Origin of the sequence: Candidatus Pelagibacter sp., assembly GCF_052049575.1 — a bacterium.
Taxonomy (GTDB): Bacteria; Pseudomonadota; Alphaproteobacteria; order Pelagibacterales; family Pelagibacteraceae; genus Pelagibacter.
The window spans coordinates 169,445-284,787 of record NZ_JBNGZQ010000002.1; the positions used below are offsets into that span (position 1 = coordinate 169,445).

At 28.2% G+C, this 115,343-nt stretch carries 117 protein-coding genes and 7 tRNA genes (2 of these 124 running past the window's edge); 30 read left to right on the forward strand and 94 right to left on the reverse strand.

Annotation, left to right across the window (positions count from 1 at the left end; genetic code table 11):
- Positions 1–490: the 3' portion of a site-specific integrase gene (locus ACTT9C_RS04440; protein ID WP_440923302.1), read on the forward strand. It extends 464 nt beyond the left edge of the window; the window shows 490 of its 954 coding nt (coding positions 465–954); the start codon falls outside the window, past its left edge; its stop codon occupies positions 488–490.
- Position 491: 1 nt separating this feature from the next.
- Here the strand turns inward: ACTT9C_RS04440 and ACTT9C_RS04445 are convergent, their stop codons facing one another.
- From ACTT9C_RS04445 to ACTT9C_RS04485, 9 genes are all read right to left on the reverse strand, one after another.
- Positions 492–1,496, reverse strand: coding sequence for a glycosyltransferase (locus ACTT9C_RS04445; protein WP_440923303.1), 1,005 nt, complete (start codon positions 1,494–1,496; stop codon positions 492–494).
- Between the two features lie 6 nt (positions 1,497–1,502).
- Positions 1,503–2,342, reverse strand: a complete 840-nt coding sequence (locus ACTT9C_RS04450; RefSeq protein WP_440923304.1) for a glycosyltransferase family 2 protein — start codon at positions 2,340–2,342, stop codon at positions 1,503–1,505.
- Positions 2,342–4,465, reverse strand: a complete 2,124-nt coding sequence (locus ACTT9C_RS04455; protein ID WP_440923305.1) for a glycosyltransferase — start codon at positions 4,463–4,465, stop codon at positions 2,342–2,344. Before ACTT9C_RS04455 ends, ACTT9C_RS04450 begins: the two co-directional genes overlap by 1 nt.
- Complete coding sequence (locus ACTT9C_RS04460) at positions 4,416–4,685, reverse strand: GIY-YIG nuclease family protein (RefSeq protein ID WP_440923306.1); 270 nt, start codon at positions 4,683–4,685, stop codon at positions 4,416–4,418. Before ACTT9C_RS04460 ends, ACTT9C_RS04455 begins: the two co-directional genes overlap by 50 nt.
- A 24-nt stretch (positions 4,686–4,709) precedes the next feature.
- A tRNA-Glu gene (locus ACTT9C_RS04465) sits at positions 4,710–4,784 on the reverse strand.
- A gap of 35 nt (positions 4,785–4,819) precedes the next feature.
- Positions 4,820–5,770, reverse strand: a complete 951-nt coding sequence (glpX, locus tag ACTT9C_RS04470; protein ID WP_440923307.1) for a class II fructose-bisphosphatase — start codon at positions 5,768–5,770, stop codon at positions 4,820–4,822.
- A complete protein-coding gene (locus ACTT9C_RS04475; protein ID WP_440923308.1) occupies positions 5,770–6,768 on the reverse strand; it encodes a putative transporter in 999 nt (332 codons plus the stop codon). Before ACTT9C_RS04475 ends, glpX begins: the two co-directional genes overlap by 1 nt.
- Positions 6,769–6,771: 3 nt before the next feature.
- A complete protein-coding gene (locus ACTT9C_RS04480) occupies positions 6,772–7,053 on the reverse strand; it encodes an ETC complex I subunit (protein WP_440923309.1) in 282 nt (93 codons plus the stop codon).
- 5 nt (positions 7,054–7,058) lie between these two features.
- Positions 7,059–7,135 (reverse strand) — tRNA-Pro (locus ACTT9C_RS04485).
- Positions 7,136–7,228: 93 nt separating this feature from the next.
- Between ACTT9C_RS04485 and ACTT9C_RS04490 the strand changes: the two genes are divergently transcribed.
- Genes ACTT9C_RS04490 through ACTT9C_RS04500 form a run of 3 tightly spaced genes read left to right on the forward strand, consistent with a single transcriptional unit; the run spans position 7,229 to position 9,403 of the window.
- Positions 7,229–7,675, forward strand: a complete 447-nt coding sequence (locus ACTT9C_RS04490; RefSeq protein WP_440923310.1) for a zinc-ribbon domain-containing protein — start codon at positions 7,229–7,231, stop codon at positions 7,673–7,675.
- On the forward strand, positions 7,676–8,848 hold the full coding sequence (nhaA, locus tag ACTT9C_RS04495; protein WP_440923311.1) for a Na+/H+ antiporter NhaA: 1,173 nt from the start codon (positions 7,676–7,678) through the stop codon (positions 8,846–8,848).
- 9 nt (positions 8,849–8,857) lie between these two features.
- Positions 8,858–9,403, forward strand: a complete 546-nt coding sequence (locus ACTT9C_RS04500) for a glutathione peroxidase (RefSeq protein ID WP_440923312.1) — start codon at positions 8,858–8,860, stop codon at positions 9,401–9,403.
- Here the strand turns inward: ACTT9C_RS04500 and ACTT9C_RS04505 are convergent.
- Genes ACTT9C_RS04505 through rarD form a run of 9 tightly spaced genes read right to left on the reverse strand, consistent with a single transcriptional unit; the run spans position 9,398 to position 17,748 of the window.
- Entirely contained in the window at positions 9,398–10,168 is a 771-nt protein-coding gene (locus ACTT9C_RS04505) for an MBL fold metallo-hydrolase (RefSeq protein ID WP_440923313.1), read from the reverse strand. The genes ACTT9C_RS04500 and ACTT9C_RS04505 overlap by 6 nt on opposite strands.
- A gap of 6 nt (positions 10,169–10,174) precedes the next feature.
- Positions 10,175–10,936 (reverse strand): TatD family hydrolase, encoded by a 762-nt coding sequence (locus ACTT9C_RS04510; RefSeq protein WP_440923314.1) that lies wholly within the window; start codon positions 10,934–10,936, stop codon positions 10,175–10,177.
- A complete protein-coding gene (metG, locus tag ACTT9C_RS04515) occupies positions 10,929–12,470 on the reverse strand; it encodes a methionine--tRNA ligase (protein ID WP_440923315.1) in 1,542 nt (513 codons plus the stop codon). Before metG ends, ACTT9C_RS04510 begins: the two co-directional genes overlap by 8 nt.
- Entirely contained in the window at positions 12,463–13,392 is a 930-nt protein-coding gene (locus ACTT9C_RS04520) for an AAA family ATPase (RefSeq protein WP_440923316.1), read from the reverse strand. Before ACTT9C_RS04520 ends, metG begins: the two co-directional genes overlap by 8 nt.
- Positions 13,389–14,003, reverse strand: coding sequence for a dTMP kinase (tmk, locus tag ACTT9C_RS04525; RefSeq protein ID WP_440923317.1), 615 nt, complete (start codon positions 14,001–14,003; stop codon positions 13,389–13,391). The genes ACTT9C_RS04520 and tmk overlap by 4 nt, the downstream gene beginning before the upstream one ends.
- Entirely contained in the window at positions 13,996–15,147 is a 1,152-nt protein-coding gene (locus ACTT9C_RS04530; RefSeq protein ID WP_440923318.1) for a D-alanyl-D-alanine carboxypeptidase family protein, read from the reverse strand. The genes tmk and ACTT9C_RS04530 overlap by 8 nt, the downstream gene beginning before the upstream one ends.
- Complete coding sequence (locus ACTT9C_RS04535; RefSeq protein WP_440923319.1) at positions 15,140–15,892, reverse strand: SPOR domain-containing protein; 753 nt, start codon at positions 15,890–15,892, stop codon at positions 15,140–15,142. Before ACTT9C_RS04535 ends, ACTT9C_RS04530 begins: the two co-directional genes overlap by 8 nt.
- Positions 15,882–16,883 (reverse strand): lytic murein transglycosylase, encoded by a 1,002-nt coding sequence (locus ACTT9C_RS04540; protein ID WP_440923320.1) that lies wholly within the window; start codon positions 16,881–16,883, stop codon positions 15,882–15,884. The genes ACTT9C_RS04535 and ACTT9C_RS04540 overlap by 11 nt, the downstream gene beginning before the upstream one ends.
- Positions 16,870–17,748: an EamA family transporter RarD gene (gene rarD / locus ACTT9C_RS04545; RefSeq protein WP_440923321.1), complete on the reverse strand. Its 879-nt coding sequence runs from the start codon at positions 17,746–17,748 to the stop codon at positions 16,870–16,872. The genes ACTT9C_RS04540 and rarD overlap by 14 nt, the downstream gene beginning before the upstream one ends.
- Positions 17,749–17,830: 82 nt before the next feature.
- On the opposite strand from rarD, the gene ACTT9C_RS04550 reads away from it, so the two are divergent.
- A tRNA-Ser gene (locus ACTT9C_RS04550) sits at positions 17,831–17,920 on the forward strand.
- Between the two features lie 9 nt (positions 17,921–17,929).
- Here the strand turns inward: ACTT9C_RS04550 and ACTT9C_RS04555 are convergent.
- Positions 17,930–18,187 (reverse strand): succinate dehydrogenase assembly factor 2, encoded by a 258-nt coding sequence (locus ACTT9C_RS04555; protein ID WP_440923322.1) that lies wholly within the window; start codon positions 18,185–18,187, stop codon positions 17,930–17,932.
- Between the two features lie 22 nt (positions 18,188–18,209).
- On the opposite strand from ACTT9C_RS04555, the gene recG reads away from it, so the two are divergent.
- Complete coding sequence (gene recG, locus ACTT9C_RS04560) at positions 18,210–20,261, forward strand: ATP-dependent DNA helicase RecG (protein WP_440923669.1); 2,052 nt, start codon at positions 18,210–18,212, stop codon at positions 20,259–20,261.
- On the opposite strand, the gene ACTT9C_RS04565 is transcribed toward recG, so the two are convergent.
- Positions 20,258–20,878 (reverse strand): DUF502 domain-containing protein, encoded by a 621-nt coding sequence (locus tag ACTT9C_RS04565; RefSeq protein ID WP_440923323.1) that lies wholly within the window; start codon positions 20,876–20,878, stop codon positions 20,258–20,260. The two genes, recG and ACTT9C_RS04565, sit on opposite strands and share 4 nt — an antisense overlap.
- A 106-nt stretch (positions 20,879–20,984) precedes the next feature.
- Here ACTT9C_RS04565 and ACTT9C_RS04570 point away from each other — a divergent pair, with 106 nt between their 5' ends.
- Positions 20,985–21,806: a M48 family metallopeptidase gene (locus ACTT9C_RS04570; protein WP_440923324.1), complete on the forward strand. Its 822-nt coding sequence runs from the start codon at positions 20,985–20,987 to the stop codon at positions 21,804–21,806.
- Between the two features lie 3 nt (positions 21,807–21,809).
- Here ACTT9C_RS04570 and ACTT9C_RS04575 read toward each other — a convergent pair.
- From ACTT9C_RS04575 to ssb, 6 genes are all read right to left on the reverse strand, one after another.
- A tRNA-Lys gene (locus tag ACTT9C_RS04575) sits at positions 21,810–21,885 on the reverse strand.
- A gap of 79 nt (positions 21,886–21,964) precedes the next feature.
- The gene (gene tgt, locus ACTT9C_RS04580; protein WP_440923325.1) at positions 21,965–23,071 is read right to left on the reverse strand and encodes a tRNA guanosine(34) transglycosylase Tgt; all 1,107 of its coding nucleotides are present in this window, start codon (positions 23,069–23,071) and stop codon (positions 21,965–21,967) included.
- Between the two features lie 14 nt (positions 23,072–23,085).
- Positions 23,086–23,646 carry a peptidylprolyl isomerase gene (locus ACTT9C_RS04585; RefSeq protein WP_440923326.1) on the reverse strand — a complete coding sequence of 187 codons (561 nt, stop codon included), beginning with the start codon at positions 23,644–23,646 and terminating at the stop codon, positions 23,086–23,088.
- On the reverse strand, positions 23,639–24,133 hold the full coding sequence (coaD, locus tag ACTT9C_RS04590; protein ID WP_440923327.1) for a pantetheine-phosphate adenylyltransferase: 495 nt from the start codon (positions 24,131–24,133) through the stop codon (positions 23,639–23,641). Before coaD ends, ACTT9C_RS04585 begins: the two co-directional genes overlap by 8 nt.
- Complete coding sequence (gene gyrA, locus ACTT9C_RS04595) at positions 24,133–26,712, reverse strand: DNA gyrase subunit A (RefSeq protein WP_440923328.1); 2,580 nt, start codon at positions 26,710–26,712, stop codon at positions 24,133–24,135. Before gyrA ends, coaD begins: the two co-directional genes overlap by 1 nt.
- Positions 26,713–26,717: 5 nt before the next feature.
- Positions 26,718–27,173, reverse strand: a complete 456-nt coding sequence (gene ssb, locus ACTT9C_RS04600) for a single-stranded DNA-binding protein (RefSeq protein ID WP_440923329.1) — start codon at positions 27,171–27,173, stop codon at positions 26,718–26,720.
- 90 nt (positions 27,174–27,263) lie between these two features.
- Here ssb and uvrA point away from each other — a divergent pair, with 90 nt between their 5' ends.
- Both uvrA and ACTT9C_RS04610 read left to right on the forward strand, forming a co-directional pair.
- Positions 27,264–30,119 carry an excinuclease ABC subunit UvrA gene (gene uvrA, locus ACTT9C_RS04605; protein ID WP_440923330.1) on the forward strand — a complete coding sequence of 952 codons (2,856 nt, stop codon included), beginning with the start codon at positions 27,264–27,266 and terminating at the stop codon, positions 30,117–30,119.
- Positions 30,120–30,163: 44 nt separating this feature from the next.
- Positions 30,164–30,766, forward strand: coding sequence for a urate hydroxylase PuuD (locus ACTT9C_RS04610; RefSeq protein WP_440923331.1), 603 nt, complete (start codon positions 30,164–30,166; stop codon positions 30,764–30,766).
- Here ACTT9C_RS04610 and secF read toward each other — a convergent pair.
- Genes secF through ACTT9C_RS04675 form a run of 13 tightly spaced genes read right to left on the reverse strand, consistent with a single transcriptional unit; the run spans position 30,763 to position 41,546 of the window.
- Positions 30,763–31,647, reverse strand: coding sequence for a protein translocase subunit SecF (gene secF / locus ACTT9C_RS04615; protein WP_440923332.1), 885 nt, complete (start codon positions 31,645–31,647; stop codon positions 30,763–30,765). The genes ACTT9C_RS04610 and secF overlap by 4 nt on opposite strands.
- Positions 31,648–33,201, reverse strand: a complete 1,554-nt coding sequence (secD, locus tag ACTT9C_RS04620) for a protein translocase subunit SecD (protein ID WP_440923333.1) — start codon at positions 33,199–33,201, stop codon at positions 31,648–31,650.
- A gap of 16 nt (positions 33,202–33,217) precedes the next feature.
- Entirely contained in the window at positions 33,218–33,505 is a 288-nt protein-coding gene (yajC, locus tag ACTT9C_RS04625) for a preprotein translocase subunit YajC (protein WP_440923334.1), read from the reverse strand.
- Positions 33,506–33,559: 54 nt separating this feature from the next.
- Positions 33,560–34,819 carry a serine--tRNA ligase gene (gene serS, locus ACTT9C_RS04630; protein WP_440923335.1) on the reverse strand — a complete coding sequence of 420 codons (1,260 nt, stop codon included), beginning with the start codon at positions 34,817–34,819 and terminating at the stop codon, positions 33,560–33,562.
- The gene (gene tatC / locus ACTT9C_RS04635) at positions 34,812–35,582 is read right to left on the reverse strand and encodes a twin-arginine translocase subunit TatC (protein WP_440923336.1); all 771 of its coding nucleotides are present in this window, start codon (positions 35,580–35,582) and stop codon (positions 34,812–34,814) included. Before tatC ends, serS begins: the two co-directional genes overlap by 8 nt.
- Positions 35,569–35,784, reverse strand: a complete 216-nt coding sequence (tatB, locus tag ACTT9C_RS04640) for a Sec-independent protein translocase protein TatB (RefSeq protein ID WP_440923337.1) — start codon at positions 35,782–35,784, stop codon at positions 35,569–35,571. Before tatB ends, tatC begins: the two co-directional genes overlap by 14 nt.
- A gap of 5 nt (positions 35,785–35,789) precedes the next feature.
- A complete protein-coding gene (gene tatA, locus ACTT9C_RS04645; protein ID WP_085147837.1) occupies positions 35,790–35,990 on the reverse strand; it encodes a twin-arginine translocase TatA/TatE family subunit in 201 nt (66 codons plus the stop codon).
- A 55-nt stretch (positions 35,991–36,045) separates the two neighbouring features.
- On the reverse strand, positions 36,046–36,753 hold the full coding sequence (scpB, locus tag ACTT9C_RS04650) for an SMC-Scp complex subunit ScpB (protein WP_440923338.1): 708 nt from the start codon (positions 36,751–36,753) through the stop codon (positions 36,046–36,048).
- The gene (locus ACTT9C_RS04655) at positions 36,753–37,490 is read right to left on the reverse strand and encodes a segregation and condensation protein A (RefSeq protein ID WP_440923339.1); all 738 of its coding nucleotides are present in this window, start codon (positions 37,488–37,490) and stop codon (positions 36,753–36,755) included. Before ACTT9C_RS04655 ends, scpB begins: the two co-directional genes overlap by 1 nt.
- Positions 37,491–37,499: 9 nt before the next feature.
- A complete protein-coding gene (locus tag ACTT9C_RS04660) occupies positions 37,500–38,447 on the reverse strand; it encodes a glycoside hydrolase family 3 N-terminal domain-containing protein (protein ID WP_440923340.1) in 948 nt (315 codons plus the stop codon).
- Positions 38,447–38,701: a hypothetical protein gene (locus tag ACTT9C_RS04665; RefSeq protein ID WP_440923341.1), complete on the reverse strand. Its 255-nt coding sequence runs from the start codon at positions 38,699–38,701 to the stop codon at positions 38,447–38,449. The genes ACTT9C_RS04660 and ACTT9C_RS04665 overlap by 1 nt, the downstream gene beginning before the upstream one ends.
- Positions 38,701–40,431: an arginine--tRNA ligase gene (gene argS / locus ACTT9C_RS04670; RefSeq protein WP_440923342.1), complete on the reverse strand. Its 1,731-nt coding sequence runs from the start codon at positions 40,429–40,431 to the stop codon at positions 38,701–38,703. Before argS ends, ACTT9C_RS04665 begins: the two co-directional genes overlap by 1 nt.
- Complete coding sequence (locus ACTT9C_RS04675; RefSeq protein ID WP_440923343.1) at positions 40,428–41,546, reverse strand: deoxyguanosinetriphosphate triphosphohydrolase; 1,119 nt, start codon at positions 41,544–41,546, stop codon at positions 40,428–40,430. The genes argS and ACTT9C_RS04675 overlap by 4 nt, the downstream gene beginning before the upstream one ends.
- Before the next feature lie 50 nt (positions 41,547–41,596).
- Between ACTT9C_RS04675 and ACTT9C_RS04680 the strand changes: the two genes are divergently transcribed.
- Positions 41,597–41,914: a HesB/IscA family protein gene (locus ACTT9C_RS04680; protein ID WP_085147820.1), complete on the forward strand. Its 318-nt coding sequence runs from the start codon at positions 41,597–41,599 to the stop codon at positions 41,912–41,914.
- A complete protein-coding gene (gene xth, locus ACTT9C_RS04685; protein ID WP_440923344.1) occupies positions 41,914–42,690 on the forward strand; it encodes an exodeoxyribonuclease III in 777 nt (258 codons plus the stop codon). The genes ACTT9C_RS04680 and xth overlap by 1 nt, the downstream gene beginning before the upstream one ends.
- On the opposite strand, the gene ACTT9C_RS04690 is transcribed toward xth, so the two are convergent.
- Together ACTT9C_RS04690 and ACTT9C_RS04695 are read right to left on the reverse strand one after the other, a co-directional pair.
- Positions 42,682–43,680 (reverse strand): Ldh family oxidoreductase, encoded by a 999-nt coding sequence (locus ACTT9C_RS04690; protein ID WP_440923345.1) that lies wholly within the window; start codon positions 43,678–43,680, stop codon positions 42,682–42,684. The two genes, xth and ACTT9C_RS04690, sit on opposite strands and share 9 nt — an antisense overlap.
- 42 nt (positions 43,681–43,722) lie before the next feature.
- Positions 43,723–44,787, reverse strand: a complete 1,065-nt coding sequence (locus ACTT9C_RS04695) for a zinc ABC transporter substrate-binding protein (RefSeq protein WP_440923346.1) — start codon at positions 44,785–44,787, stop codon at positions 43,723–43,725.
- Positions 44,788–44,857: 70 nt separating this feature from the next.
- On the opposite strand from ACTT9C_RS04695, the gene ACTT9C_RS04700 reads away from it, so the two are divergent.
- The 7 genes from ACTT9C_RS04700 (at position 44,858) to ACTT9C_RS04730 (ending at position 49,302) form a co-directional block, all read left to right on the forward strand.
- On the forward strand, positions 44,858–45,604 hold the full coding sequence (locus ACTT9C_RS04700; RefSeq protein ID WP_440923347.1) for an ATP-binding cassette domain-containing protein: 747 nt from the start codon (positions 44,858–44,860) through the stop codon (positions 45,602–45,604).
- A complete protein-coding gene (locus ACTT9C_RS04705; RefSeq protein ID WP_440923348.1) occupies positions 45,605–46,408 on the forward strand; it encodes a metal ABC transporter permease in 804 nt (267 codons plus the stop codon).
- 15 nt (positions 46,409–46,423) lie between these two features.
- A complete protein-coding gene (locus ACTT9C_RS04710) occupies positions 46,424–46,831 on the forward strand; it encodes a Fur family transcriptional regulator (RefSeq protein WP_440923349.1) in 408 nt (135 codons plus the stop codon).
- A gap of 44 nt (positions 46,832–46,875) precedes the next feature.
- The gene (locus ACTT9C_RS04715) at positions 46,876–47,214 is read left to right on the forward strand and encodes a hypothetical protein (protein ID WP_440923350.1); all 339 of its coding nucleotides are present in this window, start codon (positions 46,876–46,878) and stop codon (positions 47,212–47,214) included.
- A gap of 60 nt (positions 47,215–47,274) precedes the next feature.
- Positions 47,275–47,496 (forward strand): DUF6552 family protein, encoded by a 222-nt coding sequence (locus ACTT9C_RS04720; RefSeq protein ID WP_440923351.1) that lies wholly within the window; start codon positions 47,275–47,277, stop codon positions 47,494–47,496.
- Positions 47,496–48,146, forward strand: coding sequence for an aquaporin (locus ACTT9C_RS04725; RefSeq protein ID WP_440923352.1), 651 nt, complete (start codon positions 47,496–47,498; stop codon positions 48,144–48,146). The genes ACTT9C_RS04720 and ACTT9C_RS04725 overlap by 1 nt, the downstream gene beginning before the upstream one ends.
- Before the next feature lie 190 nt (positions 48,147–48,336).
- Positions 48,337–49,302 (forward strand): hypothetical protein, encoded by a 966-nt coding sequence (locus ACTT9C_RS04730; RefSeq protein WP_440923353.1) that lies wholly within the window; start codon positions 48,337–48,339, stop codon positions 49,300–49,302.
- A gap of 23 nt (positions 49,303–49,325) precedes the next feature.
- On the opposite strand, the gene ACTT9C_RS04735 is transcribed toward ACTT9C_RS04730, so the two are convergent.
- Genes ACTT9C_RS04735 through ACTT9C_RS04745 form a run of 3 tightly spaced genes read right to left on the reverse strand, consistent with a single transcriptional unit; the run spans position 49,326 to position 54,858 of the window.
- Entirely contained in the window at positions 49,326–50,516 is a 1,191-nt protein-coding gene (locus ACTT9C_RS04735) for a sugar phosphate nucleotidyltransferase (RefSeq protein WP_440923354.1), read from the reverse strand.
- Positions 50,516–52,234: a dihydroxy-acid dehydratase gene (ilvD, locus tag ACTT9C_RS04740; protein WP_085147784.1), complete on the reverse strand. Its 1,719-nt coding sequence runs from the start codon at positions 52,232–52,234 to the stop codon at positions 50,516–50,518. Before ilvD ends, ACTT9C_RS04735 begins: the two co-directional genes overlap by 1 nt.
- Positions 52,234–54,858, reverse strand: a complete 2,625-nt coding sequence (locus tag ACTT9C_RS04745) for a valine--tRNA ligase (protein WP_440923355.1) — start codon at positions 54,856–54,858, stop codon at positions 52,234–52,236. The genes ilvD and ACTT9C_RS04745 overlap by 1 nt, the downstream gene beginning before the upstream one ends.
- 123 nt (positions 54,859–54,981) lie before the next feature.
- Between ACTT9C_RS04745 and ACTT9C_RS04750 the strand changes: the two genes are divergently transcribed.
- A tRNA-Cys gene (locus ACTT9C_RS04750) sits at positions 54,982–55,055 on the forward strand.
- Between the two features lie 49 nt (positions 55,056–55,104).
- Positions 55,105–55,180, forward strand: a tRNA-Asn gene (locus tag ACTT9C_RS04755).
- Positions 55,181–55,184: 4 nt separating this feature from the next.
- Here ACTT9C_RS04755 and ACTT9C_RS04760 read toward each other — a convergent pair.
- From ACTT9C_RS04760 to ACTT9C_RS04805, 10 genes are all read right to left on the reverse strand, one after another.
- On the reverse strand, positions 55,185–55,553 hold the full coding sequence (locus ACTT9C_RS04760) for a helix-turn-helix domain-containing protein (protein ID WP_085147780.1): 369 nt from the start codon (positions 55,551–55,553) through the stop codon (positions 55,185–55,187).
- A 163-nt stretch (positions 55,554–55,716) separates the two neighbouring features.
- Entirely contained in the window at positions 55,717–56,451 is a 735-nt protein-coding gene (locus tag ACTT9C_RS04765; RefSeq protein ID WP_085147776.1) for an amino acid ABC transporter ATP-binding protein, read from the reverse strand.
- A 5-nt stretch (positions 56,452–56,456) separates the two neighbouring features.
- Positions 56,457–57,899: an amino acid ABC transporter permease gene (locus ACTT9C_RS04770; RefSeq protein ID WP_440923356.1), complete on the reverse strand. Its 1,443-nt coding sequence runs from the start codon at positions 57,897–57,899 to the stop codon at positions 56,457–56,459.
- Positions 57,899–59,050, reverse strand: a complete 1,152-nt coding sequence (locus ACTT9C_RS04775) for an amino acid ABC transporter permease (protein ID WP_440923357.1) — start codon at positions 59,048–59,050, stop codon at positions 57,899–57,901. The genes ACTT9C_RS04770 and ACTT9C_RS04775 overlap by 1 nt, the downstream gene beginning before the upstream one ends.
- A 75-nt stretch (positions 59,051–59,125) precedes the next feature.
- Positions 59,126–60,166, reverse strand: a complete 1,041-nt coding sequence (locus tag ACTT9C_RS04780; protein ID WP_440923358.1) for an amino acid ABC transporter substrate-binding protein — start codon at positions 60,164–60,166, stop codon at positions 59,126–59,128.
- Between the two features lie 175 nt (positions 60,167–60,341).
- Positions 60,342–60,418, reverse strand: a tRNA-Arg gene (locus ACTT9C_RS04785).
- A gap of 32 nt (positions 60,419–60,450) precedes the next feature.
- Positions 60,451–61,857: a TrkH family potassium uptake protein gene (locus ACTT9C_RS04790; protein WP_440923359.1), complete on the reverse strand. Its 1,407-nt coding sequence runs from the start codon at positions 61,855–61,857 to the stop codon at positions 60,451–60,453.
- Positions 61,858–61,861: 4 nt separating this feature from the next.
- Complete coding sequence (trkA, locus tag ACTT9C_RS04795) at positions 61,862–63,253, reverse strand: Trk system potassium transporter TrkA (protein WP_440923360.1); 1,392 nt, start codon at positions 63,251–63,253, stop codon at positions 61,862–61,864.
- A gap of 1 nt (position 63,254) precedes the next feature.
- The gene (locus tag ACTT9C_RS04800) at positions 63,255–64,610 is read right to left on the reverse strand and encodes a sigma-54-dependent transcriptional regulator (protein WP_440923361.1); all 1,356 of its coding nucleotides are present in this window, start codon (positions 64,608–64,610) and stop codon (positions 63,255–63,257) included.
- On the reverse strand, positions 64,610–66,388 hold the full coding sequence (locus ACTT9C_RS04805) for an ATP-binding protein (RefSeq protein ID WP_440923362.1): 1,779 nt from the start codon (positions 66,386–66,388) through the stop codon (positions 64,610–64,612). Before ACTT9C_RS04805 ends, ACTT9C_RS04800 begins: the two co-directional genes overlap by 1 nt.
- A 26-nt stretch (positions 66,389–66,414) precedes the next feature.
- On the opposite strand from ACTT9C_RS04805, the gene ispF reads away from it, so the two are divergent.
- From ispF to ACTT9C_RS04820, 3 genes are read left to right on the forward strand one after another with little or no spacing between them, the layout of a single operon-like run.
- On the forward strand, positions 66,415–67,521 hold the full coding sequence (gene ispF, locus ACTT9C_RS04810) for a 2-C-methyl-D-erythritol 2,4-cyclodiphosphate synthase (protein ID WP_440923363.1): 1,107 nt from the start codon (positions 66,415–66,417) through the stop codon (positions 67,519–67,521).
- The gene (locus tag ACTT9C_RS04815; protein ID WP_440923364.1) at positions 67,514–68,032 is read left to right on the forward strand and encodes a phosphatidylglycerophosphatase A family protein; all 519 of its coding nucleotides are present in this window, start codon (positions 67,514–67,516) and stop codon (positions 68,030–68,032) included. The genes ispF and ACTT9C_RS04815 overlap by 8 nt, the downstream gene beginning before the upstream one ends.
- Positions 68,016–68,477, forward strand: coding sequence for a CinA family protein (locus tag ACTT9C_RS04820; protein WP_440923365.1), 462 nt, complete (start codon positions 68,016–68,018; stop codon positions 68,475–68,477). The genes ACTT9C_RS04815 and ACTT9C_RS04820 overlap by 17 nt, the downstream gene beginning before the upstream one ends.
- On the opposite strand, the gene ACTT9C_RS04825 is transcribed toward ACTT9C_RS04820, so the two are convergent.
- The 8 genes from ACTT9C_RS04825 to ACTT9C_RS04860 are packed head-to-tail and all read right to left on the reverse strand — an operon-like array spanning position 68,454 to position 74,905.
- Positions 68,454–68,912, reverse strand: a complete 459-nt coding sequence (locus ACTT9C_RS04825; protein WP_440923366.1) for a type II toxin-antitoxin system RatA family toxin — start codon at positions 68,910–68,912, stop codon at positions 68,454–68,456. The two genes, ACTT9C_RS04820 and ACTT9C_RS04825, sit on opposite strands and share 24 nt — an antisense overlap.
- Complete coding sequence (gene lipA, locus ACTT9C_RS04830) at positions 68,912–69,844, reverse strand: lipoyl synthase (RefSeq protein WP_440923367.1); 933 nt, start codon at positions 69,842–69,844, stop codon at positions 68,912–68,914. Before lipA ends, ACTT9C_RS04825 begins: the two co-directional genes overlap by 1 nt.
- On the reverse strand, positions 69,828–70,133 hold the full coding sequence (locus tag ACTT9C_RS04835; RefSeq protein ID WP_440923368.1) for an FtsB family cell division protein: 306 nt from the start codon (positions 70,131–70,133) through the stop codon (positions 69,828–69,830). The genes lipA and ACTT9C_RS04835 overlap by 17 nt, the downstream gene beginning before the upstream one ends.
- A complete protein-coding gene (eno, locus tag ACTT9C_RS04840; protein WP_440923369.1) occupies positions 70,133–71,389 on the reverse strand; it encodes a phosphopyruvate hydratase in 1,257 nt (418 codons plus the stop codon). Before eno ends, ACTT9C_RS04835 begins: the two co-directional genes overlap by 1 nt.
- Positions 71,390–72,214, reverse strand: a complete 825-nt coding sequence (kdsA, locus tag ACTT9C_RS04845; RefSeq protein ID WP_440923370.1) for a 3-deoxy-8-phosphooctulonate synthase — start codon at positions 72,212–72,214, stop codon at positions 71,390–71,392.
- The gene (locus ACTT9C_RS04850; protein WP_440923371.1) at positions 72,211–73,827 is read right to left on the reverse strand and encodes a CTP synthase; all 1,617 of its coding nucleotides are present in this window, start codon (positions 73,825–73,827) and stop codon (positions 72,211–72,213) included. The genes kdsA and ACTT9C_RS04850 overlap by 4 nt, the downstream gene beginning before the upstream one ends.
- Positions 73,828–73,867: 40 nt before the next feature.
- Positions 73,868–74,161, reverse strand: coding sequence for a preprotein translocase subunit SecG (gene secG, locus ACTT9C_RS04855; RefSeq protein WP_440923372.1), 294 nt, complete (start codon positions 74,159–74,161; stop codon positions 73,868–73,870).
- A gap of 6 nt (positions 74,162–74,167) precedes the next feature.
- Complete coding sequence (locus tag ACTT9C_RS04860; protein WP_440923373.1) at positions 74,168–74,905, reverse strand: triose-phosphate isomerase; 738 nt, start codon at positions 74,903–74,905, stop codon at positions 74,168–74,170.
- Between the two features lie 56 nt (positions 74,906–74,961).
- On the opposite strand from ACTT9C_RS04860, the gene ACTT9C_RS04865 reads away from it, so the two are divergent.
- The 7 genes from ACTT9C_RS04865 to gltX all read left to right on the forward strand — a co-directional run bounded on the left by ACTT9C_RS04865 (position 74,962) and on the right by gltX (position 82,368).
- Positions 74,962–76,377, forward strand: coding sequence for a SurA N-terminal domain-containing protein (locus tag ACTT9C_RS04865; RefSeq protein ID WP_440923374.1), 1,416 nt, complete (start codon positions 74,962–74,964; stop codon positions 76,375–76,377).
- Positions 76,374–77,834 carry an anthranilate synthase component I gene (gene trpE / locus ACTT9C_RS04870; RefSeq protein WP_440923375.1) on the forward strand — a complete coding sequence of 487 codons (1,461 nt, stop codon included), beginning with the start codon at positions 76,374–76,376 and terminating at the stop codon, positions 77,832–77,834. The genes ACTT9C_RS04865 and trpE overlap by 4 nt, the downstream gene beginning before the upstream one ends.
- Entirely contained in the window at positions 77,831–78,400 is a 570-nt protein-coding gene (locus tag ACTT9C_RS04875) for an anthranilate synthase component II (protein WP_440923376.1), read from the forward strand. The genes trpE and ACTT9C_RS04875 overlap by 4 nt, the downstream gene beginning before the upstream one ends.
- A 5-nt stretch (positions 78,401–78,405) precedes the next feature.
- Positions 78,406–79,398: an anthranilate phosphoribosyltransferase gene (trpD, locus tag ACTT9C_RS04880; protein WP_440923377.1), complete on the forward strand. Its 993-nt coding sequence runs from the start codon at positions 78,406–78,408 to the stop codon at positions 79,396–79,398.
- Positions 79,391–80,182, forward strand: a complete 792-nt coding sequence (locus ACTT9C_RS04885; protein ID WP_440923378.1) for an indole-3-glycerol phosphate synthase TrpC — start codon at positions 79,391–79,393, stop codon at positions 80,180–80,182. Before trpD ends, ACTT9C_RS04885 begins: the two co-directional genes overlap by 8 nt.
- An 88-nt stretch (positions 80,183–80,270) precedes the next feature.
- Positions 80,271–80,948, forward strand: a complete 678-nt coding sequence (lexA, locus tag ACTT9C_RS04890; RefSeq protein ID WP_440923379.1) for a transcriptional repressor LexA — start codon at positions 80,271–80,273, stop codon at positions 80,946–80,948.
- A gap of 22 nt (positions 80,949–80,970) precedes the next feature.
- Positions 80,971–82,368: a glutamate--tRNA ligase gene (gene gltX, locus ACTT9C_RS04895; RefSeq protein ID WP_440923380.1), complete on the forward strand. Its 1,398-nt coding sequence runs from the start codon at positions 80,971–80,973 to the stop codon at positions 82,366–82,368.
- Here gltX and lpxB read toward each other — a convergent pair.
- The 32 genes from lpxB to ACTT9C_RS05055 form a co-directional block, all read right to left on the reverse strand.
- Positions 82,348–83,484 (reverse strand): lipid-A-disaccharide synthase, encoded by a 1,137-nt coding sequence (gene lpxB, locus ACTT9C_RS04900; RefSeq protein WP_440923381.1) that lies wholly within the window; start codon positions 83,482–83,484, stop codon positions 82,348–82,350. The genes gltX and lpxB overlap by 21 nt on opposite strands.
- Entirely contained in the window at positions 83,481–84,275 is a 795-nt protein-coding gene (locus ACTT9C_RS04905; RefSeq protein ID WP_440923382.1) for an LpxI family protein, read from the reverse strand. Before ACTT9C_RS04905 ends, lpxB begins: the two co-directional genes overlap by 4 nt.
- 1 nt (position 84,276) lies before the next feature.
- A complete protein-coding gene (gene lpxA, locus ACTT9C_RS04910; protein ID WP_440923383.1) occupies positions 84,277–85,053 on the reverse strand; it encodes an acyl-ACP--UDP-N-acetylglucosamine O-acyltransferase in 777 nt (258 codons plus the stop codon).
- Positions 85,050–86,027, reverse strand: a complete 978-nt coding sequence (gene lpxD, locus ACTT9C_RS04915) for a UDP-3-O-(3-hydroxymyristoyl)glucosamine N-acyltransferase (RefSeq protein WP_440923384.1) — start codon at positions 86,025–86,027, stop codon at positions 85,050–85,052. The genes lpxA and lpxD overlap by 4 nt, the downstream gene beginning before the upstream one ends.
- A gap of 54 nt (positions 86,028–86,081) precedes the next feature.
- Positions 86,082–86,534, reverse strand: coding sequence for a 3-hydroxyacyl-ACP dehydratase FabZ (gene fabZ / locus ACTT9C_RS04920; RefSeq protein ID WP_440923385.1), 453 nt, complete (start codon positions 86,532–86,534; stop codon positions 86,082–86,084).
- A gap of 11 nt (positions 86,535–86,545) precedes the next feature.
- A complete protein-coding gene (locus ACTT9C_RS04925) occupies positions 86,546–87,064 on the reverse strand; it encodes an OmpH family outer membrane protein (protein ID WP_440923386.1) in 519 nt (172 codons plus the stop codon).
- Entirely contained in the window at positions 87,064–89,307 is a 2,244-nt protein-coding gene (gene bamA / locus ACTT9C_RS04930) for an outer membrane protein assembly factor BamA (RefSeq protein WP_440923387.1), read from the reverse strand. The genes ACTT9C_RS04925 and bamA overlap by 1 nt, the downstream gene beginning before the upstream one ends.
- A gap of 11 nt (positions 89,308–89,318) precedes the next feature.
- A complete protein-coding gene (gene dxr, locus ACTT9C_RS04935) occupies positions 89,319–90,482 on the reverse strand; it encodes a 1-deoxy-D-xylulose-5-phosphate reductoisomerase (protein ID WP_440923388.1) in 1,164 nt (387 codons plus the stop codon).
- On the reverse strand, positions 90,482–91,153 hold the full coding sequence (locus ACTT9C_RS04940) for a phosphatidate cytidylyltransferase (protein ID WP_440923389.1): 672 nt from the start codon (positions 91,151–91,153) through the stop codon (positions 90,482–90,484). The genes dxr and ACTT9C_RS04940 overlap by 1 nt, the downstream gene beginning before the upstream one ends.
- Positions 91,153–91,827: a polyprenyl diphosphate synthase gene (gene uppS / locus ACTT9C_RS04945; RefSeq protein WP_440923390.1), complete on the reverse strand. Its 675-nt coding sequence runs from the start codon at positions 91,825–91,827 to the stop codon at positions 91,153–91,155. Before uppS ends, ACTT9C_RS04940 begins: the two co-directional genes overlap by 1 nt.
- The gene (frr, locus tag ACTT9C_RS04950) at positions 91,824–92,375 is read right to left on the reverse strand and encodes a ribosome recycling factor (RefSeq protein ID WP_440923391.1); all 552 of its coding nucleotides are present in this window, start codon (positions 92,373–92,375) and stop codon (positions 91,824–91,826) included. Before frr ends, uppS begins: the two co-directional genes overlap by 4 nt.
- Positions 92,375–93,226 carry a translation elongation factor Ts gene (gene tsf, locus ACTT9C_RS04955; RefSeq protein WP_440923392.1) on the reverse strand — a complete coding sequence of 284 codons (852 nt, stop codon included), beginning with the start codon at positions 93,224–93,226 and terminating at the stop codon, positions 92,375–92,377. The genes frr and tsf overlap by 1 nt, the downstream gene beginning before the upstream one ends.
- Before the next feature lie 16 nt (positions 93,227–93,242).
- Positions 93,243–94,037 carry a 30S ribosomal protein S2 gene (gene rpsB, locus ACTT9C_RS04960; RefSeq protein WP_440923393.1) on the reverse strand — a complete coding sequence of 265 codons (795 nt, stop codon included), beginning with the start codon at positions 94,035–94,037 and terminating at the stop codon, positions 93,243–93,245.
- A gap of 129 nt (positions 94,038–94,166) precedes the next feature.
- Positions 94,167–97,583, reverse strand: a complete 3,417-nt coding sequence (gene dnaE, locus ACTT9C_RS04965) for a DNA polymerase III subunit alpha (RefSeq protein WP_440923394.1) — start codon at positions 97,581–97,583, stop codon at positions 94,167–94,169.
- Positions 97,570–98,253 carry an ABC transporter ATP-binding protein gene (locus tag ACTT9C_RS04970; RefSeq protein WP_440923395.1) on the reverse strand — a complete coding sequence of 228 codons (684 nt, stop codon included), beginning with the start codon at positions 98,251–98,253 and terminating at the stop codon, positions 97,570–97,572. The genes dnaE and ACTT9C_RS04970 overlap by 14 nt, the downstream gene beginning before the upstream one ends.
- A complete protein-coding gene (locus ACTT9C_RS04975; RefSeq protein WP_440923396.1) occupies positions 98,246–99,439 on the reverse strand; it encodes an FtsX-like permease family protein in 1,194 nt (397 codons plus the stop codon). The genes ACTT9C_RS04970 and ACTT9C_RS04975 overlap by 8 nt, the downstream gene beginning before the upstream one ends.
- 35 nt (positions 99,440–99,474) lie before the next feature.
- Positions 99,475–100,809: a proline--tRNA ligase gene (proS, locus tag ACTT9C_RS04980; protein ID WP_440923397.1), complete on the reverse strand. Its 1,335-nt coding sequence runs from the start codon at positions 100,807–100,809 to the stop codon at positions 99,475–99,477.
- 1 nt (position 100,810) lies between these two features.
- On the reverse strand, positions 100,811–101,056 hold the full coding sequence (locus tag ACTT9C_RS04985) for a DUF1467 family protein (protein ID WP_440923398.1): 246 nt from the start codon (positions 101,054–101,056) through the stop codon (positions 100,811–100,813).
- Positions 101,056–102,714, reverse strand: a complete 1,659-nt coding sequence (locus tag ACTT9C_RS04990; RefSeq protein ID WP_440923399.1) for a ribonuclease J — start codon at positions 102,712–102,714, stop codon at positions 101,056–101,058. The genes ACTT9C_RS04985 and ACTT9C_RS04990 overlap by 1 nt, the downstream gene beginning before the upstream one ends.
- Positions 102,711–103,460 (reverse strand): type III pantothenate kinase, encoded by a 750-nt coding sequence (locus tag ACTT9C_RS04995; protein WP_440923400.1) that lies wholly within the window; start codon positions 103,458–103,460, stop codon positions 102,711–102,713. The genes ACTT9C_RS04990 and ACTT9C_RS04995 overlap by 4 nt, the downstream gene beginning before the upstream one ends.
- 8 nt (positions 103,461–103,468) lie before the next feature.
- Complete coding sequence (locus tag ACTT9C_RS05000; RefSeq protein ID WP_440923401.1) at positions 103,469–104,008, reverse strand: biotin--[acetyl-CoA-carboxylase] ligase; 540 nt, start codon at positions 104,006–104,008, stop codon at positions 103,469–103,471.
- Entirely contained in the window at positions 104,008–105,426 is a 1,419-nt protein-coding gene (gene nuoN, locus ACTT9C_RS05005) for an NADH-quinone oxidoreductase subunit NuoN (protein WP_440923402.1), read from the reverse strand. Before nuoN ends, ACTT9C_RS05000 begins: the two co-directional genes overlap by 1 nt.
- Positions 105,423–106,907 (reverse strand): NADH-quinone oxidoreductase subunit M, encoded by a 1,485-nt coding sequence (locus ACTT9C_RS05010; RefSeq protein ID WP_440923403.1) that lies wholly within the window; start codon positions 106,905–106,907, stop codon positions 105,423–105,425. Before ACTT9C_RS05010 ends, nuoN begins: the two co-directional genes overlap by 4 nt.
- On the reverse strand, positions 106,907–108,820 hold the full coding sequence (gene nuoL / locus ACTT9C_RS05015; protein WP_440923404.1) for an NADH-quinone oxidoreductase subunit L: 1,914 nt from the start codon (positions 108,818–108,820) through the stop codon (positions 106,907–106,909). Before nuoL ends, ACTT9C_RS05010 begins: the two co-directional genes overlap by 1 nt.
- A 1-nt stretch (position 108,821) precedes the next feature.
- Entirely contained in the window at positions 108,822–109,133 is a 312-nt protein-coding gene (nuoK, locus tag ACTT9C_RS05020; RefSeq protein ID WP_440923405.1) for an NADH-quinone oxidoreductase subunit NuoK, read from the reverse strand.
- Entirely contained in the window at positions 109,126–109,761 is a 636-nt protein-coding gene (locus ACTT9C_RS05025) for an NADH-quinone oxidoreductase subunit J (protein WP_440923406.1), read from the reverse strand. Before ACTT9C_RS05025 ends, nuoK begins: the two co-directional genes overlap by 8 nt.
- 4 nt (positions 109,762–109,765) lie before the next feature.
- Entirely contained in the window at positions 109,766–110,251 is a 486-nt protein-coding gene (nuoI, locus tag ACTT9C_RS05030) for an NADH-quinone oxidoreductase subunit NuoI (RefSeq protein WP_440923407.1), read from the reverse strand.
- Positions 110,252–111,250: an NADH-quinone oxidoreductase subunit NuoH gene (gene nuoH, locus ACTT9C_RS05035; RefSeq protein ID WP_440923408.1), complete on the reverse strand. Its 999-nt coding sequence runs from the start codon at positions 111,248–111,250 to the stop codon at positions 110,252–110,254.
- Positions 111,251–111,253: 3 nt separating this feature from the next.
- Positions 111,254–113,287 (reverse strand): NADH-quinone oxidoreductase subunit NuoG, encoded by a 2,034-nt coding sequence (gene nuoG, locus ACTT9C_RS05040; protein WP_440923409.1) that lies wholly within the window; start codon positions 113,285–113,287, stop codon positions 111,254–111,256.
- Positions 113,280–114,608 carry an NADH-quinone oxidoreductase subunit NuoF gene (nuoF, locus tag ACTT9C_RS05045; RefSeq protein WP_440923410.1) on the reverse strand — a complete coding sequence of 443 codons (1,329 nt, stop codon included), beginning with the start codon at positions 114,606–114,608 and terminating at the stop codon, positions 113,280–113,282. The genes nuoG and nuoF overlap by 8 nt, the downstream gene beginning before the upstream one ends.
- Entirely contained in the window at positions 114,601–115,209 is a 609-nt protein-coding gene (nuoE, locus tag ACTT9C_RS05050) for an NADH-quinone oxidoreductase subunit NuoE (protein ID WP_440923411.1), read from the reverse strand. Before nuoE ends, nuoF begins: the two co-directional genes overlap by 8 nt.
- On the reverse strand, positions 115,206–115,343 hold the 3' portion of the coding sequence (locus ACTT9C_RS05055; RefSeq protein ID WP_440923412.1) for an NADH-quinone oxidoreductase subunit D. It continues 1,038 nt past the right edge of the window; only the last 138 of its 1,176 coding nucleotides appear in the window; its start codon lies beyond the right edge, outside the window — the gene reads right to left on this strand; the stop codon is at positions 115,206–115,208. Before ACTT9C_RS05055 ends, nuoE begins: the two co-directional genes overlap by 4 nt.

Consider the following 115,343-nt stretch of genomic DNA (forward strand, 5'->3'; position numbering starts at 1 on the left):
ATTTAGACGAACTGAGCTAATTTCAATTGATCATGAAGATTTGGAATTTGTGCCTGAAGGGCTTAAAATTACTATTAAAAAATCAAAAACAGATCAATTTGGTGAAGGAATGGTTAAAGGACTACCCTACTTCACTAATGAAACTTATTGCCCAATTATCAATCTTAAAAAATGGTTAGAAATTTCTAAAATTAAATCTGGACCAATTTTTAGAAGATTTTCTAAAGGATCAACATTGACTGACAAAAGATTAACTGATCAATCAGTAGTATTATTAATGAAAGAATATCTAAATTTAGCAGGAATAGAAAATAAAAATTTTGCAGGTCATAGTTTAAGATCTGGTTTTGCAACTGTCGCTGCAGAGTCTGGTGCTGATGAACGTAGTATTATGGCTATGACCGGTCACAAAACAACACAGATGGTAAGAAGATATATAAGAGAAGCAAATATTTTTAAAAATAATGCTCTAAACAAGATTAAAATTTAAATTAAGAGTTAAAAACACTTTTCCATAAAGGGATTATTTTTTGAATTTGGTATCTTTTAGAAAAACTATAACAATAATCAATGTAATGTTTCCTTTGAAATTTATTCATATCTAAAATTTCAAAAATTTTTTTATCTAATTCTTCAAAATTATTAATCTTAAAAGAATTTCTATTATCAATTAATTCATTTACTGCTGTTAAACCAAAGGTAATAAGAGGTAAACCACATGAAAAGGCTTCTATGGCATTTATACAAAATGTCTCATCGTAGCCTAAACAAATCATACCCATTGAAACACTATAATATCTTTTTAGTTTATTTTTTGAAACTCTTCCTTTTAAAAAAATATTATGATTCAATAAAATTTTAGTTTCTCTCTTGTTAAAAGAATTTTTATCTATACCAAAAATAAAAAGTTTTATATTAGGGTTAATTCTATAAACTTTTTTAATCCATATATTAATGGTTTCTTTCAATCCTTTTTTTCTCTGAACAGACCAAATAAAATAGGGTTTTCTATTGATAAGTGGTTTAGTTTTAGAAAAAATAGGATCTAAAAAATTTGGAATTACAATTTTTTTTTTAAAATTATAAATATTAGTGGTTTTTTTTGAAAGATAATCACTTACAAAAATAGCTGAGACTTTATTAGTAATAATTGGAAAAAATTTTTTTTTTCTTAATGCTTTTTCTATGGGAAGTTTATTGTGCAACCATAAAAAATTTTGGGAATTTTTAAAATGATTAAATATAGTTGGATCATTTGAACTAATTATATTCTTAAATTCAAAACGTGACTTATTTTTTAATAGAAAATCAACAGGAAGATTTACCAAATTTTTTCTTTTAATTATTTTTTTACAATAAGTAGCTAAGAAAATTTTATAATTAGATTTAGATAGAAATTTAGAAAGTTCTACATTTAAACTTTCTATACCACCTAGAGATTTTAGTTTTGATGATTTAATATTAAAATTAAATGGACAATAAAATAATATATTCATTAAATTTCAATAAGAAAAACCTTTTTTAATTTTACAAATCATTAAACCGATAAAATAACTTAGAGGCTTTTTGGGATTTTTTAACGGACCATCATATTTACAACCTGTTTTTAAATAATATTTAAAGAAAAATTTAGGTGTTATACCCCATTTTTTTAAAAATGTTTTTGTTCCATTGTTCTTTATTATGTTCTTTTTTTTTCTCATTGATATAGATCCAAAATGATAAACTTTAAAATCGTTTAGACCTTTAAATATTCTTACACCACAATTCCATAGCTTCATATTTAAGTCGGAGTCAGACCCATCACCTGGATCAAATTCTACACTAAAACCCTTTACTAAATTCCAAACATCCTTATTTATTAAATGTGGTGCCCAATGAGATCCTTGATGATCAGTGATATTAATTTTTTGATAATTGTCTAAAAGATATTGTTCATTAAAATCCTTATGATCATTACCAGCATCAAGAGTCAAATCTGCACCTTTTCTTTGTATCATTGTTCCAGATAAATAAAAAAATTTTGTATCTAATAATTCAATTTCTTTTTTTAGAATTGAGTCCCATGAAGGTAAAAAATACATGTCATCATGTGTGTAAAGAATATACTGAGTAGTTGCTAATTTTGCAGCTTTATTAACAGCACTACATAATCCAATATTTGTTTCAGAATAAGTATATTTAATTTTTTTTTGTTTTAAAAATTCAATCGTATTATCTAAATTTTCATTAACATGTATTATAATTTCGTGATCAAAAGTTGAATTTTTCTCAATACTTGAGATTAATATCTTTAAATAATCTAGATTATTTAAAGTTGGAACAATAATTGAAAACTTCATTAAAATAATTTTGAATTGGTGCCTAAGGATTTATCTACTATATATTTTGTAATTTTTAATTCATTAAATAATTTGAAATATTTTTTCTTACCGTTTCTGGCAATTTTAATTCTTATCTTCGAATTATTCTTATAAAATTTAATTTTTTCTGAAAGATCATTAATATTATCATAAAGAATTATTTCATTATTATTAAAGAAGTCTCCAAGTTGGGTTTTTTTATCAATAAATGTTAAAAGCCCATTTCCAATTAAAGATGCTATCCGATTGCTTGAGTAATATTTTGTTGGTAGTCCTCTACTGAGATTTAAGCCCATTTTTGAATTAACAAGCGCCTGGTAAAAATTATTACCCCAAATTGGTTCTTTATTTTTAAAACCGTAGAAATCACAATTAATATCTTTTAATTTTTCAGTTAATTTATTTAAAAAAATTATTCTATTATCTATTTTGTCGGTTTTTAGAGACGCTCTATTTACACCATGACTCATCGCGTAAAATAAGTCCATCGAGGGATTTAAACTAAATACATCAAAGCACTCAATATTCTTATCGACTGGTATAAAGAAGAAACTAACATTTTTAATCTTAAATTTTTGTTTTTTTAAAATTTCTGGATCAGTTGTAATAAAATTATGGTCTACTAAATCGCTATAAAGTGAAATATTTTTGAGATTTTTTTTTGAATAACTTAATGAAGGCATTATAGGATCTTCATTCCATTGTGAAATTACTAAATTTTTATTCTGTTCTCTAATAGTTCTTATTGAATTTGGTTCTATATTTTTAGTGTGGCCAAATAAGAATAAATCAGGATTATAATTTTTAAAAGTTTCAATTAAATAATCCTGAAATTTTTGATTTGAATTAATCGTAAGAAATCTATTTTGACGAATAAAATCTCTATCACTTATCTCCAGGACATCATGGCCATTTCTAATTAAACCGTTTGTAAATTTTTTACCTATAGAAATATTGTAGAGCCTATGATTAAGTTTTTGTCCAGTATTATATAAATTGATAATTCTTAGTTTCTTTTTTATAAAATTAAGATTGAAGTTGTGGATTAGTTTAGATCTAATTTCGTCAATAATTTTAGCATTCGATTTGATTGTATGTTTTACATTTTTAAAACCATTAAATTGTAAATTCTTTCTAAATCTTGAATTAGTAATAAGTTTTTTTATTGATTTATATAAAGTTTCAGAATCTAAATTTTTAAGTACTAAAGAATAATCAGTTGTCTCAGGCAGTCCACCTCTATTTGAAATAATTGTAGCGCATGCTCTAGAAGAGGACTCTAAAGCAGTTCTACCAAAAGGCTCTTCCCATCTTGATGGTACCACAGCAATCTCTGATTTATCTAAAAATTTTAAAACATTTCTATGTTCTAAAAATCCGAGTTCATTATGTCTTGGATGATTTATATATGGTCTATCTCTATCTTCATCACCAATAGAGTAAGCTTTCCAATTCTTATATTCATCAAGTATTTTAATAATGGCTTCTTTATAGATGTCATAACCTTTTGATTTATTTAACTTGCCAACAAAAATAATATTTTTGTTTTTTTTATAAATTTTTTTACTCTTATGAATGCTGGGATAGACAACTTCAGTTTTATCTATTAATTTTTTGTCTAAATCATTAAAAAATCTTTTTTGTGTCCATTGACTAACAAAAATAATTTTGTCAGCAATATTAAGTAAATTCAAACGCTCAGAGGAGGTTTTAGACCCCTTCATACTTAATGGGTCATTGTGAAAATAAAGAATAAATTTTGTTTTTATTTCTTTTTTAAGAATATTTAAAATTTGTGGTCTATTATGAATTTCTATAATTTCAAAATTATCATTCTTAATTTTTTTAATAAAATTTTGACAATATTCTCTTGTTGTACTTACAAATTTTGATTTTTTAAATTGTATTGGAACATTAATGTAATTTTTTGTGAGATAATCTTTACCTTGTGTATTTCCGAATATAAAATTATCTTTATTATATTTTGAGTATTTGTAAAAATCACAAACCCATATAGCTGCTGCTTGTGCGCTTGAGTAAGTGTAATTTTCTTTATAGGGTAATATTGTTGCTATTTTTATCTTTTGATTTAATGAATTCATTAAGTAGTTTTAATCTCTCTTTTTTGTCTTTTTTAAGACTATATTCATAAGATAAAGCCTCATTTTTATTTATAAATCTTTTCTTATAAATAACTATCCACTTATAACCTTTTGTTGATTTTGCACCCTTATTTGAGTTATGCTTTTTTAATCTTTCAGCTATATTATTGGTAAAACCTACATATGTTTTTGTGGTTTTCCTATCTATGTTTTTTAACATATAAACAAAATAGGTCATAATTAATGGCGGTCCCTAGGGGAATCGAACCCCTCTTTCGAGGATGAAAACCACGTGTCCTAACCGATAGACGAAGGGACCAAATCTGGCTCTTTTATTGTAAAAAATAAAAATTATCAAGTTTTTATAGTGTCTTCTCTTACAACAATTTTACACATATTAGAGCCTTTGTGTGTAACCAAAGTTTCTGTAATATACTTGTTATCTTTAAATTTTATACCTTTTACTAATTCTCCACTAGTAATGCCTGTAGCACAAAATATTGAGTCACCTTTTACAATTTCTTTTAAGTCATATTTTTTTTCTAAATCAACTATACCCATTTTTTTGGCTCTAGAGATATCTTTATCGTTTTCAAATATAAATCTTCCTTGAAATTTACATTTGTATGCATCAATAGCTGATGCTGCCAAAACGCCTTCGGGACCTCCTCCTATACCAAGAAAAATATCAGTATTAAATTTTTTTTCTGTAACCATTAAAGCACCTAATACATCACCATCAGTAATTAGCCTCATTTTTACTCTCATTTCTTTGAGTTTATCAATTATCTTTTTGTGTCTAGGTCGGTCTAATAAACATGCTGTAACATCATGAATATTCTTATTTAATGCTTCAGCTATATTTTTAATATTTTTTTCTAAAGGAAAATCTAAATCTGTTGCCTCATTAGGTACATCACTTGAAACTGCAATTTTATCCATATATGTTTCTGGAGCATTAAAAAGGTTTCCCTTTTCAGCTACAGATATAACGGATAAAGCACCTGGTAAATTTTTTGCGACGAAATTTGTACCTTCAACTGGGTCTACTGCAATATCAAGGTTTAAAAAACCTCCCTTACCAAGCTTTTCCCCAATATAAAGCATAGGAGCTTCATCGAGTTCGCCCTCACCTATTACAACTTCACCATTAATGTCAATTTTATTAATTTCATTCCTCATTGAGTCTGTAGCAGCTTTGTCAGCTTTTTTTTTTTGATTTTTACCTATAAACTTATAACAAGAAATAGCTGCTTTGGATGTCACATTTATGATCTTTTCTACTAAATCTTTATTTAATGGCACTAAATTTTTTCTCTAGAAATTTGTTCTGTATTTATCTTAAGTTTATTTTCAAATTCGTTAAGTCTTTTCCAAACAGAAATTAATTCAACTATTATAGGCCAACTTCTAACCAAATATTGTAATGAGGTTTCTACTCTTCCAAAAGCTCTTATAATTTGTTGAACAAAACCTAATGTGATTGCTCCAGTAACTATTGTTGGTGCTAAAGCTAAGTATGGAACTATTACCATTCCTTGTAGGTAGCTCCATTTAACAGCATTAAAATATAAATAATGAAAGTACATTTTATAATGTATTTTTCTCACACCACCATATAAGCTATCTATTCTAGCTGGCTGAGCACTTTCTTTAAAATCTTCACCAAGAACTAATTCTTTTCGATAAGCTGCCTCTTCTTTTTGAATATCATACTCAATACCAGGTAATTTTATTCCCACAGATGCAAGTAAAAAAGTTCCTCCAAGTGCTGAAACAATAGCAACCCATACCAAAGCGTGATTCACTTCACCTATCCAAGGTAGAACTGTAATACTTTTTGATAGACCCCATAAAATTGGAGTGAATGCAATTAGTGTCATAATGCTTCTTAAAAGTTCAGCACCTAAACCTTCCATTATTCTTGCAAATTTAAGAGTATCTTCTTGCACTCTTTGAGAGGCACCTTCAATTGATGAGGCAAAATTCCACTTATCATGATAAAAATCAGCCATTGCTGTTCTCCACCTAAAAGTCCAATGACTTGTAAAATAATCACTAAATATTACAACCAAAATATAAACAGCAGCAATCTTTGCAAATGTAAACAAATAAGCAATAAACTCTTTTTCTGTCACTGCTCCTGGTTCAGCTAGTGCTTTTTGTAAAGTATCATAGAACTCACCAAACCATTCATTAATTCTTACATCTAGTTGAACTTGATACCACGTTGCTGCTAAAATAAGTATTGTCCCTCCAATACTCCACAAATGCCATTTTTTGTCTGTAAAAAACTTAAACATATCTTAATTTAAAAAATTATCTGCGTAAGACTTTTTTATAATTTTTCTTTTTTTTGGTTCAATTAATTCAAAATCAATTTTCTTTTTTTTTGCATAGTTGATTGCTAATTCTTTAGTAGAAAATTCCATCTTCAATTCTGTATATGTATCAGAGGAACTTTCCCAGCCCATTAAAGGGTTTTTAGTAGGATCTTGAGTCTCAAATTCTAATATCCATTTATTAGTTTTTCCTAGACCTGACTGCGTAGCTGTTTTGTTAGGTTTATAAATTTTAGCTTTTTTCATCATAATGGTCGGAGTGGCAGGATTTGAACCTGCGACCCTCTGGTCCCAAACCAGATGCGCTACCAGGCTGCGCTACACTCCGGAACAAGTACTAATACAGCACTTATTTATTTTTTCAATGTATAAAGATGTGTAAAACAAGGGATTTTTAATCAGAATCTGTTATAAAAACCTTATGATAATTGTTTGTCCATCGTGTGGAAAAAATTTCGATGTGGATGAAAAATTGATCCCAGATAAAGGTAGATTATTAAAATGTGGTTCTTGTAATCAAACGTGGTTCTTTAATAAAAATGTTAGCGAACAGACAGAGCCATTAATTGATAAGCCTGCTAAGCAAAAAAAGATTTTATATAAAGATGAAAATATTAATAAATCAGTATCCAAAAAACCTATAAAACCAGGATCAGAACTAGTCAAATACAAACCAAAATATAATTTTACCTTTGGAAAATTTTTAAGTTATATAATTGTTTCTATAATAACTTTTGTCGCAATCATAATTGTATTAGACACATTCAAGGACCCATTAAGCAATATTTTCCCGAATTTAGAACTTGTATTATATAATTTATTTGAAACCTTGAGAGATTTGATACTTTTTGCTAAAGATCTGAATTAGATGATTAATTATTTATCCAAACCCTTTATTTGGTTTTTTAAGCTTGAAGCCGCTAGTGGTTTAGTTTTATTATTTGCAGCAATAATTGCATTAATAATAAGTAATTCAGGTTTATCAGAATTATATTTTTCAACTTTAAATCAATATTTATTCATTGGTATAAATGATTTTGGATTAAAATTATCAGTTCTTCATTGGATAAATGATGCTTTAATGGCAATATTCTTTTTTTTTGTCACTCTTGAGATAAAAAGAGAATTTTTACAGGGTGAACTTTCCAATATAAAACAAGCCCTACTCCCAATAATTGCGGCAGTTGGCGGAATGTTAATCCCTGCATTATTTTATGTATTTATCAATTTTGGAGATAGTGAAACAATGAATGGATGGGCAATCCCCTCCGCCACTGATATTGCTTTCTCACTTGGAGTATTATCTTTATTGGGAAAAAGAGTACCATTATCATTAAAAGTCTTTTTAACTGCTCTTGCAATAATAGATGATTTGGGTGCTATCGTTATTATAGCGCTATTTTATTCAGGAGACTTAAGTATTAAATATTTAAGTCTAATGTTATTAGCATTTTTAATCTTGCTAGTTGTTAATAAATTTAACATTAAAAAATTCTTACCTTATTTGATTGTTGGTATTTTTCTTTGGGATTTTACTCATAATTCTGGAATACATGCAACAATTGCTGGTGTTTTGTTAGCAATGACAATCCCTCATCGTAAAAAAGAAAAAGATTTTTCTTTATTAATCAAAATTGAACACTCAATAAGCCCTTATGTTGCTTTTGGTATTATGCCTTTATTTGCATTTGCAAATGCTGGTGTTTCATTAGAGGGTTTATCTCTTAGCTCTTTGCTAGATAAAGTACCATTAGGAATAGTTTTAGGGTTATTTTTAGGTAAGCAATTAGGTGTATTTGCTTTTTCATATATTGCTATAAAAACAAAAATAGCTCAGATGCCAAATAACACGAGTTGGTATAATTTTTATGGTGTAGGTGTATTGACAGGTATTGGTTTCACAATGAGTCTTTTTGTTGGAAACTTAGCTTTTGTTGACAATATGCAATATATGGATGGTGTAAAAATCGGAGTATTGACTGGGTCATTATTATCAACTTTATTTGGCTACTTTTTGATATTACTCACCCCAAATAAGTAATTTATATTGATGAAAAAATTTACAATCATAGGATTAACTATAATCATGTTTTTTTTTAAAAATTCAGCAACTGCAAATTATGACAAGATTTTTTTTGACTTTAAGGTAGAAGATATTTCGGGAGAAATTATTGATTTGAATGACTATAAAAATAAAGTTGTTTTAATTGTAAATACTGCTAGCTATTGTGGTTTTACAAAACAATATGCTGAGTTACAAACACTTTGGGGGAAATACAAATCCAAGGGTTTAATTGTTTTAGGTTTTCCATCTAATTCCTTTAACCAAGAAAAAAATTCAAATTCTGAAATTAAAGAATTTTGTGAAGTAAATTTTGATATAGATTTTCCATTAACATCAATTACCGATGTAAAAGGTGAAAATGCACATGAAATATATCAGTGGGCAAAAGAAAATTACGGAAAATCCGCAATTCCAAAATGGAATTTTTATAAAATTTTAATTAATCGACAAGGAAAAATAGAAAATACCTTTTCATCATTTACAAATCCAATGTCTAAAAAAATAACAAATATAATTGAAAAAATCTTATAAGTTAATTGTTAATCCATCATGAGCAGGAATAACATTCTTTGGTAAAGTTCTCTTAAGATCATTATAATCTAACACTGGGGATAAGTTCGTCAAGATTGCTTTCTTGGGATTAAATTTTTTTATCATTGATAAAGATGCTTCTAAATTGAAATGAGATGGGTGTGGTTTGTACCATAAACAATCAATTATCAAAAATTTGAGATTTTTGAAATATTTGTAATCTTTTTTATAAATTTTACTTACATCACTTATATATGCAATTTTTTTATCTATTATAAAACAATTTGATTTGACTTTACCATGATCAACTTTAATTGATCTTATCTTTATAATTTTATTGTAATTTTTAACTGATAAAATTTTTTTTAGTATATGTAATTTTAGAGTTGCTGGATATTCTCTTGAGTAACTTTTAAAAATATATGAAAAAGTTTTTTTTAAATAATTAGAAGTGTCTTTATCAGCATATACATTAACTTGTTTTTTTGAATTAATATAAAATGCCCTTAAATCATTTATACCATGTGTTTGATCTCCATGCATATGTGAATATAAAACTTTATCTATCTTTTTAATTTTGTGTCTTAGTAATTGATGTCTTAAATCTGGCGATGTATCGATAAGAATATTTTCATAAGAGGTCTTTATAAAACCAGAACACCTTGAACGATAATTTTTTTTGTTTTTTGGATCACAATTTCCAAAGAAACCATCTGGTCTTGGTACACCCATTGAACTCCCACATCCTAGAATGATAAATTTCATAATATTTTAATTAAAGAATAATTTATTAAAGTTGTTCGAAGTGAATTCTATGAGATCTGATTTGGATACATTTTTAATTTGTGCTAATTTTTCAGCTGTAAAATCAATAAAGGATGGTTCATTTTTTTTTCCTCGATTAGGCACAGGTGCCAAATATGGACTATCAGTTTCTATTAAAAGTTTATCTAATGGTAGAGATCTAAAGGTTTCTTGAAGATCAACTGAATTTTTAAAAGTTATAATTCCACTTGCTGAAAAATAAGAATTTAATTTAAGAAGTTTTTCTGAAAATTTTTTTGATCCAGTGAAACAGTGCATCAAAATTCTTGGGTTATGTCCTTTATACTCATTGAGTATATTAAAGGTATCATCCTCTGCATTTCTTGAATGTATAATAATAGGAACGTCACACTCTATTGCTGCTTCAATATGTGTTTTAAAACTAGTTATTTGTTTCTCTTTATCACTGTTATTATAGTAATAATCTAATCCTGTTTCTCCTATTCCAATTATTTTAGGGTTTTCTTTAAGATTTTTAACTATTTCATTCTTAGTTATTGTATTAGTGTCACTTTCATGAGGATGTATTCCCACTGTTCCATATATGATTTCATCTTTATTAACTATATCTTTAATTCTAGAAAAACTCTCAAAAGATGTTGATATAGTTAATAACTTTTTAATACCAACATTTTTGGATCTTTTAAGCACATTTGAAAGATCACTAAGTAGGGGTTCATGATCTAGATGGCAATGTGAGTCAATCATTTTCTTTCTCTATTTTCTTAATCAATATATCTATCTTATTTATCATATTACCTTTAATAATAAATTCATTATTAGAAATAGTTTCTAATTTGATATCTTTTTCTGATAAATTAAAAATTTTTAATGCTTGCAATGATGTTTCGGGAATAATTGGATAAAGTAAAAAGCTAATTTTCCTGACTATTTCTAACGTTGTATAAACTATAGTATTTAACCTAATTAAATTATCCTTTTTTTTCCATGGTTCTTGATCATTAAAGTATTTGTTTGCGTCAAATAGAGAATTAACAATGAAATCTATATAAAAATTTATATTTTGTTCATTTATTTTAGACCTTATAGTATCTAAATTTTCTTGAAATTTATTTAATATCTTTAAATCATCTGGTTGAAAATCAATTTTTGTAGGAATTTTTCCATCACAATTTTTCATCGCAAAAGCAGTAACTCTTTGACATAAATTACCATAATTATTTGCTAAATCGCTATTTATACAATCCTCAAGTCTTTCTTGAGAAATATTACCATCGTTTCCAAATGAAACTTCCTTAATCAAATAATATCTCAAAGGGTCTAAACCGTATTCTTCAATAATTTTTAATGGATCTAAAATGTTTCCCTTAGATTTTGACATTTTTTCTTCACCAGATAATATCCAACCATGACCATAAACTTTCTTTGGTAATTCAATTTTAGCAGCTAAAAGGAAAGCAGGCCAATAAACTGCATGAAATCTTAGGATATCTTTACCAATCAAATGGATAGATGCTGGCCAAAATTTTTTAAAAAGTTCATCATTTGTATCTGGATAATTTAAAGCACTTAAATAATTTGTTAATGCATCGAGCCATACATAAATAATATGTTTATCGTTACTAGGAACTGGAATTCCCCATGTAAAAGTTTTACGACTTACAGAAAGATCTTTAAGACCACTTTTTACAAAACTAATTACCTCGTTTTTTCTAGACACAGGTAATATAAAATCCGGATTATTTTCATAAAATTCTAATAAAGGTTTTTGCCATTTAGAAAGTCGAAAAAAATAAGACTCCTCCTCTATCCATTCAACGTTAGATTTTGACGATTTTGCAATTTTTTTTCCATTTATTTCCTCTATTTCATCTTCATTGTAGAAAGCCTCATCTGAGACTGAATACCATCCAGAATAATTTGATAGATAAATGTCATCATTTTTTTCAAGAAGAGACCAGAGATGCTGAACTGTTTTTTTATGTCTATCCTCAGTAGTTCTTATAAAATCCGTATTAGATAAATTTAATGTTTTTGAGAGATCTTTAAATGTTTGACTAATTTGATCGCAGAATTCCTTAGGATTCTTACCCGCTTTTTCAGCTGATCTTTGTATCTTCAAACCATGCTCATCTGTACCAGTTAAAAAATAAACTTTATAATCATCGATTGATTTAAATCGCGCAAAAAAGTCAGCTATAATACTCGAATATGCATGCCCCATATGAGGTTTTCCAGATGGGTAATATATCGGAGTAGTAATATAAAAATTTTTACCCATTCAAAATTTTATATTCAAATTCCATAAATAAAGACTCTTCATCTAAATTAAATTTTTTAGTGTCATTTATTCTCTTTAAAAAATAATCATAATAATCAAAAGTTTTTGATTTTGCTAATTTTAATTTTGTTAAAAAATAAAACTCAATATATTGAAATATTATATCTTTAATTAAAGTATCTTTTTTATACAAATTATCTTTAATAACAAGTTTTAAAAAACTTCTTAAATCATAATCCTTTAAATCATGTTTCTGTATTTTAAAAAATTCAATTAAATGAAATACCTGTCCAGGTGTTAAATAGTAGTTTATCAAATCTTTATTAATAAATTTCATAATATCATTATCTAAAATCTTATTAATAACTGAAATCGAAGTTTTGTGATCTAAAGATATTTTAAAATTGATACATCTCGATTTTAAAGTAGGTAAAATAAATCTATCGTTATTTATCAATATAAAATAAGTGTTTGATGGTGGTTCCTCTAAAACTTTTAAAAGTGCATTAATAGACGAAATATTTAATGTTTCAATATTATCTATAATTATAAATCTTTCCCTGTTATTAAAAGATGATTTATTCAAATTATTAATTAATTCTCTAATTTGATTAATATCAATATTTTTTTTTTCACTTAAGGTATCAACTAATAATAAGTTGGGATTTGATCCATTAATTGCAAGCTTATAAGATTTATTGTCAGGATTAATTTTAGATTCTTTAATAATATAGGGATATTCTTCATTAATTGACAATATATAATTTACTAGATGAAATGCTAAAGTTGACTTACCCAAACCTTTGTCACCACTAAGTAAAATTTTTGTAGGTAATCTTTTTTTCTTATAAAGTTCTACAAATTCTAACAGATAGTTATCGAGTGAAAACAAATTAGTTTGATTTATAGGACTTAGGCTCATTTTATCAATTTTTTAATTTTCTTTAAAACATATTTTTCATTCAACTTAATATTTAAATTTGAGTCAATTATTTGGTATTTTCTTTTATTTTTATTTGATAGTTTTACAAAACCTTTTTGAACTTTATTGTAAAAATTTTTTTCGAAATTATCATACCTGTTAGTAGATTTTCTTAATCTAAGTCGCTTTAACATATTTTTATGATTTACTAGGTTTAAAAAAGTAAAAGAGACTTTAAAATTTGATAAAATATATTTGTTAATTCTCTTTATTAAATCTAAATTTACACCCATACCATAGTGTTGATACGCAATAGTTGAATCGACAAATCTATCTATTAATATAATTTTTTTTTTGTAATATTTTCTTAGTAGATTGATATTTTCACTTCTAGAAGCTAAATAAAGCAGCAAATCTGTATTTTTATTAAAATTGGATTTTTTATTAAGTATCAATTTTCTTATTTTTTCTGAATTTAAACTTCCTCCTGGTTCTCTGATCTTGATAAAAGAAAGTTTTCTTTCTTTAAGATATTTTGAAATTTTATTTAAATGATGAGTCTTCCCACTTCCTTCAATACCCTCAAAAACAATAACAGGTTTTCTAGACATCGCCCCAGATTAAATAATTCAATGATTTAATTAATCTAGTAAAAATATTTACTTTTTGAACATCATTAGACGCTAATAGATCATATTCACCTATCAATTCTTGATCATATACCACTCTGTAAGTTCCAATTTTTTGATTTTTTTTAATTGGTGCCTCTATTGGTCCGTCATATTTCAAGGATATCTTTAATAATCTTTTTTTTGCCTTTTTGATTGTTTTATAAATATCAGTATCAACATGCACATCAACATAGCTTTGTTTACCAAGCCATACCTCTACTTTATCAATAGGTTTATTAGCTTTATTTATCTCAACTAGATCAAAATTTGTTAATCCATAAGTTAATAATCTTGAACTTTCTCTTGATCTTGAACTTTTGGTTTCAAATCCGCTTCCAACAGCAATTAACCTTCTCCCCTTTCTATTAATTGACGACGCTAAGGAATATTTTTCAACAGCCAAGTAACCTGTTTTAATACCATCAGCACCAATATTTTTGTAAAGAAGAGGATTTCTGTTACCTTGTGTAATTGGATCACCTCCTGTTCTATTCCACGTAAATTCTTTTTCTGCAAACCACTCATAATATTTTGGATGTTCCTTAATTAAATAATTAGACATGATCAGGATATCTCTAACCGTTGAATAATTATCTGGATCATTAATACCAGATGAATTCGCGAAGTTAGTATTTTCCATTCCTAATTCTTTTGCTTTAGATGTCATTAAGATTGCAAATTCTTCCTCAGTACCAGCTATTCCTTCCGAAAGTGCAATACATGCGTCATTACCAGATGCAACAATTATACCTAATAGTAAATCCTTTACAGAAACCTCATCACCAACCATTATAAACATAGATGAATAACCTGCGGTTGATAATCTCCATGCTTTTTCAGAAATTATAAATTTATCATCTAAGGATAAATCACCTGATTTTATCAAATCAAAAGCAATTATTGATGTCATTATCTTAGTCATTGAAGCTGGATAAATTGATCTATCTGGATCTTTTTCATATAAAATTTCTCCAGATAAGAAATCTTGTAATATTGCTGTTCTAGCTTTTATGTCAATATTCGCATTAACAGAAAAAATTAGAGATAAATATAATGAGATAATGATAAAAATTTTTTTAAGCATCTTTAATTATTTCTAGATTTTCAAAATACAAAGAATTCATTTTTTCAAATGAGTCCTTAAGTGACTGTATATCACTAAATGGTCCCAATAATAACCTATAATTAGTTTTAGTAAGTTCAATGATTTTAATATTTTTTAATTTAACTTCACTTTTAATTTTATTACTCATATTTTTAGCAGATTTTTTATAATAAAAATCAGCTACCTTAATATAATAAGAAAATTTATTATTTTTTTGTAATTTTTTTTTAGTTTTATTGGATGAGTTTAGATCACTAATTTTAATACCATCTATAGGTGCCTTTTCAGCGACTTTTTTTTCTTCCTCAAAAGTTTTAGTCTTTTTGGCGATATATGTAGAATTTTTTGAAATCAAGACTATATCTATATAAGGTTCTTTTAAATCAAGTTCTAACTCCTCAGCAATTCTTTGAGTGATAATTGAATTGTAAAATGGTGAAAATTTTACTTTGTTTGATTTTACTTCTGCAATAAGTGATTTTCCATTTAAAGGATTAGTAATTTTCACATTTGATTTTCTTTTTAGATTTTTATGAAATATTGTTAATGATCTTTGATCAATTTTTTTAATTTTTAAATCGTCATTATAAATAAGAGAAAATCCACTATTTTTATATTTTTTGTCAAATGTAATATCTAATTTCTTACTTTGATTAATAGCAGTTTGATCACAACTTAATAAAAAAAATAAGGTACTTAAAATAATAAAAATATTAAATTTCATTTTTTAATTTATCCTTTAAAGTACACACAGCAAGTGCAAATCTTAAAGATCTATTCCATTGTAAAATTATTTCGTAATTATCAAAAACTATATAAGCAGGATTTAAAGTTTGTGCATCCGGTATAATATCTTTGTCTGGTGTTATAATTGCTATTTTCTGGTTTTCATTTTTTATGTTTAATTCAGAATAATTTTTAATATATTTTTTAAAAGATTTAATTTTCTTTTTACTATGCAATTTTCTAGCTGATACGTTCAAAAATTTAATTGGAATATTTTCATCTAATTCAATTTTCTTAAAACAAAGATCATTTTTTTTCCACCCAATCTTATTTAAATAATTAGCAGCAGATGCATATGCATCTTCTGAATTTTTCAAATCAATATAATCATCCTTATTGTAGTCAAAAGCATAATTTTTAATTGTTGATGGCATAAATTGAAAAAAACCAAATGCACCTGCCCATGATCCATACAATGTTTTATAATCTATTTGATTATCATCAATTAATTTCAATAAAGTTAAGAGTTCATTTGAAAAAAACTCTGATCTTCTTTTATCATAACTTAATGTTGCTAATGATGATATTATATCCATTTTTCCAACATAAGTGCCAAAGTTAGTCTCGATGCCCATTAAAGATAAAAGTAATTCTTTTTCTACTCCAAAATTTTTTTCAACTAAATTTATAAGATTTGAATTATTTTCATAAAAATCTACACCCTTTTTTAATTTTTTAGTTGAAGTACGTTTGCCAATATATGTTTTTGTGTCCTCATAAAACTCTGGTTGAAATCGATCGTATTCAATAACTTTAGGTAAAAATCTTGCATTTTGCATTGTTGTATCAAAAGTCTGTTCTGAAATATCATTTGCTAATGCCACTTTTTTGAAATTTTTTTTCCATTCATTGAAATTGATATTTTCACTAGAATAACAATTCAATATTGTTAGTAAAAATAAAAAAGATATTTGGCTAATTAGTTTCATAAAGATCTTTAAGATATATAATTACAGCAATCCAGATAATAATAAAACTCACTAATTTAATTAGTGAAAAATCCTCATTGTAATAAAAGTAGCCTAAAATAAACTGTAAGGTAGGCGTAATATAAAAAATCATCCCGGTAGCTCCAAGCCCGATTAATTCAACACCTCTTACGTATAAAAATAAAGGAATCACAGTCATGGGTCCCGCTAATAATAGAAACATACTCAGACCTGGGCTAGACAAACTAAAGTCATTTAATCCCCTATCAAAAATAAAGTAAAAGACAATAAGAGCAAAAGGAAAAATATATAAACTCTCTATTAAAAGTCCTATATCAGTTTCTATATCAATTTTTTTTCTTACTAGATTATAAAATGCCCAACTCAAAGCTACGATTATACCGACCCATGGAAGTGTTTTTATATTAAGAAAAATCATAATTAAAATAGATATGATTACTAATAAAATTGAAAAAATTCTTTTTTTATTCAATTTTTCCTTAAAAAAAATGTATCCCAATAAAACACTTATAATTGGCATAATAAAGTAACCAAAACTAGCATCTATTATTCTTTCCGTAGCTACAGCGTAAATCCAAATAGCCCAATTAATAAATATTAATGAACCTGAGATAAAAAGATAAAAAAGATTTTTTTTATTTGAAATGCTTCTAATAAAAAGTTTCCATTTTTTAAAAAAGAGAGTCGTCATCACTAACATAACAGCAGTCCATAAACATCTGTGAACAACTAACTCAACATGTCCTATAAAGGCAACATATTCAAAATATATAACACCAATAAAACCCCACCAGAAGGATCCCAAAGATGTAAGTATTAATCCTTTATTAAAATGCTGGTTCATAAAATAATGAAATAGATAATAAACGTTTAATAGACTATTTTATGGTTGAATTAAATAATTATAATTATAAAACCTTGCTCACGGAGAGATGGCTGAGCGGTTGAAAGCACCGGTCTTGAAAACCGGCAAAGGGGCAACTCTTTCCTGGGTTCGAATCCCAGTCTCTCCGCCATCAAAAGTTTCAATATTTAAAATTTTTAAATAAATTATTAATTTTATTATCTTCAAATTGAATGTCTGTGTTTAATCCATTATAGAAATTATAAAGATTATTATCATCAATTTCTAAAAGTTTAATCAATTGATTAAGATCTACCTCGTTTAATTGATCTAGATATTTTCTTGTGAATGCGCCTAAAAGTTTATCCATTTCTTTTGTGCCACGATAATTTGATCTGTAAATAATTTTTTTTTTAATTTGTTCTATATCAACGGTCATAATAAGAATATAATATCAGTTTATAGATATGAAAAGAAATTATGAGTATTTATTGTCTGATCTCAGTTTAGTAAAAGGTGTAGGAACCAAAACTTCAAATTTATTAAAGAGAAAAAAGGTAAATACTATTTTTGATTTATTATGGAAATTACCAAAATCTTACACTGATAGGAGTTTATCATCTAAAATAAAAGATTTAAAAATAGATGAAATTCAGACGATAACCGTAATACCTCTTAAATATTCATTCCCAAGAGTTAGAAACTTACCGAATAGAGTTTTATGCAAAGATGACACTGGTGAGATAGATTGTGTTTTTTTTAACAGTTATGAAGGGTATATCAAAAAAATATTACCCATTGGCAAAGAGGTAACAATTAGTGGCAAAATCAAATATTTTAGAAATAAATATCAATTAACAAATCCAAAATATATTTCAGAGGACTCTTCAATAATTAAACAAAAGCACAATAGTTATTCATTAACTGAGGGTATCAGTGAAAAAGTTTATAATAAGATAATTTTACAAATAATAAATAATTTACCTGAAATTGAAGAATGGCATTCAAAAGATATATTGAAAAAATTCAAAAATATAGGTTGGAATGACTCTATCAAAAAATTACATGAGCCAGAAAATATTGGTAAATTTAAAGAAAATTTTTACCAAAGACTTGCTTATGATGAAATTTTCTCAACATTTTTGGTAAACTCAGAAATAAGAAAAAAAATAAAAAGAATAAAAAAAACAAAAAAAAACTTTAATATAAAAAAACAAAACGAGGTTATATCTAAGCTTAACTTCTCATTAACAAATGACCAAAATAAAACATTAAGTGAAATAAATAAAGATTTATGCTCCGAAAATAAAATGTTTAGATTGCTTCAGGGTGATGTAGGTAGTGGAAAAACAATTGTATCTTTGCTTTCTGCATTTAATACAATTAATTCAGGCTTTCAGGTAGCAGTAATGGCACCGACTGAAATACTAGCTAGACAGCATTTTCTTTTAGCTAAAAAACTATTTTCCAGAAATATTAAGATTGAATTAATTTCAGGAAAATCTTCTTACAAAGATAAGAAAGTAATTCTCAATAAATTATCCAGTAAACAAATTGATATAATTTTTGGAACACATGCGCTTTTTCAAAAAAAAGTGGAATTTAAAAAACTTGGATTAATAATAATAGATGAACAACATAAATTTGGAGTAAATCAAAGGAAGAGGTTATCTGATAAAGCTGGAAAAGATTGTGATGTTCTTTTAATGACTGCTACACCAATTCCACGTACTTTAACAATGACAATTTATGGCGATATGGATCTTTCAATTATTCGTGAAAAACCGAATATTCGCAAACCCGTAAAAACTTATAGTAAACCTGAAAATAAAATTGATGACGTAATAAAATTTATAAAAAAAGAAATCAAACTAGGTAATCAAATATTTTGGGTATGCCCTTTAATTGAAGAGTCGAAAAAACTTGATCATTCTTCTGCAGTTAAAAAATCGGAATATTTAAATAAACTCTTTCCTAAACAAGTTTTTCTCCTTCACGGTAAAACCACAACTGAGGAAAAAGAAATGATCTTAAACAAATTCTTAAAAAATGAGTTTAAGATTTTGGTTTCAACTACTATAATTGAGGTTGGCATAGATTTTCCAAACGCAAACGTAATTATAATTGAAAATGCAAATAAATTCGGTTTATCTCAACTACATCAACTGAGAGGTAGAGTTGGAAGAGGCAGTAAAGAATCTTCATGCATTTTAATGTTTAAGTCAAATTTAAGTGATAATGCAAAAAAAAGAATTAATATACTTAAAGACTCTAATGATGGTTTTAGAATATCAGAGGAAGATATGAAATTGAGAGGATTTGGAGACATTTTAGGTTTTAAACAAAGTGGAATAAAAAACTTTAAGTTAGCTGACCCAGTTCATAATTATGATCTTTTTATTTTAGCTGAAAAAGAAATTAAAAGAATTGAAAATAATAATGAGGATATAAGTAAATTTAAACCATTAATTAAATTATATGATAGAGCTGATATAATTAATGATATTGCTTAATTCTTACCTGTTGATGTTCCAGCGGATACAATAAATTTGGAAGCTTCTTCAAAAGTCATATTAAGATATATAACTTCATCAATTGGGAACATAAGTAAGAAACCACTTGTGGGGTTTGGTGTTGTTGGAACAAAAACGTTAATCAACTTCTTGTTAGTTTTCTCAGCCATCTCACCTTTATTTTCTTTTGTTGCAAAACCAACTGCCCAAACACCTTTTCTAGGATACTCAATCAAAACAACACTTTTTTTATCCTTCTGGTCTTTATTAGAGAATGTTTCTGTCATTTGAACTATTGCAGAGTAAATTGTTCTTAAAACTGGAATTCTTTTAAATAGGTCATCGATAACTTTAAGAATTCTTTTACCCAAGAAAGATAGAGATAAACCTCCAACGATGGTAATAAAAATTATTGAAAGTATTATTTCTAATCCAGGAATTTCAAATGGTAGATAGCTATTTGGATTTATATTTTCTGGAATTACTTTAGACGAAATTCCAATTAATATTTTACTGAGATATAAAGTGAAACCAATAGGTATTAAAACTACAACACCAGTAATAAAATAATTTCTGAGAATTAAACTAATTGATTTTTTTTTCTTCTGTTTTGCCATTATCTAAAACTCGAAAATATCACAAAAGCTATTGCTATTATGAATAATATTAATAATATTTTATTATTTAGATTCATTATTATATATAATATCAATGTCTTACAAAATGAATAGAAGAAAATTTTTAACTTATGTAGGTTGTGGTTGTTGTGGTTTCGTAATTAATTCTTGTACTACCGCTCCTATCACAGATAGAAAACAATTAAAGCTGATTCCAGAAGCAAAATTAAATGCTCAAGCTGCTCAAATTTATGAAAAAGTAAAAGAAAAAGAAAAATTAATCAAAGATACAAAATCCATTAATGAAATTAAAGAAATTGGAAAAAGAATGGAAGATGCGATATCAATTTATTTTGATAAATCAAATCTCCCAGATCCAACTACTAACTTTAAGTGGGAATATATCTTAATCGATAATGATAAGGTCAAAAATGCTTGGTGTATGCCAGGAGGTAAAATTGCTGTTTATAGTGGTATGCTTAAAATTACAAAAAATACAAATGGGTTAGCTGCTGTTATGGGTCATGAAATTGCTCATGCTGTTGCAAAACACTCTGTTGAAAGAGCGAGTCGTGGAGTTCTTGTTAAAACAAGCACTACCATCATTGATATTTTTAGTGGAGGAGCTTTAAGTCAAATTAATAGATCAACTGGTATGGATACCGTTGGTCTTATTTCCTCGATTGGTATAATGAATCCTTTCAACAGAAAACAGGAAAGTGAAGCTGATTATCTAGGTATGATTTTTTCTTCTTTGTCTGGTTATGATATTAGAGAAACTGAAAAAATATGGGAGAGGATGAAGGAGGCAAATAAAGGTAAAGAACCTCCTCAATTTATGAGCACTCATCCTTCATCTGACAGTAGAATTAAAAATATACAAACTTGGTTAAACGAGATAATTATCAAATACCCACCAATTGCTTAAATATGGTGAGCCGTGATGGACTCGAACCATCGACCCATTCCTTAAAAGGGAATTGCTCTACCAACTGAGCTAACGGCCCATATTCACCTTAGAATGAAATCTATATATAGAATAATCTAAATATTTCAAACACGAATTTAGAAAAATAACTCAACTATCTACAACTTATCTATGTATTTATCATGAAAAGTATCAAATGTGTCATTTTGGATATTTTCTCTTATCGCTCTCATTAATTCTTGATAGAAATTTATATTGTGCAATGTCAACAACATAGATCCAAGAATTTCATTTGTATTGAACAAGTGATTTAGATAATTTTTTGAATATTTATTTAGATTTAGATTTTTACACTCTGGGTCTAGAGGAGTATTATCATTTTGATATTTGTTATTTTTAATATTTACTCTGCCCTGCCAAGTAAAAGCAAGTCCAGTTCTACCTGATCTAGTTGGAAGAACACAATCGAACATGTCAACACCTCTTTTGACAGCACCCAAGATATCATTTGGAGTACCAACACCCATTAAATAGTGAGGTTTATCGTGGGGCAAATGTTTTTTAATGTTGTCTAAAACTGTGAACATTTCATCTTGAGTTTCTCCTACAGCAAGACCACCTAATGCATAACCATCAAATCCAATTTCCAAAAGTCCTTCTAATGATTTTTGTCTCAAATCTTTAAATAAACCTCCTTGAACAATGCCAAATAAAGCTTTATGAGGGTTATGACCAAAAGCTTTCTTAGATCTTTCTGCCCAATACAAGGACAAATTCATAGATTTATCTATAGTTTGATAATCATTTGTTTTTTTTGGACACTCATCCATAACCATTACAATATCTGAATTAAGTCCTAATTGAATTCTTATACTTTCTTCAGGACTAAGATAAAACTTTTTACCATCAATGTGTGAATTAAAAATTGCACCTTTTTCTTTATCTATTTTATTTAATTTTGACAATGACATCACTTGAAAGCCACCCGAGTCTGTAAGAATTGGAAGATCACAATTCATAAACTCATGAAGTCCACCAGCATGTTCAATTCTTTTTATACCTGGTCTAATCATCAAATGATAAGTATTAGATAAAATAATTTGTGATCCTGTTTTCTTTATATCATCAATTGTACAGGCTTTTACTGTAGCTTGAGTCCCCACAGGCATAAAGACTGGTGTTTCAATGTTACCTCTATGGGTTTGAATTAAACCAAGTCTTGCAAATTTATTTTTTTTTAGAACTTTAAATTCAAATTTTTTCAATTGAAATCAGAATTTTACAAAGATTTGAAACTAATAATTTTATCAGGATCTGTTACTGCACCATTATTATTTTCATCGCCTCTTTTGATCTTATCAACAAATTCCATTCCTTCGATAACTTTTCCAAAAACAGTATATTGATTATCAAGAAATGGTGCTGGTTTAAAACATATAAAGAATTGACTATTAGCACTATTAGGATCTGATGATCTAGCCATAGACAATGTCCCTCGATCATGAGGAAGATTACTAAATTCTTGTTTAAGGTCAGGTAAATCTGACCCACCCATTCCAGCTCTTCTTAAGTCAAAATCATCTGAATTTGAGTTACCAAATTTAACATCACCTGTTTGTGCCATGAAGCCATCAATAACTCTGTGAAATACCACGTTGTCATACTTGCCACCATCAGCCAATTCTTTTATTCTTTTGACATGATTGGGTGCTGTATCTGAAAATAATTCTATTTTCACATCACCATCTTTTAATTTTAAAATCATCATATTCTCCTCTGTTAACGATTGATTAATTGTAAATAAAAAAATAATTAATATCTTTATAAAAAATTTAATCATATTTTTCCTTTAAAGCTTTAATAGTGCTCTTAGTTGTAAATTTTTTTATATCTCCATCAAGTTTAACAATTTCTTTAACAAATTTTGAAGAAATAATCTGATTTTCAACATCTGACATCAAAAATAATGTTTCAATATTATTATTTAATTTTCTGTTCATACCGGCAAGTTGAAACTCATATTCAAAATCTGATACTGCTCTTAAACCTCTCAATATAATATTTGATTTGTATTTTTTACAAAGGTTTGTTGTTAATGACTTAAACGAAATCAAAATTATTTTTTTTTTATTCATTTTTAGATCTTTAAAAAGAGCGTTTCTCACAATTTCTAACCTTTCTTCAGAATCAAAAAGATAATCTTTATTTTCACCGTCTGATACAGCTACAACAATTTTATCAAATAATTTTAGTGCCTTTTTTATTACATCAATATGACCAAAAGTAATTGGATCAAAAGTACCTGGATAGATGGCTGTCTTAGACATTATATTAAATTATCATCAATTTTAATTGCTGAAACCACTTTTTCATCACCAGATAACTTAATTATTCTTACTCCTTGTGTATTTCTTCCTGCCGTTCTAATTTCTTTAACTGCTAGTCTTATCACTCTACCCTTGTTTGTTGAAATCATTATTTCGTCTCCCTCATATACAGGGAACGATGATGCAATATTCCCATTTCTCGGTGAATTAATAATTCCAATAATTCCTTTACCACCTCTATTTGTTGTTCTGTAATCATAATGTGAGGTTTTTTTACCAAAACCATTTTCACTAATAGATAAAATAAATTTTTGTTTTGCTGCCAATTCAGACCTATCATCTTTTGTATTTTTTCCATTTTTCTTTAACTTATTATTATCAATAATTGATAAAGAGACTATTTCATCGTTAGATGTTAATTCTATCCCCTTAATACCTTTCGATGATCTACCCTTAAATATTCTTAACTTTTTTGACTCAAATCTAATACATTTTCCAAATTTTGTGCTCAAGATTATATCTTGATCATCTTTACATATCTTTACTCCAATTATTTTATCATTAGTATCTAGCTTCATTGCTATTTTTCCTGATGTATTAATTGAAGCAAAATCTTCTAAACTATTCTTTCTAACCTTGCCTTGTGAAGTTGCAAAAACAATGTGATATTTACTTGGATCTTCATCACTTTCAGGAAATGGCATAATTGAACTTATTGATTGATGATTTTTAAGTGGCAAAATATTGAATAGAGATTTCCCTTTTGATGATGCTGAACCTTCGGGGATTTTCCATGCTTTTACTTTATAAACAAGACCTTCAGTAGAAAAAAATAGAACAGAAGTATGGGTATTAACTGATAGAGTTTGAACTACAGAGTCTTCATTTCTAGTTGTGATACCAGTTTTACCTTTACCTCCTCTTTTTTGAATCTTTACAGTTTTAAGTGATCCTCTTTTTATATAACCTTGTAAGGTAACAGTTATAAGAACAGTTTCTTTTTGTATTGTTTCTTCAATGTCATAATTTAGCACTGCATCAATAATTTTTGTTCTTCTTGGTGTTGCGTATCTTTCTTTTATTTCCTTAAGTTCATTACTGATTACTTTTAATAATTCTTTTTTTGAAGATATGATTTTTTTTAATGAAGAAATTAATTCAGATAGTTTTTTTATTTCAACTTCAATTTCATTAATACCAAGTGCTGTTAATTTTTGTAATCTTAATTCTAATATAGCTTCAACTTGAACAACTGATAAATTATATAAACTTTTTGAATTTTTGCTCTCTATCAATGAAACCATTTTTTTTGATTTATTAATTTTCCATTTAGTATTTAATAAAGATTTTTTTGCGTCATCTGGAGTTTTTGAACCTCTTATAATCTTTATTACTTTATCTAAATTTTCAACAGATACGGATAAACCAATTAAAATATGTGCTCTATCTTCTGCTTTATTGAGATCAAATTTTGTTTTCTTTAGTACAACGTCTTCTCTAAATTCTAAAAAATTCTCTAAAAATTCTTTAAGATTACAAGTCTTTGGCTTTCCATCTACTATTGCAAGAGTATTAAACCCAAATGAACTTTCTATTTGAGTATTTTTGTATAATTGTCTTTTGACAGTCTCAGGTTCAACGCCTGTTCGTAAATCTATTGAAACTCTGATACCTTCTCTGTTGGACTCATCTCGTATATCTCTAATACCTTCTATTTTCTTTTCTCTGACTAATTGTGCTATTCTCTCATTCAACACAGATTTATTAACTTGATAAGGAATAGAATTTATAACTAATCTATCTCTACCATTTTTAAGAGTTTCGTTTGATATTTCACCTCTGATTTTAAAAGAACCTCTACCTTTGTTATAACCCTGTTTAATAATATCTTTACCAATAATTACACCTCCTGTAGGAAAATCAGGTCCAGGTATGTGCTTCATTAAATCTTTAATTTTTATATCTTTATTATCAATTAAAGCTAATGTGCCATTAATAATCTCTCCTAAATTATGAGGTGGAATACTTGTAGCCATACCAACTGCGATACCCCCTGCTCCATTTACTAATAAATTTGGAAACTGCGCAGGTAATACAGATGGCTCTTTTTCTGTTTCATCATAATTACTTTTAAAATCAATTGTATTTTTTTCAATATCATCGATTAAAAATTGTGAGACTTTTGATAATCTAGTTTCCGTATATCTCATAGCGGCTGCTGGATCACCATCTATTGATCCAAAATTTCCTTGACCATCCACGAGAGGTAAGCTCATTGAAAAATCTTGGACCATACGAACGAGAGCGTCATAAACTGATTGATCACCATGCGGATGATATTTACCAATTACATCTCCAACTATTCTTGCAGATTTTCTAAATTGTTTTGACCAGTCATAACCACCCTTATACATTGCATATAATATTCTTCTATGTACAGGTTTTAAACCATCTCTAACGTCTGGAAGAGCTCTACTAACAATTACACTCATTGCATACGATAGATAAGATGAACTCATCTCATCATGCATTGAAATTAACTTTATATTTTTATCTTTAGAAACTTCGTTTTTTTCCATAATGATTAGAATGGAATATCGTCGTCCATATCATTTTGTACTTGAGATAAATCCTCAGTATTATTTGATGCTTGTGAATTATCATTAGCTATACCACCACCTGAATTTCCACCTCCAAGCATAGTTAAAGATGAATTATAACCTTGTATAACTACTTCAGTTGAATATTTGTCTTGTCCTGATTGTTCATCCTTCCATTTTCTTGTTGAAATTTGACCCTCAACATAAACTTGAGCACCTTTTTTAAGATATTGTTGAACAACATTTACCAAACCCTCATTAAATACAACTATACGGTGCCATTCAGTTTTTTCTTTTTTTTCACCTGTATTTTTATCTTTCCATGATTGACTTGTTGCAAGACTTAATCTTGCAACGCTTTTTCCATTAACCATTTGCTTAATTTCAGGATCTGCGCCTAAACGACCAATTAAAAGTACTTTATTTAAACTTCCAGCCATAATATTTTAATATTTATTTTATTAGTTAATTAATTTATATCACAATTTTACTCTGAATATTAATTTTATTAGACCAAAGCAACAAAAATTATGATTAAAAAGATAGTTATAAAGGGTGCAAAAGAACATAATTTAAAAAATATATCTTTAGAAATTCCAAAGGATAAATTTATTGTAATTACTGGACTATCTGGGTCAGGAAAATCCTCATTAGCGTTTGATACAATTTATGCAGAAGGTCAAAGAAGATATGTCGAAAGTTTATCCGCGTATGCGAGACAATTTTTAGATAAAATGAAAAAGCCAAATGTAGATCTTATCGAGGGATTAAGTCCTGCAATATCAATAGAGCAAAAAAATACTTCAAAAAATCCTAGATCTACAGTTGCAACAGTTACTGAAATTTATGATTATATGAGAGTGTTGTATGCTAGAGCTGGTATTCCATATTCACCTTTCACTGGTAAACCAATCGAGTCACAAACAGTTAGTCAAATAGTAGATAAGATTAAAAAATTACCAAAAAAATCAACTATTTATCTTTATGCTCCTGTAGTTAGAGGAAGAAAAGGTGAATATAGAAAAGAAATTTTGAATTATAAAAAAAGAGGTTTTAGAAAAATCAAAATTGATGATGTTTTATATGATATTGAAAAAGTTCCGGAATTAAATAAGAAAATTAAACATGATATCTCAATACTTGTTGATAGAATAGTTCTAAACTCATCTTTAGGAAATCGACTCGCAGAAGGTATAGAGACTTCAATACAATTAGCTAATGGGCTCTTGTTTGTTGAATATGAAGATGAAACTTTACCAAAAAAATTCAGAAAAACAGAAAAGTTGATTTTTTCAACAAAATTTGCATGTCCTGAAAGTGGATTTACTATCGAAGAAATTGAACCAAGATTATTTTCTTTCAATAGTCCATTTGGTGCGTGTGAAGAATGTGAAGGTATCGGAATAAAACTTAATGTTGATCCAAATTTAGTTATACCAAATGAGAAAAAAAGTATAGTTGATGGTGCGATTGAACCATGGGCAAAAACAACAACATTATATTATGCTCAAACATTAAGTTCTTTGGCTAAGCATTATGGATTTTCTTTAGAAGAAAAATGGTCAAAATTACCAAAAAAAATTAAAGATATTATCCTTTATGGATCTGATGATGAAGAAATAAAATTTACATATGACGATGGTTACGAGAAATATTCACATAAAAAAACTTTTGAAGGTGTAATAAACAACCTAGAACGAAGATACCTAGAAACAGATAGCGATTGGAAAAGAGAGGAAATTGCTCAATATCAATCTGATACTAAATGTGAAAGATGTAATGGTCATAGGTTAAAAGATGAGGCATTATGTGTAAAAATTGATGGTCTTCACATTAGTGAGGTTACAGAAAAATCAATTTCAGATGCTGCAATATGGTTTGATAATTTAAAGAATAATTTAGACAAAAGACAAGTTAAAATCGCAGAACATATCTTAAAAGAAATTAACGAAAGATTAAATTTTTTACTAAATGTTGGTCTTGATTATTTAACTCTCTCAAGAGAGTCTGGAACTTTATCTGGTGGTGAAGCACAAAGAATAAGACTAGCATCGCAAATCGGTTCTGGTTTAACAGGTGTTTTATATGTTTTAGATGAACCATCAATAGGTCTTCATCAAAAAGATAATGTTAAGCTTATTAATGCCCTAAAAAGATTAAGAGATTTAGGCAATACAGTTATAGTAGTTGAACACGATACTGAAACAATGGAGAATGCAGATCATATAATTGATCTTGGACCAGAGGCTGGTAACAAAGGTGGTGAAGTTGTTGCGGCAGGCTCAATAAAAGAAATAAGTCAAAACCAAAGTAGCATAACTGGGAAATATCTATCAAAAAAATTTAAAATAAATGTACCATCAAAAAGAAGATTAGCTAAGAATGGAAGGTTTTTAGAAATTACGGGTGCAACCGGAAATAATCTTAATAATGTAAACCTTAAAATTCCACTAGGAAGCTTAACTTGTGTAACAGGAGTATCAGGTAGCGGAAAATCTACTCTTGTATTACAGACTCTGTACAACGCTTTAAATCTTACACTAAATAACAACAAATCAAGAAAAATTCCAAAACCCTTTAAAGGTTTTAAGGGAACAGAATTAGTTGATAAGATAATTGATATTGACCAATCACCTATCGGCAGAACTCCTAGATCTAATCCAGCAACCTATACAGGTGCTTTTGGTCCTATAAGAGATTGGTTTACTGGATTACCTGAGTCAAAGTCTAGAGGTTATAAACCTGGAAGATTTTCATTTAATGTCAAAGGTGGTAGATGTGAAGCATGTGAAGGAGACGGGGTCATTACTTATGAAATGCACTTTTTGCCAGATGTTTATATTCAATGTGATGAGTGTAAAGGCACTAGATACAACAGGGAAACTCTAGAAATTAAGTTTAAAGATAAAAGTATTGCTGATGTTTTGAATATGACTGTAGATGAAGGATGTGAATATTTTGAAAATATATCTAATATCAAAACAAAATTACTAACCTTAAAAAAGGTTGGTTTGGGGTATATTAAAATTGGACAACAAGCTACAACTCTATCGGGTGGTGAAGCTCAAAGAATTAAGTTAGCTAAAGAGTTATCAAAAAGATCTACAGGAAGAACAATGTACATACTAGATGAACCAACTACTGGTTTACATCAACATGATATAAAAAAATTACTTGAAATTCTTCATACATTTGTAGCTCTAGGAAATACCGTTGTTGTGATTGAACACAATTTGGATGTAATAAAAACAGCTGATTATATTGTTGATATGGGCCCAGAAGGTGGTGTCAAAGGTGGAAAAATTATCGCAGAGGGAAAGCCAGAAGAAATTTGTAAAATTAATGAAAGTTATACTGGAAAATTTTTGAAACCACTTTTAAACTAAGAAAAAATCATTGTTAAACTTAATCAAAATCAGTATATTTAGATATGGATAAATTACTAGCTTCTCTGCCAAGAACAATACACGCTTCGCTAGCCTTAGCTGTGATTGTTTTTTTTGGATTATTCTATCAAAATGACGGATTTAGTTTTGATAGACTATTCTGGTCATGGTTGACGAGATTTTTTCACGTCGTAGTAGCTATAATGTGGATAGGTCTTTTGTGGTACTTTAATTTTGTACAGATTCCAAACATGGGTAAAATTCCAGATGAACAAAAACCAGCAATAGGAAAAGTTATTGCTCCAGCTGCTCTTTTTTATTTTAGATGGGCAGCAGCACTTACAATTTTATCAGGTTTTATACTAGCATGGTTAAATGGATATCTTCACGATGCTATGACTTTTAGTATAGGCTCAGGGGTGCCAAAACATACTGCTATTGGAATCGGGATGTGGCTGGGCGTTATTATGGCTTTTAACGTATGGTTTGTAATTTGGCCTAATCAGAAAAAAGCGTTAGGTATAATAGAATGCGAACCTGAGGTAAAAGCAAAATCAGCTAAAACAGCAATGTTGTTTTCAAGAACAAATACTTTATTATCCTTACCAATGCTACTTTCAATGGTGGCTGCTCAAAATTTATATTAATTTTTATCTTCTCTTAGGACTGTTTTTTGAGACACATTGAGTCTTACTAGAACTGTATTTGCAATATAAATCGATGAATAAGTACCAAAGATTACTCCGAAAATCATAGCTAAAGAGAAACCTCTTAAAACTTCACCACCAAAAAAGAATATTGAGAGTAAGGCTAATAAAGTTGTTACAGAAGTAATCAAAGTTCGAGATAAAGTTTCATTTATAGAGATATTTGTTAATTCAAAAATTTTTATATCTGAATATTTTCTTAAATTCTCTCTGACTCTATCAAAAATAACAACTGTATCGTTCATTGAATAACCAACTATTGTTAGTACTGCTGCAATTATTGAAAGATTAATCTCAAGACCTAATAAAGAAAAGAGACCAAGTGTAACAATCACATCATGAAATAAAGCTACTATGGCACCTAAGCTAAATTGCCACTCAAATCTTATCCAAATATAAACAAGCATCAAAAACAAAGCCACAGATATTGCAATAACACCTGATCTTAATAATTCAGCACTAACTTTAGGGCCAACGTTTTCTACTCGTCTGAAATTGAAGTTATTCCCGAATGATTTATCTAAATTCCTTTTAATTTCTTCAATTATGTTTTTATTTTCATTATTTTCAAACTTAATTAAAAAATCAGTCTCATTGCCGAAGTTTTTAACAGATACATCACCCAAATTCATTTGATTTAAATTATCTCTTAATGAAGAAACATTTATTTTAGTATCTGTAGATCTCAATTCAATGAGAGTTCCACCTTTAAAATCTATTCCAAAATTTAAACCTTTAAATGTAAGTAACAATAAAGATACAATTACTAAGGATACTGAAAGGATATTAAATTTATTGTAATATTTATTAAAGGCAATCATCTAAATCAGTCCCTCTTTTTCTTTATTTTTTGATACATACAAAACTGTCAATAATCTTGCTATAAAATACACAGTAAATAGTGTTGTAAATATTCCTATTCCAAGTGTTAATGAAAAACCCTTAATTGGACCTGATCCCATAAAAAATAAAATGATCGCTGCTAATAAAGTAGTAATATTCGCATCTAGTATAGCAGTTCTGGATTTTGTGTAACCGCTGTCAAATGCTATTAAATTATTTTTTTCACCCTTTAACTCCTCTTTAATTCTTTCAAAAATTAGAACATTAGCATCGACAGCCATACCCACGGTAAGAATTATTCCTGCTATACCAGGTAGAGTTAAAGTTGCTTCAAAAATAGTTAGTATCCCAACTAATATAAAAAGATTTAATATTAAAGCGATATTAGTGATAATTCCAAAAATTTTATATTTAACAAAAATATATAGTATGACCAGTATAAAACCAATTAATAAAGCAATCATACCTGCGTTTATAGAGTCCTGTCCTAAATCTGGACCAACAGTTCTTTCTTCAATAATATTTAGTGGAGCAGGCAACGCACCTGATCTTAAAAGTAAAGCAAGATCAGTTGCTGACTGAAATGTGAATCCTCCACTAATTTGACCAGACCCAGTTGCAATAGTATCTCTGATAACTGGAGCACTAATAACTTTTCCATCCAAAACGATAGCTAATCTTTTACCAACGCCATTTAATGTTGCTTTACCGAATCTTTTTGCTCCTACCCTATCAAGAGAAAAAGTCACAACAGTCTCATTGTTTTCTGCATCCATTCTTGGTTGAGCATCTAGAAGATTTTCACCACTTAGTATGATTCTTTTACTAACCATTGCTTCCTCGGTACCATCTTCGAATTCTAATTTTTCTGCTCCAAATGAACCTTCAGTGTTATTCGTAACAAATCTAAATGTTAAATTTGCAGTTTTTCCAAGTAAAGATTTTATTCTCATTGGATCATCTAAACCTGGTAACTCAACTAATATTCTGTCATTACCTCTTTTTAAAATATTGGGTTCATTTGTACCGATTTCATCTATTCTTCTTCTAACTATTTCTAGCGCTTGATCTTGAGATGATGTTTTTAGATTAACAATGCCTTGCTTAGAGAAAGAAACCTTAAAAAAATTATCGTCTTCAACTATATCCAATTGATGTGATTTAAATCTTTGATAATAAGGATTTAATTCACTTTCTTCTGATGCAAATTCATCCAATATAGTCTGTTTTGAATTTTCATCTGAAGTAAATATAAGAGTCTGATTTAAAAGTTGAAAATTAGTAATTCTGATATTTTTTTCTTTAAAAAAATTTCTTATCGTAACTGTTAGATTTTGAAGTTTTTGTTCGATTACTGGATCATTGTCGATCTCCAGCAAAAGATAAGAACCACCTTGCAGATCTAAACCTAAATTAATTTTTTTATTCAATATTTTGTTATCAAAATTAAAAAGGTTCGACAAAGCGAATATTATAAAAAATAGGGAAATTAAAGTAATAAAAATAATTCTAAGTTTTGAAAAATATAGCACTTTAAATTAAAAAAAATTATTTTTTTACTTCTTGAGAGTTCATTAGACTTTGAACACCAGTACCTCTAATCACCTCAACTGTTACATTGTCAGCAATCTCTACTTCTATTTTATCATTATCTACAACTCTTGAAATCGTTCCTGTAATACCACCAGAAGTTACAATTTTGTCACCTTTTTTTAAACTCTCGACCATGGCTTTATGTTCTTTAACTTTTTTTTGCTGCGGTCTTATTAAGAAAAAATAAAAAATAACAAAAATTAAAATTAATGGTATAAATTGTCCTATTCCTGCGCTATCCATAAAACTCCTTAATTAAATTTGAATATTTATACTATCTAAAAGGTTAAAACAACTTTATTTGACGGAAATTTTTTCCAAATTGTCCATATACGGTCTTAAAACTTTTGGAATTATTATGGAACCATCTTTTTGTTGATAATTTTCTAAAACTGCTATTAAAGTTCTGCCTACAGCTAGACCACTCCCATTTAAAGTACCAACATAAAGAGTCTCTTTTTTCTGGTTCTTATATCTTGCTTTCATTCTCACAGCTTGAAAAGTTGAACAAGATGAACAAGAAGAAATTTCTCTATATTTTTTCTCTGAAGGTAACCAAACCTCAATGTCATAAGTTTTTTCAGCACTAAATCCCATGTCACCACTACATAGGATCATTTTTCTGTATGGTAATTCTAATAGATCTAAAATTGATGTTGCGCATTTCGTCATTCTCTCAAGTTCTTCAAGACATTTTTCTTGTTCGACGATACTAACCATTTCAACTTTGTAAAACTGATGCTGTCTAATCATACCTTTTGTATCTTTGCCATAACTACCCGCCTCTTTTCTAAAGCATGGTGTAGAAGCAACAAATCTCATTGGTAGATCTTTTTGATTAATAATCTTATCTTTAACAATATTAGTTAAAATCACTTCTGCAGTAGGTATCAAAAACTTTCTTTCCCCATTCTCATCCAGTTTGATTTCAAATTGATCATTTTCAAATTTAGGAAGTTGACCTGTGCCAAACATAGTGCTTTCAGAAGCGAATAAAGGTGGTGAAATTTCCTCATAATCATTTTTTAATATGTGCGTATCTAACATAAAATTTGAAATTGCTCTTTCTAGTAATGCCAGTTTATTTTTTACGAATACAAACCGTGAGCCAGTAGTTTTTGTAGCAAGGTCAAAATCAAGCATTCCAAGTTTTTCACCTAATTCATAATGTGATAAGGGCTTAAAATCAAAATTTGGTATTTGACCTGATTTCATTATTTCTACGTTATCATTTTCATCTTTTCCACTCGGAACATCTTTATGAGGAATATTTGGGATAAATGATAAAATTTTATCTAGTTGGTCTTTTATTATTTTTTGCTGTTTTGATATTTCGTCTATTTCATTTGAAATTTCTTTTGACTTTTTAAATAATTTTTCATCTTTAGATTTTGAAATTTCTTTCTTTTCATTTTCTAAAGACTCTTTTTTTTGAATAAAATTTCTATTTTTGATATCTAAATCTTTAAGTTCATTAAAATCTATCTTAAGAGATCTACCTTTCAGAGCGTTTTTAAAATCATCAAAATTTTTTCTTATTTCCTTTAAGTTATGCATTAGAATCTTTAAATTTCTTATTCTCTATAAACTTTACAGAAAAAATTGATAATTCATATAAAATTAATAATGGAATTGCTAAACCAATTTGGGTTATAGGATCAGGTGGTGTTAATAATGCTGCTGCTGCAAAAATTATAACTACAACGTATTTTCTTCTTTTTTTTAAAAATTCAGAATCAACAACACCAATTCTTGCTAGTAAACTTAAGACCACAGGTAATTGAAAACTTATACCAAAAGCGAAAATAAGTTTCATGACTAGTGATAAATATTCATTTACCTTTGCTTCAAGTTGTATCGGTAAATTTGTGGATAAACCTGTGCTTTCAAATGATAAAAAAAACTTTATCGCTAAAGGCATTATCAAATAATAAACTAACATCCCTCCAAGAAAAAAAAGTACTGGAGTTAATATTAGATAAGGTAATATTGCATGTTTTTCATGTTTATATAAACCAGGTGCTATAAATTTCCAAATTTGCATCAGTATAAACGGGCAAGTGACAAAGAATGCTGTAAAGAAAGAAATCTTTAGATATGTTAAAAAAGTTTCCTGGAGAGCAGTAAATATTAATCGTCTGTCAGTTCCATCGTTTTTGACGGCTTGGGCGAAAGGATCTACTAAAAAACCATATAAATGTTCTGCAAAAAAATAACATCCAATAAAAAAAACAATTAGAAAAATAAAACTATGTATAAGTCTTTTTCTTAGTTCAGCTAAATGGCTTACAAAACCACCTTCTTTATCATTCTGACTCATGCTTTTTTTCTTCTTTTTTTTCTATTTTGTCATTTTCAATATCAATATTTGAAACTTCATTTTGAACATTATTGATATAATTCTTAATTGTACCAATCCATGAGCCAACTTTTTTTAACATGATTGGAAAATCTTTTGGTCCGAGAACGACAATAGCTATTGCTACGATAATTAAAATCTCAAACCAACCAATAGTAGGCATGTGATTTAATCTTTTTTGTTATTATCTTGATTATCTTCGGAAATATTTTTAGGTTCGTTGTCATCAGTAACATCTGATGCCATACCTTTTTTGAAGCTCTTAATTCCTTTAGCAACATCTCCCATCAGACTTGAAATCTTACCTCTTCCAAAAAGTAACACGACAAGTATAACAACAATTGCTATCTGCCAAATTCCTATGCTCATAGAAAAGTTATATATCTTTTACTCTCAATTTTAAAGTGACTTTTTTTAACCTAGGTTATGAATTCTTATTTTTCTCCTCAGAGTCTAAAGTGCTGCTTAGCATTTCATCAATATTCGAATAAATATCCTCTTTTTTACCATCTTGTTTCTCTTTATAAAATTTACCAGTCCCAAAAATTGCATTATCAATATTTGTACTATCGATAAGACCAGCAGCTCCCAATTCATCAACGGTTGGTAAATCGGATAACTTTTGAAGATTAAAATGACTTAAAAAATCATCAGTCGTAACATATTGAATTGGTTTTCCGGGTACATCTTTTCTACCACCTGGTTTTACCCAGTTTAACTCCATCAAAATTTCAAGAGTATTTGTACCAAATGCAACACCTCTAATTTCCTCAATTTCAGCACGCGTTACTGGTTGATGATAAACAATGATTGAAAGTGTTTCAATTGCTGCTCTTGATAATTTTTTTTCAACAGTTTTTTCTTGTTTCATAATTTCAGAAAGATTTGGAGATGTTCTAAATGACCATTTTTTTGAGATACACACTAAATTAATACCTCGATTAGAGTATTCGTTTTGTAATTTTAATAAAATTTTTTCAACATTAGTTTTTTTTGAAATCTTATTTTCTATAGTTTCAATATCAAGAGGCTCAGCTGCTGCAAAAACTATTGCTTCAATTTCTTTTTCAATTGAGGATAATTTATTAGGAAAATCAATAACATTATCTTTTTTAGTTTTTTTTTTACTCATTATTTTTCCTTAATAAAAATATCATCAAATAAATTTTCTTGTTTAATTTTTAAATTACCTTCTTTGACAAGTTCAAGTGACCCTGCAAAAATACCTGCTGTACCAGTTTTTTTGTACTTTGTAACACTCTTAAAATTTTTAGGTATCAAGTCCTCTAATTTTTTCCAATCAGTTAGTTTTCCAAAAAAATCTCTAATTGTCTTAATCCCCTCTTCAGTCGTAAAAACAGGAAGTTTGGGTATATTTATTTTTTGAAAATCTTTAGTCATAATAATTGTTGAATATGTTTTTAGTAATTCAAATAAATTTACTTTAATTTCACTATTATAGATGGGTCTAATACCTGCCCTTACACCTCTTGTTCTAATTTCACGCCCTAATCTTTTACGTTTTAACATTTGTTCTGATAATAATCTTATTAGTTCTAATTTTTTAAGTTGGAGTTTTAGTTTTTCTGCTACTTCTTGGACTTTAAATTCTTCCTCAGGTGTTCCTGGTAAAAGAAGTTTAGATTTCAAATAAGCAAGCCATGTAGCCATAAGTAAATACTCAGAGGCAGACTCTAAGTTTAGATTTTTTTGGTTTGTTATAAAATCATGAAATTGATCTGCTAATTTTGTAATAGAAATATTCTCTAAATTCACCTTTTGAGATTTTGCAAGGTCTAACAATATATCTAATGGACCGTTATAATTTTCAATATCAACACTAAAAAGTGAGGAATCATTTTCTGTCATAAACGAATACTAACTTATTATCTTGTAAAATTGTGATGTTTTTTTTATTACAAATTTGCTTATGAAAGGTGAATTTTGAGCGACAATTTCCATCTCATTTTCTTTAGCATTACAATGTAAAACAAGATCACAACCAGCATTAAACGCATTGATTGTATTTTCTTTAATTTTACCTTTTAAACTTTTCATAGATATATCGTCAGAAATCAGAATATTTTTAAAACCTATTTTATTTCTTATCAATTTTATCATTTTTTTAGAGTGCGTTACTGTATTTTTTAAATCGATCTTTTTGAATATGATGTGAGCTGTCATTGCAAAAAAAGAATTTTTCCTTTTAAAAGGAAAAAAATCATTTTTTAGTAAGTAATCTAAATTTTTACTAATTATGGGTGTAAAATTGTGACTATCAACTTTTGCTAAACCATGTCCTGGTATATGCTTAATAACGGTTCCTACGCCATTATTATGGTGATAGTTAATGCAATAATCACCAATTTTAGAAACTATTTTGGGATTACTAGAGAAAGATCTGTCTCCAATAATTGATGATGAACCTTTCTTTCTAAGATCTAAAACAGGACAAGTATTAATATTAACTCCTATCAATTTTAATAAATATGAAGTTTTATCAATAAATAGTTTATAGAAAAAATTAAATTCCTTAGGTTTTTTTATGAACTTTTTGCCAAAAAATTCAGAGGTTAAATTTTCAAAAGATATAATATTTTTAAGTCGGTTTACCCTACCACCTTCTTGATCAATCAAGATTGGATATTTATTGTCATTAAAGATCTTACGTATAGACGTAGTTAATTGTTTTGCCTGTTTAATATCTTTTATGTTTCTAGTAAATAAAATTACTCCCCATGGCTTATATTTTCTAAGAAAATTCTTTTCTCTGAGGTTAAGTTTTGTTGATTTAATACCGATAATAAAAGATCTTCGATTATTCATTAATCTAGAAGTTTCCAAAAATTAAATTTTTTCTTTTTATCTTTATTAGATTTCTCTACATATTGAATGATATCTTTAGTATCATTTTCTAAAACTGGCAATTTTTCAGAATAAATATTAATTTTTTTGTCAATATTACTCAAAGATCTAAAAGAATTTTTTTTATTTTCATCTGAAAAATAATACTTAGCTGTAAAAAATAAAAAAAAACCGATGAGTAATAAAAATATTAAATATTTAATCTCTTTTAGCATCACATTTTATCTGGCGTAGACACTCCAACTATATTCATCCCAGATTTTACTACATTGGAAATAGCTTTTAGAAAAATTAATTTATCATCCGTTATTTTTTTTTGATCATTGATAAATCTTTTGTCTGGATTTTCCTTACCTAAATTCCAATATGAATGAAATAAAGATGCTAATTCATATAAATAAGTCGGTATTCTATGCGGCTCAAGCTTATTACAAGATACATCAATACACTTGGGCCATTCAGATAATTTTTTTATGATCTTTATTTCATCTTTGGAATATTCAAAATCGTACTTAGTATTATCTAGATCTGATTTTAAATCTTTATCAAGATGTCTAAATACTGAACATATTCTTGCATAACAGTATTGAACGTAATAAAGTGGGTTATCTTTTGATTTTTCTATAACGTTATCAAAATCAAAATCGAGTTCAACATCACTACTTCGATTTAGCATTATGAATCTTGTTGCGTCTTTTCCTACCTCATTAATTAAATCTTTTATAGTTATGTAGTCCCCTTTTCTTTTAGACATTTTAAAGGGTTTCTTATCTTTAATAAGTTTAACAAGTTGGCTAACTTTACAAATTAATCTATCTTTAGAGTTTGATAGAGCTTCGACAGATGATGAAATTCTTTTTATATAACCAGCATGATCTGCACCTAAAATATTAATTAGCCTATCAAATTTTCTATCTAATTTATTTTTGTGGTATGCAACATCACTTGCAAAATAAGTCCAAGCGCCATCAGATTTTTGTAATGCTCTATCTTTGTCATCTCCAAAATCAGTTGATCGGAAAAGCAACTGCTCGCGCTCAACCCAATTAGTATCATCTTCACCCGCGGGTGCTTTAATTTTTCCTTTATAAACAAATTTGTTTTTTTGAAGAAATTCAACAACTTTTTCCACTTCTTGATTTTCAACTAATTTTTTTTCACTGACAAAGTTATCATGATTAATACCAAGACTTTTGAGATTACTTTTGATTAATTTTAATGCCTCGTTAATAGCTAAAGAAGTTAATTCTGTAGATATTTTGTCAAAATTTTTAAAATCAATATTTTTATTTGAGTTTAAAATGTTTTGAGCAAAGTCAATTAAATAGTCTCCAGGATATAAATCTTCATTATCTATTGGAAAAGGTTCATTAAAAGAAATCTCTCTTATTCTATAATAAACTGACTTTGTAAAATTTATAATCTGATTACCATAATCGTTTATATAATACTCTTTTGTAACTTTATTATTATTAAATAATAAGAGATTGGCCATCACATCGCCTAATATTGCTCCTCTACAATGACCAACATGTAAAGGACCTGTTGGATTAGCAGATACAAATTCTATTAGGTAATTTCTTTTAATGTTTTTATTTGTCCCAAAAGATTTAGAATTTTTAATCACCTCTTTAATAAAATTTGTCCAAAAAATAGGTTTAAATTTAATGTTGATAAAACCAGGTTTTACAATTGATATATCTTCAATAAATTTATCCTCTTTTTTAATTTTTTCTGCCAAAATTGAAGCCAGATCTGATGGAGATTTATTATTAATCTTAGAAAGAACCATGGCTACATTAGTAGAAATATCACTATCAAATTTTGAGGGTGGAATTTCTGCAGTTATCCCATTGAGTGAGTCTGGAAGAATTAAATCTCCGTTCGAAGAGAGTGTTGAAAGGATTTCTTTTATTCTATTTAAATATTGTTCGAAAATATTCATTTAAAATTTTTGTGAAGGTTAATTGCATATCTATCGGTCATTCCTGATATAAAATCTGAAATTGCTCTGTATTTATTCTTTGAGAGATGATTTTTTGAAATAAATTTTTTAGGGTTTTTTTGTATTTTGTTAAACAGTTTTTTAATTATTAATTTACCGTTATCGTTTTTTTTCAAAACTGTTTTATTATTATACATCCTTGTTTTTAAAAAGAATCTTATTTCATTTACAGAGTCTATGACTTTTTCAGAAAAATCTACCATTGTTAAATTTGCTTTAGTAATATCTTTATAATTTTTTATTTTATTAATCTTCAAATTAGTTTTTGTATTTTTAACTAAATCTCTTATCATTTGATCAATAGAGTCTCTTATAATCTGATATGTTGCAATTTTATAGTTTTGTTTATTTATCTTTTTTTTATATCTTTTATAAATATCTTTAAAAAAGTTAATTTCAATTAACTCCTCTAGTTTAAATAAATTTGCATTTATACCATCTTGAACATCATGATTGTTATATGCTATATCATCTGAAATAGCTGAAACTTGAGCCTCTAATGATGGATAAGTCTGAAAATTAATCTTATGATTAAATCTTTTTACTCCAATTAAACTGTCAACTAAATCTAATTCATAAACTGGACCATTATGCTTAAGCAATCCCTCTAACGTTTCAATTGAAAGATTTAATCCACTATACTTAAGATATTTATTCTCTAAAAACATAACTACACGAAGAGTTTGTAAATTATGATCAAAGCCTCCATAATCCGCCATACATTCATTAAGAGAGTCCTCGCCAGCATGACCAAAAGGTGGGTGACCCAAATCATGTGCCAAACTTAAGGTTTCAGCTAGATCTTCATTCAATTCAAGATATCTTGCAATAGATCGTGCAATTTGAGCAACTTCCATTGAATGGGTTAATCTTGTTCTGTAATGATCACCTTCTGTATTTACAAATACTTGTGTCTTGTGTTTGAGCCTTCGAAATGAGGCGCTGTGAACTATTCGATCTCTATCTCTTTGAAATGGCGATCTATATTTTGATACAGATTCTTTGAATATTCTTCCTTTGCTTTTGGTAAGAGCAATCTTTGAGTATTTTTTCATCCTTTAAAATTAAAATTTAAGTATTATATTAGTAATACCAGTGATCAATAATGATTAAAGAAATTAAATTTACTGATAAGGCTCTAAAACAGATCAATGTTTTGCTGTCTAAAAAAGACAAAGGGTCGTTTTTTAGAATCGCTATCAAAGGTGGTGGTTGCTCAGGCTTCCAATATGAATTTACTTTTGACAAAGAAAAAGCGGCCGATGATTTAAATTATGAAAATATATTGATAGATAAAACATCTGCAGATTTATTAAAAGGATCAGAAATTGACTATGTTTCTGAATTAATTGGTGAACAATTCAAAATAACTAATCCGCAAACCAAATCTTCTTGTGGTTGTGGTGTTTCGTTTTCTCTTTAATGATTATTTCCTCGTGGAATGTAAATTCTGTTCGAGCACGTATTGAAAATATTAAAAGTTATCTTCTAAAATATAAACCTGATGTTGTGATGATGCAGGAAATTAAAACTGAGGATGTGAACTTTCCTTATGATGATTTTTCCTCAATGGACTATGAAAGTCATGTATTTGGTCAAAAGAGTTACAATGGTGTTGCGATTATCTCAAAAGGAAAATTAAAAAATGTTAAAACAGACTTAATCAAAGATAAGCTAAAACAATCAAGAATAATCTCAGCTGAACTTGAACACAAAAAGAAAAATATTCAATTAATCAATATCTATACGCCAAATGGTAACCCTGTAGATACCGAAAAATATGATTACAAAAAAAAATGGCTTAATGATTTAATTAAACAATTAAAAGCTTTAACTAAAAAAAATCAAAATATAATTCTTGGTGGTGATTTTAACATTATTCCTGCAGCCGAGGATGTCTATAATCCAAAAAGCTTTGAGGACGATGCTCTATTTAGATTGGAAATAAGAAAAAAATTAAGAGAAATGATTAATCTAGGTTTTAATGATGTTTATAGACATTTTAATGAAACTAAAGAGGGATATACCTTTTGGGATTACATGAGAGGTGCATGGCAAAAAAACAATGGAATGAGAATAGATCACTTTTTAGTCTCAAATTCTTTAATAGATCAAGTTAAAGGAATTAATATTAATAAAGATCCAAGAGGCCGTGAAAAACCTTCAGACCATACACCAATAGAAATTACTTTAGCTTAAAGATTTTATTTTATTAAACAGCTCTTCATTAATATGACGAGGGCCCTTATCTAATCTATTTTTATGTCTTCTCTCTCCTGGAAGTCTAACTCCTTCAAATGATTTCATTTTATTAAAAAATTCATCAGCGTGTTTCTGCCAATCGGTTCCTGAAGTTTTATCAGGCGAAATTGCAAGAATAAATTCTCCACCACTAGGAGGTCCGCCGTCATTATTATCTTTTGCAGCTGTCTCAAAGCTAAAATTATCACCAACTAATGCGCCAGCCATTAATTCTACCATCATTGCTATTGCAGAACCTTTATATCCACCAAAAGGAAGTAATACACCTCCGTCAGCTATTGCTCCTGGATCTGTTGTTTCTTTACCATCTTTAGTTAAACCAGTTCCAAGTGGAACTTTATGCCCTTCTCTTTTAGCAACTTGAACTTCACCCATGGCCATTGATGCAGTTGCCATATCGTAAACTACAGGATTTTTTCCTGGTCGTGGCCATGCAAAAGAAATTGGATTTGTTCCGAACAACGGTTTGATAGCTCCAGCGGGTGCTACAGCAGGCTTGTATGATGTGCAAGCAAAAGCAACTAGACCTTCCTCTGCTAATTTTTCTGTCTCTGGCCACATCGCAGCCATATGATGTGAATTGTTAATTGAAAGGACAGCAACACCATTTTCTTTTGCAGCTTTTGCTAATTCAGGTAATCCTTTATTTAAAACTACAGGGGCTAAACAATTATTCCCTTGAACTTTTATTACTGATGCTGAAATTTTTTTTACCTCAGGTTTTCCTTTACCATTAATTTTTCCGCTTTTTAAACCACTCACATATGCAGGCAACCTAAACAAACCATGAGATAAAGATCCATCTCTTTCAGCATTTCTTATTAAATCAGAGAGAATAGATGCTGTTTCATCATCACAGCCATTAGCTAGTAAAGTCTTTTTAGCTAAATCAAAAATTTCATCTAATGTGAGGGAAACAGTACTCATCCCAATATTAGATATTATTAATGGTTAAAGATCAATTTTTATTTAACAGCCTTTAAAAGATTTAGACATATTGCCAATTAAATCGAAGTATAGACCTTTGCCAGGGTTAAGTGTTGCCCCTAATGGATCAATTACGCCTGTTGCAACGTTAGTATCTTTTGCTACAGCCTTAATAATATCAGGGTTAAACTGTGGCTCTGAAAATATACAGCTTACTTTATCATGCTCAATTACTTCTCTAATTTCAGCCAATTGCTCAGCACCGGGCATAACATCTGTATTTACTGTAAATGCGCCTAAAATATCAACACCAAATCTCTCTTCAAAATATTGATACGCATCATGGAATACTATTGATTTAAAATCTTTATTTAATTCAGATTTTACTTTCTTAGTTAATTTATCTAAATCTTTATGTGCTTTTTTTAAATTTTCTTTATATTTGGCAGTATTTTTTGGATCATTTTCAATCAAGTGCTCTGCCATTTCGCTTAAAATAACTTTTGCATTCATTGGATCTAACCAAATGTGTGGATCGTACTCACCATGAGCATGTCCTTCATGTCCATGACCGTGATCATCATGGTCGTCTTCTTTATGACCTTCTTTGTCATGATCATGTTCGTCATGACCATGTTCTTTCTCTTTTTTATCATGATCGTGGTCATCATGATTATCTTCTTTTTTAGCATGATCATCATGATCATCCTCTTTATGACCATGATCGTCATGACCTTCAAAAATATTTCTTTCTCTAAACTTAAGTTTTGTTATCCCTTTAATTTCCATTAATTCAATTTTTTCAGCTTTTTTTGCAATAGATTTTAATGGTTTCTCTAAAAAACTTTCTATGTCTTCACCTACCCAAAAAATAATATCTGCATTTTGGATCATTTTTGCATGCGATGGTTTAAGTGCAAATCCATGAGGTGATGCGTAGCCATCAACTATTAAATCTGGTTTACCAATACCGTCCATCAAATAGCTTGCGAGTGAATGAATTGGTTTTATTGATGCTACTACCTTAACTTCAGCATTAACAGGTGAAAAAATTGTTAGGAATGATAAAAGTGATATTAATAATGTGATTTTTTTAATAGTTTTCATAGTTTAATTTTTTTAGTTGTTATAATATAACATTATGTAATAATATAACGTTTATAAGTCAAGTGATATAATGAATGCTAATCAAAATATATTGGTCAAATTAAAAGACGCTGGTTTTAAAATAAACGATAAATGGCTCGTTCAAGGCGTTTCCCTTCAAGTTGAAAAAGGTAAAATAGTTACTTTAATAGGACCTAATGGATCAGGAAAAAGTACAACGGCTAAAATTGCTTTAGGAATTTATAAAAAAATTGAGGGAGAAGTAGAAAAATACACAAATAAAATTGGTTATGTTCCACAAAAAATTTCAATTGATTGGACTTTACCACTTAGAGTCAATGATTTTATGGTATTAACTGAAAGTTTAAAAAATGAAATAATTGATGAGGCACTATCATTAACTGGCGTTATTCATTTAAAAGATAAAAATTTAGGTGATTTATCGGGTGGTGAATTTCAAAGAGTATTGCTAGCAAGAGCTATTTCAAAAAAACCAGAATTGTTAGTTCTTGATGAGCCAGTTCAAGGTGTAGATTTTACAGGTGAGATAGCTTTATATGAACTTATAAAGAAAATTTCTGATGAATTGAATTGTGGTATCTTATTAATTTCTCATGATTTACATACTGTAATGAGTGCTACAGACCACGTTGTTTGTTTAAATGGTCATGTATGCTGCTCAGGGACACCCATGGATGTCGCAAAAAATAATGAATATAAGGCTTTGTTTGGTGAACAAGCTTCACAGATATTATCAAGATATGAACATAGACATGATCATATTCATACTGATGAGGGTAAAATTAAGAAAAATTAAATGTTCGACGATTTTTTTATAAGAGCATTGGTGGCTGGAATTGGAGTTGCTTTCGTTACAGGGCCTCTTGGTTGTTTTGTAATTTGGAGAAGATTATCTTATTTTGGTGATACGTTAGCCCATTCGGCTTTATTGGGAGTTACATTAGCATTTACAATGGAATTTAATATTGCGTTATCTGTATTTATAATCTCATCTTTAATTGCTTTAACATTAATACAACTTCAAAAAAGAACTAATCTTCCAGGAGATGCATTATTAGGGCTTTTAGCTCACTCATCTTTAGCCATAGGACTTGTTGTTATTGGTTTCTTAACATTTATCAGATTTGACATTATGGGATTATTATTTGGAGATATATTAGCTGTTACAGTTGATGATCTATTAATAATATGGGTTGGAGGAGCAGTAATTCTGTTAATTTTGAAATTAATTTGGAAACCTTTATTCGCATCCACAGTAAACTATGAGTTAGCTGAAGCAGAAGGTTTAAATCCTGATAGAGCAAAAGTAATATTCACAATATTGATGGCTGCAATCATTGCTATATCAATTAAAATGGTTGGTTTGTTATTAATAACAGGAATGTTAATCATTCCAGCTGCAATGGCTAGAAATATTTCGTCTAGTCCACAAAGAATGGTTATCTATTCAATCATTGGAGGTCTTCTATCAGTAATTTTAGGATTATTTACATCCTTGGAATTTAATACCTCCTCGGGTCCATCAATTATAACGGCAGCATTATTTTTGTTCATACTTTCATTATTTAATATCAAACAATCAATTAAATTGAAAAACTAATGAGGAATCAGTAAAATGAATAAAATGCACAAAGAACATAATCTCACCAAAAATCAGAAAATTATTTTTGATTTAATTGATAGATCATCTCAGCCACTTAAGGCCTACTCAATACTCTATAATGTTCAAAAAAAAGGTATTAAAGCTCCTCTGCAAGTTTATCGAGCATTAGATAAGTTAGTTGAAATAGGTAAAATTCATAAAATTGAAAGTAGAAATGCCTTTATTGCATGTCATAATTCAAGTTGTCAGGTGGCTAAAGCTACTGCGTTTTCAATCTGTGAGATTTGTGAAAAAGTAACAGAAATAAGTAGCGCAGGTCTTTCCAAATACTTAGCAAACTTTAAAGACAAAGATGGTATGAAATACAGTAAATATAATCTTGAGTTTTTTGGTTTATGCAAAAAATGCACACTTAAATAAAATCATATCATTAATGATGTTTTTTTTATAAAGTTAAATCATTAATGATATTTTTTACCTTAAAGATTGTTCTTGCTGCAATTATAATTGCCTTTGCTAGTTGGCTTTCGGGTCAAAATCCAAAACTTGCAGGTTTTATTATCGCCTTACCTCTTGTATCACTCATAGCTATAGCTTTTTCCTACTATGAGCACAATGATATAGAAAAAACAGTTCTTTTTACTAAGAGCATATTAGTAGCGGTACCTGTGAGTTATTTATTTTTTTTACCCTTCTTTTTTGCAAAATCATTTAATATGAATTTCTTCCTAATTTATGGCACAGGCTTAGCATTTATAGTTGTTGGTTTTTTTATTCATAAATATATAACTAATTTTCTCTAATACTGTTACATCTTAATAAATTTGTAATATTGATGTAATAATTAATAAGAGGGAGAAAATATGTTTATAAAAAAATATCTAAAGTGGATTAGTACCTTTTTAGTTTTACTAGGAATACTTCTTACAAATTTAAATATATATCCTTTAAATATATATTTTCATGGATTAGGAGTTGTTGGATGGACTATAGCTGGATTTATTAGTAAAGATAAAGCAATACTAACTAATTTTGGACTACAAATACCATTATTCTTAATAGGAATTTATAAGATTATTATCTAGTGAAAAATACTAACAAAATATTTCTAGGTGAATTTATTGGAAGTAGCTTTTTAGTAATGGTTATTGTTGGGTCTGGAATAATGGCTGAAAATCTCACAAATGATAATGCTTTGAGATTAACAGCTAATACACTCGCAACTGGTGCTGGCCTATTCGTCTTAATAACTGCTTTTGCAAATATTTCAGGTGCACATTTCAATCCTTTTGTGAGTTTAGCGATGTTTTTAAGAAAAAAAATCAATGGAAAACTTCTCATTATATATATTCCTGCCCAAATACTTGGTTGTTTGCTAGGTGTTATGTTGGCTAATGTTTTTTTTGAACACGATATTCTTGAGTTATCGACAAAAAATAGAGATGGTTTTCATATTTTCTTATCTGAAATAATTGCTACTTTTGGTTTAATTTTTATTATTTTTGCTACTCAAAAAGATGGCAAAATAACAATAGCTGCTAGTGTTGCAACATATATTATGGCTGGTTATTGGTTCACATCATCAACATCTTTTGCAAATCCAGCTGTTGCAATAGCTAGAACTTTTACTGATTCTTTTACAGGAATTAATTATTTAAATACGCCTACATATATTTTAGCTGAATTTTTGGGAGCTCTTATAGCTGTATATTTAATTAAGAAATTAATTAAATAAATACAACTTTATTGAGAAATAAAAAATATTTAAAAGTAGACATCAATATTTAATAGTTTACTAGTTGATGAATCCCCTCCTGATTCTCATATTATTTCATTCTTTTATAGAATTATTTTTATTATCACATTACATAGGTCTTAAGTCATGAATCGATAGGAACCGAAAACAATAATATAAAGGAGATAAAATGGATATGGCTTTAATTTACACGGTTATAGGGTTTGCCCTTGCCGGTTATAGCGTTATCGCTAACGACTCAATTCAAACACTAGGTACATTTATAGCTTCAAAAAAGAAGTGGTTTAAATGGTATACCCTTGCTGGATCTGCATCAGCTGTTATGATTATAGCGTTAGCATGGGGATGGTATTCGTATGATGGTGATATTTCTTATGGAAGATTAACTAGAATACCTTATCAAGAAATTCAATGGTATCACGCAGTAGCACCTGCAATACTATTATTGTTAACAAGAATTGGAATACCAGTATCTACTACTTTCTTAGTTCTTTCAGCATTTGCCTCAACGGTTGTGCTTGAAAAAATGCTTATGAAAAGCGTTGTTGGCTATGGATTAGCAGCAATGGTTGCTTACATCGCCTGGATATGTGTTTCTAAATTCATTAATGAAAAATTTGATGAAGTAGACGAAAAATGGGTAGGCTTCTGGAGAAATAGTGTTTGGATTTCCTCTGGTTGGTTATGGTGGGTGTGGTTGTCACACGACGTGGCTAATATTGCTGTGTATCTACCTAGACAATTAGATTTAACATTGCTTTTAATAGTAATGGGTTACTTTACAGCACTGTTATTCTATATTTTCTACATTCAAGGTGGACCAATTCAAAAAGTTGTTCTTGAAAAAACAGGAACTAGATATGCAAGATCGGCGACAATTATTAACGTAATATATGCTGGTGTCTTATTCTACTTTAAAGAACTAAACGATTTACCTATGTCTACGACATGGGTTTTTGTTGGTTTATTATGTGGAAGAGAACTTGCTATAGCTACCATGAACAAAGAATATAAGTTAGGTTACGTCTTTCCATTAATTGGAAAAGATTTCCTAAAAATGGTATTCGGCTTAACTGTTTCAGTAGGTATAGTACTTGCAATACATTATATAATAATACCAAACAATTGGTTTTAAATATATTTTTGTGGTCGTGTTAATTATTTAACACGGCCATAAATATCCTGATATCGAACAATATCTGTTTCTTTTAAAATTGAACCTACTTGAGCTTCAATAATTTTTACTGGTTTTTTATATGGGTTTTCTATTCTATGGATTGCACCTAATGGAATAAAGATAGTTTCATCGGGTTTCATAGTAAAATATTTCTTATTTAATGTAATTTTAGGTTTACCATGAGTAACTACCCAGTGCTCAGCTCTATGATGGTGTTTTTGAAGACTTAATATACCTTTTGGTTTTACATATAATTCTTTAATCAAGAATTCTTTACCGTTAAATAGATTTACATAACTGCCCCAAGGTCTATGAAATACATTCTTCTTTTTATAATAATGTCTTTTATTTCGTCCATACATCTTACAGATTTCTTTCCAAGAACCTAAATCAGACCATGGAATATCTAATTTGATAGCATTTATATCTTTAGTTTTTTCTAATATTGCATAGTCAAAAGACTTAGCTGTTGCTTTGGTGAATGCTTGTTTGTTTAAATAATACACATTACTTTTATATTTTGCTTTTGTTACAGCTTTGTTACAATTTCGGTAAATATTTGGTTGGTATTTCTTAAAATTATTGATTATTGAATCTTTTCTCAAATAAAACATTCCAGAATTCCAATAACCTTTTTTACTAATTATTTGTTTAGCTTTAGCCGCTTTTGGTTTTTCTATGAATCTCGTTACTTTAGTATTTCTTGTTAAAAAATAGCCAAATTCACTTGAAGGCATTGTGGGTTTAATCCCAAAAATAAAAATATTATTATCAGTGAGTTTCTTTTGGTTTTTTTTGATAGCTTTATTAAATAATGTAACCTTCTCTATCAAATGATCAGCAGCCAAGAACATTAAAGGTTGTTCGCTAGGTATATCCTTTATTAATGCCGTACTTAATATGGCTGGTGCGGTATTTCTTTTAGCAGGTTCTAAAACGATCTTAAATTTTCTTATTTTGTGTTTCTTTAGATGTTGTTTTACTTGCTTTAAATATTTTGCATTAGTACTTATAATTGGAGCATCATATATCGATACTTTAACTCTTTCTAGTGTTTTACCCAACAAAGTCCAATTACCGAAATCTATAAATTGTTTTGCTTGATGTTTTTTAGCGTTAGGCCAAAGTCTTGTTCCAGCGCCACCACATAAAATAACTGGGCGAATTTTCATCAAATTTTTGAATAATCCTTAACTTCGTTTTTCTTACCTGGATGTGTTGGTGCTCCTAAATATGCAGGTCCTACAGTTTGTGCATATTTCCAAAGAGTTCCTGATCCAAAATCAGATTTTCTAGCCTTCCATTTTCTTCTTCTTGAAGCTAATTGTGCTCTAGTTAATCGAACATTAATTGTTCCCTTCTTAGCGTCAATGTCAATAATATCTCCATTACGTAAAAGCGCGATCGGACCACCTAATGCAGCCTCAGGTCCTACGTGCCCTACACAAAATCCACGAGTTGCTCCAGAGAATCTTCCATCAGTTATTAAAGCAACTTTTTCTCCTTTACCCTGACCATAAATTGCACCTGTTGTTGAAAGCATTTCTCTCATACCTGGTCCACCAACTGGTCCTTCATATCTAATAATAATTACATCACCATCTTTATATTTTCTACTTTGTACTGCTTTCATTGCACTTTCTTCATTATCAAAACATCTTGCTCTTCCAGTAAATTGTAATTTTTTAAGTCCAGCAATTTTAACAATTCCTCCTTCAGGAGCTAAGTTACCCTTTAAACCAACTACACCACCCGTTGGTGATAAAGGATTTTTAAATGATCTCATTACTTTTTGTTTTGGATTAAATTTAATTCCCTTTAAATTTTCTTTCATTGTTTTACCTGTAACAGTCATACAATCTCCATGAATATATCCACCTTCATAAAGAGTTTTTAAAAGCATTGGTACTCCACCTGCTAGCCACATATCTTTAGCAACATATTTTCCACCTGGTTTCAAGTCCGCAAGATATGGAGTTCTTTTAAATATCTTTGCAACATCCATTAAATCAAATTTAATACCAGCCTCATTTGCTATTGCTGGTAAATGTAAACCTGCATTAGTTGATCCACCTGTTGCAGCAACAATTGTTGCAGCATTTTCTAAAGCTTTTCTTGTAACAATATCTCTAGGTTTAATTTTTTTAGCTAATAATTCCATAACCATTCGCCCACTTGCTTTTGCATACTTATCTCTTTCTTCATATGGAGCTGGTGTTCCAGCTGAATAAGGTAATGCTAGACCAATCGCTTCAGACACGCAGGCCATAGTGTTTGCAGTAAATTGTCCCCCACAAGCTCCCGCTGTTGGACATGCAACTAATTCTAATTTTCTTAATTCTTTTGCAGACATTTGTCCTGATGAATGTTTTCCAACCGCTTCAAAAACATCTACAACGGTCACATCTTTGCCTTTGTATTTACCTGGCAGTATTGAGCCTCCATATATAAAAACACTTGGAACATTTAATCTTACCATCGACATCATCAAACCTGGTAAAGACTTATCACAACCTGCAATACCTACTAATGCATCATAACAATGACCTCTTACGGTCAATTCAGCGCTATCAGCAATAACTTCTCTTGATATTAATGAGGATTTCATTCCTTCATGACCCATAGCAATACCGTCAGTAACTGTAATTGTACAAAACTCTCTTGGTGTTCCGCCTGATGCTCTCACACCCTTTTTAACAGACTGGGCTTGTCTCATTAAGGCTATATTACAAGGTGCCGCCTCGTTCCATGTTGATACAACTCCTATAAAAGGTTTGGCAACATCTTTTTCTGTTTCTCCCATTGCATAATAAAAAGATCTATGAGGAGCTCTATCAGGTCCTAAAGATGTATGTCTACTTGGTAATTTTTTCTTATTAAATTTCCGCATTATAAACTTTCAATAGTTAAAGATATTTTTTTGATATCATTTTTTAAGTTACTATAGTTAGTTTTTTCTTGTTCAACAATATTTTTTGGTGCCCTATCAACAAATCCTTTGTTTGATAATCGTTGTGAAATCTTATCTAATTCATCTTGGTATTTTGTTTGTCTTTTTTGCAAATTTTCTTTGATTAAACTTAAATCAACATTTTCATCAAAATAAATTTTAAAAATATCACCTGAAATTACAAGAGTTGCAGAAGGTCTATCTTGATCCTTTTCAAAAAAATTATTGATACGACCAAGTTTTTTTAAGATTATTTCATTATTATCCATCAAAGATCTATTTTTTTTTGCTATCTTATTCATAGAAAGATCTACAAATGAACCTGGACTGACATTTAGCTCATTTTTAAACGATCTAAGTTCTGAGATAATATTGATTATTTTCTCTACATCCTTTTGGGATTTGTCTTTTTTGACTTTTCCTGATGGCCAGTTTTTGTACATTAGGAAATTCTTATTCGATTTATCAAACTTATTTTTTAACCATATTTCTTCAGTAACAAATGGTATAAATGGATGAAGCATAATAAGTATTTGTTTAAAAACATAAGCAGATACCTCTTTTACCTCTTTTTTTAACTTCTCATCATCTGAATAAAGAATTGTTTTGGATAGTTCGATATACCAATCACAATATGAATGCCAAGCAAATTGATAAGCATTTTTGGCTGCCTCATCAAATCGATAGTCTTTTATATTCTTTTGAATTTTATCTTTTATTTCTATCAATTCAGAATAAATCCATTTATTAATATTTAAAGTAGTTTTAGGGACTTTATCAGTCTTGTTAAAATCACAATTATTTGTGATCAAAAAATTATTTGCATTCCACAATTTATTTAAAAAATTTCTATAACCTTTTACTCTATCTTCAGAAAGTTTTACATCGGTTCCAGGTGAAGCCATTGAAAGCAAAGTAAATCGTAAAGCATCTGCACTATATTTTTCGATTAAGTCTAAAGGATCAATTACATTACCTTTAGATTTAGACATTTTTTGTCCTTTTTCATCTCTTACTAAAGCGTGGACATAGATATCTTTAAAAGGTTCTTTATTAAGAAATTCCATTCCAAACATAATCATTCTTGCAACCCAGAAAAAAATGATATCAAAACCGGTTACTAACACTGTGGTTGGATAAAATTTCTTTACGAAATCTTTTTTATCTGGCCATCCTAAAGTTGCAAAAGGCCATAAACCAGAAGAAAACCAAGTATCTAATACGTCAGGATCTCTAATTAATTTTACATCTTTTTTGTAATGTTTTTTAGCTTGTTTAATTGCTTCTTTTTCATTTAAAGCAACAAATATTTTATTATCAGGTCCATACCATGCTGGGATTTGATGACCCCACCACAACTGTCTAGAAACACACCAAGGCTCAATATTGTTCATCCACTGAAAATAAGTTTTTGACCAATTATTTGGAAAAAAATTTGTTTTTTTTGTTTTAACAATTTTTTTTGCTTTGATAGCTAATTTTTTTGCATCAACAAACCATTGCTCAGTTAAAAAAGGTTCGATAACAGAATTAGATCTATCTCCATAAGGAACTTTATTTTTTATATTTTCCTCTTTAACAAAATAATCTTTTTCTTTGAGTTCATTTAATATTTTTTTTCGGGCATCAAATCTATCCAATCCTACATAATCTTTAGGTGCATTTTCATTAATTTTACCCTCTTCAGTAAAAACATTTATTATTTCGAGTTTATTTCTCTGTCCTACATCATAATCATTAAAATCATGTGCTGGGGTAATCTTTAATGCTCCTGTTCCCTGTTCTGGATCTGCATAATTGTCTTTTATTATTTTAATCTTTCTACCCACAATAGGTATAGTGACTGTTTTACCGACAAAACTTTTATATCTTTTATCTTTTGGATTAACTGCAATAGCTGTATCTCCAAGCATAGTTTCAGGCCTGGTTGTGGCTATAGTGATAAACTCTGATGATTTGTCTATTGGGTACCTAATGTAGTAAATTTTAGAGTTCATTTCTCTTTGATCTACCTCTAAATCCGAAATTGCAGTTTTTAATACTGTATCCCAATTGACTAATTTTTCTGCTTTATAGATTAATTTCTTTTTATGTAATTCGACAAAAACTTTAATTACAGATTTTGATAAATTTTCATCCATGGTGAATGCATTTCTGGACCAATCACATGAACAGCCAAGTTTTTTTAATTGATTAATAATTATATCACCGTACTGATTTTTCCAATCCCAAACCTTTTCGATAAATTTTTCTCGTCCAAGAGTATTTTTATCTAAATTTTCGTTTTCAAGTTTTCTCTCAACAAGTGCCTGGGTAGCGATACCAGCATGATCTGTGCCTGGTTGCCATAAGGTTTCATAATTATTCATTCGATAATATCGAACTAGCATATCTTGAATTGAATTATTTAAAGCATGCCCCATATGTAAACTTCCCGTCACATTGGGTGGCGGAATTACAACTGAAAATTTTTTAGAGTTTTTTTGAGGTTTAAATAGTTTATTTTTTTCCCAATACGAATAGATCTTATCTTCTACATTGGAATGTATATATTTATCACTCATCTTGGATATAGTTAGTTTATAATTTATTAATCTAAATTAACAATAATCAAATTAAAACGTTATTTGATAGACTAATTCTAAAAATTTTATATAAAACTGATGTAGCTATCATCTAAAACATAAGGCAACGTGGCGGAATGGTTACGCAGAGGATTGCAAATCCTTGTATCCCGGTTCGATTCCGGGCGTTGCCTCCAAAAAAAATCTTGTTTTAGTTAAAAAAAAAAGTAAGTTTGCTTTTTACATTCCTCGGTAGCTCAGTTGGTAGAGCAGTTGACTGTTAATCAATTGGTCGCAGGTTCGAGTCCTGCCCGAGGAGCCAAATTTTACCCAACTTTTGAAATATTGTTCGAAACCTGTAACGATTTGTTAAATTTCAATTTTTGATCAGCATTAAGTTCAGAATATAATTTAACTAAGAAATTATAGTTCACATTCATATGACCCTCTTGAGATTTTTCTAAATTAACTAAGTACTCTGAAAAATCTTCAAAGAAATAGTTTATTGGAACTTTAAGATAATTTGATAACTGTAATAATCTTATCGAACTAACTCCGTTAGTTCCTTTTTCATATTTTTGTATTTGTTGAAATGTGACGTTGATTGCTTTTGCTACTTTTGTTTGTGTTAAACCTAAAGCTAACCTTCTAAGCTTAAGCTTATTGCCTAAATGCTTATTAAAATTATCTTCCATTAAGACCCCTCTTAATTTTTATTAAAAACAGATTGAACAAGTTTTTAATCTCTACTGCAACAATATTATTTTTTTATTTCCTCGGAAAAAACCTAAATGCCCAATATATGTCAAGCAATACTTGAAGAATATTTTGATAAAAATTCCTTGAAATTATTGGTATCTATAGTATCTGGCTTAGGAAAAGTTTAGTCCTATCGCTCTTAGGATTAGCAAAAAATTCCTTGGTATCCGCTTTTTCTACTATCATTCCCTCATCCATAAATATCATTTGATCAGCAACTTCTTTAGCAAAACCCATTTCATGTGTTACAACAATCATAGTCATACCTTGCTTTGCAAGATTTACCATTACATCAAGCACTTCTTTAATCATTTCTGGGTCTAAAGCTGATGTTGGTTCATCAAAAAGCATTATTTTTGGCTCCATACATAAAGCTCTTGCTATTGCAGCTCTTTGTTGTTGTCCTCCAGATAATTGGCCTGGATATTTTTGTGCTTGATCAAGAATTTGTACTCTTTCTAAATGTTTTAATGCTAGTTCCTCAGCTTCTTTCTTTGGCATTTTTTTTACCCAAATAGGAGCTAATGTACAATTATCTAAAATTGATAAATGAGGAAATAAATTAAATTGTTGGAATACCATACCAACTTCAGCTCTTATTTGCTCAATATTTTTTGTATCCTCTGTTAATTCAGTTCCATCAACAATAATATTTCCCTCTTGATGTTCTTCTAATCTATTGATACATCTAATCAAAGTTGATTTTCCTGATCCTGATGGACCACACACTACAATTTTTTCTTTAGGTTTAACTTCTAAATTAATCTTTTTTAGAACTTGAAAGTCACCAAACCATTTGTTCATATTATTAATTTGGATGATGCTATCTGACATAATTTTTATCTATCTGTTTTATATTTTTGTTCTAAATTATAGCTATATTTACTCATTGCATAACAAATAATCCAGAAGATTATTGCTGCAAAAACATATCCTTCCATTGCAAAACCTAACCATTTTGGATTAGTTTTTGCCAAATTTAACATTCCGACTATTTCTAGTAGACCTACGACAAATATTAAAGGTGTATCTTTAACCAAAGCTAAAAATGTATTTGCAATACCAGGAATTACTAATTTTAGTGCTTGTGGAAGAATTACGAATATATGCATTTTCCAATATCCCATACCTAAAGATTTTGCTGCCTCGTATTGACCTCTTGGTAAAGCTTGGAGACCACCACGTATAACTTCTGCTACATAAGCAGCTTCAAATAATGAAATTGCAATAATTGCTCTTACTAATTTATCAATGAAGAAATCTTCTGGTAAAAACATTGGAAACATCACAGCTGACATAAATAGTACTGTTATTAAAGGCACACCTCTCCAAAATTCAATAAAACCAACAGAGATATATCTAATAAGAGGAAAATTTGATCTTCTACCAAGAGCAAAAGCCATTCCTATTGGAAAACAGAAAATTAAGCAGAAAAAAGATATTATAAAAGTTAAAGACAATCCTCCCCATGCTCCAGTTTCAACCCAATTTAAACCATCTAATTTACCTAGCTCAATGTATTCTTCAAAAAATATGAAATATTTTAAAATTATATAAAGAGCTAAAGGTACAATTAGAAAATAATAGAATTTATATTTAGCGGGTATAAAAAATCCTACAATAATAGATACGATAGCTGCAATAATCCCGTATGAAAAATCAAAAAACACGGGACCACCAGATATAAAGAAAAAGATAAATAAAAATGCAATCAAAGGATAAATAACAACATAGTAAAGTGTTAAATATTTCTTAAATCTGTCAGTTGCAAAATAACCAACCGAACCCATTAATACTAAGGCTATAAATGATAAATTTATTCTCCATTGCTCTGCATTTGGGTACATCCCATACATAAATCTTCTCATCCAAACTTTAATATATGTCCAACATGCTCCTGAACCTGTACAAACATCTTTAGTATCTCCTGCGAAACTTGCATCTATAACAAACCAACTGAGAATAGGTGGAATAGATTTAATGATTACAAAAATAATCAGTAAAGATAAAACTGCATTAAAATTGTTGGTATTTATATGTTTATTTATAAGATCTAATTTTTTTATTCCGCTAAACTCTATTCTTATAAAATAAAGTCCAATAAAACCTAATATTAGAGGTAATAAAAAACTTAAAAAATTGGGTAAGAAACCAGTTAAATTTAAACTAAAAAATGAATTTAAAAAAACATCTAATACACTAATCAAAAATAAAAAAGAACCTAAGTATAAAAAAGTATTTAGATTATTTTTATCAGGTTTTAAAAAATTTATTTTTGACATCATTTTTCCTGTATTGCAATTTTTTTGTTATACCAATTCATTAAAAGTGAAATTGAAATACTTAAGGTTAAATAGGTAAACATAGTTATGGAAACTATTTCAATAGCTTTACCAGTTTGCATTAATGCAGTTCCTGCAAATACTAAAACTAAATCTGGATAAGCAATAGCTGCTGCTAGTGAAGAGTTTTTTGTTAAATTTAAATACTGGTTTGTTGTTGGTGGAATTATTATTCTTAAAGCTTGAGGCATAATTACAAGTTTAAGCACCTGATTTGGAGTTAATCCTATAGAAGCTGCGGCCTCTTTTTGTCCTTTACCAACACCTTGAATTCCTGCTCTTACACATTCTGCAATAAAAGTAGCCGTGTACAAAGATAAAGATAAAGTAAGAGCTATCAATTCTGGAGGTAAACTTACCCCACCTTCATATATGAAAGAAGTTGTAGCTAACTGTTTTAAAACAGGAACTTCAAATGAAATACCTACTCCACCAATTAAAAAACTTAAAAGAGGTAAAATAAATATTAATCCTATTGATATCAAAAATACTGGTATTTGTTTTCCTTGATTTTCTTGTACCCTCTTAGCATGAATTCGAATAACAATTATTGCAACTATTGCTGCAACAATTGAATAAAAGAAAACACTGAAATTTTGCCAAATAAACGCTGGAACATATAAACCTTTAATAGTTAAGAAAAAAACACCAAAAATTGCCTCTGCATCTTGTGGAAGCGGTAACGCTCTTAAAGCAGCAAAATACCAAAAAAATATTTGAAGAAGTAATGGTATGTTTCTAAAAAATTCAACATAAAAGGCAGCAAATTTATTTATCAGATAATTAGGAGATAACCTTGCTACACCAACTATTACACCAAGAATAGTTGCAATTATAATCCCAATAACTGAAACAAGAATTGTATTTAATAACCCAACTAAATAAGCTCTAAAATATGAATGTGAGCCATCGTATTCTATTAATGAAAATTGTACATCGAAAGAAGATTCTTGTGATAAAAACCCATAACCAAAATCAATCCCTCTATTTTCCATATTAATCTGTGCGTTGTAGGTAAAAAAACCAAAGACTAATACAACAGCAGTAACTGTAATTAATTGTGGAACAATATCTTTAAGTTTAAAATTCACGATGAAAATAATATAGAGGCTTATAAAAAAAAGGGCTAGAAAAATCTAGCCCTTTTTAATCATTTAAATATGCAATTATCTTGCAGGTGGTACGTAAAGAATTCCACCCTTAGTCCATAATTCATTTGGACCTCTATCAGGTAAAATTCCAGTGTCAGCTATATTTCTTTTATAGCTTTCACCATAATTACCAACTTGCTTAATAATTCTTAGACTCCAGTCGTTATCTAAACCAAATGCAGCACCTAATTCACCCTCTGCTCCAACTAATCTTTTAATAGCTGGGTTATCAGAAGTTTTCATCATATCTGCATTAGCTGATGTAATACCGTATTCTTCTGCTTCAATCATAGTATTCAATGACCATCTTACGATATCTTCCCAAACAGAATCACCTTGTCTCACTACAGGACCCAATGGCTCCTTTGAAACAGTTTCAGGTAACACAATGTGTTCATCTGGATTAGACATTTTTGTTCTCTGTGCTGCAAGACCAGATTTATCAGTAGTGTAAGTATCACATCTACCTGCATCATAAGCAGCTACAACTTCATCAGCTTTTTCAAAAGCAACTGGTTCATATTTGATCCCTTTAGAATTAAAGAAGTCTCTCATATTTAACTCAGTTGTTGTACCAATGTTAGTACAAGCTGAGATACCATCTTTGAATTGGCTTGTTGAAGTAATACCAGAACTTTTTCTCACCATAAAACCTTGGCCATCGTAGAAGTTTACTCCAACGAATGTAAGTCCGATATCAGCATCTCTAGAAAGAGTCCAAGTTGTGTTTCTTGATAAGATATCAATCTCACCAGAAGTTAAAGCTGTAAACCTTTCTTTAGCACTTAGTGGTGTAAACTTAACTTTGTTTGCATCACCTAGTACTGCAGCAGCTACTGCTCTACATACATCAACGTCAATACCAGTCCAATTTCCTGCAGCGTCAGCGTTAGAAAATCCTGGAAGACCTTGAGATACTCCACATCTTACAAAACCCTTTTTTTGAGTGTTTTTAAGTGTCTTAGATTTTTTAGCAGCCATAGTCTCTGTTGTAAAAGTGAACAACACAGCTACCATAGCAACTAAAGAAGTTAATTGTTTTAAGTATTTAAACATATTTCTTCCTATTGTTTATTTATTTGTTAACAAATAATTCAAAATTACTTTTGAATATTCATAATTTAAGCATGTTCAAAAATGCTCTTCAAGAGGAATTTATTGGTTTTTTTGACATAGTGGAATTCTAGTCAAGATAATAATTATATAAAAAACTATGGTGAAAATTGATATATGGCGCGCCCTGAAGGATTCGAACCTACGACCCTCGGTTTAGAAAACCGATGCTCTATCCAGCTGAGCTAAGGGCGCATCAAAATTAATCTTACATATACAATAATAAGCTAATTTTTAAAAAGGAATTTTTTTATTAAAAGCAAAATTGTTAATAACTCAATCCGGCCTACAATCATAAAGAAAATAAGACAATATTTACTAAATAATTGAAGGTTGTTAAAATCAAATTCTTCTAAACCATAGATTGAGGAATTAACAGTATTCATCAAAGTTAAAATAGACAATTTGAATGAATTTACAAACGTAATTCCACTTAAACTTAGCAATGAAGTTAATATTGATAAAGATAAAATGAATATTATGATTGTTAAAAAATATTTATTTATCTCCTCAAGATTAAAATTAATTTTCGTAAATATTAGTTTATTCATAAAAACATTTTTAGGTCTGCTAAAAGATAGGATTTGATTTAAAGAAAACTTAAATAATGAATAAATCTTTATAAATCTTAACCCGGAACTTGTTGAAAAAAAAGAACCACCAATAATAACCAAGATTAAGTATATAAAGTTTAAATTTTCTTGACCTGAACTTAATGAAAAACCAATATTTGTCATACTACTAATTACTGCAAAAAGGTTAATAAAAAAATCATAATTGAAACTAAAAAAGAGAAAAAAAATAGTTACAACAACTACTAAATAAGCAAATAAGTGTAGATCCTCATAAAAAAAATTAACATTTTTTTTTCTTAAAAATATTAAATTATATGAGAAAAAAAGACTAAAAAAAGAAAACAACATCAATAAAGAAAATATAATTATTTGAACATTTTCTTTAATTATCATTGATAATTCATTGACCGGTAAAAAACCACCTGATGAAATTATTGTTAAAGCTAAATTTAATGAATCAAATGTTCTTATTGAAAAAATATTCAAAATTATAAATATCAATATTGTCAATGATGTATATAAAATAAAAATTTTAGCCGCTTGTTTTAAAATTTCTGAACTATTGAAAGATATATAATTCGTCAAAGTTTTTTTAAAACTATCGTCAAAAATATCTATTAAATAGATTATTGAAAAAAGGAAGTAAAGACCACCTATCCATTGAGTTGATGATCTCCAGATAATGAGACTTTGATCGACTAGTTTTATATTATCAAAAACTGTGAAACCGGTAGAAGTAAATCCTGATATTGCTTCAAAAAAAGAGTTAGAAAAAGTTAAATTATAAATACTGAAATAAAATGGAATTGATAAGACAAATGGTATTAATAGATAACCTAAAAAAATAGTTAATATTTTCTCAAAAATATTAGATTTAAAGTCATATTTTCCAAATTTGAATAAAACTATAAATAAGATTAGTGATGTTACAAGAGTAAAATAATAAGTATCTAAATTTAAATAAAGATTAAAATAGTAAGAATAAAGAATATTAAAAAAAGAAAGTATTGAAATAATACCGAAAAAAAAACTTAAATATTTGATCTGTAATTTAAACATTTAGTTAAACGGAGCTAAGCCTAAAAAGATTTTCTACAACTCCGACTGTGTCTTTTTTTACAATTAAAACAATCTGATCGTCTTTTTGAAAAATGAAATCAGATTTCGGGATAATTACTTTCTTGTCTCTTAATACAGCTCCAATTCTTATTTCATCTGGTAAATTTGAATTTTTTAATTCTTTATTAATCAATTCTGATGACTCAATTATCTCAGCCTCTATAACCTCATACTCACCATTTGATATTGTATAAGCATTCTCAATAGTTCCCTTATGAATATGTTTTAAAATACTGGAAACTGTATTCATTCTAGGATCAATCAAGTCATCAATTTTTAAAGATGACTGTAATAAAGAATAATTTGGTTTATTGATTAAAGCCATGGTTCTTTTATCCTCAACATCTTTTTGATCTTTAGCAAATTTTTCAACAAGAACACTAACCATTAAGTTATCTTCATCATCATTAGTAAGCGCTAAAACAGTTTCTGCTTCATCTAGATTTGCCTCAGATAAAACTTCCTCGTCTAATCCATTTCCGTTTATTACAATCGTATTATTCAATTCATTTGCAAGATATTCAGATCTTAATTTGTCTTTTTCCACAATCTTAACTCTTACGCCTTCTAATGAATCTTCAATATTTTTAGCGAGATTGTAACCAATATTTCCCCCTCCAATAATTAAAATTTTTTTAGATATTTTTTCTGAGTGACCAAAGGCCTCTAAAGTTTCTGCCATTTGTGAAGAATTAATTATTACATAAATTTTGTCATTTTCTTTTATTTGATCAGTTTTTTTTGGAATAAAAGATTTATCTCCTCTAATAATCGCAATTATATTTGCATCCAAGTTTGGAAATTTATTTGTTAATTCATTAAGCTTTAAACCAATTAATTTACAATTGTCTTTAATTAATATTTCTAAAAGCCTGATTTGATTTTCCGCAAATGGAACACTATCTAAGGCTCCTGGTGCTTCTAATTTTCTTTGTATTGATCTTGCGATTTCAATTTCGGGTGAAATTATCACATCAATTGGTAAGTTTTCTTTGTTGTAAACTCTTGAAAATTTTGGATTTAAGTAATCTTGAGATCTAATTCTAGCAATTTTTTTTGATATGTTAAAAATTGAAAATGCTATTTGGCAAATCAACATGTTAATTTCATCATTTCTTGTAACTGCAATAATCATGTCTGTTTCGTTTGCATTGGCTTTTTCTAGAATAGATGGGTAAGTAGCTTTTCCTACTATTGCCTTTACATCTAAGCTATCATTAATTTTCTGTATATCTTCACTAGATTGATCAATAACAGTAATTGAGTGACCTTGCTCACTTAATAATTTGGCAATAGTAAATCCTACTCTACCAGCTCCACAAATAATTATATTCATTTTAATTAAATTCTTTAATCCCTAGACCTTTAAGCTTTCTATGTAGAGCACTTCTTTCCATACCAACAAAAGTAGCTGTTTTAGATATGTTTCCATTAAATTTCTTCAGTTGTATAGTTAAATACTCCTTTTCGAATTTTTCTCTAGCTTCTTTTAATGGAACAGATAAGTTATTTTCATTAATTCTATTAATATTATTCTCACTTTTTAAAGATTCTTTAATTATGCTTGAAATTTTTTCTTGAGTGCTTGGTTGCAATATAGCGATTCTCTCTATTAAGTTTCTTAATTCTCTGACATTGCCGTGCCAATCATGATTCAATATATAACTATTATTTTCATCAATATTTAACTTCTTTATATTGTAACCTTCTGCTATTTTGTCTGAAAAATAATTGATAAGTAAAGGAATATCTGAAATCCTCTCACTTAATGGTTTAATGTTAATCTCAAATACGTTTAATCTATGAAACAGATCTTCTCTAAAATTACCCAACTCAATTTCTTTTTTTAAATCTTTACTTGAAGAACAAATTAATCTGACATCAACATTGATATCATTATTACCATTTACTCTCTTAAATTTTTGATCAGTTAGAACTCTTAAAATTTTTGATTGAATTGTAAGAGGTATTTCAGATACCTGATCAACAAGGAGTGTGCCTTTATTAGCTTTTTCTAATGCGCCGTAAGAGATTGATCCATCATTTTTTTCTTCTCCAAATAATTCAAGTTCGTATTTATCATTATCTAATAAAGCTCCATTAATTATTACAAATGATTTATTTTTTCTTCTAGATTTTTTGTGTATCTTTCTCGCAATTAATTCTTTACCTGATCCAGATGGACCATTTATAAAAATTCTACTTTCGGTAAGAGAAATTTTTTCTATTTGGTCTCTAATATTTGAAATGTTTTTACTTTCTCCTATCAGATCATATGAAGAAAAAAGTTTATTTTCATATTCTTTATTTTGAGTTTTTAAATTTAGATTTTCAACTGCTCTGCTAATGAAATTTAATAATCTTGTGCGATCAAAAGGCTTTTCCACAAATTCAAACGCACCATGTTTCAAAGAATTTATTGCCATCTCAATATTTGCATGACCAGAAATCATTATAACTGGAACATCACTATTTTTTGATTTTATATGAGACAATAATTGAATCCCATCATTATCCCCTTTATCTAATTTTACATCAAGTATAGCTACGTCTGGCATTTTTTTGTCAATCTCTGTAAGTGCTTGGTTATAATTTGCCGCCATTCTAGTTTTGTACCCAGCATCAATAATAAGTTCATTCAGAATATTTCTTATATCTGAATTATCATCAACGATTAAAATTTCAATATTCATCAATAAAATACAATTTCTACTTTAGCTCCATTGGGCACTGAAAAAAAATTTAATTTACCATTATGATCATTTATAATCTTATTTACTATTGAAAGACCTAAACCTGTTCCATTTTTTTTTGTAGTGAAATAAGGATTTAATATATCTTTAATGTTTTTTCTAAAATTACTAAAACCAATTCCACTATCATTAATTACGATTGAAATGTGGTCATTTTTATCAAAAATTTCAATAGTAATAATTTTATCAAAATTGCCTGTATTTTCAGCTTTTTGTTGAATACTTTCTATAGAATTTTTTATTAAATTAAAAATAACTCTTCCTAGTTGTTCTTTATCACATTCAAATTCTAGATGAGATTTAGATGGAACAAAATTAATTTTTATGGACAAATCAATTTCGGACAGCAATTTTATATTATCTTTAATTATGTCAATTAAATTATTTTTTTTAAAAATAGGCTTTGGCATTCTTGCAAAATCAGAAAACTCATTTACTAAATTCCCGATTTGATTAATTTGATTATTAATTATCTTTAAATTTTCTTCAAAATTAACTTTTTCATTGCTATCAATTTGATTAGAATATTTTTCTTTTAATCTATCTATAGATAATTGAATGGGTGTAAGCGGATTTTTTATTTCATGAGCAAGTTTTCTTGCAAGATTACCCCAAGCTTCATGTCTTTCGTTAATAATTAATTTTTCTTGTTGATCTTTTAATCTATTTATCATTGAGTTAAAGTTTTTATTCAACTTTTCCATATCTTTGTCAGTTTTAATTTCAGGAACTTTTGAGCTTAAATCACCTTCACCAATAGCTGTTGAAGCTAGTATCAAATTATTAATTGATCTAAAAAATCTTGAAGAAAATCTTATTGCAATTGTAATAGATATGAAAAGTAATAAAGTTACTATGATTAGATAGATTATTGCAAAAGATATTTTTATACCAGTGCTTCTTTCTTCAACAGTATAATAAAAGTTTATAGCTTCTTGAGACTCATTCAAATATTTAGAAATATCTTTATCAAGGTATTTCACAACATATAAAAATCTATTTTCAAAAGCTTGTAGTCTTATTATTGCTGCAGAAATATTTTGTGGAGCATTAATAATTTTTAAAGGTCTGTCATCATCTAAAACAAGTTTTAATGCACGATCTAATGGCGGCAAATATCTAGTTAAATCATCTAAATTTGTAAATAATAATTTTTTATTTTGATCAATAATGTGTATTTCATCAATATCTCTAATTAATTTTTGAGTTTTAAGAAATCTTTCATATTCTTTAGGGTTATCATTAAGAAACTTAGCACTTTTGTTTGTATCGAAAGCAATTAAAATAATATCCGATTCAATCTTATTTCTTACTTCTTCAACATAACTTTTAGCAAGTTCATAAGAGTTATTTACAACAGTAGTAACTTTCTTATCAAAATATTTTTCAAGAGCAAAAGAAAACAAAAAAAGTGAAAAAATTGAGATTAATATTGATGGTATTAAAGTAAAAAGAGAAAAATAAGTAATATATCTTTTATTTGATTTTAGACCATCTTTATCAATATCAATCTTAATTGATCTTTTTACTTCTAAAAATATAAATAAAAATAGTAATATAAGTAAAAAAATATTTACTATTAACAAATATTGTAAATTATTTTGGTTTAACTCAATAAAACTTCGATCAATGAATGTTAAAAAAGTTAAAAATCCAATAAATAGTGTGATACTAGATAGAATAATAATGAATATATTTTTTTTCAAAAATTCAATCATAATTTAGAATTATAGTATTTAAACGAATGAACAACTATTTTGTAATACTGGCCGCTGGGAAAAGTAAGAGATTTCATAAAGATATCGCTAAACAATTCTATTATTTTAAAAATAAAGAGATTATCGATTATTCGGTAGAAAAATCAATAAATTCAAAGCTTTTTAAGAAAATTCTAATTGTTACAAACAATTTAAAACATTTAAAAAAAAAAAGATATCCTAAATCAATAAGTATAATAAAGGGTGGAAAAGAAAGATCGGACTCTTCTTTAATAGCACTTAAATTTCTTAGAAAATACAAACCTAAGAACATTTTTATACATGATGCTGCAAGACCAAACTTTTCCATTAGATTACTAAAAAAAATTTCAAAAAATCTTAAAAAAAATACAGCTGTTGTCCCAACCGTATTGTCTAAAGACTCAATAAAGTACAAAATTAAAGATCAAGTATTTAATCTAGATAGAAAAAAAGCTTTGTTAACTCAAACTCCACAAGCCTTTAGATTTAAAGAGTTATATAATCTTGCAATAAAAGAAAAAAATAAGGTGAATGATGAAGCTACTCTTTTTCTTAAAGAAAATTATAAAATAAAATTTATATCAGGAGAAAACCAAAATACTAAAATAACTTATTTAGAGGATATAAAAATTCCCAAAACGTATTTTGGTATAGGTTTTGATATTCATAGATTAGTTAAAAATAAAAATCTTTATCTTGGTGGAATTAAAATACCTTTTCATTCTGGTCTTGAAGGACATTCGGATGGTGATGTTATTTTACACGCCATAACTGATGCAATTTTAGGTGCAACGAAAAAAAAAGATATTGGTACTTATTTTCCAAATACAAAAACGTTTAAAAATATTAGATCTCCAAAAATGCTAAGACCAATAATAAATAATCTTTATAAATCTAATTTCTCAATAAATAATCTAGATATAAATTTGATTTGTGAAAAGCCTAAAGTTTCAAAATATAGGGATAAAATAATCAACTCAATATCAAAACTGATAAATTTAAAAAAAAATCAAATAAATTTAAAAGGAAAGACAGTTGAAAAATTAGGCTTAATTGGAAAAGAAAAAGCTATTGCATGTGAAGTTATAATTTCAATAACAAAATATGATTAAATCTATTAATACTTTGTTTGTTACAATGTTAGGTTTAGGAAAAATTCCTAAAATTCCTGGAACTTTTGGTTCACTAGTTACAGTGATACTCCTTTATATATTTTTTCATATATTCAATTTATCCTCTGACGTAATATTGATATTTTTAATATTAATCTTTATTTTGTCTTTTTTAGCCATATCAAAGCATATTAAAAACAATGAAAATAAAGATCCAAAAGAAATAGTTATTGATGAATTCATAGGCCAATCAATACCAATTTATCTTTATGAAATTTCGCATGGTATAGAAAAATCACCAAATGAAGCATTAATTTTTTATGCTGTTTGTTTTATTTTATTTAGATTTTTTGATATTACAAAGCCATTTCCTGTTAGTTTTTTTGACAAAAAATTTAAAAACAGTTTTGGTGTTATTATGGACGATGTTTTTGCGGGATTTTATGTTGTTTTATCTTTAATTTGTTTTATGGTTTTAACTAGTTTTTTTCCTAATGAAATCTTTAATTAAATTATTAATTAAAAAAAAAATAAAGATATCTGTTGCAGAGTCTTGTACAGGTGGATTATTGGCCAGTACTATTACTTCAATTAGCGGTGCATCAAAAATATTTAATCTAGGTTTAGTTACCTATTCCAATCAAGCAAAAATTCAAATTCTAAAAGTCAATAAAAAAATTATCAGAAAATATGGTGCAGTAAGTTATGAATGTTGTCATGCAATGGTTAACAATTTATCTAAAATATCAAAAGCTAATATAAATGTATCCATAACTGGTATTGCGGGACCTAAAGGTAACACCAAATTAAAGCCTGTGGGTTTAGTTTTTATTGGTGTTAAAAAGGGTAATAAAATTCAAATAAATAAGTGCTTATTTAAAAGTAAAAAAAGAAACTTAATCCAAAAAGCTACAGTTAAAAAAACTTTAAATTTAGTTCTTAGAATTGCCAAATAGGCTCTCAGCCCTTTTTTGAAAAGCATCAGCAATTTTCTCTAGTCCAAATTGAAAAGATACAACCATTAAAGAATTTAGAAATTTATTTTTAATTTCAAAATCGATATCAAAAATAACCTCAGTAATTCCATTATTTTTATCAGTAAATTTCCAATGATTTGATAGATGATTTAAAGGTCCCTCTATATTCTTCACAATTATTGAGTCATCTTTTTTATTATAAACTACATCACTTTTATAAGTGTCTTTGAATGGTCCTTTGCCAATAGTTAAGTCTGCAATTATCTTTTTTAAATCACCTTGATCTTTATTTTCATAAATTTTTGCATTAAAACAAAATGGCACAAATTCAGGATATTTTTCAATATCCAAAACTAAATTGATTAAATCTTTTTTTTTACATTCAATTAATCGCTTAACTGATGCTTTTGGCATTAATGATTTTTTAATCTACTTTGTTGAAGTTTAGCAAAGTCTTCGTCTGCATGATATGAGGATCTTGTTAAAGGAGTAGAGGAAACTAATAGAAACCCTTTTGCTTTTGCAATGTCACCTAATTCTGTAAACTCCTCTGGTGTGTAATATCTATCCAATGGAAAATGCTTTACAGATGGTTGTAAATATTGTCCAATTGTTAGAAAATCTACATCAGCAGATTTTAAATCATCCATTACTTGCAAAATTTCATCTCTTGTTTCACCCAAACCAACCATTATTCCAGATTTAGTAAAAATTCTATTGTTCATTTTTTTTGCATTTTTTAAGAGTTCGAGAGATGCAAAATATCTTGAACCAGGTCTAACTTTTAAATAAAGACTAGGTACGGTTTCAATATTATGATTAAACACATCTGGATTAGCTTCTAATACTTTTTTATAAGCATCACCTTTTCTTAAAAAGTCAGGTGTTAAAACTTCAATAGTTGTATTAGGATTAGTTTTTCTTGTTTGTTTAATTACTTCATAAAAATGGTTTGATCCACCGTCATCTAAATCATCTCTATCCACTGAAGTAATAACAACATGTTTTAAATCTAACTTTTTAACAGCTTGAGAAATTTTGATTGGTTCAAGTTTGTCTAATTTATCTGGTTTTCCAGTTTTTACATCACAAAAAGCACATGCTCTTGTACAAGTATCACCCATTATCATAAATGTTGCATGTCGTTTACTCCAACACTCAGTTATATTAGGACAATTTGCTTCCTGACAAACTGTCACAAGATTGTTTTTATTAACAATTGTTTTTGTTAAAAAAAATTCCCTACTATTATTCAGTTTCGATCTAATCCAAACTGGTTTTTTTTTAATAGGATTTATAGGATTTTTTACTTTTTCAGGATGTCTAGGTCTAATTTTTTGTGTCATTTTTTATAATATAAATTTTTTCATTTTTTTTACCGAATAAAAATCTCTCTCTAATCAATGTTTCAATATAATCAATGTCTAGATTGTCACTTAATAACGAATTTTTAAAATCCAAGTCATCAATTTTATTGATTAATGATGTTTCTTTGATTTTTAATTCGCTTAAAATTTGTTTTTTTTCTAAATAAGAAATCAATCCTCTTTCACCAGACAAAAAATTAAAAAAGAAATAAATTATCAAAAAAAATGATATTAATAAAAAATAATTTTTTTTTAGTCTTTGAAGCATTAATTAATTTTATTCATTCTAGCTTTTTTTCCAAGTTCTTCTTCTATACGTATTAATTGGTTATATTTAGCTACTCTTTCTGATCTTGCTAAAGAACCCGTTTTAATTTGATTTGAATTGGTGCCTACAGCTAAATCAGCAATAAATGTATCTTCACTATCACCAGATCTATGTGAAATGATTGTTTTAAAACCTATAATTTGGGCGAACTTAATTACATCTAATGTTTCGGTAACTGTCCCTATTTGGTTTAATTTAATTAAAATTGCATTTGAAGAGATATTTAAGAAACCCTTTTTAAGTCTTTCAAGATTTGTAACATAAAGATCGTCACCAACAATTTGAACTTTTTTTACTGATTTCATTAATCTATTCCACGCTACCCAATCATCTTCTGCAAAAGGATCTTCGATAGATTTAATTTTATACTTTTTAATTAACTTTTTATATTCATCGATAGATTTTTTTACCGAGATGAAGCTCTTAGAGTGTATAGAATATTTACTTTTTTTATGCAGTTCATTTGCAGCTACATCTAAACAAATAGATACATCCGTGCCATTTGTAAATCCTGACTTTCGAATTGCTGAAACAATTAAATCCAAAGCTTGTTTATTATTGCTAATCATGGGTGCAAATCCACCTTCATCGCCAACTGATGTCGACAATCCTTTAATTCTAATAAGTTTGCTTAAATTCTTAATTACTAAGAAACATATTCTCATTGCATCTGAAAAATTACGTGCACGGTCTGGTCTGATCATAAATTCTTGAATTCTCAAACCATTATTAGCATGAGCACCTCCATTGATAATATTCATTAATGGGTATGGTAACTTATAATTATTTTTTATTAAAAATGTTTTGTATAAAGGTAATTTTTTAACTTTCGCTGAAAGTTTTTTTGCTGCCATAGATACAGCTAATATAGAATTAGCACCCAATTTTGTTTTTTGTCTTGTTCCATCTAAGTTAATCATTAATGCATCTATTCTTTCTTGATGATGGATATTTTCTCCTTTTAATTTTTTCGAAATTTTTGAATTAACAAGATTTATTGCTTTGAGAACACTTTTTCCTAAATATTTCTGATTATTCTTATCTCTTTTTTCAAAAGCCTCATAAGTGCCAGTTGATGCTCCTGAAGGACAAATAGCAATAGCGCTATTATTTTTTATAAAAACTTCAGCTTCAATTGTTGGATTTCCTCTACTATCAAATACTTGACGAGCTTTAACTTTTGTAATTTTACTCACTTAATTTTTTATTAAATTATCTATATCAGTTAATTGTTTTAATAGACTCTCCAATTTATTTAATGGAATCATATTAGGACCATCTGATGGTGCATTATCGGGATCTTGATGAGTCTCAATAAAAACTCCTGCGACGCCTACTGCAACAGCTGCTCTAGCTAAATATTCAATAAACTCTCTTTGCCCTCCACTTTTTTCACCAAGACCTCCCGGTTGTTGAACTGAGTGAGTTGCATCAAAAATAACTGGATAACCATTTTTTGCCATAATAGGTAAAGCTCTCATATCTGAGACTAAAGTATTGTAACCAAAACTAGCTCCTCTTTCAGTTACTAAAATATTTTTATTTCCTGAATCTGAGATTTTTTTTGTTACGTTAATCATATCCCAAGGTGCTAAAAACTGACCTTTTTTTACATTTATTATCTTATTTGTTTTAGCTGCAGCTACTAATAAATCTGTTTGGCGGCACAAAAAAGCAGGAATTTGCAAAACATCAACATGATTTGCAACAATAGAACATTGTTCGATATTATGAATATCTGTTAGGATTGGTATGTTAAGTTCTTTTTTAATTTTATCAAAAACAGGAAGAGATGCGTCAAGTCCAGCACCTCGTTTACCTTTTAAACTTGTTCTGTTCGCCTTATCAAAAGATGTCTTATAAATAAATCCAACATCAAATTTCTTAGTAATTTCATGGATTTTACCGGCCATATCCATCGCATGTTGTTCGGTTTCAAGCTGACAAGGACCTGCAATAATACATATTTTACTATCGTTAGAAATTTCTATTTTGTTACAATTGACCTTTATGTTGCTCATTTATGATTTTTTGATGCCTTAATAAAAGATGAGAATAAAGGATGAGGAGCTAAAGGTCTAGATTTAAATTCAGGATGAAACTGAACTCCTATAAACCACGGATGGTTTTTTAACTCAATTATCTCTGGTAGTTTATTATCTGGTGACATTCCTGAAAAAATTAATCCTTTATTTTCAAATTGATCTTTAAGACTGTTGTTAACCTCATATCTGTGTCTGTGTCTCTCTTTTATAGATCTAGATTTATAGACTTTATTTATGGCAGAATTATTTCTCAATTTAGCTTCGTATAATCCTAATCTCATTGTTCCACCTAGATTTTGATCTGTACCTTTTATTATTTTACCATTTTTATCCCATTCATTAATTAAACCTATAACTGGATAGCATTTTTTATCTAATTCACTTGATCCTGCTTTCTTGATATTCAATTTATTTCTTGCAAATTCAATAATGGCCATCTGCATTCCAAAACAAATACCTAAAAATGGTACCTTATTTTCTCTAGCATATTTGATAGCAGAAATTTTTCCCTCTGTTCCTCTTTTGCCAAAACCTCCTGGTATCAATAATCCTGATGCGTTTTTTAGTTTCTTTTTGATCTCGCTATTCTTTAGATAATCAGATTCAATCCTTATTAAATTAACTTTCACTTTATTTGCAATACCACCATGTACTAAGGCTTCATCCAAAGATTTATATGCATCTTTCAAATTTACGTATTTTCCAATTATTGCTATATTTACAGTTTTTTTAGTATTTAAAACGATTTTAGTTATTTTTTTCCATGGACTTAGATTAGCTCTTTTTTTAGATTTAAGTTTAAAATATTTTAAAACCCGTTTATCAAGTTTTTGGTTGTAAAAACTTATAGGTGCTTCATAAATCGTTCGGACATCTACTGTCTCAATTACATTTTCAATTGGCACATTGCAAAACAAAGATATTTTTTTTCTTTGATCTAATGGTATGGATTGTTGAGATCTACAAATAATAATATCAGGTTGAATACCGATACTTCTAAGCTCTTTTACAGAATGTTGAGTTGGTTTTGTTTTGATTTCATCCGATGATTTCAAAAAAGGGACAAAAGTTAAATGAATAAATAATGTTTTAGACTTACCATGTTCATTTGAAAATTGTCTTATTGCTTCTACAAATGGTAAACTCTCAATATCCCCAACAGTTCCTCCAATTTCACATATTACAAAATCTTCATTTGTAATATCTTTTTTAATAAATTCTTTTATTCGATTTGTAATATGAGGTATAACTTGAACAGTTTTTCCAAGATACCCTCCTTTTCTTTCTCTTTTAATTACATCACTATAAATACGTCCAGTAGTGATGTTATCTGATTGTCTTGACGATATATTTGTAAATCTTTCATAGTGACCTAAATCTAAATCAGTTTCTGCGCCATCATCAGTTACAAATACTTCTCCATGTTGGAATGGACTCATTGTTCCAGGATCTACATTTAAATAAGGGTCCATTTTTCTCAATCTAACTTTATAACCTTGTGATTTTAGTAAATATGCGAGTGAAGCTGATGAAAGACCTTTTCCTAAAGATGAAACCACGCCGCCCGTGACAAATATATATCGCGCCATGGAAGTATCTTATAACTAATAAAAAAGTAATTGAAAAGTATTAATTATTATTTTCTGGAATAGCTGGTGTATCTTCCTCAACTTGATCCAAAACTGAGCTAGATGGCGTTAAATCACCTCTAGAGACGATTGTAAGTGCTAAACTACATATAATAAATAAAGTTGCCACAATGCCAGTAGCTTTGGTCATAAAATTTCCCGCTGTTTTTGAAAACATCAAATTTTCTTGAGAAACTCCAATTCCTAATGCACCCCCTTCTGATTTTTGCATTAAAACCAATAAAACCAAAATCAATGCCAAGATAATATTAAGCACTAACAATATATTTTCCATGGGGGCTTAATTATATGTTTTTTTAATTATATCAATGAATTTTTTCGCTTCTTGCGAGGCTCCTCCAATTAAAAATCCATCTATATTTCTTATCAATTTTAACTCTCGAATATTTTTTGGATTTACGGATCCACCATATAAAACTTTATTGTTCCTAACTTTATCTTTTATAAAATCAATTGTTTTTAATAATTCACTAGATTTTGGGATAACACCTGTTCCAATAGACCAAACTGGTTCATATGCAATTATTATATTTTTAGTTCTTTGAACTTTATTTAAACCGAGTTTAATTTGTCTTGATAATATTTGTTTTGTAATTTTTTTTCTTTTCTGACTTAAAGTTTCACCAATACAAAAAATCACCTTTAAACCAACTTTAATAGCTGCTTTAACTTTTAAATTAATTAATTTATCTGTCTCTCCAGATTGTCGATTTTCTGAATGACCGATTATAACATATTTAGCCCCTACACTTCTTAACATAGACGGATTAACTGATCCTGTTAATGGAGCGTAACTCATGCTCTCATGACAATTTTGAGCACCTACTTCAATACGGGTTTTAAGAAATTTTTCTGACATTAGATTTATTAACGTATTTGGTGGGCAATAAATTATTTTAATTTTTTTCGATTTTTTAAAAGTTTTTAAAAATTTTATTACTTTTTTTACTGAATTTAATGTACCCAAATTACCGAACATTTTCCAATTTGCGATAAAATACATATATTTATTTGTCATCCAGTTAAATTTAATCTATAGGTTTGCTTTTTATAGATCAATAAATTTATATAATTATGATTGGAAGTTTTAGAAATTTCGCAAAAACTAAATTAGCAGGTGTATTTGTTTTTATAATCATTATTCCTTTCATTTTTTGGGGAATGGGAAGCATGTTTAGTAGTGGAAATACGAATACTATTGTAAATATAAATCAATCAAATGTTTCAACAGAAGAATTTATCAATTATATAAATACCTCTGGAATTCCTCAGAATACAATAAGAGAAAAATTAAATGATAATATTATTGAGGAATTATTATCTGGATTGATTTCGGTAAAAATTTTAGATTTAGAAATCGAAGAATACGATTTGATTGTTTCAAAAGAGACACTACTTAGATTGATAAAAAAAAATAAAAATTTTTTAGATGAACAGGGAAATTTTCAAAGACTAAAATATGAAAAATTTTTACTTGAAAATAATCAATCAGCGCCTCAATTTGAATTACGTTTAAAAAATCGTGAATTACAAAAAAACTTATTTAATTATGTAGGTGCTGGGACTGTTTCTCCGAAATTTTTAGTAAAAAAACTTTATGAGGAAGAAAATAGAAAACTTGAGGTGGACTATATTAATTTAAACGAATTTTATAAAAAGAAAGATAGTTTTACAAATAATGATATTATAAAATTCTTAGAAGAAAATAAGAATGATCTAAAAGTGGAATATCTTGATTTTAATTATTCCATAATAAATCCTAAAAATTTAGTTGGAGTAGATGAATTTAATCAAGCTTTCTTTAATAAAATTGACCAAATAGAAATTGATATTTCAAATGAACTTCCTTTTGAAACCATAATTACAAACTTTAATTTAAAATCTAAAAAAATCAAAGATTTTAGATTTACTTATGATAAGAGCGACTTAGAAAAAAAAATATTTGAGGCCAGAAATAATGAATTTGATATCATTGAATTTAAGGATGATTATATTCTTTACAAAATAATAAAATCAGAACAACGTTCTCCTAACCTAGATGACCCTACTATAAAAGAAGAGGTCTTGGGACTGATGTTTGAAAAGAATAAATATGAATATAATAAAGATTTAATAAAAAGAATTGATAAAAAAAATTTTAACAATAAAAATTTTGTAGAAATGGGAAACAATAAAATCGAAAATTTAATATTAAAATCTATCAAAGATAACAAAAAATTTGATATTAATGCTGTAGAACTTCTTTACTCATTACCTGTAAATTCTTTTACTCTTATAAATGACGAGATGAGCAACATTTATTTGGCTAAAATAAAGAACTTTAAAAACGCAACAATGGAAAATAATGATAAAATAAAAGAATATGAGAGTAAACAAAATTCTAATTTAAAAAATAATATGTTAAAGTCATACGATTTATATCTCAACAGCAGATATGATGTTACTTTAAATCAAAAAACAATAGAACGAGTTAAAAATTTCTATCAATGAACATAAATCGAAGCTTCAAAGATTTTAAGTTTCGACATAGAAGTAATAAGAATCAAATCATATATACTTCAAAAAAAATTAAAGAAGATGAGGAGATCTTAAATTTAATAGATAACTTTTTAAGTGAAAAAAATAGCTTTATATTTGAGTCGGTGGAAAAAGGTAAAATCAAAGGAAGATACACTATATTTGGTAAAAATCCCGATAAGATATGGGAATTCAGAAATAAAACTTCTTATTTAATTCAAAATAAAAAAAAAATTAAACTTAAAGACAAACCTGAAAATCTGATTGAGCAAATTATTGAGGAATTTAAATTTGAAACTCCCAAAAGTTTACCAAAATTATGTTCTTTAATCTCAGGATACTTCTCTTATGACTCAATAAGATATATAGAGAAAATCCCGAATAATTGTAAGGATGATCTAAATATACCTGATGTAAGACTTCTTCGACCGAGAACACTTATAATTCACGATAATTTAAAAAAAAAGATATTCTATATTATAAATATCTATAAGGATGAAAAAATTAAGAATTATCAAAAAAAATATGATGAGGTAAAATCAGATCTTTTTAGATTACTAATTCAATCATCGATTAAGAATATAGATTACAATACTCGATTAAAATCAAAAAATATTAAAGTTAAATCGAATACGACCAAAAATAGATTCTTACAAATGGTCGATAAAGCAAAAAAGTATATAAAACTGGGAGATATATTTCAGGTAGTTTTAAGTCAAAGATTTGAATCTAAATTAACAAAAAAACCAATAGATATTTATAAAAAACTTAGAGTAACTAACCCATCGCCTTTCATGTTTTATTTCAATTTTAGTGACTTTCAAATTATTGGCGCAAGCCCAGAAATACTAGTAAGACTTAGGGATAATAAAATTACTGTAAGGCCAATCGCTGGAACCAGACCAAGAGGCAAGACATTGAGAGAGGATCGTTTTTATGAAAAAGATCTTCTTAGCGATAAAAAAGAACTTTCAGAGCACTTGATGTTGTTAGATTTAGGAAGAAATGATGCTGGTAAAGTTTCAAAAATTAATACAGTTAAAGTAACTGAGAGCTTTATTATTGAGAGATATTCTCATGTAATGCACATAGTTTCAAATGTCATCGGTGAATATAATAATAAATTTTCAAAGTTTAAATCACTTCTAGCTGGTTTTCCTGCAGGAACTGTTTCAGGAGCACCAAAAATAAGAGCTATGGAAATTATCGATGAATTAGAATCAACTAAGAGAAAAGTTTATGCTGGTGGTATTGGTTATTTTTCAGCAAACGGAGAGTTTGATACATGCATAGCTTTAAGAACAGCTGTCGCTAAAAATAATAAATTTTATGTTCAAGCTGGCGCGGGAATTGTTGCTGATAGTAAACCTTTAAAAGAGTACGAGGAAACTGTTAATAAAGCAAAAGCTTTAATAAATGCTTTAAAATGAAAAAAATAATTCTTATAGATAATTACGATAGTTTCACTTTTAATCTTTATCATTACCTATCTTCATTAAAAGTTAAGGTAGATGTAATAAGAAATGATCAGATTACATCTAATGAGATATTAAAAAGAAAATATAATAAAATTGTAATCTCACCAGGCCCAGGTAATCCTGATCAATCAGGTAATTGTTTAAAAATAGTAAAATCTTTATATAAAAAAATTCCAATTCTTGGTGTTTGTCTTGGACATCAAATTATCGGACAGGTATTTGGCTCTAAAATTATTCAGGCTAAAAAACTAATGCATGGTAAAACAAGCAAAATTTACTCAAAAAAGTTGGGAATTTTAAAAAATCTTCCAAAATCATTTGAGGCAACACGTTATCACAGCTTAATTATTGATAAAAAAACACTATCAAAACATCTTGAAATCACCGCTGAGAGCAAAGATGGTTTAGTAATGGGTGTTCAGCATAAAAAATATGGTGTTCATGGAGTGCAATTTCACCCTGAAAGTATTAAAACTAAACTAGGTATTAAAATTTTAAAAAATTTTATTAGACTTTAAAATTAATGGAACAATTCATAGATAAAATTAAAAATAAAGATGATCTCTCCTTTGAGGAAAGTAAGGCAGCTTTCGAATTATTAATGGAAGGTAAGGCAAATGAACAGGAAATATTTGATTTTTTAACACTTTTGTCTGCTAAAGGTGAAGTTTCAAATGAGATTGCTGGAGGAGTATACGTTCTAAGAAATAAATCAAAAAGAGTAAATGTGCAAAATTGCATCGATACATGTGGTACAGGTGGTGATGGAATGAACACACTCAATATTTCAACAGCTTCTGCATTATTGCTTGCAAGTATGGGTGTTAAGGTAGCAAAACATGGAAATAAAGCAGTATCTTCTAAATGTGGATCCGGCGATGTTTTAGAGGCATTAAATATAAAAATTAATTTAGAACCAAATGATATTGAGTCACAAATTGAAAAAAATAATTTTGGTTTTATGTTTGCACCAAATTACCATAGTGCAATGAAATACGTTGGACCTACAAGAAAAAAAATTGGTAAAAGAACAATTTTTAATATGATTGGTCCTTTGAGTAGTCCAGCTTTAGTTAAAAGACAAGTTGTTGGTGTTTTTGAAAAAAAGTTATTAAAAACATTTGCTAACGCTTTAAAAAGTTTAGATATTAAATTTGCATGGATCGTCAATAGTGAAGATGGTTTAGATGAAATTTCACCCTATGCTAAAACAAATGTTATTCAATTAAAAAACAATATTATATCAGAAATCGTTATTGATCCGAAAGAATTAAATATAAATGCAGATAAATTTGAAAATCTTGTTGGTAATGATGCAAAATTTAATGCTAATAAAATGATTAGAATATTTAAAGGTGAAGATAATGATTTTTCTAAAGCAGTATGTTTAAATGCTGCAGCAGGATTGATTGTTAACGAAACTTATAAAGAGTTTACCGAAGCGTATAAAAATGCAAGAGAGCATATTTTATCAAACAAAGTTATCAAACATTTAGAGACAATTCAAAATGCCTGAAAATGTTCTCGAAAAAATAATTAAAAAGAAAATAGAAAAAATAGAAAATTCTAAAAAAAATATATCAATAGGCTCATTAAATGAATTAATAGAGAAAAATAAAATGTTTATTAATTTTAAAGAAAATATTGAAAAAAATATTAAGGAAAATAAATTTTCAATTATTGCTGAGATTAAAAAAGCTAGTCCTTCTGCAGGTGTAATCATAAATGATTATGACCCTGTGAAAATAGCTAGTATATATAATGATAATAAAGCTACTTGTTTGTCTGTTTTGACCGAAGAAAATTTTTTTTTAGGAGATTTGCGACATATAAGTGAAATTAAACAGAATATTAATTTACCAATTCTTTGTAAGGACTTTTTTGTAGATAAATTTCAAATTCCATTAGCAAAAAGTTATGGAGCTGATGCTATATTAATTATATTAGCTGGTGTAAGTGAAAGTCTTTCAAATGAGTTATATGAGGAAGCTTTAAAATTTAATATGTCTGTTATAGTTGAGGTGCATACAGTTGACGAAGCAAAACAAGCTTTAAAATTTGAAGATGCATTAATTGGTATTAATAATAGGAACTTAAAAACTCTTAAAACTGATATAAATACAACTTTTGATATTCATAATGTTTTGGTTAATCATAAAGGTCCATTAATTTCTGAAAGTGGAATAAAAACAAAAGATGAACTATTAGAACTCTCAAATAAAACTTCTATTAAAACTTTTCTAATTGGTGAATCACTTTTGAAAAATTTGGAAAATAATTCTATTTTCTCAGTTCTTTAGTCAAATAGTTCCCTATTTTATTGGGTTTTTTACTATTGTTAATTGAAAAGAACTTTTGTAGAACAGATTTTGTACGATATTTGTTCTTATGTTAACAAAAAAACAAAAAAACCTGCTTTTGTTTATCAACAAGAAGTTGAGAAGCTCTGGTGTTTCTCCATCTTATGAGGAGATGAAAGCTTCGTTAAACCTTAAATCTAAGTCTGGGATTCATAGACTTATAAGTGCATTAGAAGAGAGAGGTTTTATTAAAAGACTTGCTCATAAAGCAAGAGCATTAGAGGTAATTAAATTGCCAGAAACGGCTTCTGCAAATGATATTTATAACAGTTTTTCACCAAGTGTTATTAAAGGTGGTTTGGATGACGAAAATTTATCATCAGATGATGCTGAGGTACCTGTTTTAGGAAAAATTGCTGCTGGAACACCTGTTGAGGCTATTCAAAATGAAGTTTCAAGAATACCTTTGCCAAGTAATTTAGAGAAAAATGGAGATTATTTTGGTTTAAAAGTTCAAGGGGACTCTATGATTGAAGCTGGAATTCATGAAGGTGATACAGTAATTATTAAAAGAACAGATACAGCTGATAATGGAAAAATTGTTGTTGCTCTAATTGATGAGCATGAAGCTATGTTAAAAAGAATTAGGAAAAAAGGTAAAGTTATTGCTTTAGAAAGTGCCAACAAAAATTACGAAACTAAAATATTTGGACCTGATAGAGTAAAAGTTCAGGGTGTATTAGTATCTTTATATAGAAACTTCTAAAAAAATAGTCTAAACCATTTTAATGAAAAAAGTAGCAACTAGATTTGCTCCCTCACCTACTGGTGCATTGCATATTGGAGGTGTTAGAACAGCTTTATTTAATTGGTTATACTCCAAAAATCACAATGGTAAATTTTATTTAAGGGTGGAAGATACAGATAAAGAAAGATCTAAAGATGAATTCAAAGATCAAATAATACAATCACTTAAATGGATTGGTATCGACTATGATGGGGAAGAATATATTCAATCAAAAAAGGTAGATGATCACATAAAAGTTGCAAATGAGCTACTTAAAAATGGTAATGCATATAAATGTTATTGTTCAAGTGAAGAAATAGAAGAACAAAAAAAAAGAGCAAGGCAAAAAAAAATCCCCTATATTTATGATAGAAAATGGAGAGATAAAAGTGAAAATGATGCTCCCAAAGATATTAAACCTGTTATAAGATTTAAAAGTAAGATTGATGGAACATCAATATTGAAAGATTTAGTTCAAGGTAATGTCGAAATAGAAAATAATACTATTGAAGATTTTATTATCTTAAGAAATGACGGGACTCCCACATATAATTTATCAGCATCCGTAGACGATCATCAAATGAATATGACACATATTATAAGAGGTGACGATCATAAAATAAACACCTTTAAACAAATACAAATTTATCAAGCCATGAAATGGGAATTACCCTCATTTGCTCACATACCATTGATACATACAATTCAAGGAAAGAAATTATCAAAGCGAGATCAGGCTTCTACATTAGATGATTATTCTAAAATTGGTATTATGCCTAATGCTTTAAGAAATTATCTTCTAAGATTAGGATGGTCTTATAAAGATAAAGAAATATTTACTTTAGATGAAAGTATTAAATATTTTAATCTTGAAGGAATTGGTAAATCACCATCAAAGCTTGATATGAGTAGAATTTTATCAATGAACGAACATTATATTAAAAATATTAATGAAAATGATTTATTCAATCAATTAACTGAATATTGCAAATTATATAAAAGTGAAATTCAATCAGATAAAAAAGATAAGATTAAAAAATCTCTTACATTCTTGAAAAATAAAGCAAAAACTTTGGAAGATATATTTAATAATGCTCAATATATTATAAAAGATGAGGTCGATTTTAATAAAGATGATCTTAAATTAATTGATGATAAAGCAATAAAAGTAATTTCTGATTTTAAAAATCAATTTGAAAAAATAGACGTGCCATCGAGAGAAATTTTAGAACCAATAGTGAACGATCTCATAAAGTCACACGGCACAAATTTTAAGGGTGTTGGACAACCATTGAGGATTGCTTTAACAGGTTCGAAGTTCGGACCTGGAATTTATGATATAATTTTATCCTTAGGAAAAGAGGAAGTTCAAAAACGACTAAGAGCTAAGATAGCTTGAAACTACCTTAGTGGCCTCTGATGATGAAGAAGTTTTAGATTTAATCTCATTTAAAGTCTTATCTACAGCGAGAATTTGTTTTTTCATAAGTTCAGGATTTTTTAAAAAATATACTACAGATCTAAAAATTTCTTTTGAATTACATTCTTTTTGAATTAATTCTGGAATTATTTCTTTTTGGTTAATTATATTAATTATATTTGCAAATTTTATCTTAACTAAAAATTTTACAATAAAAAAATTAATAAAATTCATTTTATAAATTATAATAGATGGAACTTTTGCATTGCAAATTTCAAGTGAAACAGTTCCTGATTTTGCTACAGCAAAAACGGAGTTTGATAGTATTTTTAACTTAATATTTTCATCGGATATGACCTCAACATTATTGTAGTTTGTTTTTTTAATCTCATCTTTAATTAAATCTTGGTTTTGATCAGTTGCATGAAAAACAAAGTTGTATTTATTAAATTTTTCATTCATTAATTTAATAAAGTTTAACAAAATTGGTAAAAGAATATTGATTTCAGATGCACGGCTTCCAGCGAATAAAGATATAATTTTTTTATTTTTATCAATTAAGTTTGATAAATCTGTTTTAACATTCTCTTTATTTTCAAGTAATGGATGGCCAACGAAAGTATTCTTAATATTTTCTTTATCAAAGTATTTCTTTTCAAAATTGAATAACAATAAAACATGATCTAAAAACTTTTTAAAATTCTTAACCCTACCCTCTCTCCATACCCATACTTGTGGTGCAACATAATGTATTGTTTTTATATTAGGATTTATACTTTTTACTTTTTCAGCAACTCTTAAGGTAAAATCTGGACTATCAACACTAAATAAAATATCTGGATTAAACTCTATTATTTTTTTTACAGTTTCATTTATTTTATTTCTGATCTTAAATAAATTCAAAATGACACTAGTAAAACCAATATAAGTTATTTCTTTAAGATCATATATTGATTTGACACCAAGTTTTTTTAAATGAGAGCCCCCAACACTTAAATATTCTATATCTGAGTGACTTTGTTGAAGGTTATTAATTACAGTTGATGCTAATTTATCACCTGAGGGCTCACCAGTTAATATAAAAATTTTTTTCATTTAACTGAAATAAACATTTTATTTTTATTAGCAAAGCTAATACATTTATTTTTGTCTAAAAATACATGTTGTTTATCTTTTACAACAATGCCTTTTAATCCAGCTGTCTTACTTTGTTTTAATGTTTTTAAACCAATAGTAGGTAAGTCAACTCTAAGATCCTGTTTCTTTTTTGGAAACTTAACTAAAACACCATGGTTTCGAAATTTTTTGCTTTTGCTTTTTTCAAGCATTTTGTTAGTTCCACCTTTTCCCTCTATTGAAATTACTTTTTTATTTCTTACTACTACAGCTTGGCTGTAATTATATTCTTTTAAATTATTTAGCGTTTTAATCGCCTTCTTAATATCTAATTGATCAGTATTATTAGGTTTAATCTTTGAATAATTTCCCTTTTTAAGTGTAAGCTCTGGATTAAATTTAAGAGAATTTTCTGTTTTTATATTGTTTTGATCTAATATCTTTATAATTTCTTTCAAAATTGCAGCATCACCAAGCTTCGATGCTTTAATAATTCTTGGAATATAATAAATCCCTTTAAAATCTAGTTTTAACTTGGAAAAGTTTGGTTTGTTAACTTTTCCTGCAAATAAGACTCTTTTACAGCTATTTTCCTTTAAAATATTAACTATTTTACCAAATTGACCTATAGAGACTGAATAAGATTTACTCTCTTTTTTAAATCTTTTTGATTTAGATAAATCAATTATTAAGTAGTTTATTTTTTTTTTCTTAATTGTATTAAGTATTTTATTTGGAAAATCTGTGTCACCAAAAATTAATCCTATCATCTTATGAAAATGGGGTACAAATAGATCTTTTTTTATCCTTAGTAATAAATTCTATTACTTCTTTAACTAATGGATTTTTCTGAAATGAGCCATTTAATTTACTTATATTTTCATTGATATTTTTAGTAGCGAAAATCTCTTTATATGCCTCGCTTAATCCTAAAATATCCTTATTTTCAAATTTAGCTCTTCTTAAGCCTATTAGATTTAATCCCTGCAACGAATTTCTGTTTCCTGTTGATAATCCATACGGAATAACATCATTTAGCACTCCAGTCATTCCTCCAATCATTGCCATTTTACCAATTCTTGTAAACTGTTGAACAGCAGAATTACCACCAATAACTACATTGTCTTCGATAATAGCGTGACCACCTAAAGGTACATTGTTTGCTATAATTACATTATTACCAACCTGACAATCATGGGCTATGTGAGATGAAATCATAAATAAACAATTATTTCCAATTACAGTCTTTCCTCCTCCACCAATTGTTCCAGGATTTATTGTTACATACTCTCTTATTTTATTATTATCACCAATAACTAAACTTGTTTCTTCACCATTATATTTCAAATCTTGAGGATCATTAATTGAGACAAATGGATAAATCTTATTTCCTTTTCCAATTTTAGTATTTCCAGTAATGCTTACATGTGAGTGGATCTCTGTATTCTCTCCAATTTCAACATTAGGACCAATGACAGAATACGGTCCAATCTTAACGCTTGTATGAATTTTTGCATTTTTATTAATTATAGCTGTTTTATCTATCATTTATTTTCTCTAATAAAGTTTTTTAAATCTTTTGCTGGATAGCCCATCACTTTAGAGTTATCAGGAATGTTTTTAATTACGCCACTACCGCCACCTATTTGCACATTATTGCCAATTTTAAGATGTCCTGAAATACCTGCCTGACCTCCAATCATAACATTATTTCCTAAAGTAGAGCTTCCTGCAAAACCTACTTGTCCAGCAATAATACAATTTTCACCAATTTTAACATTGTGTGCTATATGTATTTGATTATCTAAATATGTATTTTTTCCTATAATTGTATTTGAAAGAGAACCTCTATCTATTGTAGATCCACAACCTATTTCTACATTATCCTCAATTATTACAATCCCTATTTGGGGATATCTAAAATTAGCATCTTTATTTGGAAAAAAACCAAATCCTTTTTTCCCAACTACACATCCATCTAAAATGTGAACGTTATTTTTAATTAATGAATTTCTAATAATTACGTTTGATCCTATAGAACAATTATCACCTATGTTGACATTTTTTTCTATGATTGAATTATGACCAATTAAACAATTTCCACCAATTTTTACGTTTTCACCAATAAGAACATTTTTTCCGAATTTTACTTTGTCTTTAAATTTTGTCTCATTTATATCTTTAACAGTTCCATCATAATTATCAGTGATAGAGTCAGGATAAAAAATTTTTGTTATTTGAGCAGTATGCAATAAAACTTTGTCCGTAATAATAGGCTTACAGTTATCAGGTAAAAGTGATTGAAAATTTTCTGACGTTAAGCAATAGGAGGCTTTAGTTTTTTTTGCTAAATCAGTGTATTTTTTTGAGTGAAGAAAAGTTACCTCATTTTTTTGAGATGAGTTAAGGTCTTTTATATCTGTAATTTTATCATCTGGTAAATTATTAATTTTTAATTTAATTGTCTTAAGCAGAAAATTAATGCTATGTGGTCCAGTATTTTTGAAAAAAGGATTAGTCATTAATAAGTTTAATATCAAAACTTATTTTAAAAGCTTATCAAGATTTATTGCTAATTATTTCCTATCAACAATTGTAGCTGACCACTGAGCATCTGACATTTTTTTACCATTCACAAAGGCTTCTCCCTTATACTTCCAAACTCTTCCGTGTGATCTTATCGCTTCAATATTTAATTCAAGTTTACAATCAGGTATTACAGGATTTCTGAATCGTGCTTTTTCAACACTCATTAAAAAAACAAGCTTATTATCATATTCTTTTTTATCTATACCATGAGCAGTTAATGCAGCAGCTGCTTGCCCAAATGCCTCAACAATTAAGACACCTGGTAAAACTGGATTACCTGGAAAATGTCCATCCACATAAAATGAGTCCTTTTTAACATTCATTATTGCTGTAGCTGAGTGAAGATGCTTTATATTAATCAATTCATCTATAAGCAACATTGGTTCCCTGTGTGGTAATAATTCTATTATATCCTTTTTTGTTAGTTTATTTGTAGTCATTTTGTTTAATTTTATTCAAATTTTATCTTTTTATGTTTTTCATTGAATATTTTTAAAATTTCTTTCGTAATGTCAAGATTATCATCACCAAAAATAATTTTTTCTTTTTGGAGTAGAATTTTTATTGACTTATTTTTTAGAAAACTAGTTATAATTGGATTAAGTAAATCTAAAATTTTTTTTTTTGATTTTACTCTAAAATTTTCAAAATCTGTTTTTTTATTATTTCTTAGGTCATTAAAATTTTTTAATTCTTTATCATATTCTTTAACTAATTTATCAAATTCTTCTTTTTTTATTATATTTTTTTGTGAAACAATTTTATTTTTTTTATTTTCTAAATTCTTTGCTAAATCATTAAGTTCAGTTTCAATTTTTTTAGTTTTATTTTTAATTATTTTATTTAGAGACATACCGGCATCGGAATTATTAACTATGTAATTAATATTAATGAATCTTATGCTATCATCGGAATGTGAAATTCCTGTAAATAAAAAAAAAATTAATACTAACAATGAAAAAAATTTCATTAAAATTGTGTTCCTAAATTAAATCTAAAAGTTTCAGTTTTATCTGAAGATGCTTTTGATAAGGCATTAGCAAAAGAAAAACTTAATGGACCGATTGGTGTCATTAAATTTAGTGCAACACCTGCTGAAGATCTAATTGTACTTTTATCATCTAAAGAACTATTATAGTCTATACCCCAAATGTTTGCGGCATCCAAAAAAACTCCTACATCAAGATTGTCCAATGCCTGTAAGATATTTGGTAAAGTTGCAGACATATTCACAGAAGTCAAATGATTACCACCTATATAATCGCCATTTTCTACAGGACCCACTTTACCTTTCTCAAAACCTCTTAATCTATGAGAGGGTATATATAGTCTTTTTGAAATTCTAACATCATCACTTAAGCCAGTTATTGTTTTTCCAAAAAAACTCACTTTTCCAACCATGTCAGATCTAGTTGATAATTTCTTAAATTTAGTAATATCAAAAGAATTCGAAAGTTCTGAATTATCAGAAACTATTGGTAGTTCTTGTGAAAAAGTTGTTACAAAACCATCTTCTGTTCTAAACTTTTTATCTCTCAAATCCTGATTTATTGAATAATTAAAATATAAATCAGTATAAGATCCTTCTTGCTTTTTAATTGTATTAGACGCCTTACCAGAAGTTTCTAAATCTTCAATTAAAAAATCTAATTCAGGACTTAAGTAAATATTTTGAAATTGTTCAAATCTTGTTCCAAGAGAAAAACCTAATTCAGTAGTTTTATATCCAGAGTCTGTTAAAAAGTCTGATGTAGAACTTTTTAAAGATGTAAATAATGTATTATCAGTATAATTAAAATTAGGTCTAGCATAAACAAATTGACCTTTAATAGAGTCAGCCGTAAGTTCAAAAAAAGTATTTAAATTAATTCCTTTTCCTAAAAAATTATTTTCTTTAATACCGGCTCCAAAAGTTTCTCCTCCGGTACCAAAACCAGCAGTTACAGAAATTTCGCCTGTTGGCCTTTCCTCAACGTCTAAATCTATAACTTTAAAGGTATCTTGAGAACCCTTTATGATATTTGTATCAACTTTTTTAAATATACCTAAACTTTGAATATTATTTACAGATTTATTGAATAAAATTTCATTAAATGGGTCTCCTTCGTCAACAATCAAATTATTACGAATAACTTCTTCTAAAGTATTAAAATTTCCACTAATATTTATTTTTTCAATATAAAATTTTTCACTTTCAGAAATATTTATTTCAAAATCGATTTTATCACCCTCAACTTTTTCAGTTATTGATGCATTAATAAACTCATATTGTTTTGTTAAAGCAATATTGTCTATATCTTTTAATATATCGTTAATTTTTAGTAGTGAGTATTTTTTACCTTTTAATTTTGGGAATTTTCTGACAATTGGTTTAAATAAATTTGGATCATAATTTGATGGAAGATTAAGTGTAAAATCATTAAAAAAATATTTTTTTCCTGGAGTTATATTGAAAATAAGATTAAAATTAGAATTCTTATCAAATTCAACAAATGAATTTTCAATTTTTATATTGTAATAACCATTATTTCTAAAATAAGTTTCTAATAATCTTTTATCTAGATCAATTAACTCTTTATTAATATATACGTTTCTAGAAATAAACTTCCAAAACTTATGTTCATCCGAGGCAATAACCTCTTTAAGTCTTTTGTCTTTAAAAATTTTTTCACCTAAAAAAATAATCTTTTTAATTTTGGCTTTTTCACCTAGCTCAATATTAATTTTTAAATCGACTGTATTTAATTCATCATTTACATTTTTTGAGCTTGAAATTTTAGCAAAATAAAATCCGTTGGTTTTTAGAATATTACTTATTAAATCCAAATCAGCTGATAATAATTCTTGATCAAAAGATTTCATTTCACTTAATTGCATCTTATCTTTAATAAATTCCACCAGAGATTGTTTTTTAATACCCTCTAATTGTAAATTTTCAATAATTGGATTTTCCTCTACTTTTAAAGATAAAATTTGATTTTCAAAATTTAAAATTATATTCCTAAAAAAATTTGTCTTATAAAGATTTTTAATTACTCTATCTAATTCAGATTTTGTAACTTCATCGTTTAAATTAATATCTGAAAAGATAATTATTGTTTCGTCTGAAATTCTTTTATTTCCTGAAATTTCGAATTTTTTAACTATTTCAGAACTAACAGATGTTAATAAGAAAAAAAATAATATTACTATTTTAAGTAAAAAGTTTGCCATAAATAATCGCTTTATATACCTAAAGTGTCTAATTTTAAATGAACATAATCTCTTAGATTATATATATCTTTTAAGTTTTTTGGCTGGATTTTCTTCAATTTTTGAAATTCTTTTAAATTTGAAATTTTATGAATCAATTTAATGAGTTTTTGAAAATTAATTTTTTTCTCTAAAAATTTATAAACTAAATAATCATTAACTGTAATTAAGGCTGTTTCAAATAAAGATGGATTTTTTGGTAATTTGTTAATTAATTTCACTAATGGGAACTTTCTTATATCTACTTTTTTTAAATCTAAATTATTTAAAGTATTCAAATCTAGAGGATTACTAATTAACCCTTTACCATTTTTATAATAAATTGAATTATAAATAGGTATTCTCATATCTGGCTCATGAATAAGAAATTTAGTTAAACCATTTTTAAATTTAATAATTGCATGGACATAAGATTTAGGATGTATAAGAATTGAAATATTTTTATAGTCAACATCAAAAATATTTTTTGCCTCAATTACCTCAAAAACTTTGTTCATTAATGTTGCTGAGTCTATTGTGATTTTTTTTCCCATACGCCAACTTGGATGTTTAAGAGCATCTTTTAATTTTATTTTTTTGAACTGCTTTTTTGGTAAATTCCTAAATGGCCCTCCAGAAGCTGTAATATAAATTTTTTCAATATCATTTTTCTCTTTATTTTCTAAGAGTGAAAAAATTGAAAAATGTTCAGAGTCAACAGGAATAAATTTAGTTTTATGTTTTTTTAATTCTTTTTTAATAAGTGGCCATCCACATATAATTGCCTCCTTATTTGCTATTGCAATTAATTTTGTATGAGTAATTATTTTATGTGTAGGCAATAATCCTCCTATACCAGAAATAGCACTCATAACATAATCGACTTTTTTCGGTAAAATCTTTTTTAGATTATCAAAGTTTTTAAATACATTAATTTCTTTTCCTTGATAAAAATTTTTCAATTTAATGAAACTTTTGAAGTCAGTGATTACTACATTTTTAACATTGAATTCTTTAGCCTGATTAATTAAATCTTTATAATTTGTATTAGCAGTTAGTAATTCTATCTTAAAATTTTTTTTATCTTTTTTTATGATGCTTAATAAAGATTTCCCGATGGAACTTGTTGAACCTAAAATAGCTATTTTTTTTTTCATCAAAATAATTTAAAAAATATATAAAAGATTGGTATTACAAAAATCAAACCATCAATTCTATCTAGCAAACCTCCATGTCCAGGAATAATTTTACCCGTATCTTTCACTTTCACTAATCTTTTAAAATATGAGATGATCAGGTCTCCTATTTGACTTATTAAAGAAATCGATAAAATTAATAAAAGATAATATAATTGCGTTTTAGTATTAAACCCGTTATAAATCTCGTCTTCAGTTAAAATTCTAAGCGAAATTGGAAAGTTATTTAACATTAATATCCCAATTATTAATGAACAAACAAAACTTCCAAAAACTCCAGCAAAAGTTTTATTAGGACTAATTTTTGTCAATTTTGGTCCTTTAAAAGTTTTTCCAAAAATGTAACCACCTAAATCTGTAAAAATACATATTAAAATTACAAATAAGAAATTATATAAACCAAAATTTTCTCTAAATCCAAATGCATGTAAAAAAGATAAAAATAAAAAAATAATTCCAAAAATTTTAAGTGAATTAAATTTTTTACACATTTTTATCCACTCATAACTTGTTAATAAAAATGCTATAATTAAAAAAAATGCAAAAAAAACAGATCCTTGAATTATAAAGAATATCGCTAATGGTATCAAAATAAGTGAACTCAATATTCTTTTTTCAAATTCTTTGATCATTAAATATTTCCAAAATTTCTTTTGATGTTCTTATATTTCCTAATTATTTTATTATAGTCTTTTTCATTAAAATCTGGCCATAATTTTTTTTCAAAAAATATCTCTGAATAAGCTAATTGCCATAATAAGAAATTACTTAATCTTTTTGTATTTCCTGTTCTAATCAATAAATCTGGATCAGGTACATTTTTGGTTTGCAGATATTTCTTTAAATTTTTTTCATTAATAACTTCTTTATTATCTTTTAATTGTTTGAAAGCATCAATTAACTCTACTTTAGAACCGTAATTAAGAGCTAAATTAATTTGTAATCTTCTATTTTTAGTAGTTCTTTTTTCAGAAAATCTTAAAAGATTATTCAATCTTGTTGAAAAATTTATTTTTCCGATAATTTTCAGCTTAATTTTTTGTTTATTAAGATCCTCAATTTTATCATTTAGAAAATTTTCTAATAAATTAAATAAAAACTTTATTTCTTTTTTGGGTCGCTTCCAGTTTTCTGTTGAAAATGCGTATAATGTAAGAAACCTAATGTTATTTTTGATAGTTTCATTTATTATTTTTTCGACAGTATCTATGCCAGCTCTATGTCCTGCATTTCTAGAATTTTTGTTTTTTAATCCCCATCTACCATTACCATCCATGATAATAGCTACATGATTTAATGGGTTCATATGGTCATTATTTCTTTTTCTTTAGTTGAAACCTTTTCATCAACAGTTGCAATATGTTTATCAGTTATATTTTGAACACTTTTTTCGTAAGACTTTTCCGCGTCCTCTCCAATTTCTTTAGATTTTAAAAGTTTTTTTAACTCTTCATTTGCGTCTCTTCTTATATTTCTAATTGAAATTTTACACTTTTCTCCCATTGCTTTTATTAACTTTTTAAGTTCAGTCCTTCTCTCTTCATTCAATTCTGGTATTGGTAATCTTATTAGTTGACCGTCTATCTGAGGATTTAATCCTAATTCTGATTTTTTTATTGCCGCATCTACTAAAGGCACATTATTTATATCCCAAACTTGGATATTTATCATTCTAGGTTCAGGCGTTGTGATACTTCCAATTTGATTTATAGGCATTTGTTGACCATAAACATCTACTTTGACAAGGTCTAACATTGCAGAATTAGCTCTACCAGTTCTTAATGAAGATAATTCTTTAGAAAATACCTCAATCGCTTTATCCATTTTAAGGCTATGTGATTTCTCATCAAACATTATTCGCCTATCTTAATTCTACTAAATTCCTTAATTTTTAAATCACTTATAGCTAATTCTTTTAAAACATCTTGAACTTTTTTTTTTGGTTCCATTACCCAGGCTTGAGTCAACAGAGCATTCTCCTCTTTAAATTTGTTCATTTTACCTAAGCTTATTTTTTTTGCAATTTCTTCAGGTTTGCCAGAATTTTTTAATTCTTCTGTAATCAATTCTTGTTCTTTTTCTATAATTGCTTTGTCAATTAGGCTAGCGTCTAGAGCTAGAGGGTTTGAGGCTGCAATATGCATTGATAATTGTTTTCCAAACAGATTGACTGTTTCTGAATTTTCTTTTGTCTCGAGAGAAACAACTACTGCTAATTTACCCAAATTGTCTTTAACAACTGTATGTAGATATCTATAATTTACAGAGGAAGTATTTGAAATAGTTTTAATTTTTCCAATTGTAATTTTTTCACCAATCTTTGCAATTAAAGCTACAAGGTTATCATCAACAGACGATCCATTTTTCATTTTAGCTTTTTTAAGTTCTTCAAGATTTGAATTAGTAAAGTTATTTAGTTCACTCAACTCCTTTACAAAATTAATAAAATCGTCATTTTTCGCCACAAAATCTGTTTCACAATTTACTTCAATTATTGATGTCTTTTTTTCATCACCACTTATAGCTACTACACCCTCCTTAGCCTCTCTAGACATTTTTTTTGAGGCTTTAGAAACTCCCTTTATTCTTAAAATTTCTATAGCTTTATCTAAATCACCATTAGATTCTTTTATGGCTATATTACAATCTTTAAAACCTGCGCCAGTTGCCTCTCTTAGCTTCTTGACTTTTTCAATATCACTCATTTTTAATTTACTTAATTTATTGTTTTACTTTAAATTTTTCGTCTAATTTTTCTCGATCTTTTTCTTGAACAGTTTTTATTGATTTAGTCTCCATTTTTTTTATCTCTTTTTTTTCAACTACTGGAATTAATTTTTTTGCTGAAATAATCGTCTCTTTAATTAGATTACAATACAAATCTATCGATCTTCTAGCATCATCATTACCTGGAATTGGGAAATCTATACCATCAGGATTTGAGTTACTATCTAAAATAGCAATAATCGGAATTCCTAATTTAACTGACTCTTGAATCGCAAGAGACTCGTAATTAGTGTCAATAATGAATACTAAGTCAGGAACTTTTTTCATTTCTACAATTCCACCTAAAGATCTTTGAAGTTTATCTTTTTTAACACTCATTTTAAGAAGTTCTTTTTTTGTAAAACCACGATTTTCAGATACTAAATTTTGTTCGAGTTGTTTTAATTTTTTAATTGAGTTTGAAATAGTTCCCCAATTTGTCAGCATTCCCCCAAGCCATCTATAATTTACAAAATACTGATCAGTTTCTTTGGCGACTTCAGCTATTGCCTCTGAAGCTTGTTTTTTTGTTGAAACAAATAATATTTTTCCATTATTAGATATAACTTCGTGAATTTTTTCCAGTGCAACTTTAGTAAGTTCTAAAGTTTGAGTTAAATCAATAATATGGATTGAGTCTCTTTTTCCAAAAATATATTTTTTCATTTTTGGATTCCATCTAAGTGTTTTGTGTCCTAAATGAACTCCTGCTTCTAATAATTGTTGGATTGTAACGTTAGGTATTTTCATATTTATTCCCGGTTAAGCCACCACAGTAATTTCCAATTAAGGACCGGAGGTATAAAACCAAAAACTGTGTGCGTTTTTGTTAATTTAGTGACTATGTACAAAAATTTTTTTTATTAAACAAGCTTAAAATTATCGAATAATCGCAGAAATCTCTTTATTTCTAATTATATTTAACATTTTTCTGTTGATATTTCTCTTATTCTTAAGTGTAAAATCTAATTCATTATTTTGGTCTCGTAATTTAATTTTAACAATTGTATTTCCATCATCAGGGATAATTTTTGAGATTTCGTTTAATTCATTTAATGATTTTAAGTTAAAAAGTACCTCTTCAATTGGTTTATTTATCAACTCTGAAAGTGAGGCTATTTTCTGAACATTTATTCTCTTAAAACGATTTTCTTCATCCGAAACAGATTTGGCTAAAGTTAATATTATTGATGATCCTTCTTTCAATATTCCACGATTTTTTTCTAAAACCTCAGAAAAAATGAATAATTCAAAAACACTAGTTAGATCAGTTAATTTTAAAACAGCATAGGGATTTCCTTTGGCAGTTTTTCTTTCTTGTATTTTTAATAAAGTTGCAGCGATATTTGAATTAATTATTTCATTATTATTATTAAAACTTAGGTAGTCTTTTATGTTATAGTCTTCAAATATTTCTTTAAATTGATTTAAGGGATGATCAGATATAAAGAAGCCAACAGACTCAAATTCTTTGGACAATCTCTCTTCAAACTTCCAGTCATCAATTTTCATTATTACTTCACTATCGGGGGTATTATTTTCACCAAATAAATCAATCTGATTAGCAGATTTATTTTCATAAATATTTTTAGATTTTGTAATAAAATTTGGTATTGAATTGAATAACGAATGTCTATTTAGATTTATATTATCAAAAGCACCTGCTTTAACTAAACCTTCTAATTGTAATTTGTTAATATCCTTTGGATTTACTCTGTTTAAAAAATCATTAATAGAACTAAATTTTCCATTTTTAATTCTTTCCTCAACAATATTTGAGACCGCTTCATATCCTACAGCTTTAATAGCCCCTAATGCATAATAGAATTTTTCTCCATCTGTTCTAAAATCTGCATAACACTCATTTATATCTGGTCTTACTATTTTTATTTTCAATCTTTTTAATTCCTCGTAAAATTCACTTAATTTATTTTGATTAGAAATATCCATTGTCATTGATGCAGCGATAAATTCTTTTGGATAATATGTCTTTAGATATGCCGTTTGATAAGAAATTATTGCATATGCAGCTGCATGACTTTTATTAAAACCATATTCTGCAAAAGGCTCTATTTTCAAAAATATTCCTGCAGCAACATCTTTACTAATACCATTGTTTACAGCACCAGAAATGAAATTTTGTTTTTGTTTTTCTAATTCTGCTCTTTTCTTTTTACCCATTGCTCTTCTTAGAATATCTGCTTGACCAGCAGTAAAACCGGATAATTTTTGTGCAATTTGCATTACTTGTTCTTGGTAAATTATTACTCCATAGGTAGGCCGTAAAATATCTTCAAGTAAAGGATGTAAATAATCGGGTGTCTTTATTCCATGTTTGCAATCATTATAAATTGGTATGTTGCTCATTGGACCTGGTCTATAAAGTGCTACCAGTGCAATAATGTCTTCTATGTGATTTGGTTTCATTTGCATCAATGCTTCACGCATTCCGGTACTTTCAATTTGAAATAAACCAACAGTTTTGCCAGATGACAAAAGATCAAAAACTTTTTGATCTTCAAAATTTATGTTTTCAATATTAAACTTTTTATCTTTTTTTCTTATTAGTTTTTGAGTGTTATTTATAACTGTTAAAGTTTTTAATCCCAAAAAATCAAACTTGATTAATCCTGCATTTTCAGCTGAGTACATGTCAAATTGTGTTGAGGGTAATAATAAGTCAGATGTTGCGTCCTTATATAATGGTACCATCTCAGTTAACTCTTTGTCTGCTATCACTACACCTGCAGCATGAGTTGCAACATTTCTATTTAGTCCTTCTAATTTTAATGAAAGATCTGTAAGTTTTTTTACTCTACTATCTTCATTTATCAGTTTTTGAAGTCTTGGTTCTCCAGCAATACATTCTGTAAGATTTTGCGGCCTTGATGGGTCGAACGGAATCATTTTTGATATACTGTCAACAAAACCATAAGCCAATCCTAAAACACGTCCAACATCTCTAATAACCATTCTGGCCTTTAATTTTCCGAATGTGATTATATGAGCTACACTATTTTCATATTTTTTTGTTAAATATTTAAAAACTAAATCTCTTTTTTCCTCGCAAAAATCTATATCAAAGTCAGGCATTGAAATTCTATCTGGATTTAAAAATCTCTCAAAAATTAGGTTAAATTTTATTGGATCAACATCAGTTATTGAAAGACACCAAGCGACCAGAGAACCAGCACCAGATCCTCTACCAGGTCCAACTGGTATATCATTTTCTTTTGCCCATTTAATATAGTCAGATACAATCAAAAAATAACTTGCATAATTCATTTTAATTATAATTTCTAATTCATGATCTAATCTATCTTTATATTTCAAATAATTCTTGTTAGATGCAAAATCTTTATTGTCTAAGTTAAATATCTTTATAAATTTTTCATTAAGGCCATCTAATGAGTTTTTCTTTAAGGTTTCGTCTGCGCTGATGCCTTTATCAGAACTGATATTAGGTAGTATAGGTTTGGATGATAAAGGTCTAAAATTACATCGAAATGGAAAGTTATAATTATTTTCTAATGCCTCAGGTAAATCAGCAAATAGATCAACCATTTCAGAATTAGTTTTAAGATAATGCTGATTGCTAAATCTAACTCTGTTTTTTTCGTTTACGTAAGTTTTATTTTTTATACATATCAATGCATCGTGTGCTTCATGCATATCTTTATTTATATAAAATACTTCATTAGTAGCGATTAGAGGAATATCTAATGTTTTTGAACTTGTTAAATTAAATTTTTCAAACTCTTTTTCATTTAAATCACCATGACGTTGTATTTCAATATAAAATCTATCACCATAACAATTTTTTAATTTTAAAAAAATTTCTTGAATTTCAGCATATTTACCTTTGTTAAACAATTGTCCAAAAAAACCATTAACCGTTCCAGAAAATATTGCTACTCCTTCATTTTTATTTAGTAGCTCATCAAAATCTAAATGCGGTTCGGAAAGCTCGTCATTTTTTAAAAAAGACAATGAAGATAACTTTATTATTGTTTTATATCCATCTTCATTTAATGCGAATAAAGGTATAAGACCTGTTGTATCACCCAATTTAAAATTAATTTGAGTTCCAATTATTGGTTGAGATCCAGATTTAGATAATTTTTCAGCAAACTCTAAGGCACCACATAAATTGGAGGTATCACACAAACCAATTGCTTTTAGTTTATTATCTTTAGAAATATCTTTTAAATCATCCAACTTGATAGCTCCTTCGCAAATAGAAAATTGAGAATGTATTTTTAGATGATTAAAATTTTCAGAATTAGACTCTTGCATTAATGGTTTTTATATTACCATTAACTATTTCCAACATGCAATCTGCCTTTTTAGCAAAAAATCTATTATGAGTTGCAAAAATAATCAGTCGGTTTGCATTTATTTGTTTTTTTAAAAGATCAAAAATAATCTTTGCGGTTTCTTGATCTAAACTTCCGGTTGGTTCATCAGCTAAGATAACTTGGGGATCATTAATTAAAGCTCTAGCTATTGATACTCTTTGTTTTTCACCTCCAGAAAGTTCTGCAGGATAATGGTAAATTCGATTCGATAAACCAACTTTTTTTAATAATTTTTTTGATTTTATTTCTGAAATTTCTTTATTTTTTTCAATAGCAAGATTGGCCAAATATACGTTTTCTAAAGCTGTGAAATCTGGAAGTAAATTATCCTGTTGATATATAATACCAATTTTATTAGCTCTTAAAACGTCATTATAGTTAGAATTTTTATAATCTATTTGTTTATTTCCATATTTCATTATACCACTTGATGGTCTATCGATTAATGACAACAAGTTTAGTAGTGTTGATTTTCCAGAACCAGAGGGTCCCATTAAAGAATAAATTTTTCCAAGTTTAAAATTATAAGTTAATTTTTTTAAAACTCTCAAATTTTTTTGGTGAGTAAAAGACTTAGAAATATTTGAAAGTTTAATAAAATTATTCATATTTTAATGCTTTAACAGGGTCAAGTTTTGCTGCTTTTAAAGCAGGGAAAATTGAAACAATAATTGTAATAATTATTGAACATAGCGAGATTAATAAAATTGATGGCGGGTTAATCTCTGAGGGCATCGTACTTAAAAAATATATTTCTTCTGGAAACAAACTTATGTTAAACAGAGTGCTTAAAAATTGTCTTAAACTTTCAACATATATTGAAAAAGTTACACCAAGAATAATCCCAAAAATTGTGGCAGATGTTCCTATTATTACTCCAACTAGAAAAAATATTTTTACAATTGATTTGTTAAGTACACCAATAGATTTTAATATCGCAATATCTTTTGTTTTGTTTTTAACCAATATAGTTAAACCAGAAATTATATTAAAAGCGGCTACAATAATAATTAAAGACAATATTATAAACATTACATTTCTCTCAACTTTAAGAGCTGAAAAAAGTGCACTATTCATATCTGACCAAGAATACACAAATTCATTTTTAAAAATTTTCTGTACTATTTCCTTTTGATCTTCAATTTTTTGAGGGTTTTTAAGATAAATTTCTAAATTTCTATCATCCTTTTTTAGATTAAAGAACTCCTCTAGAGTTGATAAATTTATAAAAGCTATATTGTTGTCAAAATCAACAAGTCCACTTTCAAAAATTGATACAACTGTAAAAGTTTTTTGTTTAGGTATATTACCTATTATTGTCTCAATTCCACTTGAGGACATAATTGTAATATCATCCCCTATATTAAGATTAAGAGTAAAACTGAGCTCTTTCCCAATTGAAATAAAATTTTTAGTTAAGTTATTTCTGTTGCCTAAAAAATTTTTATTCTTTACTAATTCAAGTTTTGGGAAATCATTATTTTTATAACCTCGCAATACTATTCCTTTGGAGGTCTCACTTTTAATCATTATGGCCTCACCTGAATTGCTTAAAATCAATTCATCAGAAATAAGTTTTAAATTGTTAAGTTTTAACTTTTCAATTTCGATTACATTTTCATATGGTTTGACAGTTATATGAGCATTGAAACCAACTATCTTATTAATTAGTTCTGTCCGGAAACCATTCATGACTGACATAACAATTATTAGAACGGCTACACCAAGACTGATACCTATAAAGGAAAAAATTGAAATGACATTTAGAAAGCCATCTTTTTTTCTAGCTTTCAAAAACCTGAGGGTAATTTCTTTTTCTAAAGTAGAAATCAATTTTTTTCTTTTTGTTTTTTGATTATTTCTATTATTTCAGCTATTTTTAATTTTTTTGTTTCTTTTCCAACTTCTTTAAATTCTATTAAGTCACCCTCAGTTTGTTTACCTATTATTATTTGATATGGAGCACCTATTAAATTCATCTTTTTTATTTTTGATGAAAAATTTTCATCAGTATCATCAATTATTGCGTCAATGTTGTTTTTTTCTAATTCAGAATTAAACTTATTTGCTTTTTCTAATGCTGAATTATCATTTTTATTTATCATCGTTATTATTCCAATATCATATGGTGCAACAGATATTGGCCATTTCATGATTTCATTTTTCTCATCGTATTTTGCTTCTATTATTGCACCTACTAACCTTGAAACTCCTATGCCGTATGAGCCCATTTTAACAAAATCTTTTTTACCGCCAGGAAGATCTACTGATGCACCCATTGGTTTTGAATATTTGTCACCAAAATAAAATATATGACCCACCTCAATACCTTTAGTTTTCAATCGATTAGTTTCTGAAACTTTTTTTTCAAACTCATTATTGTCAAATTTTTCATCAGTAACTGAGTAAAATTCTTCATATTTTTTTCTCAGGTCCTCCAACGATTTTTTTTCTAATTTTGTGCCCTCACTTTTCAAATCAAAAATTCTCTTATCTGTATAAATTTTACTTTCACCAGTTTCAGCTAAAATAATAAACTCATGAGAAAGGTTACCTCCTATAGGTCCAGTATCAGCAGCCATTGGAATGGCAGTAAGATCTAATCTCTTAAAAGTTTTTAAATAAGATAAAAAAAATTTATTATAAGAAAATAAAGCTTCCTCATCAGAAATATCGAATGAGTAAGCATCTTTCATATAAAACTCTCTACATCTCATTATTCCAAATCGTGGTCTAATCTCATCTCTAAATTTCCATTGAATATGATATAAAAGTTGCGGAAGAGATTTATAAGATTTAACTGATGCTCTAAATATATCTGTTACAAGTTCTTCATTGGTTGGGCCGTAAAGCATTTCACGATTTTGACGATCTTTTATTCTTAGCATTTCTTCACCGTAGTCCTCGTAGCGCCCACTCTCTTTCCATATTTCACTTGATTGTATGGTTGGCATCAAAATTTCTTGAGCTCCAATTTTGTTTTGCTCTTCTCTAACAATATCCTCAATTTTTTTCATGACTTTAAAACCTAATGGTAACCAAGAGTAAATTCCTGCTGATGATTGTTTAATCATTCCCACACGTAACATTAATTGATGTGATTTTATTTTGGCTTCTGAAGGATTGTTTTTTAAAATTGGAATAAATGATTGTGAAATATACATTCTAAGTGATTATATTTCTTAAATTTAAATATTCAAATTTCATAAGTAAGTAAATAATTATAAACAAAACTGTTGTAATTCCAGTACAATAAACAAATTTCTTTAACATTTTTGGATTTTCTGGGGAGCCTGGATCCTCACCCTCAATTTTAATCACTTTATTTCTCTCTACATCTATTGGTAGAATTGCAAAGAAAATTATCCACCAAATAATTATATAGATTATTGCTAATCCTGTGAGGCTCATTAAATCTTAACCAAGTTAATATTAGCGAATGGTTTTTTTCCAGTTTTTTCTTTAGTAAATTTACGACAAGCAATTTTTAGTGCATCAATTAAATTGTGTTCTTGCTGTTTATTACCAAGTTTAAATGTTCTTGATGTTTTTTCAATTTCATCTTCTAGTCCATATAAAAACTCCTCTTTCTCATAAACAGGCAATCCCTTGAAAGTGATTATTGGACTATTGTGGATATTTCCCTTTGGAGTAATTAAAATTGTTATTTCCAAATATCCATTACTACTCAAATTTCTTCTGTCTTTTATTGACTGAGAATCTTCTTCAACACTAACATTTCCATCTAAATATAATCTACCACTCGGTGCTTTATCATAAACTTCTGGTTTATCTCCAGGTGATAATTTTACAATATCTCCATTTTCAACTTGAACAGGATGAGGAACCTGCATTTCTTTTGCAAAATTGATATGTTCTATCATATGTCTGTGCTCTCCATGAACTGGAATAACACATTGGGGTTTGACCCATTGATACATATCTTTAAGATCTTCTCGATTTGGATGACCTGATACATGAATAAATTCAGTTTCTTCAGAGATCACCTCGATACCATCTTTCACTAATTGATTATGAAGCTTATAAAGTTTTTTTTCATTACCTGGAATAATTTTTGATGAAAAAATTACAGCGTCATCTTTTTCAATAAATACATCTGGATGAACATAATTTGCTATTCGCATCATTGCTCCCATTGGTTCACCTTGACTACCTGTGCATAAATAGAGAATTTTTTCTCTAGAGAAATTTTTTGCATCCCTAGGATCAATAGGTTCAATTGTATTTTTTAAATATCCACATTGTCTTGCAGCCTTATAAATTCTATGCATTGATCTTCCAACTAAAGATATCTGTCTCCCAGATTTTTCAGCGCAATAAAAAGCTGTTTCCATTCTTGCGACGTTTGACGCAAAAGAAGTAATGATAACTCTTTTTTTTAATCGATTAACTATATTTAACAAATTTTTTCTTACATCTAACTCTGATCCTGATCTTCCGGCACTAAAAACATTTGTTGAATCACAAATCATTGCTAAGACACCCTCATCACCTATTTCTTTTAACCTTTTAGAATTAATTTCATCACCGATTAGTGGATTTGGATCAACTTTCCAGTCTCCAGTATGTAGAATTACACCTGCTGGGGTTTTTATTCTCAAACCATTTGGCTCTAGTATTGAATGTGTTAAAGTGATGTATTCAATCTCAAACTTTTCTAATGAAATATTTCCATTTAATTCAACAATTTGTAGATCTTTAGTAATATCAATATGTTTTTCTTTAAATTTTTCCTTTATCAAAACAGCTGTGAACGGTGTTGCGTATATCTTACATTGAAGTTTTGGCCATAAATGAGCAATTGCTCCAATGTGATCTTCATGAGCATGGGTAAGAACTATACCTAATAAATTATCTTTCTTTTCAACAATAAATCCTGGATCTGGATAAATTAAATCTATTCCAGGAAGAGTATCATCTGCAAAAGTAACACCAATATCAACCATGATCCATTTGTGGTCGCCTGGTAAACCATAACCAAACAGATTCATATTCATCCCAATTTCACCAGATCCACCTAGTGGACAAAATAATAATTCTTCTTTCATCTATTTAATAATTTAGAAATTTTTATAAGACCCTTAACAGTGATATCTTTGTTTTCAATAACTTTTGTTTTAATCGAATTTTTAAATAAATCAGAAAAGCCACCCGTAATAACAACCTTATAAGATTTTCTTGTTTCTTTCTTAATCAAATTAATAATATTGTCAATTAAGCCTGCATAGCCCCAAAAAAAACCTGATCTAACAGCTGAATTCGTATCAATTCCAATTACTTTTTTTATTTTTTTAAGATTAATTTTTGGTATCAGAGTAGCCTTATCAGTTAAAGTATTTAATGAAATACTTATACCGGGAGCAATAACGCCTCCTCGGTAAGTATTATTTGCTAATACATCGAACGTTGTAGCTGTGCCAAAATCTAAAATGATGAAATTTTTCTTAGGACTCATTAAACTTATTGCATTTGCCAGTCTATCAGAGCCGACTTGTTTAAAGTTTGCTTTTATATTTAGAATAGATTTTAAATTGAGATCTTTTATTTCATAACACTTAACTTTAGTTTTTTTTGATATAAATCTTTTAATAGAGTTAAAAGTTTTTGGGACAACGCTACAAAATAATATCTTTTCAATATTCTTGAAATCTTTTGTTAAAATTTTAAATTTTTTATTAAGAATTGAGTTTGTTATTGATTTTGATGGTAAACTTATTTTTTTTAAGATCTTATCTTTAGGATTTACTAAAAATAATTTGGTTACTGAATTTCCAATATCTCCTAAAATAAGCATATTTATATTTATACTCTTTTTTTAATAAATCTCTTTAAATTATTTTCAAAAATCTTTTTTAGTTTTAATTCAAATTTTTTTTTTGATATATCTTTGTTTATAAGCTCTCTTAAATGAGTAGTTGGATAATTTCTTATAAAGGGACTTTTTATTAAATTTACTCCGATACCAACAATCAAATAAGTACTATTAAATTTATTCACTTTTTCTTGTAATATTCCACATATCTTTTTTTTTTGGATTAAAAGATCATTAGGTTTTTTAAAATGAATCTTTTTTTTATAATATTGTGAAATACATTTTTTAACTATTAAACAATTAATTTTAGTTAATTTATTTAAAGATATCTTAAAGTTTTTAAGATTATAAAAAAAACTTACGAATAAATTTCCTTTATAGGAAACCCATTTTTTTCCATATTGGCCTCTACCATTAACTTGCAAATCAGATAAGATCATACCAAAATCATAATTATAATTTTTGATTATTCTTATTGCGGTATTGTTGGTACTTTTTACTTTATTAAATCTAAATATTTTAAATTTCATTAAATTATATTGATTTTTGAAACTACATCAATCAATTCACTAGGAAAAATAAAGTACATTAAAATTAGTATTGTAGAAACTGTTAAAGATAACTTCAACCAAAGGTTATGATCTTTGTCGTAACTATCTTTTTCCTCATCAAAATACATTATCTTAATAATTCGCAAGTAATAAAACGCTGCTACTACTGTTGATAATAGTCCAACAATAGCTAAAAAATACATTGACTGTTCAATGACAGATTTAAAAATATAAAATTTTGCAAAAAAACCTGCTAGTGGTGGTATTCCGGCTAGAGAAAATAGAATTATCAATAATGAAATTGAAAGCAAGGGATGATTTTTTGATAATCCTGATAAATCATCTATTTGTTCATAATAAATATTGTTTCTTTTCATCATTAACAAACATGAAAAAAAACCTAAGTTCATGATAATATAAATGGTCATATAGATAACTGAGCTTTGAATCCCTTCATTAGACCCAGTTGCTAAACCTGCTAATGCATATCCAATATGACTAATAGAACTATAAGCTATAAGTCTTTTAAGATTTTTTTGTCCTATTGCTGCTATCGCACCAAAAAGCATGGATGCGATTGATAAAAAAACTAAAATCATTTGCCACTGATCAATAAGATTTAAAAAAGGAACATATAAAAATCTTATAAAGACAGTTAATGCTGCTATTTTAGGAACCATTGTAAAAAATAATGTTACAGATGTTGGCGATCCCTCATATACGTCTGGGGCCCACATATGAAAAGGTACAGCAGAAATTTTAAACGCTAAACCCACCAAAATAAAAACTATTCCAAAAGTAATAGCATATTCATTTGTATTAAATTGGTTTGAAATAACATTGAAATTTGTTGAGCCGGTAAAACCATAAATTAAAGAACAACCATATAATAATAAACCTGAGGATAATGCGCTTAAAACAAAATATTTTAATCCTGCTTCAGATGATTTTAATTGATCTCTATTAAATGTTGCCAAAACATATAAGGCTAATGACTGAAGCTCTAAACCCATATAGAAAACAATTAGATCATTAGAGCTAATCATAATCATCATGCCCAATACAGAACTTAGAATTAAAATTGGATATTCAATTTTGAAAATTTTAAAGGTTCTTAAATAATTTGATGAAATTAGCAAAACTACAAAAGCAGCCAATAAAGTTATAATCTTCATGAATGATGACAAATAATCAATGATAATACTCTCATTAAATAGAGTTGTTGGATTAATACTTAAAGTTTCATTAAATGTAATGACTGCTGTAATTAATAAAACTAATAATGAAATATTATGAATTATTTTTGAACTATCTTTTTTAAAAACCCCTAAGATAAGTAAAAACATTATTGATAATGAGATAAAAATTTCTGGAAATATTAATTCAATATTACTCATTGTTTACTTGCCACACTGAAAGTGTATGTATCTATTAAATCTCTTATTGAAACTTCAATAGTGTTAATTAATGGTTCTGGATAAAAACCGAAATATAAAGTTGGTATGGCTAAACACGTGAGCGTGAACGCCTCTGATTTATTTAAATCAATCATTTTTTTTAACTCAGAGTTTATTAGTTTTCCAAAAATAACTCTTTTGTACAACCAAAGCATATATGCTGCTCCAATGATAACTCCTAAACTTGCTAATACTGCTACTAAAAAATTATCTTTAAAAGCAGCCATTAAAATTAAAAATTCACCAACAAACCCACTTGTTCCAGGTAATCCTAAAGCAGCTAAAGTAAATACCATAAATAAAATAGCATATTTGGGTATAACAGTAACAATACCTCCATAGGTTGCGATCAATCTAGAATGCATTCGATCATAAACTACACCAACACATAAAAATAAAGCTGCAGATACTAGACCGTGGCTGATCATTTGAATTATACTTCCTTCAATACCTTGCTGTTGAATGGTAAATATTCCTAAAGTAACAAATCCCATATGGGCCACAGAAGAATATGCTATTAATTTTTTCATGTCCTCTTGCATTAAAGCTATTAACGACGTGAAAATAATTGCAATAACACTTAATGCGTAAATTAAAGGAGTAAAAACTTCTGAAGCAGAGGGAAATAATCCCAAAGAAAATCTTATAAAACCGTATCCAGCCATTTTAAGCAAAATCGCTGCTAACAACACAGATCCAGCAGTAGGAGCTTCAACGTGTGCATCTGGAAGCCATGTATGAACTGGCCACATTGGAGTTTTTACAGCAAATGAACTAAAAAAAGCTAGCCACAACAAATTTTGATATTTCGTGTCTATACCTAATTCATAAAGTTGAACAACATCTGTGGTGCCTGTGATCCAATAAATTGAAATTATTGCCACTAACATTAGAACTGATCCCAAAAGAGTAAATAAAAAAAACTTAAAAGCAGAATAAACTCTTCTTGCTCCACCCCAAATTCCAATAATTAAAAACATTGGGATTAATCCAGCCTCGAAAAATAAGTAAAAAACAACAAGATCTAGAGAACAAAAAACACCTATCATGAAAGTTTCCATAACAAGTATAGCTATTAAAAATTCATTTAATCTTTTCGTGACTGAATTATTAACTGAAATTATACATAAAGGAGTAATAAATGTTGTAAGAATTATAAAAAGTATTGATATTCCGTCAACTCCTACTTTGTAATTAATTAAACCTTTGATCCAAATTCTATCTTCAACAAATTGGAAAGCAGAAGTTGTTTGGTCAAATAAAAACCATAAATAAATAGATAAAAAAAAGTTTACTAGAGATGTAAATAAAGCAACATATTTTGCAGTAATCTTATTTTCACTTTTACTTTTTGTGAAAAATAAAAAGAGTGCTCCAATAGAAGGTAAAAGTATTAAAGAGGAAAGAATTGGGAAATTCATTATTTAACAATTAAGAAGGTTAAAAAAGCAGAAAAACCAAGTAACATTATAAATGCATATTGATAAATATAACCACTTTGAAATTTGTTGGCTTTGATAGAAAATTTTTTAATTATTCCAGAAATACCATCAGGTCCAAAGCCATCGATAACTTTAATATCAAAAAACTTCCACAAAAATAATCCAAATTTTTTCGAAGACTTTACGAATAAAGTGTCGTAAATTTCGTCAAAATACCATTTGTTTAACAGAAATTTATATAGTGGCTCATTAATATTGACTAGTTGGGTTGGAAAATTCTTGTTTTTTACAAATAAATAGTAAGCAAGTGGTATAGATAAAATTACTAAAGTTGGAGTTAAAATTAAAAACCATAATGGTGGATGATCGGTACTTAATGGTTCTAAAAAGAAAATTGATTCATTCCAAAAATTATTAATTCCATCATAACCTATAAATAAATTCTTAAAAATAAATCCAGCAAAAATCGCTCCAATAGATAATATTATCAAAGGTATTAACATAACTAGAGGAGACTCATGTGTTTCCTCAATCTTAAATTCCTTGTTGTTATATTGTCCATGAAAAGTTTTAAACATCAGTCTCCAGGAATAAATTGATGTTAAAAAAGCTGTTAATATACCTATTCCAGCTGCATAATATCCTGTAGTAGTACCACTTAAATATGCAAATTCTATAATTGCATCCTTAGAATAAAAACCAGATAGCAAAGGAAAGCCTGTTAATGCCAAAGTTCCAATTATCATTAAAGCATAAGTGTAAGGTAATTTTCTCCATACTCCTCCCATGTTATTTATATTTTGCTCATCTTTAAATGCATGGATAACTGACCCTGATCCTAGAAATAATAACGCCTTAAAAAATGCATGAGTAAATAGGTGAAACATTGCAACATTATATGCACCTACTCCAGCAGCAAAAAACATATAACCTAATTGACTGCACGTGGAATAAGCTATGATTTTTTTTATGTCTGTTTGAACTAAAGCTACACTCGCTGCAAAAAAAGCGGTACTCATACCTACTACAGTGACAATGTTTAAAGCTAACTCTGAATATTCGTATATCGGTGAACATCTTACGACTAAAAAAACTCCAGCAGTAACCATAGTGGCTGCATGGATCAAAGCTGAAACAGGTGTTGGGCCTTCCATTGCATCTGGTAACCAAGTATGTAAAAAAATTTGAGCCGATTTACCCATAGCACCAATGAACAATAGTATACAAATTAAATCTATCGCATTAATCTGAATACCTAAAAAATTAAGTTTTTCATCTACAACTGTTGGGATTTGATTAAAAACTTCTGTGTAGTTAACTGTACCAAATAAATAAAAAATTAAAAATATACCAAGAGCAAAACCAAAATCTCCAACTCTATTTACAACAAACGCCTTAATAGCTGCTGCATTTGCAGTTTCCTTTTTAAACCAAAAACCAATTAAAAAATACGAGCAAAGACCAACTCCCTCCCAACCAAAAAATAATTGAATAAAATTATCAGCTGTTACCAACATTAACATCGCAAACGTAAATAATGATAAGTAAGCCATAAATCTTGGTTTATGAGGATCGTGTGACATGTATCCAATCGAATAGATGTGAACTAACGCAGAAACAAAAGTTACGACAACTAACATTACTGAGGATAATGCATCAATTTTCATTGACCAGTTTACCTCTAGTGATCCAGAATTAATCCATGTAGCGATCTTAATATTTTCCTCGTACTGATTAAAAATTACCTCATAAAATACAATTGCTGAAAAAATAGCTGAAATTGATACTAATAAACTTGTTACTATTTCAGAATTTCTGTCGCCTATGAATTTACCAAAAAATCCAGATATAATTGAAGCAATCAATGGCAATGCTAAAATTGAAATTTCCATTTTATCCTTTTAATTTATCTATCTCTTCAACTCTTATAGTTCCCGCATTTCTGTAATAGACTACTATTATTGCAAGACCAATGGCTGCTTCAGCAGCTGCTACAGTTAAAATAAATAATGTAAAAACTTGACCAGTTAAATCACCAAGATAAATAGAAAATGATACTAAATTAATGTTCACAGCTAATAATATCAGCTCTATACTCATCAAAATCACAATAATATTTTTTCTATTAAGGAAGATACCAATCACACCAATACTAAAAATAACCGCTCCTAAAGTAAGATAATGTCCTAAACCTATTTCAGTCATCTATCTTTACTCCTTTATTTGGTTGAACTTCTAAAACTTCGATACCTTCAGACCTTTCTCTAGAAATTTGTTTCAAATAACTTTGTGTTTTTAATCCTTCTCTTCGTCTAAAGGTAAGAACGATCGCACCAATCATTGCAATTAATAATATCATTCCACTAATTTGAAAAATATGAATGTAATCAGTATACAAAACCTGGCCTAATGAGTGTGTATTACTTATTTCATCAGAAATTTGAGAAGTATTCGGATTAGACAATTCAGGTTTATATTTCCAACCGCCTACAACAATAATTAACTCAAAAAAAATAATTGTGCTTATAATTAAACCCACTGGAATGTGGCTAGAAGAAGTTGACTCAGAATTAAACCATTGATTTTTTTGTTGAGCAACATTTAACATCATCACAACGAATAAGAACAAAACAGCTACCGCACCAACATATACAATGAGCATTATCATTCCCAAAAACTCTGCGCCAATCATTATAAAGAGACATGAAATACTAATAAAATCTAATATTAAAAAAAAAACTGAATGCACAGTATTTTTCGAAACTGTTACCATGATGGCTGAAATAACTGCAATAATTGAAAAAACGTAAAAAAATATTGCATGAGCTACCATAAATTTACCTATAAGGATTGTCTGATTTTATATTCGCCGCTAAAATATTTTCCCATCTATCACCATTATCTAAAAGTTTTTCTTTGGTATAATAAAGCTCTTCCCTTGTCTCTGTTGAAAATTCAAAATTTGGACCTTGAACAATTGCATCTACAGGGCATGACTCTTCACATAAACCGCAATAAATACATTTCATCATATCAATATCGTAACGTGTAGTTTTTCTGCTTCCATCAGATCTTTCAGCTGACTCGATTGTAATTGCTTGTGCTGGACAGACTGCTTCACACAACTTACATGCTATACATCTCTCTTCACCATTTGGATATCTTCTAAGTGCATGCTCTCCTCTAAATCTTGGGCTAATTTTTCCTTTTTCAAAAGGATAATTTATTGTTTTTTTTGTTTTAAACATTTCTCTTAAAGCGATTAGTAAGCCAGTTGCAAAATCAACCATGAATATTGTTTTTAAAAATCTTGTAATTTTCATTTAGAGTGATGGTAAAAGGTTAAAATAAAATAAATAACTAGCAGTCAAAACAACATAGGTAAGAGAAAATGGAAGGAATATTTTCCAACCTAATCTCATTAATTGATCATATCTATATCTTGGTACAACTGCTTTAACTAATGCAAATAAAATAAATAAAAGTAATATTTTTAGAATTAACCAAAGAGCTCCTGGAACCAAATTAAATGGATATAAATCAATAGGTGATAGCCAGCCTCCCAGAAATAAAATTGATCCTAAAGCACACATTAATAAAATATTTGCGTACTCTCCCAACCAGAACATTGCATACATCATACCAGAATATTCGGTTTGATATCCAGCAACTAATTCTGCTTCAGCTTCAGGTAAATCAAATGGCGGTCGATTTGTTTCTGCTAAGGCAGAAATAAAAAATATTACAAACATTGGAAATAACGGAATTATGAACCAGATATTTTGTTGAGCTAAAACGATATCACTTAAATTTAATGATCCTACACACAAAAGGACATTGATGATGATTATGCCAATTGAAACTTCATAAGAAACCATTTGCGCTGCAGATCTGATTGACCCTAAAAAAGGATATTTGGAATTGGACGCCCATCCTCCCATGATAATTCCATAAACTCCAAGAGATGAGACAGCAAAAATATATAGAATTCCAACATTTATATTAGCTAAAACCTGATCTTCTCCAAAAGGTATAACTGCCCAAGCTATTAAAGCTAAAGTCATAGTAATAATTGGAGCTAAAATAAAAATAATCTTATTAGAGCTAGCTGGTATTATGATTTCTTTAAAAATATATTTTAGTGCATCAGCTAATGACTGTAATAAACCAAAAGGACCAACAACATTAGGACCTTGTCTTTTTTGAACGAAAGCCCAAACTCTTCTATCTAACCAAACAATCATGGCAACAGAAACTAAAACTGGGACAAGAAGAAAGAGGATTTTATAAACCTCTTCAAAAACTAAATTTATATATTCCATTATTTACCCTTCGGTGCCGGTTCGTTTAACCTCTAATTTAGAATTATAACAATTCAACATTGTTTTTGATGATCGTGCAATTACATTTGAAAAATAGTAATCCTTATATGTTATTTTAAGGATTTCATCCTCAAAATTTATTAAATCTACTTTAGTGTTAGAGAGATTTTCTTGTTTTTCTTTTTTTAAATTTAGATAATTAAACATACTGCTCTCTAATTCTTCTTTATCATTAAAAAGTTTTCTATTATTTATTAATTCGGCAAGATCATTTATAATTTCCCAATCCTCTTTAGCATCACCTGGTGGATATGACGCCTTATAAGCTTTTTGTAATTTGCCTTCTAAATTGGTATAATGACCTGATTGCTCTGTGTAAGCTGCACCTGGCAAAATAATATCTGCTAGTTCTGCGCCATTATCCCCATGGCTACCTATATATATTATAAATTCATTTTTTTTATTAAATTTGAGATTGTCTTGTCCTACTAAAAAAACTAAATCAAATTTATTTTCATTCAGTTTCTTTATTAACTCATTTGATGGATCAATTATATCAAGATCTAAACTCCCAACTGTAGCTGCATCAGAAGGTAAAAAATTTAAAGGACTCCAATCATCAGTAAATTTATTATTATTCAATAAAAAGTTTTTAAATGAACTAAACAAAAATTCTGCTGACTTAGATTTTAAAAACGACTCTCCAAATATTATTAATGGTTTTTGAGCATCAATAATATCTTTTGTAAGTGCATTTTTATTCTCAAAAATATCTTTGATTGTTTGAGTTTTTCCATCAAGGCTTTGATAAGGATAAGTTAGATCACCTACATCATTTAAAGAAACAATTTTAACTTTATTTTTTAGATAAGCTTTTCGAATTCTTGCATTTAGCATTGTTGCTTCAAATCTTGGATTAGTACCAATTAACAGAATAAAATCTGACTCCTCAATACCATTAATCGTTGAATTGAATAAATAGTTTTCTCTTTTAGAGCTATCAATAAACATATCAGATGATCTAGACTCATAATTTTTTGTATCTATAGTTCTCTCTAAGAATTCCTTAAATATGTAACTAGCCTCCATATTTATCAGATCACCCACAAATCCTGCTATTTTATCTTTATCAGTATTTTCGATTTTTGATTTTATAATTTTAAAAACTTCATCCCATGATGCTTTATCAAATTTATTATTATATTTGACATAAGGCGTATCGAGTCTTTGGTTTAATAATCCATCACAAGCATATCTTGTTTTGTCTGATATCCATTCCTCATTTATATCCTCATTGATTACTGGTAGTACTCTTTTTACTTCCCAGTCATATGTGTCTACTCTGATATTTGATCCAACAGCATCCATTACATCAATAGTCTCCGTTTTTTTTAACTCCCAGGGTCTTGCTTCAAATACATAAGGTTTAGACGTTAGGGCTCCTACAGGGCAAAGATCTATTACATTACCTGATAATTCTGACTGTATTGATTTTTCTAAGTATGTTGTGATTTGCATATCTTCACCTCTACCTATTGCACCTAGTTCAGGCACACCAGCAATTTCTGTTGCAAATCTAATGCATCTAGTGCAATGAATACATCTGGTCATTTGGGTCTTAATAAGTGGACCCATGTTTTTATCAGGAACTGCTCTTTTATTCTCTTTAAATCTAGATTTATCAATTCCATAAAACATTGACTGGTCTTGAAGGTCACATTCACCACCTTGGTCACAAACAGGACAATCCAAAGGATGATTTGCTAATAAAAATTCCATTACACCCTTTCTAGATTTTTCTATTTTGGGAGTATTTGTTTTTATAACCATACCCTCAGCAGCAGGCATTGCACAAGAGGCTATAGGTTTTGGAGATTTTTCCATCTCAACAAGACACATTCTGCAATTTCCAGCAATTGATAATTTTTCATGATAACAAAATCTTGGAATTTCGACTCCAACTTTTTCACAAGCTTGTAGGACAGTCAAACCCTCCTCGACTTCAACTTCTATATCGTTTACTTTTAATTTAAGCATTCTTATCTAACAAGTGTTGATCTACCAAGTAAGGAATATTTTGAGTTTCTTTTACAATCGGATCAAAATTATTTCTTTTTTTAATTTCATCTTTAAAATGTCTTAACAAACCTTGAACAGGCCAAGATGATCCCTCTCCAAATGCACATATTGTGTGACCTTCAATTTGTTTAGTTACATCGCCCAGCATTTCAATTTCATCTTTTGAAGCCTCTCCTTTTGCCATTCTTTCGAGCATTCTCCACATCCAACCTGAACCCTCTCTACAAGGTGTGCATTGACCACAACTTTCATGCTTATAGAATCTAGCAATTCTTGCCATACATTTAATTATGTCTTGATCTTTATTTATTACGACTACTCCTGCTGTACCTAGCCCACTCTTTTCGGCAACTAAAGAGTCAAAATCCATAGTTAGTGTTTCACACTTTTCTTTAGGAATAAGTGGCATTGAAGATCCTCCAGGTATAACGGCTTGTAGATTGTCCCAACCACCTACGACACCCCCTGCATGAACTTCAATTAATTCTTTCAAAGGTATGTTCATTTCCTCTTCAACATTACATGGATTATTTACATTTCCAGAAATACAAAATATTTTAGTTCCAGTATTTTTCTCTCTACCCAAAGAAGCAAACCATTTACCACCTCTTCTTAGAATTGTTGGAACCACAGCTATAGTCTCAACATTGTTAATTATTGTTGGACACCCATACAAACCAATTAAAGCTGGGAAAGGTGGTTTTAATCTTGGTTGACCTTTGTTACCCTCAATGCTCTCGAGTAATGCTGTCTCTTCTCCACAGATATAAGCTCCTGCACCGTAATGTATATAAATATCTAAATTCCATCCAGTTCCAGCTGCATTTTTTCCAATTAATTTTTTTTCATAAGCCTCGTCAATTGCAGCTTGAAGCTTTTGTCCATCAACAAAATACTCGCCTCTTATATATATATAACAAACATGTGCTTGAATTGCATATGAAGCTATTAAACAACCCTCAATGAGCTTATGTGGTTCAAACCTTAAGATATCTCTATCTTTACACGTGCCTGGCTCAGACTCGTCACCATTAATAACAAGGTAGTGAGGTCTAGATCCAACTTCTTTTGGTGCAAATGACCACTTAAGACCTGTAGGAAAACCTGCTCCCCCTCTTCCTCTTAATTGAGAATCTTTGATTTCATTTATGATCCAATCTCTACCTTTTTCAGTAATTTCTTTTGTATTTACCCAATCACCTCTTTTTTGAGCTGAAGTTAAATCTGAACCCAAATCGTTATATAAATTTTGAAAAATTCTATCTTGATCCTTAAGCATTTTTTAATTCCATTAATGTTTTTCTTCCATTTTCTGGTTCATTGTTTATGCGTCCTCTGTATGAACCTGGTTTAGGTTTTTCATCTTTTAAAATTTTATCTAAAATTTCTAAAGTTTTTTCTTTGTCTAAATCTTCATAATAATCATCATTAATTTGCATCATTGGAGCAGTGACACATGCACCTAAACACTCTACTTCCATCCATGAACAATTTTTATCTGATAATAATTCAGACTCATTTTCAGATATTTTTTCTTTGCAGGCCTCAACTAATTTACCAGCTCCCCTTATCATACAAGGTGTCGTAGTACAAACTTGAATGAAATATTTTCCAACTGGCGATAAATTAAACATACTATAAAAAGTTGCTACTTCATAAACTTTTATGTAAGGCATATCTAAAAGTTTAGCTATATATTTCATAGCAACTAAAGGTATCCAATTATTATTTTGCTTTTGGGCTATATATAACAATGCCATGACTGCACTTTGTTGTTTTCCCTTAGGATATTTTGAAATAATTTTATTGGCTGCTTCTAAAGAGGATGAATTAAATTCAAAGTTCTCTGGTTGATCTTTGGCTGGTCTCTTTAAACTCATCTATCGACCTCACCAAAGACTATATCTAAAGAACCAAGTACTGCAGGAACATCGGCCAGCATATGTCCTTTAATTAAATAATCCATCGATTGTAAATGTGAAAACCCAGGCGCTCTAATCTTACATTTATAAGG

What these genes read in the sequence shown, in the direction of transcription:
- kdsA (WP_440923370.1), bottom strand. Translation starts at nt 72,214, where the DNA reads ATGAGCAACATAAAGGTCAATTGTAACAAAATAGAAATTTCTAACGAT.
- ACTT9C_RS04995 (WP_440923400.1), bottom strand. Translation starts at nt 103,460, where the DNA reads ATGCTTATTTTAGGAGATATTGGAAATTCAGTAACCAAATTATTTTTA.
- lpxB (WP_440923381.1), bottom strand. Translation starts at nt 83,484, where the DNA reads ATGAAAAAAATTTTTATATTAACTGGTGAGCCCTCAGGTGATAAATTA.
- tatB (WP_440923337.1), bottom strand. Translation starts at nt 35,784, where the DNA reads ATGCCTACTATTGGTTGGTTTGAGATTTTAATTATCGTAGCAATAGCT.
- argS (WP_440923342.1), bottom strand. Translation starts at nt 40,431, where the DNA reads ATGAATATTTTCGAACAATATTTAAATAGAATAAAAGAAATCCTTTCA.
- lpxD (WP_440923384.1), bottom strand. Translation starts at nt 86,027, where the DNA reads ATGACTAATCCTTTTTTCAAAAATACTGGACCACATAGCATTAATTTT.
- ACTT9C_RS04520 (WP_440923316.1), bottom strand. Translation starts at nt 13,392, where the DNA reads ATGAGCCTAAGTCCTATAAATCAAACTAATTTGTTTTCACTCGATAAC.
- ACTT9C_RS04850 (WP_440923371.1), bottom strand. Translation starts at nt 73,827, where the DNA reads ATGGCGCGATATATATTTGTCACGGGCGGCGTGGTTTCATCTTTAGGA.
- ilvD (WP_085147784.1), bottom strand. Translation starts at nt 52,234, where the DNA reads ATGCGGAAATTTAATAAGAAAAAATTACCAAGTAGACATACATCTTTA.
- ACTT9C_RS04460 (WP_440923306.1), bottom strand. Translation starts at nt 4,685, where the DNA reads ATGTTAAAAAACATAGATAGGAAAACCACAAAAACATATGTAGGTTTT.
- ACTT9C_RS04765 (WP_085147776.1), bottom strand. Translation starts at nt 56,451, where the DNA reads ATGTCAGATAGCATCATCCAAATTAATAATATGAACAAATGGTTTGGT.
- ACTT9C_RS04540 (WP_440923320.1), bottom strand. Translation starts at nt 16,883, where the DNA reads ATGAAACTAATTAGCCAAATATCTTTTTTATTTTTACTAACAATATTG.
- ACTT9C_RS04770 (WP_440923356.1), bottom strand. Translation starts at nt 57,899, where the DNA reads ATGTCAAAAATAAATTTTTTAAAACCTGATAAAAATAATCTAAATACT.
- lexA (WP_440923379.1), top strand. Translation starts at nt 80,271, where the DNA reads ATGTTAACAAAAAAACAAAAAAACCTGCTTTTGTTTATCAACAAGAAG.
- ACTT9C_RS04675 (WP_440923343.1), bottom strand. Translation starts at nt 41,546, where the DNA reads ATGAAAAAATACTCAAAGATTGCTCTTACCAAAAGCAAAGGAAGAATA.
- ACTT9C_RS05010 (WP_440923403.1), bottom strand. Translation starts at nt 106,907, where the DNA reads ATGAATTTCCCAATTCTTTCCTCTTTAATACTTTTACCTTCTATTGGA.
- ACTT9C_RS04475 (WP_440923308.1), bottom strand. Translation starts at nt 6,768, where the DNA reads ATGTTTAAGTTTTTTACAGACAAAAAATGGCATTTGTGGAGTATTGGA.
- secG (WP_440923372.1), bottom strand. Translation starts at nt 74,161, where the DNA reads ATGGAAAATATATTGTTAGTGCTTAATATTATCTTGGCATTGATTTTG.
- ACTT9C_RS04940 (WP_440923389.1), bottom strand. Translation starts at nt 91,153, where the DNA reads ATGATCAAAGAATTTGAAAAAAGAATATTGAGTTCACTTATTTTGATA.
- tmk (WP_440923317.1), bottom strand. Translation starts at nt 14,003, where the DNA reads ATGTCTAGAAAACCTGTTATTGTTTTTGAGGGTATTGAAGGAAGTGGG.
- trpE (WP_440923375.1), top strand. Translation starts at nt 76,374, where the DNA reads ATGAACATAAATCGAAGCTTCAAAGATTTTAAGTTTCGACATAGAAGT.
- metG (WP_440923315.1), bottom strand. Translation starts at nt 12,470, where the DNA reads ATGGGTAAAAATTTTTATATTACTACTCCGATATATTACCCATCTGGA.
- ACTT9C_RS04535 (WP_440923319.1), bottom strand. Translation starts at nt 15,892, where the DNA reads ATGAAATTTAATATTTTTATTATTTTAAGTACCTTATTTTTTTTATTA.
- ACTT9C_RS04800 (WP_440923361.1), bottom strand. Translation starts at nt 64,610, where the DNA reads ATGAATATTGAAATTTTAATCGTTGATGATAATTCAGATATAAGAAAT.
- ACTT9C_RS05000 (WP_440923401.1), bottom strand. Translation starts at nt 104,008, where the DNA reads ATGAAATTTAAAATATTTAGATTTAATAAAGTAAAAAGTACCAACAAT.
- xth (WP_440923344.1), top strand. Translation starts at nt 41,914, where the DNA reads ATGATTATTTCCTCGTGGAATGTAAATTCTGTTCGAGCACGTATTGAA.
- nuoI (WP_440923407.1), bottom strand. Translation starts at nt 110,251, where the DNA reads ATGAAAATTACAAGATTTTTAAAAACAATATTCATGGTTGATTTTGCA.
- ACTT9C_RS04660 (WP_440923340.1), bottom strand. Translation starts at nt 38,447, where the DNA reads ATGAATAATCGAAGATCTTTTATTATCGGTATTAAATCAACAAAACTT.
- ACTT9C_RS04805 (WP_440923362.1), bottom strand. Translation starts at nt 66,388, where the DNA reads ATGATTGAATTTTTGAAAAAAAATATATTCATTATTATTCTATCTAGT.
- bamA (WP_440923387.1), bottom strand. Translation starts at nt 89,307, where the DNA reads ATGGCAAACTTTTTACTTAAAATAGTAATATTATTTTTTTTCTTATTA.
- ACTT9C_RS04680 (WP_085147820.1), top strand. Translation starts at nt 41,597, where the DNA reads ATGATTAAAGAAATTAAATTTACTGATAAGGCTCTAAAACAGATCAAT.
- nuoG (WP_440923409.1), bottom strand. Translation starts at nt 113,287, where the DNA reads ATGCTTAAATTAAAAGTAAACGATATAGAAGTTGAAGTCGAGGAGGGT.
- fabZ (WP_440923385.1), bottom strand. Translation starts at nt 86,534, where the DNA reads ATGACTACAAATAAACTAACAAAAAAGGATATAATAGAATTATTACCA.
- ACTT9C_RS05025 (WP_440923406.1), bottom strand. Translation starts at nt 109,761, where the DNA reads ATGGTAGCTCATGCAATATTTTTTTACGTTTTTTCAATTATTGCAGTT.
- nhaA (WP_440923311.1), top strand. Translation starts at nt 7,676, where the DNA reads ATGATTAATTATTTATCCAAACCCTTTATTTGGTTTTTTAAGCTTGAA.
- trkA (WP_440923360.1), bottom strand. Translation starts at nt 63,253, where the DNA reads ATGAATATAATTATTTGTGGAGCTGGTAGAGTAGGATTTACTATTGCC.
- ACTT9C_RS04990 (WP_440923399.1), bottom strand. Translation starts at nt 102,714, where the DNA reads ATGAAAGAAGAATTATTATTTTGTCCACTAGGTGGATCTGGTGAAATT.
- ACTT9C_RS04530 (WP_440923318.1), bottom strand. Translation starts at nt 15,147, where the DNA reads ATGCTTAAAAAAATTTTTATCATTATCTCATTATATTTATCTCTAATT.
- ACTT9C_RS04925 (WP_440923386.1), bottom strand. Translation starts at nt 87,064, where the DNA reads ATGAAATTTTTTTCATTGTTAGTATTAATTTTTTTTTTATTTACAGGA.
- ACTT9C_RS04780 (WP_440923358.1), bottom strand. Translation starts at nt 60,166, where the DNA reads ATGTTTAAATACTTAAAACAATTAACTTCTTTAGTTGCTATGGTAGCT.
- dnaE (WP_440923394.1), bottom strand. Translation starts at nt 97,583, where the DNA reads ATGCAAGAGTCTAATTCTGAAAATTTTAATCATCTAAAAATACATTCT.
- nuoL (WP_440923404.1), bottom strand. Translation starts at nt 108,820, where the DNA reads ATGGAAATTTCAATTTTAGCATTGCCATTGATTGCTTCAATTATATCT.
- nuoN (WP_440923402.1), bottom strand. Translation starts at nt 105,426, where the DNA reads ATGAGTAATATTGAATTAATATTTCCAGAAATTTTTATCTCATTATCA.
- gltX (WP_440923380.1), top strand. Translation starts at nt 80,971, where the DNA reads ATGAAAAAAGTAGCAACTAGATTTGCTCCCTCACCTACTGGTGCATTG.
- ACTT9C_RS04905 (WP_440923382.1), bottom strand. Translation starts at nt 84,275, where the DNA reads ATGATAGGATTAATTTTTGGTGACACAGATTTTCCAAATAAAATACTT.
- ACTT9C_RS04505 (WP_440923313.1), bottom strand. Translation starts at nt 10,168, where the DNA reads ATGAAATTTATCATTCTAGGATGTGGGAGTTCAATGGGTGTACCAAGA.
- uppS (WP_440923390.1), bottom strand. Translation starts at nt 91,827, where the DNA reads ATGAACCCATTAAATCATGTAGCTATTATCATGGATGGTAATGGTAGA.
- ACTT9C_RS04715 (WP_440923350.1), top strand. Translation starts at nt 46,876, where the DNA reads ATGATATTTTTTACCTTAAAGATTGTTCTTGCTGCAATTATAATTGCC.
- ssb (WP_440923329.1), bottom strand. Translation starts at nt 27,173, where the DNA reads ATGGCTGGAAGTTTAAATAAAGTACTTTTAATTGGTCGTTTAGGCGCA.
- tsf (WP_440923392.1), bottom strand. Translation starts at nt 93,226, where the DNA reads ATGAGTGATATTGAAAAAGTCAAGAAGCTAAGAGAGGCAACTGGCGCA.
- ispF (WP_440923363.1), top strand. Translation starts at nt 66,415, where the DNA reads ATGAACAACTATTTTGTAATACTGGCCGCTGGGAAAAGTAAGAGATTT.
- lpxA (WP_440923383.1), bottom strand. Translation starts at nt 85,053, where the DNA reads ATGATAGATAAAACAGCTATAATTAATAAAAATGCAAAAATTCATACA.
- yajC (WP_440923334.1), bottom strand. Translation starts at nt 33,505, where the DNA reads ATGGATAGCGCAGGAATAGGACAATTTATACCATTAATTTTAATTTTT.
- ACTT9C_RS04690 (WP_440923345.1), bottom strand. Translation starts at nt 43,680, where the DNA reads ATGAGTACTGTTTCCCTCACATTAGATGAAATTTTTGATTTAGCTAAA.
- ACTT9C_RS04985 (WP_440923398.1), bottom strand. Translation starts at nt 101,056, where the DNA reads ATGAGCCTCACAGGATTAGCAATAATCTATATAATTATTTGGTGGATA.
- coaD (WP_440923327.1), bottom strand. Translation starts at nt 24,133, where the DNA reads ATGTCTAAGACAGCCATCTATCCAGGTACTTTTGATCCAATTACTTTT.
- ACTT9C_RS04490 (WP_440923310.1), top strand. Translation starts at nt 7,229, where the DNA reads ATGATAATTGTTTGTCCATCGTGTGGAAAAAATTTCGATGTGGATGAA.
- ACTT9C_RS04445 (WP_440923303.1), bottom strand. Translation starts at nt 1,496, where the DNA reads ATGAATATATTATTTTATTGTCCATTTAATTTTAATATTAAATCATCA.
- ACTT9C_RS04480 (WP_440923309.1), bottom strand. Translation starts at nt 7,053, where the DNA reads ATGAAAAAAGCTAAAATTTATAAACCTAACAAAACAGCTACGCAGTCA.
- ACTT9C_RS04760 (WP_085147780.1), bottom strand. Translation starts at nt 55,553, where the DNA reads ATGGAAGATAATTTTAATAAGCATTTAGGCAATAAGCTTAAGCTTAGA.
- frr (WP_440923391.1), bottom strand. Translation starts at nt 92,375, where the DNA reads ATGTTTGATGAGAAATCACATAGCCTTAAAATGGATAAAGCGATTGAG.
- trpD (WP_440923377.1), top strand. Translation starts at nt 78,406, where the DNA reads ATGGAACAATTCATAGATAAAATTAAAAATAAAGATGATCTCTCCTTT.
- ACTT9C_RS04570 (WP_440923324.1), top strand. Translation starts at nt 20,985, where the DNA reads ATGAATAGAAGAAAATTTTTAACTTATGTAGGTTGTGGTTGTTGTGGT.
- uvrA (WP_440923330.1), top strand. Translation starts at nt 27,264, where the DNA reads ATGATTAAAAAGATAGTTATAAAGGGTGCAAAAGAACATAATTTAAAA.
- proS (WP_440923397.1), bottom strand. Translation starts at nt 100,809, where the DNA reads ATGTATATTTCACAATCATTTATTCCAATTTTAAAAAACAATCCTTCA.
- ACTT9C_RS04665 (WP_440923341.1), bottom strand. Translation starts at nt 38,701, where the DNA reads ATGCTAAAAGAGATTAAATATTTAATATTTTTATTACTCATCGGTTTT.
- ACTT9C_RS04875 (WP_440923376.1), top strand. Translation starts at nt 77,831, where the DNA reads ATGAAAAAAATAATTCTTATAGATAATTACGATAGTTTCACTTTTAAT.
- ACTT9C_RS04865 (WP_440923374.1), top strand. Translation starts at nt 74,962, where the DNA reads ATGATTGGAAGTTTTAGAAATTTCGCAAAAACTAAATTAGCAGGTGTA.
- ACTT9C_RS04705 (WP_440923348.1), top strand. Translation starts at nt 45,605, where the DNA reads ATGTTCGACGATTTTTTTATAAGAGCATTGGTGGCTGGAATTGGAGTT.
- ACTT9C_RS04735 (WP_440923354.1), bottom strand. Translation starts at nt 50,516, where the DNA reads ATGAAAATTCGCCCAGTTATTTTATGTGGTGGCGCTGGAACAAGACTT.
- ACTT9C_RS04455 (WP_440923305.1), bottom strand. Translation starts at nt 4,465, where the DNA reads ATGAATTCATTAAATCAAAAGATAAAAATAGCAACAATATTACCCTAT.
- ACTT9C_RS04585 (WP_440923326.1), bottom strand. Translation starts at nt 23,646, where the DNA reads ATGATTAAATTTTTTATAAAGATATTAATTATTTTTTTATTTACAATT.
- tatC (WP_440923336.1), bottom strand. Translation starts at nt 35,582, where the DNA reads ATGAGTCAGAATGATAAAGAAGGTGGTTTTGTAAGCCATTTAGCTGAA.
- ACTT9C_RS04970 (WP_440923395.1), bottom strand. Translation starts at nt 98,253, where the DNA reads ATGAATAATTTTATTAAACTTTCAAATATTTCTAAGTCTTTTACTCAC.
- nuoF (WP_440923410.1), bottom strand. Translation starts at nt 114,608, where the DNA reads ATGCTTAAGGATCAAGATAGAATTTTTCAAAATTTATATAACGATTTG.
- serS (WP_440923335.1), bottom strand. Translation starts at nt 34,819, where the DNA reads ATGCATAACTTAAAGGAAATAAGAAAAAATTTTGATGATTTTAAAAAC.
- rarD (WP_440923321.1), bottom strand. Translation starts at nt 17,748, where the DNA reads ATGAACCAGCATTTTAATAAAGGATTAATACTTACATCTTTGGGATCC.
- lipA (WP_440923367.1), bottom strand. Translation starts at nt 69,844, where the DNA reads ATGACACAAAAAATTAGACCTAGACATCCTGAAAAAGTAAAAAATCCT.
- ACTT9C_RS04700 (WP_440923347.1), top strand. Translation starts at nt 44,858, where the DNA reads ATGAATGCTAATCAAAATATATTGGTCAAATTAAAAGACGCTGGTTTT.
- ACTT9C_RS04555 (WP_440923322.1), bottom strand. Translation starts at nt 18,187, where the DNA reads ATGACCGTTGATATAGAACAAATTAAAAAAAAAATTATTTACAGATCA.
- dxr (WP_440923388.1), bottom strand. Translation starts at nt 90,482, where the DNA reads ATGAAAAAAAAAATAGCTATTTTAGGTTCAACAAGTTCCATCGGGAAA.
- ACTT9C_RS04655 (WP_440923339.1), bottom strand. Translation starts at nt 37,490, where the DNA reads ATGACAGAAAATGATTCCTCACTTTTTAGTGTTGATATTGAAAATTAT.
- secF (WP_440923332.1), bottom strand. Translation starts at nt 31,647, where the DNA reads ATGATTGCCTTTAATAAATATTACAATAAATTTAATATCCTTTCAGTA.
- ACTT9C_RS04790 (WP_440923359.1), bottom strand. Translation starts at nt 61,857, where the DNA reads ATGTTTAAATTACAGATCAAATATTTAAGTTTTTTTTTCGGTATTATT.
- nuoH (WP_440923408.1), bottom strand. Translation starts at nt 111,250, where the DNA reads ATGGAATATATAAATTTAGTTTTTGAAGAGGTTTATAAAATCCTCTTT.
- ACTT9C_RS04820 (WP_440923365.1), top strand. Translation starts at nt 68,016, where the DNA reads ATGAAATCTTTAATTAAATTATTAATTAAAAAAAAAATAAAGATATCT.
- ACTT9C_RS04450 (WP_440923304.1), bottom strand. Translation starts at nt 2,342, where the DNA reads ATGAAGTTTTCAATTATTGTTCCAACTTTAAATAATCTAGATTATTTA.
- scpB (WP_440923338.1), bottom strand. Translation starts at nt 36,753, where the DNA reads ATGAGTAAAAAAAAAACTAAAAAAGATAATGTTATTGATTTTCCTAAT.
- ACTT9C_RS04610 (WP_440923331.1), top strand. Translation starts at nt 30,164, where the DNA reads ATGGATAAATTACTAGCTTCTCTGCCAAGAACAATACACGCTTCGCTA.
- ACTT9C_RS04695 (WP_440923346.1), bottom strand. Translation starts at nt 44,787, where the DNA reads ATGAAAACTATTAAAAAAATCACATTATTAATATCACTTTTATCATTC.
- ACTT9C_RS04730 (WP_440923353.1), top strand. Translation starts at nt 48,337, where the DNA reads ATGGATATGGCTTTAATTTACACGGTTATAGGGTTTGCCCTTGCCGGT.
- ACTT9C_RS04825 (WP_440923366.1), bottom strand. Translation starts at nt 68,912, where the DNA reads ATGCCAAAAGCATCAGTTAAGCGATTAATTGAATGTAAAAAAAAAGAT.
- gyrA (WP_440923328.1), bottom strand. Translation starts at nt 26,712, where the DNA reads ATGGAAAAAAACGAAGTTTCTAAAGATAAAAATATAAAGTTAATTTCA.
- rpsB (WP_440923393.1), bottom strand. Translation starts at nt 94,037, where the DNA reads ATGAAAATACCTAACGTTACAATCCAACAATTATTAGAAGCAGGAGTT.
- nuoK (WP_440923405.1), bottom strand. Translation starts at nt 109,133, where the DNA reads ATGACTGAAATAGGTTTAGGACATTATCTTACTTTAGGAGCGGTTATT.
- ACTT9C_RS04745 (WP_440923355.1), bottom strand. Translation starts at nt 54,858, where the DNA reads ATGAGTGATAAATATATACATTCCAATGTAGAAGATAAGATCTATTCG.
- ACTT9C_RS04710 (WP_440923349.1), top strand. Translation starts at nt 46,424, where the DNA reads ATGAATAAAATGCACAAAGAACATAATCTCACCAAAAATCAGAAAATT.
- ACTT9C_RS04510 (WP_440923314.1), bottom strand. Translation starts at nt 10,936, where the DNA reads ATGATTGACTCACATTGCCATCTAGATCATGAACCCCTACTTAGTGAT.
- ACTT9C_RS04720 (WP_440923351.1), top strand. Translation starts at nt 47,275, where the DNA reads ATGTTTATAAAAAAATATCTAAAGTGGATTAGTACCTTTTTAGTTTTA.
- ACTT9C_RS04815 (WP_440923364.1), top strand. Translation starts at nt 67,514, where the DNA reads ATGATTAAATCTATTAATACTTTGTTTGTTACAATGTTAGGTTTAGGA.
- ACTT9C_RS04500 (WP_440923312.1), top strand. Translation starts at nt 8,858, where the DNA reads ATGAAAAAATTTACAATCATAGGATTAACTATAATCATGTTTTTTTTT.
- ACTT9C_RS04565 (WP_440923323.1), bottom strand. Translation starts at nt 20,878, where the DNA reads ATGGCAAAACAGAAGAAAAAAAAATCAATTAGTTTAATTCTCAGAAAT.
- ACTT9C_RS04860 (WP_440923373.1), bottom strand. Translation starts at nt 74,905, where the DNA reads ATGACAAATAAATATATGTATTTTATCGCAAATTGGAAAATGTTCGGT.
- ACTT9C_RS04885 (WP_440923378.1), top strand. Translation starts at nt 79,391, where the DNA reads ATGCCTGAAAATGTTCTCGAAAAAATAATTAAAAAGAAAATAGAAAAA.
- nuoE (WP_440923411.1), bottom strand. Translation starts at nt 115,209, where the DNA reads ATGAGTTTAAAGAGACCAGCCAAAGATCAACCAGAGAACTTTGAATTT.
- ACTT9C_RS04835 (WP_440923368.1), bottom strand. Translation starts at nt 70,133, where the DNA reads ATGCTTCAAAGACTAAAAAAAAATTATTTTTTATTAATATCATTTTTT.
- tatA (WP_085147837.1), bottom strand. Translation starts at nt 35,990, where the DNA reads ATGAGCATAGGAATTTGGCAGATAGCAATTGTTGTTATACTTGTCGTG.